The organism is Streptomyces alfalfae (genome assembly GCF_004127445.1).
In the GTDB taxonomy this organism is placed as follows: Bacteria; Actinomycetota; Actinomycetes; order Streptomycetales; family Streptomycetaceae; genus Streptomyces; species Streptomyces alfalfae.
Genome location: NZ_QEXM01000020.1, coordinates 57,350 through 172,692, shown reverse-complemented (window position 1 = coordinate 172,692; position 115,343 = coordinate 57,350). Strand labels below are relative to the sequence as shown.

The window sequence follows — 115,343 nt, the reverse complement described above, 5'->3', positions numbered from 1 at the left end:
CCTGCCTCCAGCAGAACCTGGTCGCCCTTCTGGAAGGAGACGCGCGATGAGCCGTTCGGTGGGCAAGGAGCCCGTCGCCGTCGTCGGGATCGGGCAGACCCGGCACGTGGCCGCCCGGCGCGACGTGTCGATCGCCGGGCTCGTCCGGGAGGCCGCCGCGCGCGCCCTGGCCGACGCCGAACTGACCTGGGCCGACATCGACGCCGTGGTCATCGGCAAGGCGCCCGACTTCTTCGAGGGCGTCATGATGCCGGAGCTGTACCTCGCCGACGCCCTCGGCGCGGTCGGCAAGCCCCTGCTGCGCGTGCACACGGCCGGGTCCGTCGGCGGGTCCACGGCGCTGGTGGCCGCGGACCTCGTCGCGGGCCGCGTCCACGGCACGGTGCTGACCCTCGCCTTCGAAAAGCAGTCGGAATCCAACGCGATGTGGGGCCTCTCGCTGCCCATCCCCTTCCAGCAGCCGCTGCTCGCCGGGGCGGGCGGCTTCTTCGCCCCGCACGTGCGCGCGTACATGCGGCGGAGCGGCGCCCCGGACACGGTCGGCTCGCTCGTCGCGTACAAGGACCGCCGCAACGCCCTGAAGAACCCCTTCGCGCACCTCCACGAGCACGACATCACCCTGGAGAAGGTCCAGGCCTCGCCCATGCTCTGGGACCCGATCCGCTACTCGGAGACCTGCCCCTCCTCCGACGGCGCCTGCGCGATGGTCCTCACCGACCGGGCGGGCGCGGCCCGTTCGCCCCGACCGCCGGCGTGGATGCACGGCGGCGCGATGCGCAGCGAGCCGACGCTCTTCGCGGGCAAGGACTTCGTCTCGCCCCGGGCGGGCAAGGACTGCGCGGCCGACGTCTACCGGCAGGCGGGCGTCACGGACCCGCGCCGGGAGATCGACGCGGTCGAGATGTACGTGCCGTTCTCCTGGTACGAGCCGATGTGGCTGGAGAACCTCGGCTTCGCGGGCGAGGGCGAGGGCTGGAAGCTCACCGAGGCCGGTGTGACGGAACTGGAGGGCGATCTCCCGGTGAACATGTCCGGCGGCGTCCTGTCCGCCAACCCCATCGGCGCCTCCGGCATGATCCGCTTCGCCGAGGCCGCGCTCCAGGTGCGCGGCCAGGCGGGCGAGCACCAGGTGGCAGGGGCCCGCAGGGCCCTCGGCCACGCCTACGGAGGCGGCTCGCAGTTCTTCTCGATGTGGCTCGTCGGGGCGGAGCCGCCCGCCTCCTGAGCGCCCCCGGGGACGGACATCGCGCGGCGGCGGGTCACGGCCCTCTCCCGCGGCCTGTCCGGCACCCGGGGTGAAAGCTAGGCTGACGCCGGACCGACGCATTCGGGAGGAGCACGGACGTGGCCGAAGGCACCATTCAGCAGCATCCACTCGCGGGCTGGGACAAGCCGGAGCTCGACCTCAGCGGGGCCGACTGGCGATCGAGCAGCGAGGGGCGCGGCGACGTGCAGATCGCCTTCGTCGAAGGCTTCATCGCGATGCGCAACGCGGGCCGTCCCGAGAGCCCGTCGCTGATCTTCACCCCGGCGGAGTGGGGGGCGTTCGTCCACGGGGCGCGCGAGGGCGAGTTCGACCTGACGTAGCGGGCGGGCCCTAGCGGAGCACGACGCAGCCCTTCTCCGTGAGCGCGCGCAGCAGCCCCTCGTGGATCCGGACGTCGTTCCAGCGCAGGTCCAGCTTCTCCAGGGCGGGCAACTCCGCCAGCCAGTCGGGGAGTCGGCGTACGCCGTTGCCGCGCAGGTCCAGGCGGCGCAGCAGCGGCAGGCCGCGCAGGGCCTCCGGGACGGCCGTGAAGGCGTTGTCCCGCAGCTCCACCTCGCGCAGCTCGCGCAGGCGGCGCACGGACGTGGGCAGGTCCCCGAGCCGGTTGCCGCGCAGCCACAGCTCGCGGAGCGCGGCGAGCGACCCGATGGTGTCCGGCAGGCGGGTCAACTCGTTCTTCTGGGCCCGCAGTTCGACCAGGCCGGTCATCGCGCCGAGCGTGTCGGGCAGTGCGGTCAGGCGGTTCTCGCCGACGTTCAGGTAGGCGAGCCGGGTGAGGCGGCCGAGGGACGCGGGCAGCTCGGTGAGTTTGTTGTCGTGGAGGTAGAGGAAGCGGCTGAGCCGGGTGAGGCCGCCGAGCTCGGCGGGGACGGCGCGCAGCTTGTTGTGACCGAGGTCCAGGGTGTGCAGGTCCGTGAGCGTGCCGATGCGGGGCGGCAGGTGCGTGAGCGCGTTGTCGGGCAGGAGCAGCACCTCCAGACGCGGGTGGCGCCAGACCTCGTCCGGCACCGCGTCGAGGCCGCCGTGCCAGTAGTCGAGTACGGTGCTCGCGTCGTCCATGCCCTTGGGTCCCTCCGTCTTCTCCGGGTGCGTCATTCTTCCCCCGCGGGTGACGGCCGCCGACGCCGGGCCCGCGCCGGCAGGCGTACGGCCTCATCGCCGGCGTACGCCCGTGTGGGCGTCGCGCGAGCTTCAGCGCTGGTCGGGCGGGGCCCTCGGGCCGTGCGGACGCGTTCCGGCGAAGCGCGCGCGGACGGCGCGACGGGGCGCCTGCCCCCGCGCCGGTAAACCTCGCGGGCCACGTACCATGGGCGCATGTCCTTCCTCCGCCGCCGCAGCTCCGCCACTCCCGCGGGCCCGGACTTCGACGTCCTGGCCATGGATCCCGGTGACTGGCCCGGCAATCTCGGCGCGGGCCTGCTGCCCGCGCCCGACGGCAGCTGCCAGGGCGTCTTCCTGCGCTACGACCTCTTCGGCGGGCGTGGCCCCGCGATGATCATCGGCAATCTGCCCGAAGGCTCGCCCGCGCGGGAGACCGAGGAGGGCGAGATCCCCTTCGAGGTGGCGCAGCTCCTCCTGGCCCTGGAGAACGACGAGGACATCACGGTCGTCTCCACGGAGGACATGCCGGTGATGCAGGGGGACAATCTCCTCATCGTGCGCCGTCTGAAGCTTTCGGAGAGCCGCATCTCGTGCGTGCAGTTCGACCGGAGCGACCATGTCCTGGTGACCATCGCCGCCTGGGACCGCCCGATCACCGACGATCTGTACGCGCTCCTGAAGCCGCTGCCCGCGGAGCTCTTCCAGCAGGGCTGACCTGCACCCCCTGACCACGGGGACCCACATCCGTCCAAGTGCCGCCCCGTTCTGTCCATGGAGCGGGGCTGTTTCCTGTCTTGCCACCCAGTCATCGGACCTTTAGCGTGGCCGGTCATGACTCAGGGGACCTCTCAGGGGATCACGCGAAGAGCCACGATGACGTCGGCGCTGGGCCCCGCCGCCATGCTGGTGGCCGGGAGCGGAGCGCTCACCGACGCCGGGGCCGCCGAGGGGGCGGCGGGTGACACCTCCGATGACTTGCGGCTCTGGTACGCCACTCCCGCCGCCGACTGGGAGCGCGAGGCCCTGCCCATCGGCAACGGCGCCCTCGGCGCCATGGTCTTCGGAACCCTCGCCTCCGAACGGCTCCAGTTCAACGAGAAGACACTGTGGACCGGCGGCCCGGGATCGAAGGGCGGCTACGACTTCGGCAACTGGCGCGCCCCGAGACCCGGCGCCCTCGACGGGGTCCGCGCGGAACTCGACGCCGAGGGGCGGCTCGCCCCCGACGCGGTCGCGGACCGGCTCGGCCAGGCCAGACGCGGCTACGGCGCCCACCAGACCTTCGGCGACCTGCACATCGACGTGCCCGGGGCCCCGGCCGAGCCCGGCGCCGGCTACCGCCGTGCGCTCGATCTCGCACAAGGGCTCGCGACCGTCACGTACGAGCACCAACAGGTGCGCCACCAGCGGGAGTTCTTCGCCTCGTACCCGCACGGGGTGATCGTCGGGCTGCTCTTCGCCGACCGTGCCGGCGAGGTCACCTGCACCCTGCGGTACTCCTCGCCCCGCGCCGACTCCACCGCGACGGCGGACGGCGACCGGATCACGGTGCGCGGCGCGCTCGCCGACAACGGCCTGGCCTTCGAGGCACAGCTGCGCGTCGGACACCGGGGCGGCACCCGCGTCGCCGACGCCGACGGCAGCGTCACGGTCACCGGCGCCGACAGCGTCTGGTTCGTCCTCGCCGCCGGCACCGACTACGCCGACACCTACCCCCGCTACCGGGGCGACGACCCGCACGCCGACGTCACGCGGACCGTGGACAAGGCCGTCGCGGCGGGCCACGCGGCACTTCGCGCCCGGCACCTGCGCGACCACCGCGCCCTGTTCGGCCGCGTCGCCCTCGACATCGGGCAGGCCATGCCCGCGGACGTGCCCACCGACCGGCTGCTCAAGGAGTACGGGGGCGGCGCGAGCCCCGCCGACCGCGCGCTCGAAGCGCTGTTCTTCCAGTACGGGCGCTACCTCCTCATCGCCTCCTCGCGCGCGGGCTCCCTGCCCGCCAACCTCCAGGGCGTCTGGAACAACAGCACCACCCCGCCCTGGTCGGCGGACCACCACACCAACATCAACCTCCAGATGAACTACTGGCCCGCCGAGGCCGCCAACCTCGCGGAGACCGCCGCCCCCTACGACCGCTTCGTCGAGGCGCTGCGCGCGCCGGGCCGCCGCACCGCCGAGGAGATGTTCGGAAGCCGCGGCTGGGTCGTGCACAACGAGACCAACCCCTACGGGTTCACCGGAGCGCACGACTGGTCGACCGCCTTCTGGTTCCCCGAAGCCGCGGCCTGGCTCACCGCCCAGCTCTACGAGCACTACCGCTTCAGCGGCTCCACGGATTACCTGCGCACCACGGCCTACCCGGTGCTGAAGGAGGCCGCGGAGTTCTGGCTGGACAACCTGCGCACCGACCCGCGCGACGGCAAGCTGGTCGTCACGCCCAGCTACTCGCCCGAGCACGGGGACTTCACCGCGGGCGGCGCCATGGCCCAGCAGATCGTCCACGACCTGTTCACCAACACCCTTCAGGCGGCCCGGGTCCTCGGTGACTCACGCGCGTTCCGCACCGAGCTCGAACGGACCCTGGCCGACCTCGACCCGGGGCTGCGGATCGGCTCGTGGGGCCAGCTCCAGGAGTGGAAGGCCGACCTCGACGACAGGACCGACGAGCACCGGCACGTCTCCCACCTCTACGCCCTGCACCCCGGACGGCAGATCGAGGCGGGCAGCGCGTACGCCGACGCGGCGAAGGTCTCGCTCATGGCGCGCGGCGACGGCGGCACCGGCTGGTCCAAGGCCTGGAAGATCAACTTCTGGGCGCGGCTGCGCGACGGCGACCACGCCCACAGGATGCTCGGCGAACAGCTCACGTCCTCCACGCTGCCCAACCTCTGGGACACCCACCCGCCGTTCCAGATCGACGGCAACTTCGGGGCGACCTCCGGCATCGTGGAGATGCTGCTGCAGAGCCAGCACGGCGTGCTCGACATCCTGCCCGCACTGCCCGCGAGCTGGCCGGACGGCTCGGTCAGCGGCCTGCGCGCACGCGGCGGCGCCACGCTCGACCTCACCTGGGCGGCGGGCCGCGCCACCCGCGTCGCCGTCAGGGCGTCGCGCACCCGTGAACTCACCCTGCGCTCCACCCTGTTCCCAGGCGGGACGAAGACCTTCCGGGCCCGCGCCGGACAGCGCCACGTCTTCGGCTGAGCCGCCCGCAGCCGACACAGCCGCACAGCCACGCAGACGCACGGAAGCCGGGCCCCGGCCCGCCCCCACGCGGACCCGGACCCGGCCGGTCGTGCCACCGTCACTTCGACGAGGGAGCCACCCGCACATCGGCCGCCCGCACGTACCCGATCCGGTGCCCGTACTGGATCACGTAGTACATGTCCTTGCCGCGCACCACCTTGTGCGGCGCGGTGTCGAACGTCGGCGCGTAGAAGTACTCACCGGGGACCTTGTCGCCGACCACGTACTTCTGGCCCGCGAGGATCTTGTACGGCAGCGGCGAGACGGCCTGGACGGGCACGCCCGCAGGGTAGGCCTCCTTCTCCGGGTAGGCCCGGCCGTAGACCGGCACCTCCGTGGCGCCCTCCTTCGGCGTCACCACCAGGCCCTTGGCGTCGACCGCCGTGGGCTGCTTCTTCGGGTTCTTGAACCAGGCCTTCTGGCCGAGGTACCAGACGGCCGTCCAGTCGCCCCTGCGCTCGGCGACCGCGTACTGCTGGCCGGTCGAGAGCCGGGCGCCGACGTCGTTCACGTCGATCGTGGAGTCCTGGCCGCCGGGCCGCTTGCCGATGTCCTTGATCAGCGGGGCGTCGTCGCGCGGCTCGGTGTGCACGCGCACCGCCGCCGAACCGTGCGGCACGCACTTCTGGCCCGGCTTCTCGCAGCCCGTGTACTCCGGCCTGTTCCGGGCGTACTCCGGAGCCACCGTCACCACGCCGCCCTTCGCGCCCGCCGTGCGCTTGAACGGCTTGCCGAGCAGCGTGAAGTAGTGCTGCCAGTCCCAGTAGGGGCCCGGGTCGGTGTGCATGCCCGGGATGCCGGCGCTCGTCGTGCCCTGGACGTTGTCGTGGCCCAGGATGTGCTGCCGGTCCAGCGGGATGTCGTACCGCTTGGCGAGGTACTTCACCAGACGGGCCGACGTCCGGTACATGGCCTCGGTGTACCAGGTGTCGGGGGCGACGAGGAAGCCCTCGTGCTCCAGCCCGATCGACGTGGAGTTCACGTACCAGTTGCCCGCGTGCCAGGCGACGTCCTTGGCCTTCACGTGCTGGGCGATGTGGCCGTCGGTGGAGCGCAGGGAGTACTGCCACGACACGTAGGTCGGGTCCTGCACCATCTTCAGGACACCCTCCCACCGGCCCTCGGTGTCATGGATGACGATCGAGTCGATGCTCTGACTCTTGGGCCGGTCCCCGAGGTCGTGGTTGCCGTAGTCGGGGTTTCCGTTGGGGTCCTTGAACTCCTCGTACGGCGCGGGGATCCACTCGCACGCGACGGTCTTGGGGCACTCCGTGCCGCCCGTCGGCGCCTTGCGCAGACCCATGCGCTCGACCTGCGCGGCGTCGGGCCTGAGCCCCGGGACCGGCGCGAGCGTCACGCGCTGTCCCGCGTCCGTGGTGCGCCGCTCGCCGTCGCGGATGACGGCGAACACGTCATTGGCGTACGTCGCCGCCGTCGCCTCGTCGTCCGCCATGGAGAAGCGGGCGACCGCGCCGTACCAGTCGGCGGGATCACCGCCCAGCGGCTTGCCGAGCTTCTTCTGGGCCGCTGCGAGCAGCGCCGCGCCGCCCTCCACGTTCGCGGCCACGTCGGTACGCAGCTTCTCGGCGGGCAGGCCGGTCAGCTCCGCCGCGCGCGGCAGCGTCATGAGCCGCGCGGGGACCTCGCTCTCCGCGGGCACGTGCGCCTTCGGCGGCTTCGCGGGACGCGAGGTGTCGCCGCGCGGGTCCTCCGTGCCCTCGCTGTGGTGCGAGGCGGCGGCCAGGGCGGTGCGCGCGTCGGTCAGGTGCATGGGGCCGTAGCCGCCGGTGACGCTGGCCGCGCCACCGTGCGCGTCCCAGCGTGACTGGAGGTAGGAGACGCCGAGCAGCACGCTCTGCGGCACGCGGTACTCCGCGGACGCGGCGGCGAAGGCGCCCTGGAGGTCGGTGTCGGACGACGGTCGGTCGGCGCCGGGTGACGGGGCCGCGCCGAGCAGCGGCACCAGCAGCCCGGCCGACGCGAGGGCGCCCGCCGTCCTGATGGTGCGTCTGCGCGCGGACGACGTACGGGCGCGGGCGGATGCTCGCAATGCAGCCTCCTGGGACGTCTGGGCCGGTGAAGCGTGACGGGACGTGCGGGCCGGGCGTGCGTCAGTGGTACCGGCTGACCGACGATCCGTCAATCATGCTCAGGACAAGCGGTTTCCCGAGTCAGCGCTGGTCCGGCCCGGTCAGGGAGAGTTTTTCGCCAGGGAGGCCATACCGCCTGCGGTGCGTCAGTGGCGTGGACCAATGAGCGGAGTGAAGACCACCTGTTCGGATGAGCACGACACCTGTGCGCGCCCGCCGTGCACGCCCGCGTCGGCGGCCCGGACGCGGCGGCGTGCCGCTCAGACGAAGCGGCGCACGAACGCGAGGGCGGTGTCGGCGACCTCCCCCCACCGGCTGTCCAGGGTCAGCGCGTGGTCCCGCCCGTGCAGCTCGACGATCTCCGTGACGGAGGCGTTGCCCTTCTGCCGCTTGTACGCGCCGTTCGCCATCGCCCAGGGCACCGCGTTGTCCTTCCCCCCGGAGATGATCAGCAGCGGGCCGCGCCGCACGGTCCGGCAGTCCGCCCTGGCCTCGGTGCGCGGATTGAGGTTGGCCATCGCCGCCTGCGCGGGCACGACGCAGGGCGCCGGCACGGCGTAGCGGTCGTAGATGGCCCTGGCCTCCTCCTCGCTGACGGCGTTGGCGTACGCGTAGCGGAACTGGGGGAAGGTCAGGAGCTTGGCGCGCTTGCGGTCGGCCGGGTTGGCGATCACGGGGCGCAGCGAGCGCATCGTCGACAGGGGCAGCGCCAGGACGCCGCGGAACGGCGCCGGGTCGATCGCCACGGAGACCGCGGACAGGCCGCGCCCCGCGAGGATCTGCGTGAGCAGCCCGCCCACGGAGTGCCCGATGACGGCGGGCCTGCGCTCCAGCGTGCCGATCAGGCCCGCCAGGTGGTCGGCGACGATCTTGACGGTCTTGCCCGCGATGGCCTCGGGGCGCTCGCGGGCCTCGGCCACCGTCGCCGGTTCACCGGGCCAGGTCAGCGCGACCGGCGCGTACCCGGCGGCCTCGAAGTGCGGGAGCCAGTGGTCCCAGCTGCTTGCCAGCATCCACAGGCCGTGCACGAACACGACCGGGGTGCGACCGGAGGCGTTGGCCCGGTCGATCTGCTCTGCGTCAGTGACGGACATACCCTGACGCTACGGTCACAAGTCCGCAGCCGTAGAGGGAACGTGACAGCATGGCCGATACTCCCGCCCTCACGCCCAAAGCGGCGCGCGCACGCGACCAAAGCGGGCGCGACCCGAGCGGCGCGCGCACGCGACCCGAGCGGCGGGCCATCGCGGCATAGGCCGCCGGGCGGTTCCCGCCGGCATGGCCGCAGGCGCAGACCAGGGGCATACGAAGGTCCGCGGTGCGCCCGGGCCCCCCTTGGCGCGCCGCGGGCCTCCGTCCCCGTCAGCGAGTGCCGACCGCCGCTCGCACGGCCCGGCGGGCCAGCTGGCAGTCGTCGTGCAGCCGCCTCAGCAGCAGCCGCTGTTCCTCGCCGGACGGCACAGCACCGGGATGGGCCGCGCCCGGCGCCGCCGGGGTCGTACCGTGCATCGAGCGCTGCACGGCCATCTCGTACGTACGGATCTCGCGGGTCAGCACCAGCATCAGGTTCACCAGGAAGGCGTCGCGCGCCGCCGGACCCGCCGACTGCGCCAGCTGGCTGATCTCGCGCCGCGCCACCGGGGCGTCACCGAGGACCGCCCACAGCGTCGCCAGGTCGTATCCCGGCAGGTACCAGCCCGCGTGCTCCCAGTCGACGAGGACGGGTCCCGGCGGCGAGAGCAGGATGTTCGAGAGCAGGGCGTCGCCGTGGCAGAACTGCCACATCGCGTACGGCCCGCCGCCCTGGTGGACGGCCGAGTGCGCGATCCCGTGCAGCAGTTTCTGCAGGTCGCCCATGTCCCGGTCGGTCAGCAGGCCCAGCTCGTGGAAGCGGGCGATCCGCCTGCCGTAGTCCATCGGCCTGCCGAACATCTCCATCGGCGGCTGCCAGCGGTTGAGGCGGACGACGGAACCGAGCGCCGCGCGGATGTCCGCCCGCGGCGGGGTTTCGATCGGATGCCGCTGCAACGCCGCCACACGTCCCGGCATCCGCTCGATGACCAGCGTGCAGTCGTCGGGGTCCGCGGCGATGAGCCGCGGCGCCCTGACCGGCGGGCGGTGGCGGACGAAGGAACGGTAAGCGGCTATTTCGTGCCGCAGCCGCTCCGACCAGGCGGGCGAGTGGTCGAGCAGGCACTTGGCGACGGCGGCGCCGCGCCCGACGGTGCCGATGAGCAGGGCGGTGCGGCCGTTGCGGCGGAGCACCTGTACGGGGTTGAACTCCGGGCAGATGCGGTGCACCGAAGCGATCGCGCCGCGCAGTTGCGCCCCGTGGGGGCCGGACAAGTCGAGTCTCCCGCTGAGCGGTTGTGTGCCGGCCCCGGGCGGACGGTGCGCACGGCCGACGCCGAGCTGCGCGGCGGAGGACCGCACCGGCTCCAGATAAGGGCCGCTTCCCGGTGAGGGGGGCATCTCGCGGCTCCGCTGGGCGGGAGGACGCGGGTGCGGCGGCCGGGGCGGGGCGGACACGGAGGACGATGCTGTGTGCATGGGCGATACAGATCCCTTCGTGTGCCTGTTGCATTGCGTGCACCTCCCGGCCCGGCCGCTTTCGGGTGCACCCTGGGGAGTGCCTTGCGGCGACCGGGTCGGGGTGGCGCACTCCTACCTGACACCCGGGGCCCCCTGGCACACCATCTGGCGCACCCTGGCGAACCCTGGCGAATAGTCGCTCAGCAACTGACAGGCGGTTACTGTCAACTCAGCCGAGAACCTGGGGGCTTGACGTGAACGGACAACCCAACACCCGCCTTTCGGACCTGTTCGCCCTGGCCGGCTGGTCCAAGGGTGAGCTCGCGAGGCTGGTGAACCGGCAGGCGGCGGCCATGGGCCATCCCCAGCTGGCCACCGACACCTCGCGGGTGCGGCGGTGGATCGACACGGGGGAGATCCCCCGCGATCCGGTGCCGCGGGTGCTGGCGGTCCTGTTCACCGAGCGTCTCGGCCGTGTCGTGACCACTGAGGATCTCGGTCTGGTCCGGCAGGGACGCCCAGGGAAGCGGCAGGGCGACGGGAGTGTGGAGCACCCCGACGGCGTGCCGTGGGCGCCCGAGCGGACGGCCGCGGTCCTCACCGAATTCACGGGAATGGACCTCATGCTCAACCGACGCGGCTTGGTGGGCGCGGGCGCTGCGCTTGCCGCAGGCTCCGCGCTCAGCAGCGCCATGCATGACTGGCTGCACGCCGACCCGGCCCTCGCGGCCGACGCCCCCCGTACCCACGACCCCCTGCACGTCGACCCCGCAGCCGCCGACCGCTACGAGGCCGCTCCCATCGGCTCCCAGGAGATCGAGGAGCTGGAGCGCTCGGTCGAGGTGTTCCGCGCCTGGGACGCGTCCCGCGGCGGCGGACTCCAGCGCAAGGCCGTGGTGGGCCAGCTCAACGAGGTGGGCGGCATGCTCGCCTACCGCCACCCCGACCACCTCCAGCGACGCCTGTGGGGCGTCGCCGCCAACCTCGCCGTCCTCGCCGGCTGGATGTCGCACGACGTCGGCCTCGAACCCACGGCGCAGAAGTACTTCGTCATCGCGGCGCACGCGGCGCGGGAGGGCGGGGACCGGCCGCGTGCCGGGGAGGCCCTGTCGCGGGCCGCGCGCCAGATGGTGCACCTCGGCAAGCCGGACGACGCCCTGGACCTGATGAAGCTGGCCAAGTCCGGCGGCGGTGAGGAGGCCCTGCCGCGCACCAAGGCCATGCTGTACACCATCGAGGCCTGGGCGCAGGCGTCGATGGGGCGCGGCCAGGCCATGCGGCGCACGCTCGGCCTCGCCGAGGACCTCTTCGTCTCCGACAAGGGGGACGTGGAGCCGCCGAGCTGGATGCAGATGTTCGACGAGGCGGACCTGCACGGCATGCAGGCCCTGGCCTACCGCACGCTCGCCGAACACGACCCGGCGGCGGCGAGCGTCGCGCAGCGGCACGCCAAACTCGCCATCGAGCTGCGGGCCAAGGGCCGCGACCGCTCGCAGATCTTCGACTACATCTCGCTGGCCTCCGCCTGCTTCATCGCCGACGACCCGGAGCAGGCCGACCGCTACGCACGCCTGGCCCTGGTGTCGATAAACTCCAACTCCTCCCACCGCACCTGGGACCGGCTGCGCGAGATGTTCCGGCTGACCGCGCAGTACTCCGACTACCCGAAGATCCAGGACCTGCGCGAGGAGATCAAGCTCGCGCTGCCGAAGGGGGTCAAGGCGGGGGGCAGGACGGCGAGGGCGTGACGCGCCCGTCCTGAACACCGGCCCGAGCCCGTCCTCACCACCGAACCGAGGGCGACCGGCCGGACCGTGTCGTCAGGCGCGGGTCACACCCGTGCCATCAGCAGACAGGCGTCGGCCTCACGCGGCACCTCGTCGAACGCCTCCATGACGGCGCGCACGCAGTCCTGCGCGCTGAGCGCCCCGGTGAAGCGGGGTGCCATCGAGAGAAGTTCGGTCGTGGCCGCGTCCCGGTCGCACCGGGGGACCAGACCGTCGGTGCGGAGCAACAGGAGGTCACCCGGGCGCAGTTGTACGTCGGCCTGCGCGTACGAGGCTCCGGAGGGGGACCCGAGGGGTGCGCCGACCGGTGGCGTCAGCGCGCGGCCCGCCCCTTCGCGGAACAGCAGCGGGGCGGGGTGCCCGGCCTGCGCCCAGGTGAGGCGGTGGGCCGCCGGGTCGTAGCGGCAGCAGACGGCGCTGCCGGTGGCGGGCCGCGCGGTGGCCTCCATGAGCTGGTTCAGCCAGCCGAGGAGGTGGGCGGGGCCCGCTCCGGTGACCGCCGTGCCGCGCAGGGCGCCGAGCAGCATCGCCATGCCGGAGGCGCCGGTGACGCCGGGCCCTGTGAGGTCGCCGACGCTCAACAGGGCGTCGCCGTTCGGCAGTTGGAGGGCGTCGTGCCAGTCGCCGCCGATCGGTGCGCCGGTGGAGGAGGGGAGGTGGTCGGCGGCCAGGTCCAGGCCGCCGGCGGTGAAGCGCAGGGTGTCGCGCCAGGGCGGCAGGACCGCTTCCTGGAGGGCGGCCGCGAGGCGGGGATCGGTCTCCGCGCCGTGGCGCGGACGCCGCAGCGAGTCCTGGCTCTCGTGGACGGCGACCCTGCTGCGGCGCAGCTCGCTCACGTCCCGCAGGACCGCCCACATGGAGGCGGTGGAGCCGTCGGGGGCGAGGACCGGCTCGCCCATCATGTGCACCTGGCGGACGCCGCCGCCCCGCCGCAGGACGCGGAACTCGCCGTCGATCGGCTTTCCGTCGACGAGGCAGTCCGTGACCATCGCGGTGAGCCGGGGCTGGTCCTCGGCGTGTACGAGGGAGGGGAGTTCGTCCAGGGAGAGGGGTGGGGCGGCCGTGTCGCGGCCCAGGATCTCGTAGAGCTCGCCGGACCAGGTGGCCTCGTCGGTGAGGAGATCCCACTCGGCGCTGCCGACCCGGCTCAGGAGCGAGCCCCGCCGCGGGTCCCGCTCCGCGGTCCCGGCCGGCGCCGCGGGTTCCCCCACGACGCACGGCGGGCCGTCCCGCAGCTGGGCGAGATGGGCGTCGAGGTCGTTGAGCTGGTGCACCGCCAGGTCGCACAGCGCCCGCTGCCAGCGTCCCGCCGGGTCGCCCCCGTCGGGCGCGGTCTCGCGCCGCATGGCGTCCACCTCGCCGCGCAGGCGGCGTGCCTGCGAGATCAGCGCGTCGACCGCGCCGCGCTCGGGCGGCTGGGCGGCGGTGTGATCCGCGAAGACGTGGGACGGCATGGGGTGCTCCGGTGGAGAGGCGGCGCGAACCGGCTCGGCGGTAGGGACCGCTCATGACTTTGGCACAGCGGGTGGGGGCCTGTAAGGGATTTGGCAACAGTCGATGCAGTGATGCTTACGGCATATGCCTTTGTCCTGCGGGTATGTGCTTACTGGGGCGTAAGTCCATGGATTTGTGGTGAAGAACGCGTAGGTGTTTCGGGTCGGAATGCGGGGTTCCCGCCTGGTGCCGGAGAGCGGGAAGGATCGGTTCGTCTGCGTCGCTCCGGTCCGTCCCGTTCCGTACCCGGACAGGTTCCAGGGCGTGTTCGACGGTCGAGCGCGTGTGCCGACCCGCGCTCGGGCCGGCCGGGCAGGACGCCGCCCCGTGCCCGGCCGAGCGTGCTCTACTGCCCGAGCGGGCCCTCCCCGGCGGGCTCCTTCCCGCGGCCCGTCGTGGCGATGACCACCGCTCCGACCAGACACGCGGCGCCGCCCACCAGATACGCGATGTGGTAGCCGCCGAGTGTGTCGTCGCTGGTCGCCGCGGCGAGGACCATGACCGCCACGCCGACGCTCGCGCCGATCTGCTGGGCCACCACGTTCACCGCGCCCGCGACCGCGTGGCCCTCCGGCGGGACGCCGGTGAGGGCGGCGGACGTCATCGAGGGGAAGTTCAGACCCTGGCCGATGCCGCTGATCAGCAGGCCGGGCAGCACGTGCAGCAGGTAGTCGCCGTCGTGCGGTGTGCTCATCCACAGCGCCGTGCCCGCGCCGATCAGGACGAGCCCGACGACCATCAGCGTGCGCGGCGTGTACCTGGCCAGCAGGCGGCCGGTGGCGAAGTTGGCGGTGAGGAAGACGCCCGCCGACATCGGCACCAGGGCGAGGCCGGACTCCAGCGGGGAGTAGTCCAGCATGTCCTGCAGATACAGCGGCGCGAAGAAGAGCTGCCCGACCGAGCCCATGTACTGGAGGAACGCCGCGAGGCTCGCGGAGCGCACCGAGGAGACGCGGAAGAGGCCGAGCGGGAGGACCGGGTCGGGGGTGCGGTGCTCGCGTACGACGAAGAGCAGGAGGAACGCCACCGCGGCGGCGAGCGAGATCCAGGCCAGAGCCCCGTGACTGCTCGCGCCGACGACCAGCAGGGTGAGGCCGAGGGTGCCCGATATCGCGCCCGGCAGGTCGAGCCCGCCGCCGCGCCCGGCCCCGTCGGGCAGCCCGGCGCGCGTCGCCGCCAGCACGGCGAGGCCGAGGAGCACCGAGAACCACAGCACGGAGCGCCAGCCGAAGAACTGGGTCAGCACACCGCCGAGGAGCACCCCGCCGCTGAAGCTCGCGGCGCCGACCGCCGCGTACACGCTCAGGGCCCGGTTCCGCGCGGGACCGGCCGGGAACACCTCGGTCAGCAGCGCCAGCGCGGCAGGCCCCGACAGGGCTGCGCCGATGCCCTGGACCGCCCGCGCGCCGAGCAGCACCCCGGTGTCCGGGGCCAGCGCCCCGGCCAGCGCGGCCACCGTGAACAGCGCGACACCGGCCTCGAACACCCTGCGGCGGCCGAACACATCGGCCAGGCGGCCGCCCACCAGCAGGAAGCCGGCGAACGTGACGGCGTAGGCGATCATGACCCACTGGAGCGTGGAGTCGGCCATGTCGAACCGGTCGCCCACGGAGGGCAGCGCGGCGTTGAGCACCGCGAGACCGCTCACGTCCAGGGCGAGCGCCCCGGCGAGCACCCCCAGCGCGAGGCCCGGCCGCTGCCGGGACATCACCTCGGTACCGGTCACGCGGGCCCCCCGGTGAACTCGCTTCGGCCGGGCCCTGATCGGGTGCTCATTCCTCCAGCGGTGCGGGCCTCGGCCGGCGCCTGACCGTGGTTCAAGATTTTCATGGCGAGAGCTTGCAACGCCGTTCGACCCGCTGTCCAGACGGGCCCTTCCGCCCCTTGCGCACCATGACGGCCATACCGCATCAAAGCCATTGCGCGGCAAGAGGGCGAACCGGTCACCGGGGGTTCATTTCACGCCAGTGCATCATCCGGCCCACGGGGCACTCTTGTTCCACCATTCACAGAGTGGCAGTGTGCAGTCCGTCGGTCGGGCGAGTACCCGGTGCTACGTTCCACGTCGGACCACGTAATTCCCGACCGGCACAGTGAATCGCCCAGGAAAACGCACGATGTACGCCGGCGGCCGGACCGCCGGGAGTGATCCTGAATCGGATTGCGTGTCCGATTCAGCCAGGACGACTTAACGGGGGTCGGACCGCGGTGCGGGTACCAGTTTCTCTTCAGACATGCCTTCCCGTCCGGGACGGCACGCTCCGCCCAGCACGTCACGGGTCCCTCCGCCTCTGACCCGGGGTGCCCCTCGGGCCATCGCCATCGCCGCACTCGACGCGTAGAAGCGAAGCTTCCGTGTCCTGAGCCATTCCGAACGTCGGCCGCCTGTGCGCCGGCCCGTACCCATTGCCGTCACCGGCCCCGGCCAGCACGCCTCCAGCACGGCCGCCGGTGCGCCGCATTCACCCGATCCGCCGCTCCCGAACAGGGCGGCGGATTCCCCGAGCCATAAAGCAGCCGGCCACGCACCGCACCGGCCCATTCGATCCGCCCTGCCGAGGAGCCGAAATGCCCCCAGCGCGCGCAGTACGAGATTCGCATGCCATAACGGAGTTCCTGCTTTCCCGTGTCGCCGACTTGATGGACCTGTCCGGATACGCCGTGGACCGCTCGACACCGATGCAGCGGTATGGCCTGGATTCGCTGAAGTTGTCGACTCTCGCCGCCTCGTTGACCGAATTCCTCGGCTGGAAAGTTCCGGTCACCTGGATGTGGCAGTACCCCACCGTCGACGCGCTCGCCCGCGCGCTCGCCGACGGCCCGCGGGCCGAGCAGGCCGCCGCCCCGAGCGGACCCCGCCGTACGGCGTCGCACGAACCCGTGGCGGTCGTGGGCATCGGCTGCCGCTTCCCCGGCGGCCCCGACCCCGCCGCGTTCTGGCGGCTGCTGTCCGAGGGACGCGACGCCGTCGGACCGGTGCCCGCCGTGCGCCGCGAGCTCCTGAACGACCGGGTGCGCTGGGGCGGGTTCATCGACGGCATCGACCAGTTCGATCCGCTCTTCTTCGGCATCTCACCGCGCGAGGCCGTCCAGATGGACCCGCAGCAGCGCCTGATCCTCGAACTGGCCTGGGAGGCACTCGAAGACGCGGGGGTCGCGCCGCACAGCCTCGTCGGCAGCGACACCGGCGTGTTCATGGCCTCCTGCTGGGGCGACTACGCCGCCCTCGCGCACTACCGCGGCCCGGACAGCCAGATCACCCCGCACACCGCCACCGGGATGCACGACGGCATCATCGCCAACCGCGTCTCCTACATCCTCGGACTGCAGGGCCCGAGCATGGCCATCGACGCCGCCTGCGCCGGATCACTGGTCTCCGTACACGTGGGGTGCCAGTCGATCTGGCTCGGCGAGAGCGACCTGGTCCTCGCCGGCGGCGTCAATCTGAGCTTCGTCTCCGACTACTACACCGCCATGGACGCCATGGGCGCGCTCGCCCCCGACGGCCGCTGCAAGTCCTTCGACGCCCGCGCCGACGGCTACGTGCGCGGTGAGGGCGCCGGCGTCGTCGTGCTCGCCCCGCTGAGTGTCGCCCTCGAACGCGACCTGCCGGTGTACTGCCTGATCAAGGGCAGCTCCTCCCACAACGACGGCCTGAGCAACGGCATGACCGCGCCGAATCCCCAGGCGCAGGAGAAGATGCTGCGCACCGCCTACCAGCGGGCCGGCATCGACCCGCACCTGGTGGACTACATCGAGTGCCACGGCTCCGCCACCCCCCTCGGCGACCCCATCGAGGCCAACGCCATCGGGGCGGTCCTCGGCGGCGACCGCGCGGAACCGCTGCGCCTCGGCTCCGTCAAGTCCAACGTCGGGCACCTGGAGGCGGCGGCCGGCATCGTCGGCCTGGTCAAGCTCGCCCTCTCGATGCGCAACGGCGTGCTGCCGCCGAGCCTGCACTACACCGCCCCGAACCCGCAGATCATGTTCGACGAGTACCGCCTCACCGTCCAGGACCGGCTGACGCCGTGGCCGCGCCGGTCCGACGCGCGCCGCGGCGGCGTCAGCTCCTTCGGCTTCGGCGGCGCGATCTGCCACGTCGCCGTCGAGGAGCTGCCGCGCCCCGAGAGCTCGCTGCTGCTCCTCGCCGCGGACTCCCGCGAGGCGCTCGCCGAGCGGGCCGCGGCGCTGCGTGACGAGAGCGACCTGCGGGCGCTCTGCCGCCGCTCGCCCGGTGACGGCGCGTTCCGGCTCGCCGCCGCCGCGTCCGGCATGACCGAACTCAGGGCGCAGCTCGACGCGTTCGGCAGCGGTGCGAGCGCCGCCGGGCTGAGCGTGGGGGAGCGGGGCGCGCGCAAGCCGCGGGTGGCGTTCCTGTTCTCGGGCAACGGCTCGCAGTGGGCGGGCATGGGCCGGCGCCTGCTCGCCGGAATGCCCGTGTTCCGCCGCTCCCTGATGCGCTCCGACCGGCGGATGCGGGAGCTGCTCGGCTTCTCGCTCGTCGAGCAGCTGCTGGCGCCCGATGGGCGCATCGACGACATGGACGTCTTCCAGCCGCTGCTGTTCTCCCTCCAGGTGGCGCTGGCCGACACCTGGCGCGCGCTGGGGGTCGAACCGGACGTCGTCGTGGGGCAGAGCGTCGGCGAGTTCGCCGCGTCCCACATCGCGGGAGCCCTCGACTTCGACGACGCCTCGCGTCTCGCCGCCCACCACGGCCGGCTCCTCCAGCAGCTCGCCGTGGGGCGCGGCGAGGGCATCGTCGTCATGACCGGCGCGGACGAGGCCGAGCGGCACCTGACAGGACAGCTCACCGTCTCCGGCCGCAACGGCCTGCACTCCACCCTGGTGACCGGCACACCGCAGGAGATCGACGACCTCGTCCAGCGGCTGACCGACGAGGGCGTCACCCACCACCGGGTGCGCATGGGCCACGCCCCGCACTCACCCCTGGTCGACCACGTCCTCGCCCCGCTCAAGGCCGAACTGGCGGACATCGCGCCCCGCACCACGCGCATCCCGATGATCTCGACGGTCACCGGCGAGCGCGTCGACGGCGCGGAGCTGGGCCCCGACTACTGGGCGGACAACCTGCGCCGGGAGATCCGGATGGTCGACGCCCTGACCACCCTGCGGGACCACGACATCGACGCGGTGATCGAGGTCAGCCCCCACCCCGTCCTGCTCAAGTCGGTCTCGGAGATCCTGCCCGCTGCGGCCACCCTGCCCTCGCTGCGGCGCGGCGCCGACGAGGCCGCGGTCCTGCTCGGCTCGCTCGGCGCCCTGTACACCGCGGGCCACCCCGTCGCACCCCACCCCTTCCTCGCGGGCGACCGGGGACGCCACGCCGCCCCGAGCGGGGCCGAGGCCGCCGCCGACGAGCGGACGCAGCTCGTGACCGTCTCGGCGCGTACACCGGGCGCGCTGGCCGACACCTGCCGTGAGCTGTCCAACCACGTCGAGCGCGACGCGGGACTGCGCGTCTCCGACCTCGCCTACACCCTCGCGACCAGGCGCACCCACCACAACCACCGGGTGGCGCTGTTCGCCCGTACCCGGCAGGACGTCCTCGACGGACTCGCCCGGGTCGCCGCGGGCCGGCCGCACCCCGACGTCATGACCGGCGCCGTCGCGGGCAACGGCGACCGGCGGGTGGCGCTGGTGTTCTCCGGCGGCGGCACGCAGTGGGTCGGCATGGGCCGGGAGCTGCTGCGCGTCCACGCCGGGTTCCGCACGTGGATGACCGCCTGCGACGACGCCGTGCGCGCGGCGGGCGGCGGCTCGGTGCTCGACCGGCTCGCCGCCCCCGCCGAAGAGGCGCGCTACGAGGAAATGGACCTCCAGCAGCCCGTCCTGTTCGCCCTCCAGGTCTCCCTGGCGAAGGTCTGGCTCGGGCTCGGCGTCGAGCCGGTCGCCGTCGTCGGGCACAGCCTCGGCGAGGTCGCGGCGGCCTGTGTCGCCGGATCGCTCTCGCTCGGGGACGCGGCCCGCGTGGTGGTCGCCCGGTCGCACCTGCTCGAAAGGAAGGCGGCGGCCGGCGCCATGATCTCCGTCGACCTGCCGGAGGCGGAACTGCTGCCGAGGCTCGCCCCGTACGCCGAGCACGCGGCCGTCGCCGTGGTCAACAGCCCCACCAGCGCGGCCGTCTCGGGCTCCCCCAAAGCCGTCGCCGCCCTGGAGGCCGACCTGCTGCGGGACGGGATCTCGACCAGGCGCATCCGTGTCGAGCGGCCGGTGCACAGCCCCGGCATGGACCCGCTGCTCCAGCCGCTGCGCGAGAGCATCGCGGGCATCACCCCGCTGACGAACACCATCCCGTTCCGTTCCACGGCGCTGGCCGACACGGTGGACCCGGTCGCCGACGTCGAGTACTGGGTGCACAACCTGCGCAACCAGGTCCGGTTCGCCGAGACGATCGGGGGCCTGGTCGACGAGGGGATCGGCACGTTCATCGAGATCGGCCCGCACGAGACGCTGCGCGGCGCGGTCGAGGAGATCGCGGTGACCCGCGGCGCCCAGGTGCACGCGGTCAACTCCCTGCGGCGCCAGGAGAGCGACGTCCGCTGCCTGCTGGGGGCCGTCGCGTCGCTGTACGTCAGGGGCCTGCCGCTGACCTTCGACCCGCTGTTCGGGGACGACGTCGAGGTGGTGGAGACCCCGCTCGTGCAGTGGCAGAAGGACCGCTACTGGCTCGACACCGAGCCCCGGCCCCAGACCGCGGCGGCCCCCGCCCCGGCCGCCGTCGAACCGGTGGCGGTGGCCGAGCGGGTGGAGCGGCAGCCCGCACGGACCGCCCCGGCGGCCACGTCGGTGCGGGACGTCGTCCTCGCCGAGCTCGCCGACGGCCTCGGCGTGCCGGTGAGCAGGTTCGACGAGAACGCGACGCTGCGCGAGTTCGGACTGGACTCGATGCTGGCGATCCGCCTGGTCAACCGGATGCAGGCGCTGTTCGGGGAGCGGGTGTCACCGGTGGTGTTCCTGGACGGCCGCACCATCTCCGCGGTCGTCGGGCACTTCGTCGAACTCACCGGCGGACCGCCCGCGACCGCGCAGACACAGCAGGCCCCGGCCCCGGCACGGGAACCGCGAGCGGCGGCCGAACCCGCGCCCGGGCGGAGGCCCACCCACCCCTTCCTCGACGACCTCTCCGACCTGGACGCCGAAGAACTCCTGGAGGAACTGGCCGCGCGCGGGCTGATCGACCCCACCGACGCACCGGCCGCCGACCAGCTGCGCGCCGACGGCCTGGGGCTCGAACTGGCCCCGACCTCGCACGGCCAGGCCTCGCTGTGGTTCATGCAGATGGTCTCGCCGGACGCCGTGCCCTACAACTTCATGGTCGCCGCCCGCATCCGCGCCGCCGTCGACGAGAAGGCGCTGGAGCGCGCCGTGGCGGCCGTGATGCGGCGGCACCCGGCGCTGCGCACGCTCTTCGTGGAGGCCGGCGGCCGCCCGTACCAGGTCATCCTGGAGGAACCGGTGTACGAGTTCGCGGTCGTCGACAGCACGGAGCTGGACGACGAGGAGGCCCGCGAGGAACTGGCCGAACTGGGCCACGCGCCGCTCGACATCGACAACGGCCCGCTCGTGCGGGTGGTCCTGATGAACCGCGGCCCCGAGGACCACTACCTGCTGGTGCTCGTCCACCACATCGCGTCGGACGCGGCGTCGGCGGACGTGATGATCCGCGAACTCCAGGAGTTCTACGAGGGCGCCGACCCCGCCGACGGCACGCCGCCCGCCCCCTACACCGAGTTCGTCGAGTGGGAGCGGCAGTGGCTCTCGGGCCCCGCGGCCGACGCGGCGCTCGACTGGTGGACGCGGCGGCTGGCCGATCCGCCCGCCCATCTGGACCTCTCTGCCAAGGAGCGTCCGCCGGGCGTGACATACGAGGGCCGCGACCTCACGTTCCGCTGGAGCGCCGAGGAGAGCCGGCTGCTCCGGGAGTTCGCCGTCCGCGAGGGCGTGTCGATCAGCACGGTCGTGCTCGCCGGGTTCTTCGCCACGCTCAACCGGGCGACCGGAGCCGAGGACTCCGTACTGGCCACGGCCATCGCCCAGCGCGCCGAACCGGGCTGGGAGTCCGCCGTCGGCTACTACCTGAACACCGTGCTCGTCCGGGCGAAACCGGCGGGCGACCGCTGCTTCCGCGATCTCCTCGGCGAGGTCCACGCCTTCTCGCTGGGCCTGCTCGAACACATGAACTACCCCCTCGACCTGCTGGCGGCCTCCCTGAAACCGCCGAGGGCAGAGGGCCGCTCCCCGTGGTTCGACGTGGTGGTCAACTGGCTGTCGTCGGACGCCTTCCCCCGCTCCGTGAAGCTCTTCCACGGCGTCGGCGACACCATCACGCCCCAGAGCGCCCTGCCGCTCGAACCGCTCCAGGTGCGCAGGCACCTCGCCAAGTTCGACCTGGAGATCTCCATGGCCGACATCGACGGCGAGGTGGCCGGCCACATCCAGTACAAACCGAGCTATCTGGAGAGGCAGACCGTGACGGACCTGCTCGCGCTCTACCGCACCGTGCTCTTCGACTCGATCGCCCACCCCGACCTGGCCCTGAAGGACATCGCGCCGGCCGGCCGCCCCGAAGGGACGGACCAGTGACCGACACCCTGCACTCCGAGTTCATCGAGCAGGCCGTCAAGAACCCCGCCGCCCCCGCGGTCTACTCCGACGCGGGCGTCATGACCTACGGCGAACTCGACGAGCGCTCCCGCGCCCTCGCCGAACGCCTCGTCACCGACGGCGCGGGACCCGGCGTCCCCGTCGGCATCTGCGTGGAGCGCACCCCCGACCTGCTCGTCGCCCTCCTCGCCACGCTGCGCGCCGGCTCCTGCTACGTGCCCCTCGACCCCGACTACCCCGCCGAACGCCTGGCGTTCATGGTCCGGGACAGCGGCACCCGGCTGCTGCTGACCACACCCGCCTCCCGGGCCAACTGTCCGGCCGGGCCGACCGTGGTCGTGCTCGACGAGAGCGTGCGGACCGAACCCGGCGAGCGGCCCGTGCCGGTCGTGCCCGAGGACACCGCGTACATCATCTACACCTCCGGCTCCACCGGCCGCCCGAAGGGCGTCGCCATCCACCACCCGGGCTGCGTCGCGATGCTGGCCGAGCTGGACCGGGTCTTCGAGGGCTGCGACCTGAGCGGCGTCTCGGCGGCGAGTTCGGTCTGCTTCGACATGTCCGTGATGGAGATCTTCGGCGCGCTGTGCCGCGGCGGGGCGGTCGTGCTCGTGCAGAGCGCCGTCCACCTGCCGGAGAGCCCGTACGCCGACAGGATCACGCACCTCAACGCCGTCCCCTCGGTGATGAACGGGCTGCTCGACGCCGGATACCTGCCGCCCCGCGTCCGCACGATCGTGTTCGGCGGCGAGCCCCTGCGGCGCAAACTGGTGGACCGGGCGTACGCGGAGACCGGCGCCGACCGGGTCTTCAACGCCTACGGGCCCACCGAGGGAACCGTCTTCTGCTCGTTCGGGCTCGTCCCGAGGGACGGCGCCGGTGAGCCGACGCTCGGCCTGCCGTCGGCCCACGCCCGCGCCTACGTGCTCGACGAGGACAGGCGGCGGCTGCCGGCCGGAGTCCCCGGAGAGCTGTACATCGGCGGCGCCGGCCTGGCCCACGGCTATGTCAACCGGCCGGAGACCACGGCCGAGCGGTTCCTGCCCGACCCGTTCGTGGACGGTGAGCGCATGTACCGCACGGGTGATGTGGTCACGCTCACCGAGGACGGCGAACTCCGCTTCGGCGGCCGCACCGACCACCAGGTCAAGCTGCGCGGCTACCGCATCGAGCTGGAGGAGGTCGAGGCCCGCCTGACCGGCTGCCCCGAGGTCAGGGAGGCCGCCGCCGTCGTCCGCGGCAACCGGCTGATCGGCTACGTCGTGCCGGAGGGCGACGCCGGCGACGACGTCCGGCTCGACGCCGCTCTCCAGTCCACCGTCAACGGCAGGCTCGCCACCGAACTGCCCGACTACATGGTGCCGGCGACGCTCGTGTTCCTGCCCGCCCTTCCGCTCGCGCCCGGCGGGAAGCTCGACCGCGCCGCGCTGCCCGAACCGCCGGCCGCCGGCGCCGACGCCCCCATGACGGCCGCGAGCACACCGACCGAGGTGGCGCTCGCGGAGATCTGGGGCCAGCTCCTCGACCTCGAACCCGCGGGCATCGACGTCAAGGCCGCCTTCTACGACCTCGGCGGCGACTCGCTGCTCCTCGTCCGCCTCGCCCGACTGATGACCAGGCGGTTCGGCCGCCGCGTCCGCGTGCCCGACCTGTTCAGCTTCCGTGACATCGCCTCCCTCGGCCGCTGGCTCGACGAGGAGAGCGGGGCCACCCCCGAGGTGGTCACCTCCGCCCGCCGCCGCGCCAACACCCGCCGCGCCGCGCTGCGGGGCCGCGCCGCCTCGAACGGCAGCTGAGTCACCCCCGACCCGAGACGAAGCAGGAGCCCTTCCATGACCGAAAGCCCCGAGCAGGACTACGACCCGGGTGACGTCGCCGTCATCGGCATGTCCCTGCGAGCGCCCGGCGCCCGCACCAAGGAGCAGTTCTGGGACAACCTCGTCCACGGCAGGGAGTCCGTGTCGTTCCTCGCCAAGGACGACATCCACGTCGACGAGACCCTGATCCACAGTCCCTTCTATGTGCGGGCCTGCGGTGTGCTCGACACGTACGACAAGTTCGACCCGTCGGTGTTCGGCATCAGCGACCGGATGGCGGCCGCGATGACCCCGGAGAACCGGCTCTTCCTGGAGAGCGCCTGGGAGGCATTCGAGGACGGCGGCTACGACCCCGAGCGGGTCGGCTGCGAAGTGGGCGTCTACGGCGCCAACAACCCGCAGACCGCCGCGCTCTACAGCTCCCCGCCCGACCGTGTGTCGGTCGGCCCCGAGGCGATCGAGGCCAGCCTGGCGTGGTCGCCGGACACCATGACGTCCAACGCGCTGTACTACATGGGCCTGACCGGCGAGGCCGTCACCGTCGCCGCGGTCTGCGCGGGCTTCCACTACGCGGTGCACCTGGCCTGCCAGTCACTGCTGCTCGGCCAGACCGACATGGCGGTGGCCGGCGGTTCCATGGTCCGACTCCCGCACCCCCGCGGCCACCTGTGGGAGGAGAACCGCGTCCTCTCCAAGGACGGCCACTGCCGCCCGTTCGACGCCAACGGCACGGGCACCGCCCTGTCCAGCGGCGTCGTCACGGTGCTGCTCAAGCCGGTCGCCCAGGCCGTCGCCGACCGCGACCACGTCTACGCCGTGGTCAAGGGCTCGGCCGTCAACAACAACGGCGTCAGCGCGATGGCCTACGGCCTCGCCCAGCCCGAGCGCCTGAGCGCGTGCATCGCCAACGCCATGGAGGTCGGCGGAGTCACCCCGGACACGGTCTCCCTGTACGAGGCCAACGGGCTCGGCATGCCGATGACCGACGAACTGGAGGTGCACGCGGCGAGCATGGCGTTCGGCAAGCAGACCGCCACCACCTCGATCGGCGGCGTCAAGGGCAACGTCGGCCACGGCGGTGTGGTCTCCGGCGGCTTCGGCGCGATCAAGGCCGCGCTCGCCCTGCACCACAAGACGCTGCCCGCGACGATCAACCTCACGGAGGTCAACGAAGACCTCGACTTCCCCAGCACCCCCTTCGTGCCGCAGATCGAGACGGCCGACTGGGGGACGGAAGCGGGCATCCGCCGCGCCGGCATCACCTCGATCGGCGGCGGTGGCTACAACGCCCACCTCGTCCTCGAAGAGGCCCCGGCGGTCGCGGAGCGCGCACCCGAGGCCGAGGGCAGGCCGCGCATCGCCACCCTCTCCGCCCTGGACGACGAGGCCCTGGCACGCCAGCGGGCGCGGCTGAAGGACCGGCTGGTCGCCGACCCCGGCCTGCGGCTCGACGACGTCTGCTTCAGCCTCAACCTCGGCCGCAAGGTGATGGCCCGCCGCTGGGCGGCCGTCGTCCGCAGCCGCGCGGAGCTGATCGCGGCCCTGTCGGGGGACGCCACGGGCGGGCAGGTCACCGAGACCGCCGCCGCGCCGCGCGCGGACGCCTCCTCCTTCCCGCGCAACGACCACGGGATCGTGTGCGCCGCCACGGACGCCGACGCGCTGGCCGGTGTCGCCGCCGCCTGGGTCACGGGGCAGCAGGTGGACTTCGCCTCCCTGCACCAGGGGGAGGACAGCCACCGCGTGCCGCTGCCGACCTATCCCTTCCAGCCGCGCCGGTTCTGGCGCACGGACTGGTGACCATGAGCGCACCGGCACTGGACACCAGGGACCTGGGCGACCCCGACACCTTCACCGGCCACGGCCTCGACGCGTTCTGGCGCACCCTGCGGGACACCGCCCCGGTGCACTGGAACCCGCCCGCCGGCGGCCGCAAGGGGTTCTGGGTGCTCACCCGCCACGACGACATCATGACCACCTACCGCGACGACACGCACTTCACGTCGGAGCGCGGCAACGTCCTGGTCACCCTCCTGGAGGGCGGCGACGCCGGGGCCGGCCGCATGCTGGCCGTCACCGACGGCCACCGCCACCACGAGCTGCGCAAGATCCTGCAGCGGGTGCTCTCGCCCCGGGTGCTCGACGAGGTCGCGGGGACGGTACGGGTCAACACCCGGCAGTGGATACGGGAGGCGGTCGAGACCGGCGGCTGCGACTTCGCCGAGGAGATCGCGAGCCGCATCCCGATGACGACGATCTCGAATCTGCTCGGAGTGCCCGGACAGGACAGGGAGTTCCTGCTCGGGCTGACCAAGACCGCCCTGTCGACCGATGACGAGGACGTCGACGAGGTCGACTCCGAGATGGCCCGCAACGAGATCCTGATGTACTTCATGGACCTCGTGGAGGAGCGGCGCGAGGCGCCCGGCGACGACGTGATCAGCATGCTCGTCGCCAGCTCCATCGACGGCGTGCCGCTCTCCGACGAGGACGTGGTGCTCAACTGCTACAGCCTGATCATCGGGGGCGACGAGACCAGCCGCCTCACGATGATCGACGCCGTCCACACGCTCGCCGCCGAGACCGAGCAGTGGAGGCGGCTCAAGGCGGGCGAGGTGTCGGTCGACACCGCCGTGGACGAGGTGCTGCGCTGGGCGTCGCCCACGATGCACTTCGGACGCAGCGTCGTCCGCGAGACCGAACTGCACGGCGTACGGCTGCGACCGGGCGAGATCGTCACGCTCTGGCACGCCTCGGGCAACCGCGACGAGCGGGTCTTCGAGCGGCCCGAAGTGTTCGACCTCGGCCGCACCCCCAACAAGCACCTGGCCTTCGGCTACGGCCCGCACTTCTGCGTCGGCTCCTATCTCGCGAAGGTCGAGATCGCCGAACTGCTCATGGCGCTGCGGGACTTCACCACCGGATTCGAGCGGACCGGCGAGGCCCCGCGCATCCGGTCCAACTTCCTGACCGGGTTCTCGGCGCTGCCGGTGCGGTTCCTGCCCGACCGCTCGGGACTGAAGGAGGGCGAGTGATGAACATCTACGTCTCGGGGCAGGGAGCGTTCGCGGTGCAGGTCGCGGACGCGCTGCTCGACGAGGGGCACAAGATCCTCGGTGTGGCCGCGCCCCGGCTGCGCAAAGGACGGACCGACGAGAGCGACGCCATGTCCTGGGACCGCCTGCGGGCCTGGGCCTACCCCAGGGACATCGCCTGGACGGACTCGGCCGAGCTGCGCGCGATGCACGTGCCGGACGGCGTGGACATCATCATCGCCGCCCACTCGCACGCCTTCCTCGGCCGTCACACGCGAGCCAGGGCCGCCGTCGCCACCATCGGCTACCACCCCAGCCTGCTGCCGCTGCACCGTGGCAGGGACGCGATCCGGTGGACGGTCCGCGACGGCGACAAGGTGACGGGCGGCAGCGTCTACCACCTCACCGAGCGCACCGACGCGGGGCCGCTCGCCGCCCAGGAGCACCTGTTCGTGCCCCCGGGCTCGACCGCGCAGAGCCTGTGGCGCGATCACCTGGCGCCGCTCGGTGTGCGGCTGCTGCTCAGGGTGGTCGCCGACCTCGCCGAGGGACGGCGGATCGAGGTCCCCCAGGACGAGGAACTGGCGACCTGGGAGCCCGCGATGGGAGCGCCGCCGCTGTTCAAGCCCGAACTCATCGCGCTGCCGGGGACGGCCCAGGTCAACGGGAGCAGGTGGGCGCTGCACACGCGGTGAGACCGGGCGCTCCCGAGGCCGGGCCTCGCGCCCGGTCTCAGGCCGTCCCGCGCCGCACCAGGCGGTGCGGGACGACCAGTTCCTGCGGCGGGACGGCGTTCCCGGGGCTGTATACGCGGTCGGCCAGACACTGGAGGGACCGCTCGGCGATCTGCGGCTTGTCCGGGGAGACGGTGGTCAGGGGCGGGTGACTGTAGCGGCCGTCCTCGATGTCGTCGAAGCCGACGATCGCGATGTCCTCGGGCACGCGCAGGCCCCGCTCGTGCGCCACGTGCAGGGCGCCCAGGGCGAGTTCGTCGCTGAAGGCGAACACGGCGTCCGGTTCGGTGGGCCCGTCGAGGAGCCCCGCCATGGCCCGCGCGCCGTCCGCCCGGTGCAGTGCGGCGACGGAGCGCTGGGCGGCGGACGGGTGGGGGAGCCCGGCGCGGTCGAGGGCGCGGCGGTAGCCCTCGGCACGCAGCCGGGCGGTGCCGTTGCGCAGCTGGGGCTGGAGGCCGATGGCGGCGATGCGGCGGCGCCCGATGCCGACGAGGTGAGTGGTGGCCTCGTCGGCGGCGGCGACGTTGTCCACGGCGACGCGGTCCGCCGCGCCCTGCGGTCCGCGCTCGCCGAGCAGCACGAGCGGGACGGCCGGCGCCGTCGCCGCCAGCTCGGCGGGGTCCAGGGCCCAGGGGCTGATGATGAGGCCGTCGACCACGCGCCCGCCGCCCTGGGCGAGCAGGCGTCGCTCGGCGTCGGCGTCGCCCCGGGTCTGGTCGATGACCACGGTCCAGGAGCGGCGCTGGGCCTCGTCCACCAGGAGCCCGGCGAGTTCGCCGAAGTACGGTGAGTGCAGTTCGGGGATGGCGAGGCCGATGATGCCGGTACGGCCGGCGCGCAGGCTGCGGGCGGCGAGGTTGGGGCGGTAGCCCAGCTCGTCGATGGCCTCCTGGACCCGCTGCCGGGTCTCGGGCGCCACGGAGGCGGAGCCGCTGACGACGTTCGACACGGTGCGCACGGAGACGCCCGCTCGGGCTGCCACATCCTTCAGACGACTGCTCACCGCGCCATCCTTTCATGCGACGTCCGTCACGGAATCGGTGACCCGCCGGGTATTGCAACGTTGCATTCAACGATGCAATCTGTGGGCGGAAGCTCTGCTTGCAAGGAGGCAAGGATGACTGTGTCCGAATGCCCCGGTGTGCACGTCTTTCCCGGAGTGAGCGCCGCCGACCTGGACGTCGACGTGGCGCAGGACGTGGCGAACCTGTACGAGGACGGCATCACCGCGCGGAAGGGAGCCTTCTCCGAGGAGTGGGCCGACCGGCTGCGCGAGGACATCGAGACCGCTTTCGCGGAGGCGCGCGCCCGGCCCGGCGGCGCCGTGGGACGCGGCCCCCACCGCTACTACGTGGAGATCCACCCCGAACAGCTGCGCGGCTTCGTCGACCTCGTCGACCACCCGTGGGTCCGCTCGGTGGCCACCGCCGTCCTCGGCCCCGACTACCGCATCGTCGAGCTCGGCTTCGACGTCCCGCTCGAAGGCGCGGTGAACCAGCCGTGGCACCGCGACTTCCCCATCCCCGAAGAGACGCGCACCGAACGCCGGCTGACCTCCCTGGCCTTCAACGTCACCGCCGTCGACACCGCGGAGGACATGGGCCCCTTCGAGATCGCGCCCGGCACCCAGTGGGACGACGGACCGGACTTCGGGCACGGCATGTTCCCGCCCCGCGCGTCCTACGGCCGCTACCAGGAGCGCGCCGTGCGCAAGTACCCGCAGCGCGGCGACATCTCCGCCCGTACCGCCCTCACCATCCACCGCGGCACGAAGAACGAGTCGGCCAGGGCGAGGCCCGTCCTCGTCCTCGGCCTCGACGGACCCGAGGCCGACAACGCCGCCCGCCACGACACCGCCGTCACCCGCGGCTACTGGGCGGCGCTGCCCGAACGGGTACGCCACCACCTGCGCTGCCCGGTCGTCGACGCGCTGACGCCCCTCACGCAGAAGCACACCATCGAGGGACTGGTCATGGGCGATGCCTGAGACGACCAGGGTGGCCGACCGCCCGCCGGTCCACCCCACGGGAACGGGGCGCCCCCCGGCGCTGGTCTACGCCGTCGCCGCGGTCTCGGCCCTCGGCGGCCTGCTCTTCGGCTACGACACCGGCATCATCTCCGGCGCCCTCCTCCACCTCCGCGACGACCTCGACCTCTCCTCGCGAGAACAGGAGGTCGTCGTCAGCGTCATCCTGCTCGGCGCCATGGCCGGCGCCCTGGTCTCGGGGCGCACCGCCGTACGGCACGGCCGCCGCAAGGTGGTGGTGGCGGTCGCGGTGATCTTCGCCGTGGGCGCGGTGGCGGCGGCGGTCGCCCCCGACGTGGCGACGCTGATCGCCGCGCGCTTCGTGCTCGGCCTCGCGGTGGGCGGAGCCTCCAACATGGTGCCCGTCTACATCGCGGAGCTCGCGCCCGCGGCCGTGCGCGGCAGGCTCATGGTGCTCTTCCAGCTCATGGTCGCCATCGGGCAGCTCATCGCCTACCTCTGCGGCTGGGCCCTGGCCGGCAGCGGCGGCTGGCGCGTCATGTTCGCCCTGGCCGTCATCCCCGCCGTGGCCCTGGCCGTCGGCATGCTGTTCCTGCCGGAGAGCCCGCGCTGGCTCATCGAGCAGCACCGCGCCGACGACGCGCTGCGCACCCTGCGGCGGCTCAGGCCCACCGGAGCGGACGTGGCGGCGGAGGCCGCCGAGGTCACCGCCGTGACACGGAACGCCCCGGCAGACGGCGGCAGTTGGGGACAGCTCCGGCAGCGGTGGCTGCGCCCCGCTCTGCTCATCGCCGTGGGCATCGCGGCCTTCTCCCAGCTCACCGGGATCAACGCCATCGTCTACTACGCGCCGACGATCCTGGACGACGCGGGCTTCGGCGACTCGGTGGCGCTGCTCACCGGCATCGGCATCGGCGCGATGCTCGTCGTGGCCGGGGTGGTGGGGGCCATCGCGGTCGACAAGGCGGGGCGGCGCCGCACGATGCTGTGGTTCCTGCCGGGCTCGGCGCTCGCCATGGCGGTGCTCGCGCTCGCCTTCGCCACGCCCGCGGAGTCCGCCGCGCAACGCTGGACGGTGATCATCTCGCTGTTCGCGTACATCCTGTTCAACGGCGTGGGGATGCAGGCGGTCGTCTGGCTGATCGGCCCGGAGGTCCTGCCGCTGTCCGTGCGCGGCCCGGCCACCAGCCTGGCCACGCTGTCGGTGTGGGGCTTCGACCTCCTCATCGCCATGACCGCCCTGACGGCCATCAACACCATCGGCCGCTCCGGCACCTTCCTCTTCTACGCCCTGATGAACGTCGCCTGCGTCGTCTTCGTGGCCGCGAAGGTGCCGGAGACCAAGGGCAGGAGCCTGGAGAGCATCGAGCGTGCCCTGCGCGACCCGCTGCCCTTCCGCAGGGCGCTGGAGAAGAGGTGACACGGTCACGCGGCCGGGTCCCGGTCCGAGGCCGGCCAGAAGTAGGGCAGGTCGTCGGGGACGTCCGGGAAGCGCTCCGCGTAGATCTCCGGGGCCTTGCGCACCAGCGCCGACTGGTGGCTGTGGTGCAGGGCGTGGTTCCCCAGCCAGGGCGGCAGCTCACCGGCGTCGGCGAGCCGCGCCTGGTCGCGCACGGCGGCGCCGGGGCGGTGCGCGGCGAAGTCGGCGAGCAGCGTGGCCGCGCACGTGTCGGCGTGCCCCTCCGCCACCCACACGGCACACACGTCGAGGCCGTAGCGGACCAGGGCCTCCTCGTAGCCGGTCCACATGCGGACCGCCGGATGGTTGCGCCAGCCGTAACCGGGCACGGTCAGGCCGCGCAGCACCTGAAGGGCCTCGACCCGCTGCTTGCCGAGGCGTGCCCGGTCGAGGACCGTGGCGGATCGCGTGAAGTCGGGGTACGGGAGAAAGGTCTGCACGCAGGATGCCTACCGCGGCGGGCCCGTTCTCAGACGGGGGATTCGGGTGTACGGGGCGCTCCCGGGGAAACCCCCTACGGCAGCGGGCCGCCGCGGGCGGTGATCCACAGGTCGTACCACTCCTCGTGGGTGAGGTCGGGTGCGTGTCGCACGGCGTCGCGGCAGGCGCGGATGCGCTCGGGCCTGCTCGTCCCGATGACCGGGGCGATACGGGCCGGGTGGCGCTGGAGCCACCACAGCAGGATCGTCTCCGGTGTCGTGCCCTTGCGGTCGGCGAGCGCGGCGACGAGCCGGGCCGTCGGCGTGTCCTGGCCGCCGGTGTAGCGGCCCTGCGCCAGGGCGCCCCACGCCTGGAGCTGGATCCCATGGGTCCGGCAGTACTCCACCGTCCCGTGCGGGAAGCCGTTGCCGGCGGCGGCCTCGGTGTTCACGAGGACGCCGGACTCCACCCAGTCCCGGCGGGCCAGGCTCATCTCCAGCTGGTCGGCGACCAGCGGCACGTCGAGTCGGGCCCGCAACGCCTCGATCTGCGCCGCGCTCATGTTCGACACCCCGAAGCTCCGCACGAGGCCCTGCCCGTGCAGGGAGGACAGCGCCTGCGCGATCTCCTCGGGTCCGGTCAGCGGATCGGGCCGGTGCAGGAGCAGGACGTCGACGACGTCGGTGCGCAGCCGGGTCAGGCTCTCCTCGACCCGCCGCACGATGGTCTTCGCCCGTAGGTCGTACATGCCGGGCAGGCCGCCGTCGGCCTGCCGGATGCCGCACTTGGTCTGCAGGACGACGCGCTCCCGCAGCCCGGGCGCCCTGGCCAGCACTTCGCCGAAGACCGACTCGGCCTTGCCGCGCCGGTAGATGTCGGCGTGGTCGAACGCCGTGATGCCGATGTCGAGCGCCGCCTCGACGGCGGCCTCCGCGTGAGCGATGTCCGCGGCGGTGTACGGCTCGTCGTCCCAGGTGCCGCCGAGCCCCATGCACCCGTACAGCGGTCGGGTGGTGCGCACGTCGTCGGTCCGCGCTGTCATGCGTTCTCCTCTTCCTTCACGGCGGTCGTTCACGCCGTCAGTGCGGCGGCCAGCATCTCGGCCGTGGCGAGCACCGGCAGCTGCGTGTTGGCCGCCGGGACCGTCGGCAGGATCGAGGCGTCCACGACCCGCAGGCCCGAGACGCCGCGCACCCGCCCCTCCCCGTCGACCACCGCGTACGGATCGTCCGGCGCCCCCATGGCACAGGTGCCGACGGGGTGCCAGTACGTGCCTACCCTGCCGCGGAGCTCCTGATCCGGCAGTTCCCGCGGGGACGGGCCCTCGGCCGGGGCGGCCAGGGACTTCAGCGGCACGGTGGCGGCCAGCTCCTCGGCCATGCGCAGGCCGGAGCGGAGGACGGCCAGGTCATGGCCGTCCTCGTCGGAGAGGAAGGCGGGGTCCAGGTCCAGGCCGGCGGTGGGGTCGGCGGAGCGCAGCCGGACCTGTCCGCGTGACCGGGGCTTCATCAGGAAGGTGGCGACGCCCGCCTCGTACTGCCCCGGCGGCAGGGCGCCGAACAGGGGCGGGCCCGCGACCGGGTTGATGTGCAGGTCCCAGGCGCCCTCGGGGCAGTACGGGCTCGCCGCCCTGATCAGCGTCCGGGTGACGTACAGATCACCGGCGGCCTCCTTCTCGGCGAGGCGCGCGTTCAGGCCGGGCGTCGGGCGCAGCGGCAGGAAGACGCCGGGCTGGTCGGTGAGGTTGGCGCCGACGCCGGGCAGGTCGAGCACGGGCCGCACACCGCTGCGCGCCAGGTCGTCGGCGGGCCCGATGCCGCTGCGGAGCAGCACGGCGGGTGACCCGAAGGTGCCCGACGCCAGCAGATAGGTGTCGGCCCGCAGGGTCGTGCGCCCCTGGTCCATGACGACGTCGACGCCGTGCACACGTCCGCCGCGGACGGTCAGCCGGTCCACGGTGGCGCGGTCGAGGATCGTCAGGTTCGGCCGGGTCCGCGCCTGCTCCAGGTAGGCGAAGGCGGCGTTGGCGCGGACCCCGTCGACGGCGTTGAGCAGCGGGGTCCCGTATCCGGGGCCGCCGGGGGCGGCCATGTCCACCTCCGGGTGGCCGAGGGACCGGGCCGCCGCGAGGGCCGCCTCGCTCCACGCCGAGTGCTCGTGCTCCGGCACCGGACGCAGCCCCATCCGCGCCGCCGCCCGCTCGCGGAAGGGCTCCATCGCGGCAGCCGTCCACCGGGGGCCACCCGCCCGAGCCCACTCGGCGTGGTCGGCCTCGGAACCCCAGGTGTGCCAGCAGCCGTTGACGCAGGACGAGCCGCCGAGGACGCGGGCGCGGATGCGGTGGGCGGCGGTGTGGCGCTCCCACACGTGGTCTCGGGGCAGGGCGCGGGCGTCGAGCAGCTTCGCGGGCCAGTCCTGCCGTCGTGGACCGTAGTCGCGGCCCGCCTCCACCAGGCAGACGGAGCGGCCGGGGTCCTCGCTCAGCCGGGCCGCGAGGACGCAGCCCGCCACACCGCCGCCGAGGACGACGACGTCGTGACCCGTCGCGTGAGCCGTGTCCGTCATGCCCGGTCCCCGTGCTCGGCGACCCGGGCGAGAAGCTGATCCCGGCGGATGACGTCGGTGCGGGTGGCGGGCACCGTGCAGGCGTGGGCGCCGGCGAAGGAGCCGTACAGGGCGCAGCGCAGCGGCGGTTCGCCGGACAGGAGGCCGAAGAGGTAACCCGCGGCGAAGGCGTCGCCCGCGCCGTTGGAGTCCACCACCGGCGCCGGGGGAGCGACGGCCGGCACATGGGTGACCTCGCCGTCGGCGAGGAGGTACGCGCCCTCGGCGCCCGCGGTGGCGACGACCACCTCGGCGCGACCGCGCGCGGCGATGCGCCGCATGGTCTCCTCCGGGTCGGTGAGGGCGGCCGCCGACAGGAACACCAGGTCGGCCTCGTACGCGAACGCCTCGTGGTAGGGCTCCCGGCCGTCCCAGTCGTGCAGGTCGGTCGAGACGGTCACCCCGGACTCCCGCAGGGTGGGCAGGGCGTGGGCGCAGGGCTGGGTGAGGGAGACATGGGCGTGGCGGCTCGCCGCGGCGAGTTCCGCCACCGTGGCGGGCGGCAGCCGGTCGGCCTCGCCGAAGCGGGTGTTGTCGTACAGCGAGAGGCGGCGGCCGTCGGGGGACACGAGGTTGACCGCGCGCTTGGTGCCCGCGGGCAGCGGGACCTCGGTGAGCGCGATGCCCCGGTCGCGGTGGAGGGCGCGGATCAGCTCGCCGGGGTGGTCGTCGCCGATCACGTCGATGTGGTGCGTCCGCAGGCCGAGCGCGTGCACGCCCATCGCCACGAAGTCGCCGGTCTGCCCGGCCCGCGTCTCGATGGCGGGGACCATGTGGCTGTCGGCGAACGGCAGTGGCAGCTCGGGGACGTGGACGATCGTGTCCACCCCTGCACCCCCCAGGACGAGCACGTCGATGTCAGTGGGCACAGATCCTCCTGGGCGGGGGCTGGTGGGGCGCGGTGGGGCTGGTCGGGCCCGGCCGGAGTGCAGTCAAGCACGGCGACTGATCGCGATGGAAGAGTTTGTGCAATCTTTCAGGCGGCTTGCAGTCAAAGTCGCCTGAACGGTGGGGGATGGGGGGATGGTGGGCCCCGAAGTGGGCTTCGTGACGGCCGAGTTCATCGGTGTGCGAGGGGTTGACCCCTCCAGGAGCGGCACCTAGGGTCCGTCGCAACATGTTTCTGCAAGGCGGCAGAAAAGTTGCATGTGCCGCCCTGTGTGGCGCCGTTACGGCCGCGGAGCACCCCCACCCCGCGTTCGGCGCCGGCCCTCTCCCCCCACTCAGAGGAGGACCCTCCATGTACGGCCGAACAGCACGATCCCGCAGGCGTGCCGCCCTGGCCACGGCCCTTGTCGCGGCCGCTGCCGGAAGTCTCGGCGCGGGCGCGCGGGCACAGGCCGCCCCGGGCTCCACCCCGGCTCCCGCCCACGCTGCCGCTTCCGCTCCGGCGAAGGCGAAGGCGAAGACGGAGGCCGGCGGCAAGGGCGTCACCGCGGTGATGTTCGAGTGGAAATTCGACTCGATCGCCCAGGCCTGTACGGACACGCTCGGCCCCGCGGGATACGGCTACGTCCAGACCTCGCCCCCACAGGAGCGTCTGACGGGACCGTCCTGGTGGACCGCCTACCAGCCGGTCAGCTACAAGATCGCCTCGCGCCTCGGCGACCGGGACGCGTTCAAGAGCATGGTGGACACCTGCCACAAGGCGGGCGTCAAGGTCGTCGCGGACGCGGTGATCAACCACATGACCAACGCCCAGGGCACCGGCTCGGGCGGCACGGAGTTCACCAAGTACGACTACCCGGGCGTCTACGGGGCCCGGGACATGGACAACTGCCAGCGGGACATCAAGGACTACACCCAGCGCGAGGAGAGCCAGAACTGCGAGCTCGGCGGCCTCGCCGACCTCGACACCGGCGAGGACCACGTCCGCGACTCCATCGCCGGATACCTCAACGACCTGCTCGGCCTCGGCGTCGACGGCTTCCGCGTCGACGCGGCCAAGCACATCCCGGCAGACGACCTGAAGGCCATCAAGGCGCGGCTCACGAACCCGGACGTCCCCTGGAAGCAGGAGACGCTGCCGGGCCCCGGCGAGCAGGTCCAGCCCGGCGAGTACCTCGGCACCGGGCTCGCCCAGGAGTTCACCTACGCCTACACGCTCAAGGGGGCCTTCGAGAGCGGCGGCCTGGCCGGACTGAAGAACATCGCGGACGGCAAGCTGCCCTCCGGGTCCGCCGGGGTCTTCGTCGCCAACCACGACACCGAACGCCAGGGCAACGTCCTCACCTACAAGCAGGGCGCCCCCTACACCCTGGCCCACGTCTTCATGCTCGCCTTCCCCTACGGCTCCCCGGACGTCCACTCCGGCTACGCCTTCGCGAACAAGGACGACGGCCCGCCCGCCGACGGCAAGGCCGACTGCTCCGGCGACGCCTGGGTGTGCCAGCACGCCCAGAAGGAGATCACCGCCATGGTCGGCTTCCGCAACGCCGTGGGCGACGCCGAACTCACCGACTGGTGGGACGACTCAGGCAGCGCCATCGCCTTCGGCCGCGGCACGAAGGGGTTCGTCGCCGTCAACGGAGGGGACGGCGAACTCGAGCGGACCTTTCAGACCTCGCTGCCCGCGGGCGAGTACTGCGACGTGCAGGCAGGCAAGCCCGTCACCGTGGACGACGGCGGGAAGCTCACGGCCACCGTCGCCGCGAAGAGCGCGCTCGCGCTCCACGCGGACGCGCGGAGCTGCGCCTGACCAGGCCCCGACCCCGACCGCAACCCCGCCCCGGACCTCGACCCCAACCCCAACCTCAACCTCAACCTCAACCCCAACCCCGACCCCGTCCCGACCCGTCCGACCGGACCTGATCCGACCGGCCCCGGGTCCGGCCCATCTCCACGACCCCGTCCCACAGAGCCGTGCGGACGAACCCGGTTGCCCGGCGCTCGCGGCCCACGCCGCCCGCGCCGGGCAATCGGCGTTGTCCCGACCGCCACGGAGGAGAACACACCCATGACCCGCGTCCGTTTGAGATCGGCCGCCCTGCTGGCCCTCGCGCCCCTGGCCGCCCTCCTGCCGCCCGCCCACCAGCCGGCGGCGGCCGCACCCGCCCCGCCGCCCTCCGACGCCGTGCTCGCCGCGCAGCCCGCCCGGCACGACCTGACCCGCGAGCAGTTCTACCTGGCGATGCCCGACCGCTTCGCCAACGGCGACCGCCGCAACGACAAGGGCGGGCTCACCGGAGGCCGCGAGACCACCGGCCACGACCCGAGCGACCCGGCCTTCTTCAACGGCGGCGACCTCAAGGGCATCACCAAGAAGCTCGACTACATCAAGGGCCTCGGCACCACCGCGATCTGGTTGACCCCCGTCTTCGAGAACCTGCCCGTACAAGAGCGCGACGGACGCCCCGTCGCCAACTACCACGGCTACGCCATCACCGACTTCACCCGCGTCGACCCGCACTTCGGCACCGACGAGGATCTGTCCGCCCTGGTCGACAGGGCGCACGCCAAGGGCATGAAGGTCTTCTTCGACGTCGTGACCAACCACACCGCGGACGTCATCCACCCCGCGGAGAAGGAGTCCGGCTACCGGTCGAAGGGGTCACACCCCTACCTGGACACCGAGGGCCGCCCCTTCGACGACAGCGCGGGCATGCGCCCCGTCGACGACGGTGGCTTCCCCTACACCCCGCGGATCGCGGACGCCGACCGGCACGCCAAGACCCCGGCCTGGCTCAACGACCCCACCATGTACCACAACCGCGGCGACTCCACCTTCGCCGGCGAGAGCGGCCTCAACGGCGACTTCATGGGCAACGACGACCTGTGGACCGAACGGCCCGAGGTGGTCGACGGCATGAAGCGCGTGTACGAGCGCTGGGTGCACGACTTCGGCATCGACGGCTTCCGCGTCGACACCGCCAAGAACGTCAACATGGAGTTCTGGACCCAGTGGGCCCGCGCACTCGACGACTACGCGGCCACCCGGGGCAAGAAGGACTTCCTCATCTTCGCCGAGGCGTTCTCCGCCGACCCCGCCATCACCGCCCCCTACGTCACGCGGGGCGGCCTCGACTCCACCCTCGACTTCCCCTTCCAGGCCATCGCCCGCAACTCCGCCTCACGCGAGGGCCCGCCCCGCGACCTGTCGCGCCTCTACGCCCAGGACTACCGCTACACCACCGGCAAGGCCAACGCCTACGAGCAGGTGACCTTCCTCGGCAGCCACGACATGGGCCGCATCGGCGGGCTGATCGCCCAGGACAACCCCGGCGCGAGCGACGCGGAGCTGCTGCGCCGCGACCGCCTCGCGCACGAGCTGATGTTCTTCGGCCGCGGCAACCCCGTCGTCTACGCGGGCGACGAGCAGGGGTTCACCGGCTCGGGCGGTGACAACGCCGCCCGCCAGCCGCTGTTCGCCACCGACGCCCCGGCCTACCGCGACGACGACCAGATCGGCACCGACCGCACCCACGCGCGGGACGCGTACGACACCCGGCACCCGCTCTACCGCGCCATCGCCCGCCTCTCCCGGCTCACCGAACGCCACCCGGCGCTGCGCGACGGCGTCTTCACCGAGCGGTACCCGGGGCCCGCCGACGGACCCGGCGTGTACGCCTACTCCCGTACGGACGCCGGACAGCGCGTGGAGTACGTCGTGGCGCACAACAACGCCTCCGAGGCGAAGACCGCGCGGATACCGACCGGCGCCGCGCACCGCCGCTACACCCCGCTCTACGGCACGACGGACACCCCGGCCCGCAGCGGAGCCGACCGGCACATCACCGTCACCGTCCCCGCCCTCTCGTCCCTGGTCCTGAAGGCCGACAAGAAGCTGCCGGGTCCGGGCGCCCGGCCCCACGTCACCCTGACCCCGCCGAAGGAGGGCGCCACCGGCACGGTCGAACTCACCGCCGACGTCGACGGCGGCGAACTGAACCGGGTCGTCTTCGCCGCACGGCAGGGCGAAGGCCCCTGGCGGGTACTCGGCTCCGCCGACCACGCCCCCTACAAGGTCACCCAGCAGATCGACGCCGCACTGCCCGAGGGCGCCGAGCTGCGCTACAAGGCGGTGGTCGTCGACAGCCGGGGCCGCACCGCGCACGACCTCGCCGCCAGCAGCACGGGCCGCACCCCGCCGGAGTCCGGGCCCACCGTCCGGCGCGGCTACGCCGTCGTGCACTACCAGCGGCCCGGCGGCGACTACGACGGCTGGCGGCTGCGGACCGGCGCCGACGGCGCGGAAGCCCCCTTCACCGGGCGGGACGCGTACGGCGCCTTCGCGTGGGTGAAGCTCGCCGAGGGCGCGCAGACCCTCTCGTACACCGTCGAGAAGGACGGCGCCACCGACGGGCCCGCGCGCTCCGTCGACCTCACCCGCACCGGCGAGGTGTGGATCACGCAGGGACAGGACGGCCAGCGCGAACAGCGCCCGCGGAGCGCCTATCCGCCGTCGGACGGCTCCACGGCCGTCCTGCACTACCACCGCCCCGACGGCGACTACGAGGGCTGGGGGCTGCACGTCTGGGACGGGGCCGCCAAGCCCTCCGACTGGGACGTCCCCGTACAGCCGGTGCGCACCGACGGCTACGGACTCGTCTTCGAGGTGAAGCTGAAGCCCGGTGCCCGCAGCCTCAGTCACACCTTCCACAAGGGCAACGACAAGGACGTGCCCGACGACGAGGCCCTGGACATCAACCTGTACGGGAACGAGGTGTGGCGGGTCGCGGGCGAGCCGGCGTATCTGACTCCGGCGCTCGGCGGGTCGCTCGGCATGGACCTCGGCCGGACCCGGGTCAGATGGCTCGACGAGGACACCGTCGCCTGGCCGGAAGGCGGAGCGGGAGTGGCCTCGCGCCAGCTCCTCTACGCGCCCGAAGGCGGCATCACCCTCCGGGACGGCGCCCTCTCCGACGAGGGGCACTGGCTGCGGCTGCGCCCCGAGGCAGCGCAGGCCGCGCGGCGGGACGGGCTCGCGGAGGGGGAGGTGGCCCTCACCGTCGACCCGCGCGACCGGGACCGGCTCCACGACGCGCGGCGCGCCCGGCAGCTCCTCGCCACCGAGCGCGCCGCGGACGGCGCCCTCCTGGGCGCCGCGGGCGTACGGGAGCCCTAGGCCGAGCTGAAGGCGCCCGCCAGGTCGCGGGCGCCTTCCGCCACTCCGCGGACCGCGATGCCGCGCGTGGCGGGCAGCGCGGCCAGGAGGTCGCTGGCCAGGCAGGCGTTCCGCGGCCTGGACGCGTAGCGGCTCAGGGCCTTCGGCACCGGGACCACCAGGTGGGCAGGGAGCCCGAGGCCGCGGGCGATCAGACCGGCCCACTCGGCGCGGCTGACCCGGTCGGGCCCGCCCAGATGGAGCACGGGCGGCAGCGGGGCCAGGCTGGTGAGCAGCGCGGCCACCACCTCGGCCACGTCGTCGACGTGCACGGGCGTCGTCCACTGGTCGTCGGGCGCCTCGACGGGCTCTCCCGCGCGCAGCCGGTGGGCGCAGGCGGCGAAGTAGTTGAGCCACTTGCCGGCGTCCGCGGGCTCATGGCCGTAGACGAGGCTCACGCGCAGCGAGACCGCGTCGGCCGCGTGGGCGAGCAGCAGTTCCTCGGCCCGGCGCTTGGCCCGTCCGTAGGCGTTCGCCGGGGAGACGGGCGTGGACTCGGTGCTGCCGGGCGAAGAGCCGTCGAAGACGTTGTCCGTGGAGATCATGACGATGCGCGAACGCCCGCCGAGGGACGCGAAGGCCGACGCCACCGCGGAGTGCGCGCGGGCCGCCTCCTCGGGGTGCGCCTCGCACCAGGTGACGTCCGAGGGGCCGTGCACCAGGACGATCCGGCGGGGCCGCAGCCGCGACACCAGACGGCCGCAGGCCTCCGCGTCGGTGGCGTCCAGGGCGCACCAGCGCGCCCCGTACTCCTCCGGCGCGGCGGCGGGGCGACCGCGCGACACCAGGGTGACGGCGTCACCCGAGGCCACCAGGCGGCGGGCGATGCCCGTGCCGACGAAGCCGCTGCCGACGACGAGCGAGTTGACGCGCCTCACCGTGCCACCCGCCCCTGTGCCGACGGGTGGCGGGCGGCCAGGAGGCGGCCCGCGCCGATCAGCCCGTGGTCGTCGTCGGGCGCGCCGAGCGCGACCATGGCGTCGATCCGCTCCCGGGAGAGCCCGAAGCAGCCCTGCCGGTCCAGCTCCTCGACGAGGAGCTGCCGGTAGCGCTCGCCGACGGCCAGCGCGAAGCCGCCCACGACGATGAAGCGGCAGACTCCCACCGAGGCGAAGACGGCGCCGATCGCCCGCGCGAGGTGCGCGAGGGCGGCGCGCAGCACGCCGGTGGCGAAGGGGTCGCCCTCGGTGAGCGCCTTGGCGAGGGCCGGGTTCTCCACGCGGTCCTCGCACAGCTCCGCGAGGCGGGAGCGGGCGAACCCGTCGGGGTCGGCGGCCGCCGCGCGCCGGGCCGCGGCGAGCACGCCCCGGCCCGAGGCGATGGCGCCGAGGTGGCCGCGGCCCCCGCAGTCGCACAGCGGCGCGTCGGGTGAGGGATCGCAGGCCCAGTGGCCGAGTTCACCGCCGTGGCCCTCGGGGTGCAGCAGGACGTCGCCGCCCCGGAAGACCTTGTTGCCGATGCCCGAGCTGACGGTCAGCAGGCAGAAGGGCTCCGGCTCCGTGGCCGCGTACCGCCAGGCGGCCGCGGTGAGGTCGTTGACGACGGTGACCGGTCTGCCGAGCCGTTCGGCGAGCAGGGCGCCGAGCGGCAGGGGCTCACCGCGCCGGCCCCACACCGTCGGTGCCGCGAGGACCAGGCCGTCAGCGCTGATCGGCCCGGCGAAGGCGACCCCGACGGGACCGGGCGCGCGCCCGGCCGTGTGCCGCGTCACCTCGCGCACGAGCTGCTCCACCAACCGCTCCTGGAGCACGGGTACGGGGGCGTGCGGATCGCGGGCCATGCCGTCGACCGGCATCCGCCGCACGCGGGAGAGCGTCCCGTCGGCGGGCGCGTAGGCGCCCACCCGCAGCGTGGTGCCTCCCACGTCGACGACGGTGTGCTCGGGGTCAGCCGCGATGGTGGCCGTGGGCACGGAGTTCCTCCTCGAAGACCAGCAGGTGCAGGTCGGTGTCGCGGTCGTTCAGGAGCCCGTGCTCGCCGTGGGGACGGTTGACGACGACGTCGCCGGGGCCCACGCGGAACTCCTCGCCGTCCAGGTACATCAGGCCCTCCCCCGAGAGGATCACGTACGTCTCGTGGTCGGCCCCGTGCCGGTGGCGCCCGATGGACGTGCCGGGCGGCAGCACGGCGAGGTCAATGAACTCGGCGCCGGGGCCGCCCGGTCCGCGCGTGAAGACGCGGTGCGCCAGGATCGTGCCGAGCCCGCCGTGGTCGTGCTCCTTGCCGGTGAGGAGGTCGCGCAGATTGGGCACACGGCCGGTCATCGTGCCCCTCCGTCCACGGCGGGGTCCACGGCGGAGTTCGCGGCGGGCGAGGTGCGCGGGGCGCGGGCGGCGCGGGTGGCGAGCGCGTCCAGGGCCTCGCGCAGGACGTCCTGCGGGACGTCTTCCAGTTCGTCGACGAAGCCCGCCTTGCCGATCCCGGTGGGCACCACCAGGTGGAGCTTGCGGCCCCGGCGCTGCCAGGAGGCCCACAGGGCCTGCGTCATCTGGTCGGCCGTGCAGGTCGCGGCGTCGTGGACGGGCAGGCCGATCCGCTCCAGGAGCGCGACGATCCGCTCGCAGGTCTCCGCGTCCGCGAGACCGAGGAGCCGGGCGATGTGGGCGGACAGCGCCATGTCGACCGCGACGGCCTCGCCGTGTTCGAGCCGGTGGCCGCCCGCCGTCTCGATGACGGGGCTGAAGGTGTGGCCGAAGTCGACCAGGCGCGCGAGTTCGTGCTCGCGCAGGTTGGGGCACAGCTCCTCCATCATCAGCCTCATCGAGGTGCGGATGACGTAGGTCTCCAGCTCGGCGTCGGCCGGGTGGCCGGGGCGGCGGAAGACGTCCGGGTGCCGCTCGAGGGCCTGGAACAGGTCGCCGTCGAGGATCACCGCCATCTTGACGATCTCCGCGAGACCGCAGCGGATCTCGCGGTCCGGCAGGGTGGCGAGGAGCGCGGGGTCGTTCAGCGAGGCGTGCGCCGGGTGGTAGGCGCCGAACATGTTCTTCGTGTGCAGGCCGTTGACCCCCGTCTTGACGCCGACACCGACGTCGACCTGACCGACCAGGGTGGTGTTGACCTTGATGTAGCGGATGCCGCGCGAGTACATGGAGGCGGCGAAGCCGACGATGTCCGCGACGATGCCGCCGCCCACCGCCAGCATCACGCCGTGCCGGTCGAGCCCGGCGGCCTTGGCGGTCGCGCACACCTGCTCGGCCGAGGTCAGTGACTTGTTGTGCTCCCCGGACGCGATCGGGTGGACGCTCCAGCTGTCCGGTTCGAGGCGCGCGCCCAGGTAGGCGCGCAACTGCTGTCCGTAGAGGCGGTCGACGGTGGGGCCGACGAAGGCCACCACCCGCCGCCCCTCCAGGTAGTGGGCGAGCAGCGGGTTGTGCGGGGAGAAGACCCCGTCGGTGACGTCGACCCGGTAGCCGGTGCCGTCCGGTGCGTGCAGGTCGAAGCCCCCGGCGTCCTCACGGACACCCGCGGCCTCGGCAAGAACCTGGCCTGCCATCTCTCTCCTCGGTCTTCGTTCGGTCTTCAGGTCGTCGACGGCGTCGTCGATCGGGGATCGGGGTGGTGCGGTGACGGCGGCGCGGGGCGCGGCCCCGGATCGGCGAACACGCCGGCGACCGTCCGCACGAGGGGCGACGCGGGCAGTTCCTCCAGGGGTACGGGGCGGCCCTCCGCGTCGGACACCGGCAGGCGCCAGTTGGGGTGCACCGTGGAGGTGCCCGGCAGGTTCTGCGGACGGCGGTCGCCCGTCGCGTCCGGCAACCAGACCCCGAGCAGCAGGGCCGGGGTGAGCGGCAGGAAGCGGTGCAGGGCGGCCACCTCGCCGTCCGGTGACGGCAGCAGGCCGAGCCGGGTCAGCTCGGCGAGCCAGCCGTCGCGCTCGCTCGCGGCCTCCGCCTTCTCCGCCTCGGCGGGGCGGGTCAGCAGGCCGAGCCGCTCGCGCAGTTCGACGTGCTCCCCGCTGAGCCAGGCCGCGGTGGTCGGCAGGTCATGGGTGGTGAGCGTGGCCAGGCAGTTCGCGCGCCACTGGTCGGGCGGCAGCGGCCCGTGCCGGCCCTCGCTGCCGCCCACGTACTCGAAGCGCTGCACGGAGGTGCCGAGGATGCCGCGCCCGGCGAGCTCCTCGCGCACGCCCTTCTCCACCGTGCCGAGGTCCTCGCCGATGACGCTCGCACCCGCCCGGTGGGCCTCCAGGGTGAGCGCTCCCAGCATGGCGTGGGCGTCATACCGTACGTACGTGCCCTCCGACGGCGGGCGTCCCTCGGGCACCCACCACAGCCGGAACAGCCCCATCACGTGGTCGACGCGGAGTGCTCCCGCGTGCCGCAGGTTGGAGCGCAGCAGCTCCGCGAAGGGCAGATAGCCCGCGGCGGCGAGCGCGTCCGGGCGCCAGGGCGGCTGGCCCCAGTCCTGGCCCAGCGGGTTGAAGTCGTCCGGTGGCGCGCCGACGCTCATCCCGGCGGCCAGGCAGTGCTGGAGCGCCCAGGCGTCGGCGCCGTCCGGCGCCACCCCGACGGCCAGGTCGTGCACGAGGCCGATCGCCATGCCCGCGTCCTTCGCCGCCCGTTGCGCGGCGGCGAGCTGCTCGTCGGTGATCCAGGCCAGCCAGCGGTGGAACGCGACGCTCTCCGCGAGGTCGTCGCGGGCCCGCGCCACGGCGGGGGAGCGCGGGTCGCGCAGCTCCACGGGCCAGCACCGCCAGTCAGCGCCGTGCTCATCGGCCAGCGCGCACCAGGTGGCGAAGTCGGTGAGCCCCTGGCCCTCGCGTGCCGTGAACGCGGCGAAGGCCGCCGCGCGGCCGGGGGAGAGCGGCACCGCGTGCACGGCGCGCAGCGCCCGGTGCTTGAGGGAGCGGACCGTCTCCCGGTCGATGAGCGAACTGCCGTCGAGCACCCGGGCGTTGACGGCGCGGGCCTGGTCGACCAGCGCGTGCGCGGCGTCGCGCCCCGCCCGGTCCAGGTACGCGTACTCCGGCACCGCCTCCACCCGTACGTGCATCGGATCGGGGAAGCGGCGCGAACTCGGACGGTACGGGGAGGGGTCCGGCAGCGGCCCCGGCGGCACGGCGTGCAGCGGGCCGAGCTGGACGAAACCGGCCCCGAGGTCCCGCCCCGACCAGGTGGCGAGCTCGGCGAGGTCCGCCAGGTCGCCCATGCCCCAGGAGCGGCGGGAGAGCACGGAGTAGAGCTGGACGATCAAGCCCCAGGCACGGCGGTCGGGCACCGCGAGCCGGTCGGGCACGGCGAGCAGTGGGGCCCGTGCCTCGCGCTCGCCCGCACGCACCCGCAGGGTGTGGTGGCCGGGCGGCAGCGGAGCGTCCGCCGGCAGGGTCCCGCCGCCCTCCACCGCCACCTCGCCCACGCTGCTCCGGGGCAGCGTCACGCCCTCTCCGGCGCGCGTGACGACACAGGGTGGCAGCAGCCGTGCGGCCTGCTCCGCGCGGTGGCGGTCCAGGGCCTCACGGGCCGCGGCGGGGGTGGTGGCGTCGACCCCGCAGGCGCCGAGGACGGCGACGAGGGTGTCGGCAGGGACGGCGACGCGCCGGCCCCGGTCGGTGGTGTACTCGGTCGCGACGCCGTGGGCGCGCGCGAGTCCGAGGATCGCCTCAGTCATGGGCGGCCTCCCCGCGCAGGACGGGCACGGGGGCGGCGGCCGGCGTGGCGGGGGCGAAGAGGCGTTCCAGGACCGCCGCGACCCCGTCCTCGTCGTTGCCGGGCGCCGTCTCGTCGGCCATGCGCCGCAGCTCCGGGTGCCCGTTGGCGACGGCCACGCCGTGTCCCGCCCAGGCGAGCAGCGGAATGTCGTTGGGCATGTCGCCGAAGGCGATGGTGTCGGCCCCCGTGAAGCCCAGGAGCGCCGCCGCGCGCGCCACGCCCGCGCCCTTGGTGACGCCGGGTGGCAGCACCTCCACCATGCCCTTGACCGAATGCACCACGGAGACCGCGTCGCCGCACAGCTCCGCGACGGTGGCGGCGACGTCGTCCTCGGGCACCTCGGGGTGGTGCAGCACGAGCTTGTCGATGGGCGAGGCCCACAGCAGCGAACGGTCGGTGGTGACGTCCCAGCCGTGCCTGACGCGTTCCCCGAAGCGGGGGGTGACCTTGAAACGGCTCTCGGGCGGCGCCGTGACGACCCCGAGTTCCAGGGTCCCGAGCACGGCCTCGGCGCGCTCCACCACGTCGCGGGCGAGGTCCAGGTCGAGCGAGGCGGACTCCAGGAGCCGGTCGGTGGCCGCGTCGTAGAGCTGGGCGCCCTGACCGCACACGGCCAGGCCGCGGTAGCCGAGCCCGGCGAGGAAGTCCTTGCAGGCCGTCGCGGGCCGCCCGGTGACGACCAGGTGGTGCGCCCCGGCATCGGCGACGAGGGCCAGCGCCCGCCGGGTGCGCTCGGAGACGGTGAGGTCGCTGCGGAGCAGGGTGCCGTCGAGGTCGGTGGCGACGACGCGGTAGGGCGGGTCGGTCACCGGCACGGTGTCCCAGGCGACACGGCCCGACCGCAGCGTCAGCATCAGCACCAGGTCACGGCCGGCCGGCGGCCCGTCGACGAGGCCCCTGAAGACTCCGTCGCCGACCGGTTCGAGCGCCGTGAGCGCGGCCCCGCTGCCGGTGGGCACCGGCTCGTCGGAGGCCAGCGCCTCGGTGGCGGACTCGCGTGCGCCGGCGGTCTCGGGGGCGGCCCGCGTGACGATCTGGACCCGTTCGAGGAGCGGGTGGCGGTAGGTCACCGTCAGCGCGCCGCCCGGCGCGCGGGACACCCGGCAGCGCTCGCGGAGCTGGTCCGCGAGGTCCGGGCGGTCCGCGGCGCGGGCCACCTCCGTGCTCCGGGCGAAGTCGGCCCGTGCGTACGCGGCTTCGAAGAGACGCTCGTACGCCGCCGCGTCCAGCGGCGCGACGCGCCCGTAGGCCGCGAGGTCACCGCGCTCGGCGGCGACGCGCGCGATGAGGGCGCGGTGCTCGCGCCAGGCCGCGTCGGAGAGCCGGTCGAACCAGCCGTACCGGATGGCCTCCTCGTCGGGGAAGCGCAGCGGCTCGCCGCGCAGCAGGGAGTCGAAGGCCGCGAGCCGCGCGTCGGCGGCCCGCTCCCAGGTGAAGCCCCGTGCCGTGCGGCGGGCGCCGGCCGACAGGCGGGCGTAGGCGCCCGGGTCGTGGCGGAACACGGCGGCGGCCTCCCTGATGCGCGCGACGAGCTCCCCGGCGAGCGCCGGGTCGTCGTCGTGGAACGAGCCGCGTACGGCGAATCCGGTCGCCGCGCGGTCGGTGAGCGGCAGCGCGTGCCGGAAGTGCGCGGTGACCTGCTGGGCCGTGGCGATCGGCACCGCACCGCACGCCATGGCCTCGGCCTGGGCGATGAGGAAGCCGTCCAGCTCGTACTTGGACGGGTAGACGCAGAAGTCGGCGCAGGCCGCGTGCGTGAAGAGGGTGTCCTCGTCGGCGAGCCGCCAGTCGAGGTGGACCTGGCCGGGATGGCGGTCGGCGACGCGCTGGAAGTAGGCGTTGGCGGCGCCCGCGGTCTTCTGGCCGCCCCGGCCGGTCGAACAGCGGATGACGAAGCTGATCTCCGGGTCGGTGGCGAGCACCTCCTCGATCGCCCGCACCAGCTCCAACTGGCCCTTGTGGTGCACCGCGTAGCGGGCCGCGTGGTAGAAGACCGGGCGCGCCGGGTCGAGCCCCAGCGACCGCAGCACCTCGGCGCGGTCGACGGCGGCCGGATCACGGGCCAGCCAGCTCTCCGCGATGCCGCAGCCGCCCACGAGCAGCTTGTGGGCCTGCTCGCGCACCTGCCGGGCGAGCGGCAGGGTCTCGAAGAGCGCTTCCATCGGCGTGTCGCGGAAGGTGCTGTAGTAGGCGCGCTGTCCGGGCGACACGAAGTCCACGAGGTCGGCGTGCGCGGTGACCAGCGGGAAGAGCCCGACGTGGTCGGGGCCGTACACGTCGTGCATGCGGGTGCCCGCCAGGGCGCGGGACATCACGGCCGTGGCGGCGTCCTCCGCGGGAGGCGGCGCGTCCAGGCCGTCCAGGGCCACGGCGTCGCGCACGCCGAACAGGTCGAGGAGCCGTTCCACCTGCGGCCGGTAGAGCTTCTGCGTGACGGGCGCGTTGGCGGCGACCGTCACGGCGGTGCGCAGCCGCGGGGCCGCGCCGAGCACGGGCGGCAGCAGCCAGGAGTAGGACGGCTCGAAGCCGTGCACCACGGCGGGCTCGTCGCCGGTCAGCTCCGCCAGGAAGCGCGCCGCGTCCACCTGGAAGACCAGCGGCTTGAAGTGGGCGAGGTCGCGCCCGGCCGTGCCCGGCGGCGGGTAGAGGCGGTCGGGCAGCAGGTCGAGCTGCGTGTTGGACAGGAAGTACACGTCGACGCCGTCCAGCCGGAGCCGGTGGGCGCGCGTGGTCACGTCGAGGGCGACCTCACCCGGGTGGTCCGGCCACGCCTTGGGGTCCAGGACCAGCGGCACGGAGTGCTCGCGGCGGTAGGGCGTCTCCTCGATCGGGTAGTCCTCCCGCAGCGCGTCGAGGAGACCGTGCGCCGGGGTGATCACGGAGACGCGGTGGCCGCGCGCCGCGTAGGCGCGCGACAGGTTCCACACCAGCGGTGAGAGACCGCCGCGCATCAGGCGGCCGTCGAAGCCGCCGCACTCGAAGGAGACATGGATGATGTGCACGGAAGTAGCGCTCCCTCACTGTGCGGGGACGGCGCGCGCCACAGCGGCGCGCGGTCCCTGCCGGTCGATGTGTGCGGCGCGGCGGCCGATGGATCCGGTCACGGCCGCGCCCCGTCCGCCACCTGCTGCACACGGCCGTCCTCCATGACCACCGCCGAGACCAGGTCGGCGCCCGACGGCACGGCGGCGCCGGGCAGGACGACGCTGCGCCGCACCCGGGCCCCGGCGCCGACACGGACGCCGGGGAACAGCACGCTGTCCTCCACCAGGCCGTGGTTGACCAGGTCGGCGGGGACCACGGAGTCCCGTACGCCGGGGCCGCGGGCCACCCGGTGGCGCGCCACCTCGGGCGCGACGGTCCAGGGCATCCGCTCGACGGGCAGCGCGGGCGCGTCGGGCTGCGGGGAGGCGAGGGCGAGGTGGGCGCGGTGGTAGCGCTCGACGGTGCCGATGTCCTGCCAGTGCCCGGCGACCTCGTGGCCGCGGATGTGCTCTCCGGCCGCGAGCATCGCGGGGATCACGTCGCGGCTGATGTCGTGCTGCCAGTCCGTGCCGTCCAGCAGCTCCAGATGGCGGCGCAGCACGCGCGCGTCGAAGACGCAGAACGCGGCGAAGACCAGGTCGCTCGTGGGGTTCTCGGGCTTCTCGACGAACGCCGTCAGATGCCCCGCCGCGTCGAACTCGACCATGCCGAACAGGTGCACCCAGCGCGGTTCGATGCGCTGGTACGCGACGGTCAGCGCGGCCCCCGACGCCCGGTGCTCCTCGATGAGCGGCCCGTAGTCGAAGCGGTAGACGTGGTCGGCGTGGAGGACGAGGACCTGCTCGGCGTCGCCCCCGAAGACGTACGCGCTCTTGCGGATCAGCGCGTCGGCCGTGCCGCGCTCCAAGGGCCAGGCCCGCTCGGGCAGTTCACGGGGCAGGCCGGCCCCGGCCGTGCGGTAGGCGTGGTCGTACGGGCCGAAGTGCACCCGGAAGCCGGGCGAGGTGTTCCACACCCGGTGCAGGTCGTCCATGAGCTGCCGCTCCTCGTACTGGGAGAGCAGCACGACCTCGCCGAGCCCGGACGCCCGCGCGTTGGCCAGGCTGAAGTCGATGAGGCGGCAGGCGCCGCCGTAGGGCACGAGGGGCTTGAGGCGGCCGGTGCCGAGCGGGCCCATGCGCCTGCCCTCGCCGCCCGCGAGCAGCACCGCCCGTACCGCGCCGGGCTCAGCCATGCCGCACCTCGTCCCACGTCACGCGCCCGGAGGAGAGGGTGAGCAGCAGCCATGCGCCGGGGCGCTCCGGCGCGGGGCCCGCGAACTCGCCGGGGGCGGTGCGGGTCAGCGGCCGGACCTCGGGCCGTGCGCGGCCCTGGGCGTCGGGCGGCGCGGGCAGGACCAGTTCGACGCGGTCGGCGTGCGCGAGCCGGTAGCGGAGCGCTCCGTCGGGCAGCAGCGCGAGGCGGGTGCGCAGCCGGGTCACGTCCTCGGCGGGCACCGCGTCGGGACGGCGCCGGATCGCCTGCTCGCAGGTGGCGAAGTCGGCGCGCAGCCAGGCGGCGTCGAAGAACCGCCGGGCGGCCCCGTCGTCCAGCGGGGCGAGGCGCTCGTACGCGGCGAGGTCACCGTGTTCGACCGCCGCGTCGACGGTCAGCAGCTCGTCGGGCAGCAGCTCCGTCCAGCCGTGCCGCAGGGCGCGTTCGGCGGGCAGCCGAGCGGGCTCGCCGCGCCAGAGCCGGGTGAAGGCGGCCAGGTGCAGGTCGGCGCAGTGCTCCCAGGTGAAGGCGCGGGCGACGGCCGCCGAGCGGCGGGCCAGCTCCCGGTAGTGGCCGGGGTCGTCGGTCCACAGGGCCACCGCCTCCTTCACGCGCGCGGTCAGCGCGGCGGTGAGCAGTTCGTCGTCCTCGGCGAACGACCGGTTCACCGCGAAGCCGGTGGCGGTCCCGGGGCCGTCCGCGTGCCGGAAGTGGGCCATGCCCCGCTGGTCGGTGGCGATGGGGACCGCGCCGGCCGTCATCGCCTCGCCCTGCGCGATCAGGAACGTGTCCATCTCGAACTTGGACGGGAAGAGGCAGAAGTCGGCGGACGCCGCGTACGCGAAGACGCTCCGCTCGTCCACGCGCTCCCACTCCAGGTGCAGCCGACCGGTGTGCCGCCGGGCGATCTCGTGGAAGAACGGGTCGTCGATGCCGTCGGCGGAGATGCAGCGCACGACGAAATTGGCGGCGAGCCCGTCGGACAGGACGCGGTCCACCGCGCGCAACAGCTCCACCTGGCCCTTGTGGTGCACCGCGTAGCGCGCGTTGTGGAAGAACGTGGGCAGGGCCGGGTCGAGGCCGAGGCCGCCGAGCACCTTCTCCCGGTCGACGTCGGCGGGGTCCCAGGCGAGCCATTCGTCGGAGATCGCGCAGCCGCCCACGAACATCTTGTGCGCGTTGCGCCGCACCACGTCGGCGATCGGCAGCCGGGCGAAGAGCTGCTCGAAGGGCGTGTCCCTGAAGGACGCGTAGAAGTCGAGCTGCCCCTCGGAGAGGAAGTCGATCAGGTCGGCGTGCTCGGCGGTCAGTTCGTAGACCGCCACGTGGTCGGCCGGGTAGTCGTAGTGCAGATGCGTGAGCTGCTGGTACTGGCGGATCGCCGCCGGAAGCGCGTCGGCGGTGTCCGGCGCGGGCAGGGGCACGTCCACCCCCAGCTCGTCGAGGAGCCGCCGCACCTTGGGCCCGTAGACCTTCTTGGTGATCGGCATGTTGCTCTGCACGTTGCTGACGACCAGCTTCGAGGGGTCGTCGCGCAGCGCGGCGGGCAGCAGATAGTGGTAATACGGCTCGTGGGCGTGTACGAGGGCCTTCTCGTCGCCGAACCACGTGCGCAGGAACCGCACGCTGTCGACCTGGAAGACGAGCGGCTTGAAGAAGACCAGGTCGTTGCCCTTGGCGGAGTAGGGCGGGTAGAACGTCTCCGGCAGCCGGTCCAGGTACGCGTCGGCCAGGAAGTACAGGTCGACCCCGTCCAGGCGGATGCGGTGCGCGGTGGTGCGCAGCTCCAGGGAGACCTCGGCGGGAAAGCCCCGCCACACCTGCGGGTCGAGGACGACCGGCACCGTGTGGACGTCCTCGTAGGGCAGGTCCTCGACCTCGTAGCGCTCACGGAGGTCGTCGAGCCTGCCGTGGGCCGGGGTGACGATGGAGACCCGGTGGCCGCGCGCGGCGAAGGCCCGGGAGAGGTTCCACAGGTACACCGAGGTGCCGCCCTGCAGGAAGGTGTGGTCGAAGCCGCAGCACTCGAAGTACGTCTCGATGATGTGCAGGCGCGGGTCGGTCGGCTCGGTCACGGTCACGTCCTCGCGGAGGTCGAAGCGGAGGCGGGATGGAGGGCGGGGGTGCGCGCGCCGCCCAGCGCCAGGGCGTGGCGCAGGTCGATCGCGGCGTGGTAGGGGCGGGCGTGGGCGCAGTTGTAGGCCAGCTCGTGCAGCAGCCGCCGCAGGTACAGCAGGCGCCGCAGCGGGCTGTCGGCGGCCGGGCCGAGCAGCAGCCGCAGCACGCGCTCCCGCCACCGGTCGGCCGTGCGGAACACCTGGTCGAGGACGGCGCGGTCCGCCTCCGCCCAGCCGGGGGCGCCGTCCAGGGCGCCGCGCATCGTCTCCAGGGAGTCGACGCCGAGGCGCCGGGCGCTCTCGAACGCCGCCTCGTCGGCCGCGAAGTACTCCAGGGCGCGCTCCACGGCGACGAGGTCCTGGAGCGGCGACTGCGCGGCCCAGCCCGGGTCGTCGGGGCCGAGCGCGGGCGTGGAGAGGTCGATCACGCTCATCCGCCAACCGGTGACGGCGCCGGGGCCGCACAGCAGGTGGGACAGGTGGAGGTCGCCGTGGCACGGGCCGGCTCCGGGCACCTCGTCCCGGCCCTCGAACGCCGCGCCCAGCGATACCACTTCGGCTTCGAGCGCGGCGAAGGCGGCGTGCCAGGACTGCTCGGGCAGCGCCACCCGCGCCTCCGCGAGTCCGGTCCGCCGCTCGGCGGCCCGCGCGAGCACCTCCCGCGCCGGATACCCGGTGGGCGCGGGCCCGCCGAGCCGCGCCGCCAGGTCGCGGTGGAAGGCGTGCAGGAACGTGCCGGCCGCGCGGAGCCGGTCCTCCAGCGGCAGCAGATGGGGCCGCACCACGTCGGCGGGCGACTGCCGGGCGTCGGTCAGGCGCGGCCACAGCGAGCGCAGGTTCTCCCGCAGCGGCAGGTCGATGCCGTCGCCGGGGGCGTAGCGGTAGATCACGCCCAGCGGATGCCGGGCGCCCGTGGCCGGGTCGGTGTAGGTGTAGTCGCCGGCCCACTCGGGGGTGTGCCCGGTGCCGCTCATCAGCCGCAGCAGCTCCGGTTCGCGCACGGCCTCGTCGAGCCTGCGGTAGGTCTTGTGGATGTGCGGCACGCCGGCGATGTCCACCAGCGACAGGGCGTTGGAGGACCAGCCCTGCTCGAAGGGCAGCCTGCGCACGTCGGGCGCGGGACCGCCCGCCCCGCGGAAGCGGATGGTACCGCCGCGCGCGGTCAGCAGCTCACCGCCGTAGCAGGCCCTGGCGACGGCGGCGGCGTCGAACTCCGTGCTGCCGTGCGCCTCCTCGATGCCTCTCGTGCCGCCGGGGCGTACGGGCAGGAAGAACCGCTGCCCGGCCGCGGGCCCGCCGACGGCGGCGACCACGAGGAGGAGCGCGGCGTCGCCGAGCACCGCGTGGTCGACGCGTTCGTAGCGGTCGGCCGTGCGGCCGTCCTCGGACATCCAGGGCGCGGTGCGCAACAGCGGTGCGAGGTCTGCGTCGCGGATCATGCGGCGTCTCAACTCCCGGTCATGTCGAATCGGTTGATGCCGCGCCGCCACACCGCCAGAGCCGTGAGCACCGCCCCCGCGGTCACCACGGGGAGCCAGACCAGGAGGCCCGTGTCGCCCGTCAGGAGGTAGACGCAGGGCACGTACGAGGTGAAGGCGAAGGGCAGCACCCAGGTCAGCAGGGCGCGCAGCGAGGAGTGGTAGATGTCCAGCGGGTAGGCGGCGAACTCCGACACCTGCGTGGCGGCGTACATCGAGGGCAGGCTCGTCACGGTCCAGAAGGACAGCGAGGCGAAGAACAGCTTCACGGCGGTGTGGATCAGCGCGCCGCAGAGCACGAGCAACGGCGCGAGCGCCCACTGCGCCGCGGTCGGGTCCAGGCCGAGTTCACTGCCCGCCCAGAACACGAGGACCGCGCCGACGATCAGCTCGCCCAGGCCGTCGGGGTGGAAGAAGCGCTCGGAGAGCAGGGAGAACAGCGGGTTCACCGGCCGGATGAGATAGCGGTAGAACTCCCCGCGCTGCACCAGTTTGCGGCCCAGTTCCCAGAGCTGGTCGGTGAAGAGGTGGTCGAGGCCGCGCGGCAGCAGGGAGAAGCCGAGCAGGAAGAGCACCTCGTGGTACGACCAGCCGCCCACGGCGGGCACCTGGCGGAAGACCAGGCCCACCACGGCCGTCTGGATGCCGACCCGCACCAGGAACGCCCCCGCGCCGAGCACGAAGTCGAGCCGGTAGGCGGCGAGCCGGTGCAGCCCGACGCCGCCGAGGAAGAGGGAGAGCCGGAGGTACCGCAGAGCCGTGCGCGTCATCCGCCGAGCACCTCCAGGCGTCCGGTGGCGGCGCGCCACAGCACCGCGGACAGGGCGGCGAGCGCCACGGCCCAGCCCGCCTGCTGGGCCAGCACACCAAGGGCTCCCGCGACGCCCTCGTACCGTCCGAGGAGCAGGGTCAGCGGGCCGTCGACCATGCCCCTGAACGGCAGCGCCATGGCGACGGCCGCGAGCGGGCCCGGCATCAGCGCGATTGGGACGAGCTGCCCCGCGAAGAACGCGACCACGCTCTGCTTGAGCATGCGCACGCCCCAGGTGTTGGTGGTGAGGAAGCCGGTCATGCCGGTCAGCAGGTTCACGCAGAAGGCGATGAGCACCGAGAGGAGCGTGGACAGCGCGAACAGCGCGGCGTTCCCGGCGGTCGGCGCCGTCATCGGGACGAGGAAGGAGAACAGCAGCAGCACGGGGACGCCGACGAGCAGCGCGTTGGCCGCCACCACGGGCAGGCAGGCGGCGAACCGCACGAGTGGATAGCTCACGGGGCGCACCAGCATCACCGCCACGTCACCCCGGTAGACCTCGGCGGCCACCTCGTCGTCGACGCGGTTGGCGTGCAGCACCTGGAGCACCTGCGCCACCAGGAGGTACGTGGTGATGCCCGCCGCGGTGAAACCGCCGGGCCCGGCGCCGGGCGAGCCCGCGTACACGGCGCGCCACAGGAAGACCGTCACGGCGGCGCCGGCCGCCGCGGTGACCCCGGTGACGAAGAACATCGAGCGGTACTGGAGCAGCGACTGCAGTCCGCCGGTGGCGAAGGGCAGATAGCGGCGGGCGCGGGTCACCGCACTCATGCGGCCCCGCTCTCGACGGGTGCGGCCGGCTGGTCGGGGGACGCGCTCTCGGTGGCGTCGCGTTCGTAGACGCGCCGCAGCACGTCCTCCAGGTCGGGTTCGGGGGCGTAGCAGTCGGCCAGGTCGAAGCGGTCGAGGAGGAAGGCGAGCACCTGCCGCGAGGTGAAGGCCGCGACGGGATAGTCCACCCGGATGCGCCCGCCGTCGTCCTCGCTCGCCCGCACACCGGGCAGCCCCCGCTCGATCTCCTCGCAGGCGGCGGGCAGCGGCAGCGGGTCGCGGTGGTCGAAGGTGACGCTGCGCCGGTCGGCGGTGCGCAGCAGGTCCTGGATGGTGCCCTGGTGGACGACCCGGCCGCGGTCGACGACCAGGGCGCTGTCGCAGATCGCCGCGATGTCGCCGATGTCATGGCTGGTGAGCACCACGGTGGTGCCGAGCTCCTGGTTGGCGCGGTTGACCAGGACCCGCACGGCCTCCTTCAGGACCATGTCGAGGCCGATGGTCGGCTCGTCCCAGAAGACGACGGCCGGGTCGTGCAGCAGGCTCGCCGCGATCTCGGCGCGCATCCGCTGCCCGAGGCTCAACTGCCGCACCGGCGTGGTGCCCAAGGCGTCGATGTCGAGGAGTTCGCGGTAGAGCCGCAGGTTGCGGCGGTAGACCGGCTCGGGGATGTCGTAGATCCGGCGCAGGATGCGGAAGGAGTCGGGCACCGAGAGGTCCCACCACAGCTGGCTGCGCTGGCCGAAGACGACGCCGATGGAGCGGGCGTTGCGCTGCCGTTCGCGGTAGGGCTCGATGCCTGCGACCAGGCAGCGCCCGGAGGTGGGCGTCATGATGCCGGTGAGCATCTTGATGGTGGTGGACTTCCCCGCGCCGTTGGCCCCGATGTACGCGGTCCGCGAGCCGGCGGGGATCTCGAAGGAGACCCCGTCGACCGCGCGCACGATCCGGTGTTCGCGGGTGAAGAGGGTGGCGAGCGCGCCGAGCAGGCCGGGGCCGCGTTCGGCGACGCGGAACTCCTTGGTGAGGTTCTCCGCGACGATCACGGGCGGGGAGCCGGTCACGTGGCGGTCACCCGCTCGATGGCCTCGGCCAGCATGCCCACGCCTTCGTCGAGTTGGGCCTCGGTGAGGGTGAACGGCGGGGCGAGCCGGATGATGTGCCCGCCGACCGAGGTGCGCAGGCCGAGGTCGAGCGCGGTCGTGTAGACGTTTCGGGCGATGTCGGGCGCGGGCGTACGGCTGTCCTCGTCCGTCACGAACTCCAGGCCGAACAGCAGCCCGGCCGCGCGGACGTCACCGAGCTGCTCATGCCGTGCCCGCAGGGCGCTCAGCCGCTCGTCGAGCAACGCCCCGAGTTCCCGCACGCGTTCGGTGAGCCGGTCGCGTTCGATGATGCCGAGCGTGGCGCGCGCGGCGGCGATGCCGAGGGGGTTGCTCGCGTAGGTGGAGGCGTAGGAACCGGCCCGCGCGGCCTCGGGTGAGCGCAGCAGTTCGGCGCGGCCGGCGAGCACCGCGAAGGGGAAGCCGTTGGCCATGCCCTTGGAGAGGACCACCAGGTCCGGTTCGATGCCCAGGGCCTCGCTGGCGAGGAAGGAGCCGGTGCGCCCGCCGCCGGTCAGCACCTCGTCGGCGACGAGCAGCACGCCGTTCGCGCGGCAGGCCTCGGCGATCTGTTCCCAGTAGCCGGGTGGCGGGACGATCACGCCGGCCGCGCCGAGCACGGGCTCGAAGACGAGCGCGGAGACGTTCGGTTTCTCGGCGATGTGCTTGCGCACCAGCGAGGCGCAACGCACTTCGCACGAGGGGTACTCCAGGTCGAGCGGGCAGCGGTAGCAGTACGGCGAGTAGCCGAGGACGCTGTTCCCCGCGAAGGCCTGGTTGCCGATGTCCCAGTGCACCAGCATCCGGGCGCCCATCGTCTTGCCGTGGAAGCCGTGGCGGAGCGCGCCGAGCCGGTTGCGGCCCGGGGGAGCGGTCGCCTGCACCACGCGCAGCGCGGCCTCGACGGCCTCGGCGCCGGTGGAGAAGAAGGCGTACGTGTCCAGGTGCTCGGGCAGCAACCGGGTGAGCAGGTCGAGGAGTACGTCCCGCCCCTCGGTCGCGCTGTCGTGCACGTTCCACAGCCGGGCGGCCTGCGCGGTGAGCGCGTCGACGACCTCGGGGTGGCAGTGGCCGAGCGACTGCGTGAGCGTGCCCGCGGCGAAGTCGAGGTAGTCGGCGCCGTCCAGATCCGTCAGGACGGCGCCCCGGCCGTGTGCGAAGACACGCTGCCCGAGGGCGGTCTCCTCCGAGGCGCCGGGCGCCAGGTGGGCGGCCTCCCCGGCCAGCTGTGCGCGCTGGCGGTGACCTGTCACTGCTGCCCCCAGTCGGTGGTTCCGATCGTGCGTCAAGTGCGCGCCGGGATCCGGAAGTTGAGCCAGGGCCCGGTGGGCGCGGATCGAGTGAAACAAGCCGCCGACACCTTTGGCAAGAGCTTTCAGAAAGTTTCAGACAGGCCTTGCGGCAGTCGGGTCGGCTCTGCTTGAGTCATGGAGCCGCTTCGAGTACGAGGAGGGAAACGTGGTGACGCACCCCCTTGCCGCCCCGCAGAGCGGGCGGCTTCCTTGAAGGCTCTGATCCTGGCGGGCGGAACGGGCAGCCGACTGCGGCCGTTCACCTTCACCAGTGCCAAGCAACTGCTGCCCATCGCCAACAAGCCCGTGCTCTTCTACGGCCTTGAGGCCATCGCCGCGGCCGGCATCACCGAGACCGCGATCGTGGTCGGCCGGCACGGCACCGAGATCCGCGAAGCCGTGGGCGACGGCGCCCGCTTCGGACTCCGGGTCACCTACCTGCAACAGGACAGCCCGCTGGGCCTCGCCCACGCGGTGCTGCTCGCCCGGGAGTTCCTCGCCGAGGACGACTTCCTGCTCTACCTCGGCGACAACTACCTGCAAGAGGGCCTCACCGGATTCGTCCGGCGGGCCGAGACCGACCGGAGCGCGGCCCGGCTGCTGCTCACCCCGGTGCCCGACCCCACGGCCTTCGGCGTGGCCGAGCTCGACGAGCACGGCGACGTCCTACGCCTGGAGGAGAAACCGGACCGGCCGCGCAGCGACCTCGCCCTCATCGGCGTCTACGCCTTCGGCCCGCAGATCCACCCGGCGGTCCGGGCGATCAGCCCGTCGGGCCGCGGCGAGCTGGAGATCACCGACGCCGTGCAGTGGCTGATCGACCAGGGTCAGCGCGTGGCCGCGGAGACCACCGAGCGGCCCTGGCGCGACACGGGCAGCGTCGACGACCTCCTGGAGGTCAACCGGCAGGTGCTCGACGGCATGACGGGCCTCGTCGAGGGCAAGGTCGATCCGCACAGCACCCTCGTCGGCCGCGTCCGGGTGGCCGAGGGCGCCGTCGTACGCGGCTCACGCCTGGTCGGCCCCGTGGTGATCGGCGCGGGTACCGTCGTCAGCAACAGCAGCATCGGCCCCTACACAGCCATCGCCGAGGACTGCCGGATCGAGGACAGCGCCATCGCGCACTCCGTACTGCTGCGCGGCGCGCAGGTCGAGGGGGCCTCCCGCATCGAGAGCTCCCTGATCGGACGGGGCGCCGCGGTGTCCCCCGCGCCCCGCCTCCCCGGCGCCCACCGGCTCGTCATCGGAGACCACAGCAGAGTGCAGCTCACCTCATGACCGACAACGCCCCGGCGCACGCCGCCGGCCCCCGGACCGCGGGCACGGACCGCGCCTCCCGCATCCTCGTCACCGGCGGCGCGGGGTTCATCGGCTCCGCCCACGTCCGCGCACTGCTCGGGCCCGACGGCCCGGGCGGTGCGGTGACCGTCCTCGACAGCCTCACCTACGCCGGCAGCCTCGCGCGGCTCGCGGAGGTGCGCGACGACCCCCGGTTCACGTTCGCGCACGGCAGCGTCTGCGACGCCGAGCTGGTCGACGCGCTGGTCGCGGACCACGGGCAGATCGTGCACTTCGCCGCGGAGTCCCACGTCGACCGCTCCATCGCGGGCGGCGCCGACTTCACCCGCACCAACGTGCTCGGCACCCAGACGCTGCTCGACGCCGCGCTCCGGCACGGCGTCAGCCCCTTCCTGCACGTCTCCACCGACGAGGTGTACGGCTCGCTGCCGCACGGCGCGGCCACCGAGGAGTCCCCACTCGCGCCCAACTCGCCCTACGCGGCGTCGAAGGCGGCCTCCGACCTCATCGCCCTGGCCCACCACCGCACCCACGGCCTCGACGTCAGGGTCACCCGCTGCTCCAACAACTTCGGCGCCCACCAGCACCCGGAGAAGCTGATCCCGCGCTTCCTCGCCGCCCTGCTCGACGGGGACAGCGTGCCGCTGTACGGCGACGGGCTCCAGATCCGGGACTGGCTGCACACCGACGACCATGTGCGCGGCCTGGAGCTGGTGCGCACCGGAGGGCGGCCGGGCGAGGTCTACAACATCGGCGGCGGCACCTCCCTGACCAACCTGGAGCTGACCCACCGGCTGCTCGCGCTGTGCGGCGCGGACAGCGGGCGCATCGCCCACGTCACCGACCGCAAGGGCCACGACCGCCGATACGCCGTGGACCACACCAAGATCAGCACCGAGCTCGGCTACCGCCCGCGGACCGACTTCGACGAGGCCCTGGCCCGCACGGTCCACTGGTACCGCGAGAACCGCGCCTGGTGGGAACCCCTGCTGCCGGCCCGCTGCTAGCCGCGCCCCCCGGAGTCCGTGCGAGGGCCCGTGAAGAGGCCTAGGCGGAGCGGCGGTCGTCCCGCCGGCCCGACGCGGTCGAGTCGCGGACGACCAGCTCCGGCAGGAAGACGAACTCGCTGTGCGGCGCGGGCGTGCCGCCGATCTCCTCCAGGAGCGTGCGGACCGCGGCCTGGCCCATCGCCTGCACCGGCTGGCGGATCGTGGTCAGCGGGGGATCGGTGAAGGCGATGAGCGGGGAGTCGTCGTAGCCCACCACGGAGATGTCGCGGGGCACGTCGAGGCCCCGCTCGCGGGCGGCACGGACCGCGCCGAGCGCCATCATGTCGCTGGCGCACACGATCGCGGTGCAGCCCCGGCCGATCAGTGTGTCCGCCGCGGCCTGGCCGCCCTCCAGCGAGTACAGCGAGTGCTCGATCAGCTCGGCGGAGGCCTCGGCGGTCATCCCGAGGCGCTCGCGCAGGCCGAGCTGGAAACCCTCGATCTTGCGCAGGACCGGCACGAACCGCCGGGGGCCCACCGCGAGGCCGACGCGGGTGTGGCCGAGCGCGGCCAGGTGCGTCACGGCGAGCCGCGCCGCGGCCCGGTCGTCGGTGGAGACGAAGGGGGCCCGCACCTTGGGGGAGAAGCCGTTCACGAGGACGTAGGGCACGCCCTTGCCGCGCAGCACCTCGTAGCGCTCCATGTCGGCGGTGGTGTCCGCGTGCAGGCCCGAGACGAAGATGATGCCGGAGACGCCGCGGTCGACCAGCATCTCGGTCAGCTCGTCCTCGGTGGAGCCGCCCGGGGTCTGGGTGGCGAGCACCGGTGTGTACCCCTGGCGGGTCAGGGCCTGTCCGATGACCTGGGCGAGCGCGGGGAAGATGGGGTTGTCCAGCTCGGGTGTGATCAGTCCGACCAGGCCCGCGCTGCTGCGCTGGCGCAGGCGGGAGGGGCGGTCGAAGCCGAGCACGTCGAGCGCCGCGAGGACGGATTCCCGGGTGGCCGCCGCGACACCGGGCTTGCCGTTGAGGACGCGGCTCACGGTCGCTTCGCTGACCCCCGCCTGCGCTGCGATGTCGACGAGCCGTGCGGTCATGGACTGGACTGTACCTGTCACCGGCCCGCTTGCCCACCAGATGGGCAAGGGCATGCAACTTTGCTGCAAGCTTCCGTTCATGCAAGAAACTTGCAGCTCTGAAAGCGGCCGCCACGGGGGATTAGGGCCACCTCAGAGCGGTGTCAAGCGCATCGTTGGCAACCGTAAGGACACGCAGCGGTAACAATGACCAACGCTTGCAGAAATTTCCCGCAAGGTCTTTCGGAGCTTTTTCAATCCTGTTACGTTCCCTGGCAACCCGGCGCCGCGTCCAGTGCGGCTCACCCGGAGGCGCCTCTCCCCCGAGGTCACGCCTCCCCTCGTTCCTCGGGTTCAGTCGAAGGAGTTCACATGCGGCGTGGCATAGGGGCCACCGCGCTGGTCGCGGCCCTCACCCTGACGGCGGCAGCCTGCGGTGGTGACGACGGTGACAGCGGCAAGAAGAGCTCGGGCAAGCTCTCCGGCACGGTCACCTTCTGGGACACCTCGAACGACGCGGAGAAGGGGACCTACGAGAAGCTCGCCAAGGGCTTCGAGAAGCTCCACCCCGACGTCAAGGTCAACTACGTGAGCGTCGCGTTCGGCGAGGCCAACGCCAAGTTCAAGAACGCCGCGGGCGGCAACTCCGGGGCCCCCGACGTGATGCGCACCGAGGTCGCCTGGGTCGCCGATTTCGCCAACCTCGGCTACCTCGCCCCGCTGGAGGGCACCGCCGCACTGGACGACGCGGGCGACTACCTGCCGCAGGCGGCGGCGAGCACCAAGTTCAAGGGCAAGACGTACGCGGTCCCGCAGACCATCGACACCCTGGCGCTCTTCTACAACAAGAAGATGCTCAAGAAGGCCGGCGTCCCGGTCCCCGCCACCTTCGACGAGGTGAAGTCCGCCGCGAAGAAGATCAAGTCGAAGACCGGCAAGACCGGCCTCTACCTGCGCGGCGACGACCCGTACTACTACCTCCCGTACCTCTACGGCGAGGGCGGCGACCTCCTCGACACCAAGAACAAGAAGATCACCGCCGACGACCCCGAGGGCGCCGCCGCGTTCAAGGTGATGAAGGACCTGGTCGACTCCAAGGCCGCCACCACCGACGCGAGCGACGGCTACAACAACCAGCTGAACGCCTTCAAGGACGGCGAGGTCGCCATGGCGATCGACGGCCCCTGGTCCATCGAGGGCGCGCTGCAGGGCAAGGAGTTCAAGGCGGACAAGGGCAACCTCGGCGTCGCCCCCGTCCCCGGTGGCAGCGACCGTCAGGCCTCCCCGCAGGGCGGCTGGAACCTCGCCGCCTACGCGGGCTCCGGCAACCTCGACGCGAGCTACGAGTTCATCAAGTACATGAGTTCCGCCAAGGTGCAGCAGCAGACCACCGAGAAGCTCAGCCTGCTGCCCACCCGCACGTCGGTCTACGACGAGAAGTCCGTCAAGGACAACCAGATGGTGCAGTTCTTCAAGCCGGCCGTGGACAAGTCCGTGGAGCGCCCGTGGATCCCGCAGGCCAACTCCCTCTTCGAGCCGATCCGCCTGCAGATGGGCAAGGTGCTCAGCGGCAAGGCCTCGCCGCAGGGCGCGGCGGACGGCGTCGGTGACGCCTACCGCAAGCTCCTCAAGGACTACAAGTAAGCAGCGGGAACGGGAAGAAGAGGAGGGCTGACCGCCTCATGGCTGTCGAGAGCGGCCAGTCGGTGGTGAAGGCCGCGGATGCCCCGGGCATCCGCGGCCGCGGCCACCTGACCGGCAAAACCGACCGCACCGGGAAGAACCACCGGTCCGGCAAGAACCCCGGGCGCCTGCGCCGGGCGCTGTCCACCCACTGGTACGCCTGGGCCATGGTCGCCCCCGTGGTGACCGTGATCGGCGTGATCATCGGCTACCCGCTGGTGCGCGGCCTCTACCTGTCGACGACCGACGCCAACGAGGCGAACGTCGAGCGCACCATCGGCGTCAACCACATCCCGGCGACGTACGAGTCGGTCGGCCTCGACAACTACACCGCGGTCCTCTCCGACGGCGTGTTCTGGGACCGGCTGACCTGGACCGTCATCTGGACCGTCTCCTGTGTCGCGCTGTCCTTCGCGCTCGGCCTGGCCCTGGCCAACATGCTCAACCGCAAGCTGGCGGGACGCTCCTTCTACCGGATGGCGCTGATCCTGCCCTGGGCGGTGCCCGCCTTCGTCTCCGTGTTCACCTGGCGGCTGATCTTCAACGAGAAGAACGGCATCCTCAACAAGCTCCTGGCCGGCGGCGGCATCGACGCCATCCCGTGGCTGAACGACCCCACCTGGGCCAAGCTCTCGGTGATCACCGTCAACGTCTGGCTCGGCGTGCCGTTCATGCTGGTCGCCATGCTCGGCGGCCTCCAGTCCATCCCGGGCGAGCTGTACGAGGCCGCCGAGATGGACGGCGCCAACGCCTGGCAGCGCTTCCGGCACATCACCCTGCCGGGCCTGCGGTCCGTCAGCAGCACGGTGATCCTCATCAGCAGCATCTGGACCTTCAACATGTTCCCGGTGATCTTCCTGCTCACCCGGGGCGGTCCGGGAGACGCCACCGAGATCCTGGTGACGTACGCCTACCGGCTCTCCTTCGTCGTGAGCCCCCGCGACTTCGCGGGCTCCGCGGCCTGGGGCGTGATCATTCTGCTGCTCCTTTCGCTCTTCGCGGTGTTCTACCGCCGCGCGCTCCGCAAGCAGGGAGAAGTCTGGTGACCACCGCGACGAACCGACCGACCGGGACCACGAGCCCGAGCGAGCCGAAGCGGAAGGTCAGGGCGCGCGGCGAACGCGGCCCCCTGGCCTCCGTCGGCCTCCACGTGACGCTGCTCATCGCCTCCGCCATCGCGGTCCTGCCGCCGCTGTGGCTGCTGATCACGTCGTTCAAGCCGCAGAGCGAGGCGTTCTCCACCGCCCTGGTGAAGGACTTCACCCTCGGCAACTACGACCACGTCATCAACGACACCGAGTTCGTGAGCTGGGTCGGCAACTCCCTGCTCGTCGTCGGCCTGACCACCGTCATCGGTGTCTTCATCTCCGCGACCACCGGCTACGCCGTCAGCCGCTTCAGGTTCCCCGGCATGCGGCCGCTGATGTGGCTGCTGCTCATCACCCAGATGTTCCCCGTCGCGGTGCTCATCGTGCCGCTGTACAACCTCCTCGCGAGCCTGGGCCTGCTCAACCAGCCCATCGGCCTCGTCGTCACCTACCTGACGATCGCCGTGCCGTTCTGCGCCTGGATGATGAAGGGGTACTTCGACACCATCCCGGTGGAGATCGACGAGGCGGGGCGCGTGGACGGCCTCAACCCGTTCGGCACCTTCTGGCGGCTCATCGTGCCCCTGGCCAAGCCGGGGCTCGCCGTCACCGGCTTCTACAGCTTCATCACCGGCTGGGCCGAGGTCGCCTACGCGTCCGCGTTCATGACCGGCGAGGAGAACCTCACCCTCGCCGGCGGCCTGCAGACCTTCGTCAACCAGTACACCAGCGACTGGGGCTCGCTGACGGCCGCCGCGGTGATCGTCGCGGTGCCCGCCGCGATCATCTTCGGCTTCGTCCAGCGCCACCTCGTCGGCGGACTGACGGCCGGCGCGACCAAGTCCTGACTCTCGATCTCTCGATCCCAGGGAAGACATGACCCAGCATCTCGCTGCCCCCACAGCCCCCGCCTCCGGCACCCGCACGGACTGGTGGCGCGACGCGGTGATCTACCAGGTCTATCCGCGCAGCTTCGCCGACGGCAACGGTGACGGCATGGGCGACCTGGCGGGCATCCGCGCCAGGCTGCCCTACCTCCGGGACCTCGGCGTCGACGCCGTCTGGCTCAGTCCGTTCTACTCGTCGCCGCAGGCCGACGCCGGATACGACGTCGCCGACTACCGCGCGATCGACCCGATGTTCGGCGACCTGCACGACGCCGACGCCCTCCTGCGCGACGCCCACGCGCTGGGCCTGCGCGTCATCGTCGACCTGGTGCCCAACCACTCGTCCGACCAGCACGACTGGTTCCAGCGCGCCCTGCGCGAGGGCCCGGGCTCCCCGCTGCGCGAGCGCTACCACTTCCGCCCCGGCAAGGGCGCCGACGGCGAACTCCCGCCCAACGACTGGGAGTCCATCTTCGGCGGCCCCGCCTGGACGCGCGTCGAGGACGGCGAGTGGTACCTCCACCTCTTCGCCCCCGAGCAGCCCGACTTCAACTGGGAGCACCCCGCCGTCCGGGACGAGTTCCGCTCCATCCTGCGGTTCTGGCTCGACATGGGCGTCGACGGCTTCCGCGTCGACGTCGCCCACGGCCTGGTCAAGGCCGAGGGCCTGCCCGACCTCGGCACCCACGACCAGCTCAAGCTGCTCGGCAACGACGCCATGCCGTTCTTCGACCAGGACGGTGTGCACGAGATCTACCGCAGCTGGCGCGCCGTCCTCGCCGAGTACGCGGGCAACGACCTCGGCCCCGCGGGCTCCGGGGGCCGGGGCCAGGGGTCGGGCGCGCGCATCCTCGTCGCCGAGGCCTGGACGCCCACCGTCGAGCGCGCCGCCGCCTACGTGCGCCCCGACGAGATGCACCAGGCCTTCAACTTCCACTACCTGGGCACCTACTGGGACGCCGCCGAGCTGCGCGCGGTCATCGACGAGTCGCTGGCCGCCATGCGGCCCGTCGGGGCCCCCGCCACCTGGGTGCTCTCCAACCACGACGTCACCCGCCACGCCACGCGGTTCGCCAACCCGCCGGGGCTCGGCACCCAGCTGTGCACGCCCGGCGACCGCGAGCTCGGCCTGCGCCGCGCCCGCGCCGCGACCCTCCTGATGCTCGCGCTGCCCGGCTCCGCCTACGTCTACCAGGGCGAGGAGCTCGGCCTGCCCGACGTCACCGACCTGCCCGACGAGGTGCGTCAGGACCCCTCGTTCGTCCGGGCCAGCGGCCAGGACGGCTTCCGCGACGGCTGCCGGGTGCCCATCCCGTGGACCGTCGACGGGCCGAGCCACGGCTTCGGCGCGGGCGGGAGCTGGCTGCCGCAGCCCGCCGGCTGGGGCGAGCTGAGCGTCCAGGCCCAGACCGGTGACCCCGACTCGACCCTGGAGCTCTACCGGCGGGCGCTGCACGTACGGCGGACGCAGCCGGGCCTCGGCGCCGGTGACTCGCTGGAGTGGCTCGACGCCCCCGAGGGCGTGCTCGCCTTCCGCCGCGAGGGCTTCGTGTGCACCGCGAACACCACGGGCGCCCCGGTGCGGATGCCGGCCCCCGGCCGGGTCCTGCTCGCCAACACCGCCGTGGAGATCGTGGACGGCACGACCGAACTGCCCGCGGACACCACCGCCTGGTGGGCGGTGTGACCACCTCCCCGCCGCGCGCCTCGGACTGGGCCGACCGCGGTGCTCCGCGCCTCGCGGACATCGCGGCCCAGGCCGGGGTGAGCGAAGCCACCGCGAGCCGGGTGCTCAACGGCAAACCGGGGGTGGCGACGGGCACGCGGCAACGGGTGCTCGCGGCCCTGGACATCCTGGGCTACGAGCGCCCGCTGCGCCTGAAGCGGCACAGCGCCGGTCTCGTCGGGCTCGTCGTCCCCGAGCTGAGCAACCCGATCTTCCCCGCCTTCGCGCAGGTCGTCGAGCAGGTGCTCGCCGGGCACGGCTACACGCCCATGCTGTGCACCCAGATGCCGGGCGGCGCGACCGAGGACGAACTGGTCGAGCAACTGGAGGAGCGCCGCGTCAGCGGCATCGTGTTCCTCTCCGGGCTCCACGCGGACACCACGGCGGACCCCACCCGCTACCTCGAACTGGCGGGGCGGGGCACGCCGTTCGTCCTGATCAACGGCTACAACGAGAACATCCCGGTGTCCTTCGTCTCGCCCGACGACCGAGCGGCGGCCCGGATGGCGGTGCGCCACCTGGTCGATCTGGGGCACGAGCGGATCGGTCTGGCCATCGGCCCGACCAGGTACGTGCCCTCCCGGCGCAAGGCGGAGGGGTTCACCGCGGCGCTGCACGGCCTGCTCGGCCTGGCACAGGGGGAGGCCGAGCGGCTGGTGCAGCGCACCCTGTTCACCGTCGAGGGCGGCCACGCGGCGGCCAGCGCGCTCCTGGACCAGGGGTGCACGGCGATGGTCTGCGGCAGCGACATGATGGCGCTCGGGGCCGTGCGCGCGGTGCGTCAGCGCGGGCTCTCGGTGCCGGGGGACGTCTCCGTCGTCGGCTTCGACGACTCGCCGCTGATCGCGTTCACCGACCCGCCGCTGACGACGGTGCGTCAGCCGGTGCAGGCCATGGCCACCGCGGCGGTGGGCGCGCTGCTCGAAGAGATCCAGGGCAACCCCGTGCAGCACACGGAGTTCGTCTTCCAGCCCGAGCTGGTCGTCCGGGGGTCCACGGCGCAGGCGCCGCGCTGAGAGCGGACGTACGGGCCAGGCTCTGGAAGGACGGCCCCGGAGCCGGCCCGGTCGGGGCAGCGGGGTGACGATGTGGCCCCGGGGCCTTCCCGTTCCTGGGACCCGGCCCGAACGGCCGGGCGCGTGGGGCCCGGTGTGCCGGGCCCCCGGCCGCTCGAACCGGAGTCGTGGTTGAACGTAACACCGTCGCAATCTCTTGCGAAAGGTCTTGCGGCGTATGAAATCCCGGAAACCGCAGTGTGGCGACCAGTTGTGCGTGAAGGGTTGACCCCGGTTCCCCGGGGTCGTACGGTCTCGTCCGAAATCGGCGTTGAAATGTTGCTGCAACATCCTTCAACGGCCTGACGGGCACGGCGCGTTGCCGCACAGGGCCATCCCCACTGACGCAGGAGACCATCATGGCTGCCCGGAAGACCGGGGTCCGCAGACCCCTCGCCGCCACCCTCGCCCTCGCCGCCGGAGTCGCCGGCGGCCTCGTCGCCGGAGCCCCGCAGGCACAGGCCGCCCCGCCCGGCGGCAAGGACGTCACCGCCGTGCTCTTCGAGTGGGAGTACGCCTCGGTGGCCAAGGCGTGCACGGACCAGCTCGGCCCCGACGGATACGGCGCCGTGCAGGTGTCACCACCACAGGAGCGCCTCCAGGGCGAGGCGTGGTGGGCCGCGTACCAGCCCGTGAGCTACAAGATCGGCACCCGGCTCGGTGACCGGTCCGCGTTCAAGAACATGGTGGACACCTGCCACTCCGCGGGCGTCAAGGTCGTCGCCGACGCGGTGATCAACCACATGACGAACGCCTCGGGCACCGGCTCCGCGGGCTCCCGCTTCACCAAATACGACTACCCGGGCACGTACTCCCGCTTCGACATGGACAACTGCCAGGCGTCCATCAGCAACTACCAGGACCGCTGGAACACCCAGAACTGCGAACTGGGCGGCCTCGCCGACCTCGACACCGGCGAGGAGTACGTCCGGGGCAGGATCGCGACCTACCTCAACGACCTCCTCTCCCTCGGCGTCGACGGCTTCCGCGTCGACGCGGCCAAGCACATCCCCGTCGACGACCTCAAGAACATCAAGTCGCGGCTGAACAAGCAGGACGTCTACTGGAAGCAGGAGACGCTGTACGGCGCGAACGAGGCGGTCTCGCCGAGCGAGTACACCGCCGTCGGCGACGCGCAGGAGTTCCGGTACGCCTGGGACCTCAAGCGGGTCTTCAACGACGAGAAGCTCGCCTACCTCAAGAACTACGGCGAGGGCTGGGGCTACATGCCCGGCTCCAAGTCGTCCGTCTTCGTCACCAACCACGACACCGAACGGCACGGCCAGAGCCTCAACTACAAGGACGGCGCGAAGTACACCCTCGCGCACGTGTTCATGCTCGCCCTGCCCTACGGCTCGCCCGACGTGCACTCCGGCTACGAGTTCAGCAACAACGACGCGGGGTCGCCCGACGGCGGTCATGTGAAGGCCTGCTACAACGACGGCTGGAAGTGCCAGCACGCCTGGCCCGAGATCAAGAGCATGGTCAAGTTCCGCAACGCCGCGCACGGCAAGGGCATGACCAACTGGTGGGACAACGGCAACGACGCGATCGCCTTCGGCCGCGGCGACAAGGCGTACGTGGTGATCAACCACGAGGGTCACGCCGTCAACCGGACCTTCCAGACCTCGCTGGCCGCCGGCACGTACTGCGACGTCCAGGGCCGCAGGACCGTCAACGTCAACGGCTCGGGGCAGTTCACGGCGTCCGTGGCGCCCGACACGGCGCTCGCGCTGCACGTGGGGGCCCGCAAGTGCTGAGCGCCGTGCGGCGCGGCTGAACCCGTCCTCTGGGCCGCCCGGCATCCGCCTTCCCGCTGCCGGGCGGCCCGCCCCGCCCCGGGCTCCGCCCCTCTCACGCCGGAGTGACTCAGGGCTCGGCCCCTGGTCCCGCCCCCTGACGCCGGGGTGCTGGATTCCAGGGCTCCGCCCCGGACCCCGCTCCTCAAACGCCGGAGGGGCTGAATCCCAGGGCGTCGCCCCTGGGTCGCTCCTCCTCCGCCGGAGTGATTTCAGGGCTCCGCCCCTGGTCCCGTTCCTCCTCCGCCACACGCCCGAGGGGCCCCGCTTCCGTCCCTCCCCCTTCAAGGAGACCCCCTTGACCGGCTCCCCCCGTCGTTCGCTCCTCGCCACCTCCCTCGCCCTGCTCGCCGTCGTCGTGCCCCTGGCCCCCTCCGTCGGCGCGGCGCCCAGGGCCTCGGCCGTCGCCGACGCGGGCGACGCGCTCGATCCGACCAAGGCCAGAGCCCAGTGGATCGACCGGAACACCCTCGCCTGGGACCTGCCCGGCGCCGCCGGCGCCCGGCACGAGCTGGTGTACGACCCCGACGGGCGGCTCACCGTGCGGGACGGGAAGCTGGTCGGGGAAGGGCGGCGCATACGCCTGACACCGGTCGAGGGCGGCCTGACCGAGGCCCAGCGCCAGAAGTTCCCGCACCTCAAGGGCTATGCCGCCTTCAGCGTCGAGCCGCGCGACCGCGCGCAGGCCCGCCGTGCCCTGACCGGCCAGGTCGTCGCGGTCCGCGAGGACGCCGACGGGACGCTGCTCGACGCCACCGGCGTCCAGACGCAGGGCATCCTCGATGACCTCTACGGCGCCGCCGCCACCAAGGCGGAACTCGGCCCGAGGTTCCGCCACGGCCGCACCTCGCTCGCCGTCTGGGCGCCCACCGCCCGGTCCGTCGCCCTCGAACTGGACGGCAGGACCGTGCCCATGCGGCGCGACGACACCAGCGGCGTGTGGTCCGTCAGCGGCCCCAAGGCCTGGCAGGGCAAGCCGTACAGGTACGTCGTGAAGGTGTGGGCGCCCAGCGTCCAGAAGGTGGTCACCAACAAGGTCACCGACCCCTACTCCACCGCCCTCACCGCCGACTCCGCCCGCAGCCTCGCCGCCGACCTCGACGACCCGCGGCTCGCCCCCGCCGGCTGGGACCGGCTGCGGAAGCCGAGGGCGACACCGCTGCGGGACGCGCAGATCCAGGAACTGCACGTCCGCGACTTCTCCGTGGAGGACCGCACGTCCCGCCACCCCGGTGAGTACCGCGCCTTCACGGACAAGGCGTCCGACGGCATGAAGCACCTGCGCGAGCTCGCCAGGGCCGGCACGTCGTACGTCCACCTGCTGCCCGTCTCCGACTTCGGCATCGTCCCCGAACGCCGCGGTGACCAGGCCGAGCCCGACTGCGACCTGACGGCGTCCGCGCCCGACTCCGACGAGCAGCAGGCGTGCGTCTCCGAGGCCGCCGCCGAGGACGGCTACAACTGGGGCTACGACCCCGTGCACTACACCGTGCCGGAGGGCAGTTACGCGAGCGACCCGGACGGGACCCGGCGCACGGTCGAGTTCCGGCAGATGGTCCAAGGCCTGAACCGCTCCGGGCTGCGGGCCGTCATGGACGTCGTCTACAACCACACGGTCGCCGGCGGCCAGGCCGACGAGTCCGTCCTCGACAAGATCGTGCCCGGCTACTACCACCGGCTCCTCGCCGACGGAAGCGTCGCCAACTCGACGTGCTGCGCGAACACCGCGCCCGAGAACGCCATGATGGGCAAGCTCGTCGTCGACTCCGTGGTCACCTGGGCCAAGGAGTACAAGGTCGACGGCTTCCGCTTCGACCTGATGGGCCACCACCCCAAGGCCAACATCGTCGCCGTGCGGAAGGCCCTGGACGCGCTGACGCCGAAGAAGGACGGCGTCGACGGGAAGAAGGTCATCCTCTACGGAGAGGGCTGGAACTTCGGCGAGGTCGCCGACGACGCCCGCTTCGTCCAGGCCACCCAGAAGAACATGGCGGGCACCGGCGTCGCCACCTTCTCCGACCGCGCCCGTGACGCCGTGCGCGGCGGCAGCCCCTTCGACGAGGACCCCGGCGTCCAGGGCTTCGCGAGCGGCCTCTACACCGACCCCAACGCCTCGAAGGCGAACGGCACGAAGGCCGAGCAGAAGGCCCGGCTCCTGCACTACCAGGACCTGCTGAAGGTGGGACTGACCGGCAACCTGGCCTCGTACACGTTCACCGACTCCGCGGGCCGCAGGGTCAAGGGCTCGCAGGTCGACTACAACGGTTCCCCCGCCGGATACGCGGCGGCCCCCGGCGACGCCCTCTCCTACGCCGACGCGCACGACAACGAGTCGCTGTACGACGCGCTCGCCTTCAAGCTCCCCGCGGACACCTCACCCGCCGACCGCGCCCGCATGCAGGTGCTCGCCATGGCGACCGCGACCCTCGCCCAGGGCCCCTCGCTCTCCCAGGCCGGCAGCGACCTGCTGCGCTCGAAGTCCCTCGACCGGAACTCCTTCGACAGCGGCGACTGGTTCAACGCCATCCACTGGAGCTGCCGCGACGGCAACGGCTTCGGGCGCGGGCTGCCGGTGGCCGCGGACAACAAGGCCAAGTGGAGCTTCGCCAAGCCCCTCCTGGCCTCCGCCGCCCTGAACCCCGGCTGCCGGGAGATCGACGGCGCGTCGGCCGCCTACCGGGACCTGGTGAAGCTGCGCGCGAGCGAGCCCGCCTTCTCCCTGACCACGGCCGCCGAGGTCCAGTCCCGGCTCTCCTTCCCGCTCTCCGGCACCGACGCGGAGACGCCGGGCGTCGTCACCATGCGGGTCGGTGACCTCGTCGTCGTCTTCAACGCGACCCCGGACGCGCGGGAGCAGCGGGTGGCGGGCCTGAAGGACACGGCGTACCGGCTGCACCCCGTACAGGCCAAGGGCGCCGACACCACCGTCAAGGCGTCCTCGTACGAGCGGAAGTCCGGTACCTTCACCGTCCCCGCCCGTACGGTCGCCGTCTTCGAGCGGCGCTGAGGACGCCCCCGTCAGTGCGCGATGCCGTCGATCAGCTCCCGCGCCCCCTGGCGCAGGAGCGCGACGGCCACCGACGTGCCGAGCGTCGCCGGGTCGAGCGGGCCCGCCCACTCGTGGGCGTTCAGCACGGTCTTGCCGTCGGGGGTGAAGACGCAGGCGCGCAGCGACAGGTCGCCGCCCCGCTCGGAGCGCGCGTACCCGGCGATGGGGGAGTTGCAGTGGCCCTGCAGCACGTGCAGGAACATGCGCTCGGCCGTCGCCTCGCGCCAGGCGTCCCGGTCACCGAGGGCCGACACCGCGTCGATCGTCGCGGTGTCGTCCTCACGGCACTGCAGGGCGAGGATGCCGGCGCCGATCGGCGGACACATCGTCTCGACGGACAGCACGTCGGTCGCCAGGTCGGGGCGGCCGATGCGCTCCAGGCCGGACTGCGCGAGCAGCAGCGCGTCGGCGTCGCCCGCGGCGAGCTTCTCCAGGCGGCGCCCCGCGTTGCCCCGCATGGGCACGCACTCCAGCTCGGGGTGCGAGGCGGCGAGCTGCGCCCGGCGGCGCACCGAGGAGGTGCCGATGCGGGAGCCGGCCGGCAGCTCGTCGAGGGTGAGGCCGCCGGGGTGGATCAGCGCGTCCCTGATGTCGTCGCGCTTGAGGAACGCGGCGAACGTCGTGCCCGCGGGCAGCGGCCGGTCCGCCGGTACGTCCTTCACGCAGTGCACGGCGAGATCCGCCTCGCCCGCGAGCAGCGCGGCGTCGACCTCCTTGGTGAAGGCGCCCTTGCCGCCGAGCTGCGCCAGGTCGCCCATCCAGCGGTCGCCCGAGGTCGTGACCGGCACGACCTCGGTGCGGATACCGGGGTGCAGCGCGGCGAGCTCGGTGCGGACGCGCTCCACCTGGGCCAGGGCCATGGGGGAGGAGCGGGAGACGATGCGGATCAGTTCAGGAGCGGACATGCGCTCCACGATAGGCCTTCGCGGGGGCGGGTCACGCACGTGTCCCCGATCCGGGAGGTGTGGCAAAGGGCGTCCGGCGTAGCCCAGTTGGCCCAGTGACAGGTGGGGCGCGGGGTTCCCGGCGGCATGTGCGGCCCGGCCGCCGCCCGGGTCCGCTCCGCGTGCGCGACCGCGGTCCGCCTCATAGCGTGAGGTGACGAAGGCGCGGCCCGGCGCCGCGCCCGCCCCTGGGAGGCCCGTATGTCCACCCCCGCCGCGCCGCCGGAACGCGGGGCCGTCGCGCTCGCCCCGATGACGCCCGCCCATCTGGCCGATGTCCTCGCCCTGGGGCGGAGGGTCTACGACACCTCCGTCAAGCCGTACACGTCGTGGTCCCTCTCGGCCATCGCGGGCCACCTCGACAGCGAGGCGTCCGCCTGCTGGGTGGCGCTCGACGGGGAACAACTCGCCGGTTTCGTGCTCGGCTCGATGGGCTTCGACCAGCGCTCCGACTGGGGCAACCTGGAGTGGATCGCGTGCGCCCCCGAGTACCAGGGCCAGGGCGTCGCGAGCCGCCTGGTCAAGGCGTGCTGCGCGACGCTCACGGAGGCCGGGGCCGACGCCGTGGTCACGGACGTCGAGTCCCGCAACACGGCGTCGGCCGCCCTGATGCGCGCCAACGGCTTCGAGGCGAGCGTGTCGGTGACGCTGTTCGTGCGCGAGAACACCGGCTAGGGCCGGTCCTGGAGCCGGCCGCCGGTCCCCGCGAGGTGTGCGGGGGCCGACGGCCGGGGCCCGTCGTGGTCAGCCGGTGCGGGTCACGCGACGCGGTCCGCCGCGAGCAGCAGCGCGCTCACCCGCTCCCTGGCGCGCGCCACCCGGGAGCGCACCGTCCCCACGGGGCAGCCGACGGCGGCGGCGGCGTCCGCGTACGGGAGTCCGACGAGCTGGGTCAGCACGAACGCCTCGCGGCGCGGCGCGTCCAGGGCCGCCAGCAGGTCGAGCAGGGCCACGCCCTCCTCGAAGCCGGGCAGACCGCGCGGCTGGGCACGCTCCGCGCTGGCCTGCCAGTCGCCGGTGTCGGAGATCCGGGGCCGGGCCGCCGCCATGCGGAAGCGGTCGGCGACCGTGCGCCGCGCGATGGCGAGCAGCCAGACGCGGGCGCAGGAGCGGGCGGCGTAGCCGTGGAGCGAGGTCAGGGCGCGCAGATACGTCTCCTGGGTCAGGTCGTCGGCCGCGTGCGGGTCGCCGCTGAGGTGGGCCACGAAGCGCAGGACGTCACGCCGGGTGGCGCGCACGAACCGCTCGAACGCGTCGCCGTCGCCGTCGCGCGCGGCGAGGGCCCATTCCGTTATCAGCTCGTCCCGGGCCGCGTCCGTGCCGTGTCCGGGGTGCACGAGGGCATGAGGCATCGCAAGAGGTCCTTCGGTGAGGAGAGTTCGGTGCTTCGGCGGGGAACGCCGAAGATCCGCCCGGCACGTGGGGTGCGGGCGGTGTCAGGAACTGGCCGGAAGGACCGGCGGACCTCTGCGGGAGACGGCGTGCTGCAGGAGGACCCCGCGCAGCCGCGGTACGGGCGCGAGCGCGCCGACGTGCGGCGGGGCCGGGGGAAGGGAGACGGCCAGGGCCGTGAGGACCAGCCGCAGCGGCACGAAGACGGCGGCGGCGAGGGCCCGCCCGGTGCGGAACACGGCCGCCTCGCCGCGCCACAGCCACAGGGCGCAGAGCAGTGCGGCGGTGAGGTGGGCGAGGAACATGCCGAGGGCGCTGTGCCCGAAGACGGACATGATCCAGTGGGAGACGCCCTCGTCCGGCATGGCGGCGTGCGGTGACGCCGGCACGGGCACCGGCATGGGGTGGCCCGTGTGGTCCATGCCGCCACCCGTGGCCGTGGACACGGGCGCGGAGGCCGGCACGGCGGCCGGGGCGGGCGCGCTCACCCGCTGGGCCAGGCCGAACAGTTCGTGCAGGCCCAGCTGCGACGCGACGGTGGCGCCGGTGACCGCGAGGGCCCCGCGCTCACACCCGGTCAGCCACCACGCGGCGGCCGACGTGGCGGCGAACGCGTACCCCACCGCCCACCAGGGCAGCGGGGCACCGGACATGAGCGCGTGACCCAGGGCCGTCGCCACCACGCACACGGCCGCGAACACGGCGGCTCGTGCGAGGCGGAACGCGGGCCCTGACGTCATGGGAAGCATCGTGCCAGGCGGGAAGGGGGCCTCGGGCGGCGGTCCTGGAGTTCCCCGCGGCGCGCCCCCTGCCCGGCGGGGCGCGCGCCGCCGGCTAGGACCGCTCGCCCGCGTCCTGCCCGTCCAGCGACTCCACGGTCTCCCGCGGTCCGGGCACCACCGCGGCAGCGGGGTCCCCGGCCATGCGGCGGCGGGCGATGACCCCGCTCACGTGATCCGCGACGGGCTGCGTGTAACGGGCGGTCAGCGGGCCGACGATGACAAGGATCAGGACGTACGCCGTGGCCAGCGGCCCCAGCATGGGTTCGATGCCCGCGGCGACCGCGAGGCCGGCGATGACGATGGAGAACTCGCCGCGCGCCACCAGAGCGCCGCCCGCGCGCCAGCGGCCCCGTACGGAGACGCCCGCGCGGCGCGCCGCCCAGTAGCCGGTGGCGATCTTCGTGCACGCGGTGACGACGGCGAGCGCCAGGGCGGGCAGCAGCACCGGCGGGATGCTGGCCGGGTCGGTGTGCAGGCCGAAGAAGACGAAGAAGACGGCGGCGAAGAGGTCCCGCAGCGGCGCGAGCAGCGAGTGGGCGCCCTCGGCGACCTCACCGGAGAGCGCGATGCCGACCAGGAACGCGCCGACGGCGGCGGACACCTGGAGCTGCTGCGCGAGCCCGGCGACCAGGATGGTCAGGCCGAGCACCACGAGGAGCAGCTTCTCCGGGTCGTCGCTGGAGACGAAGCGGGAGATGAGCCGTCCGTAGCGCACCGCGAGGAAGAGCACGACGCCGGCCGCGCCGAGGGCGATGGCCAGCGTGAGGCTGCCCGCGGCCAGGCCGACGCCCGCGAGCAGCGCGGTGATGATCGGCAGGTAGACGGCCATCGCCAGGTCCTCGAGGACCAGGATGCTGAGGATCACCGGGGTCTCGCGGTTGCCGAGCCGCCCGAGGTCCCCGAGGACCTTGGCGATGACGCCCGACGACGAGATCCAGGTGACACCGGCGAGGACCACGGCGGCGACCGGGCCCCAGCCCATGAGGAGCGCGGCGACGGCGCCCGGCACGGCGTTGAGCGTCATGTCGACGAGCCCGGCCGGATACTGCGTCTTGAGGTTGCTGACGAGGTCGCTCGCGGTGTATTCGAGCCCGAGCATCAGCAGCAGCAGGATGACGCCGATCTCGGCGCCGATGGCGACGAACTCCTCGCTCGCGCCGAGCGGCAGCAGCCCGCCCTGACCGAAGGCGAGCCCCGCGAGCAGGTACAGCGGGATCGGCGAGAACTGGAAGCGCCCGGCGAATCTGCCGAGCAGGCCGAGGGCCAGGATGATCGCGCCGAACTCGATCAGGAAGACAGCGGAGTGCACGCGGTCACTCCCTTCCGAGTATCGTCGCGGCGGTCTCCACGCCTTCGCGCGTGCCGATCACGATGAGGGTGTCGCCGCCCGCCAGCCGGAAGTCGGGGGCGGGGGAGGGGATGGCATCGGCCCGCCGCAGGACCGCGACGATCGAGACGCCGGTCTCGGTGCGCATCCGGGTCTCGCCGAGGAGGCGCCCGTTCCAGTGCGAGGTGGCCGACAGCAGCACCCGCTCGGCGACGAGGCCGAGGTCCGTGGTGTGCAGCAGGTTCGGGCTGTGGTGCGAGGGCATCAGGGCGTCGATCAGCGCGTCCGCCTCACCCGAGCTGAGCCGCAGCGACAGCGCGCACTCGTCCGGGTCGTCGGAGCGGTAGGCGCTCAGCGTCCGCGCACCGTCCCGGTGCGCGACCACCGAGAGCCTGCGCTGTTCTCGGGTGGTCAGGTCGTACCGGATGCCGATGCCTGGAAGCGGCGTACGGCTGAGACGTGATGCGGGCACAGCTCTCCCCTTGCGTGATAAGCGATCAACCCCAAGCTGTCACCCTATCGGGCGTTAAGGATTGGCAAAATCACGCCGGAAGCGCCGCGCACCGTCACACGTCGCGCCGGGACAGCACCGTCTCGACGGTGTCCGCCTGGTCGGCGGGCTTGTCCTCGCGGTAGCGCACGACGCGGGCGAAGCGCAGGGTGACGCCCGCCGGGTAGCGGGAGGAGCGCTGCAGGCCGTCGTAGGCGATCTCGACGACCAGCTCGGGGCGGACCCGCACGACGAAGCCGTCCCCGCCGACCGCCAGCTCTTGGAGGCGCTCGGTCTGCCAGGCCAGCATCTCGTCCGTCATGCCCTTGAAGGTCTTGCCGAGCATGGCGAAGCTCCCGTCGGGCCGCCGCGCGCCCAGGTGCAGGTTGGAGAGCTTGCCGGTGCGGCGGCCCGAGCCCCACTCGGCGGCGAGGACCACCAGGTCCAGGGTGTGGACCGGCTTCACCTTCAGCCAGGAGGCGCCCCTGCGGCCCGCGTTGTAGGCGGCGTCGAGCGACTTCAGCACCACGCCTTCGTGGCCGCGCCCCAGCGTCGCCTCGAAGAACTCCTGGGCCCCGGCGCGCTGCCGCTCGTCGGCCGGGTCCTCGACCAGGGTGCGGCGGACCCGCATCGGCTCGGGGACCAGGGCGGTCAGCTCCGTGTGCCGCTCGGTCAGCGGCAGGTCCACCAGGTCCCGGCCCGCCACGGACAGCGCGTCGAAGAAGACGGGGGACAGGGGCAGCTCGGCCGCCGCGGCCGCCACGTCGACGCGGGAGCCGACACGCCCCGCGATGTCCTGGAACGGCCGCGGACGCCCGCCGGCGTCCAGCGCGATGACCTCACCGTCCAGGATGAAGCTGTCCCCCCTGAGCTCCCGCGCGGCGGCGGTCAGCTCCGGCAGCCGGTCGGTGATGTCGTCCAGGGTGCGCGTGTAGACCCGTACGGTGTCGCCGCTGCGGTGCACCTGGACGCGGATGCCGTCCAGCTTCTCCTCGACCGCGCACGCGCCGAGCTTGTCGACGGCCTCGGCGACCGACGGGGCGCCGTGCGCGAGCATCGGCTGGAGCGGGCGGCCCACCGTCAGGCGGAACTCCTCCAGCGCCTCGGCGCCGCGTGCGAGCAGGGCCTCGGCGACCGGGGCCACACCCCCGGCGAACATCACCGAGCGCCGCACGGCGTCCGCCGGGGTCCCGGTGGCCACCGCGAGCCCCTCGACGGCGACCGCGTCCAGGGCCCCCTGCCGCAGCTCGCCGGTGAGCAGGCCGGTCAGGAGCTTCTGTTCGTCGGCGGTCGCGGCCCCCAGCAGCTCGCCCACCAGGCGCCTGCGCTCGGCCTGGGACCCGGCGCCGGACACCGCGCCGATCGCGGTGAGTGCCGCGTCCACCCCCGCCACGGTCAGCGTCGCCTCCCCGGCGGGCGGCCCCGCCTCCTTCAGCGTGCTCCAGCCGATGCCGAGGCGTCCCTGGGGCAGCCGCCCCGCGAGATACGGGATGACGACCGGCACGTCCTCCGGCTCCGCCGCGCGGAACAGCTCGGCGAGCAGAGCGATCTTCCGGGACCTGGCGGAAGTGGCGGCCACTTCCTTGGACACGTGGGCGAGCCGGGCGAGCAGCATGGGGCCATCCTGCACCGGAGGCGTGCCGGACGCAGCCGGGGCCGCTGTTCACCGGAGGGACGTGTGCGACCCGTCGTGCAGGGCACTCGGAACGCGCGGCGGTGCGGCCGACCACGGGCGGCCACGGAGCCTCAGCGGCGAGGGGGTGACGCAGGTCATATGAATCTTTTGGCGTGCCGCCGTAATGGAGGCCCGTGTCCCGGGTCCCAAGGGCATGGGGCCTCGCCGCCGGAGGTCCCGAGAACCGGAACGACCGAAGTGGAGCTCGATCATGGCCGACACCCTCCAGCAGCCCGCACGTGCTCGCCTCGTCACCCCGGACGGCCGCGAGCGCGCCCTGGCGGTGGCCCTGCGCTACTCGGCGGCGGACCCCCTGGCCGTCCAGATCACCTTCCCCTCCGAGGCCTCGCTGGACGGCATGGAGGTCACCTGGGTCTTCGCCCGCCAGCTCCTCGACGACGGCCTCACCGCCCCCGCGGGCGGCGGTGACGTGCACGTATGGCCGTCCGGCCGGGCGCGGACCGTGCTGGAGTTCCACTCGCACCAGGGGCTGGCCGTGGTGCAGTTCGACACCTCCGTGCTGCGCCGCTTCCTGTCGCGCACCTATGCCGCCGTCCCCGCCGGTGACGAGGAGACCAGCCTCGATCTCGACCAGGGCCTTTCGCGGCTGCTCGGCGGCGTCTGACCCGTCCGGAGCCCCGGCCCGCATGCGAGCGGCCCGGACCACGGGTACTGCTGGACACATGACACGGCTACATGAACCGGGGCGAAGCGGGGATGAGGGACGGGACCCGGAGCACGGGCCCGGGCCCGAGGTGGAGCGGCGGGCGCCGGACACACCCACGGCCCTGGGCAAGAAGTCGTGGCGGGACGTGCTGCGCAGGACCCTCGGCGAGTTCAAGCGCGACGAGCTGACCGACCGCGCGGCGGCCCTGACGTACTACGGCATCCTGGCGCTGTTCCCGGCCCTGCTCGTCCTGGTCTCCCTGCTCGGCATCGCGGGCAGGTCGACGACCGACAAGGTGCTCGACAACATCACCGAGCTCACGCCCGGCGCCGCGCGCGAAGTGATCACCAACGCGGTGCGGCAGCTCCAGGGCAACGCCGGGGTCGGCTCGGTCATGGCCCTCGTCGGCCTGGTCCTCGCGGTGTGGTCCGCCTCCGGCTACGTGGCGGCGTTCATCCGTTCGGCCAACGCCGTCTACGACATCCCCGAGGGCCGCCCGGTCTGGAAGGTGCTGCCGGTCCGCGTCGGTGTCACCGTCGTCCTGATGCTTCTCGCCGTGATCAGCGCGCTGATCGTGGTCTTCACCGGGCCGCTGGCCCGCCAGGCCGGCACCGCCTTCGGCATCGGCGACACCGCGCTGACCGTCTGGTCGATCGCGAAGTGGCCGGTGCTCGTGCTCCTGGTCATCGTGATGATCGCCATCCTGTACTGGGCGACGCCCAACGCCAAGGTGCGCGGCTTCCGCTGGGTCACCCCCGGCAGCTTCCTCGCCCTGCTGATCTGGCTGATCGCCTCCGCCGCCTTCGCGCTGTACGTGGCGAACTTCGCCTCGTACAACAAGACGTACGGCACCTTCGCCGGGATCATCGTCTTCCTGGTGTGGCTGTGGATCACCAACCTCGCGATCCTCCTCGGCCTGGAGTTCGACGCCGAGACCTCGCGGCAGCGGGCCATCGCCGGAGGCCATCCGCCGGACGAGGAGCCCTACGTCGAACCACGCTCCACCGCCACATGGGACGAGCAGGACAGACGCCGCCTGGACACCGACTCCCGGGAGCCGTGAGGGGCAGGACCTCAGCCGTACAGCGCGGGCCGCCGCTCCAGGGCGACCTCCGTGCGCCTGCCGTCGCGCAGCGCCGCGCCCCCGGCCTCGGCGACGACGGCCGCCGCGTAGCCGTCCCAGGCGCTCGGGCCCTCGGCCCGGCCCCGGCGCGCGGCGGCGACCCAGGCGCGCACCTCGCGGTCGTAGGCGTCGGCGAAGCGGACCAGGTAGTCCTGCGGCACCTCCTCGCGCGCGCCGCCCGCCGAGCGGACGACCATCGCCCGGGCGTCACCGACCTGGGCGCTGCCGTGTTCGCAGACCGCCTCACACCGCACCTCGTAACCGAAACCGCAGTTGACGAAGATCTCCACGTCGACGACCGCGCCCCCCGACGTCTCGAACAGCACGAGCTGCGGATCGAGCAGCCCCTCGGGGGCCCCGGACGAGGGAGCGGGCCGCAGCACCGTCACCGCGGTGATCTCCTGGCCGAGCAGCCAGCGGGCCGCGTCGATCTCGTGCGAGACGGAGCTGCTGATCAGCATCGACGAGGTGAAGTGCGGGGGAGAGGAGACGTTGCGGTGGCGGCAGTGCAGCATGAGGGGGCGGCCGAGCCGCCCGGAGTCGAGCAGGGACTTCAGCGCCGCGTACTCCGCGTCGTACCGCCGCATGAACCCCACCTGGATCAGCCTGCGGCCCAGCCGTGCCTCGGCCTCCACCACCCGGAGCGCCGAGGCGGAGCCGGGCGTCAGCGGCTTCTCGCAGAGCGCCGGCAGGCCCCGCGCGCACGCCGCGAGCAGCGCCTCCTCGTGCGCCGCCTCGGGCGAGGCCACCAGGACCGCCTCCACGCCGGGGGCGTCGAGCGCGGCGAGGGCGTCTCCGTGCACCCGGACACCGGGGCGTCCGGCCACCGCGGCCTCGGCCCGCGCGGTGTCGGGGTCGGCGACGGCCACGACGCGGGCCCCGCCCACCGTCCCGCCGATGCGCCGTATGTGGTCGGCCCCCATGTGGCCCGCGCCGAGCACGGCCACCCCCAGCGCTCCGCTCATCCGGCGTCTCCCCACGCTCGCGCGGCGCCCGCGCGGCGGCGGGCCCTCACTCGACGATCTTCTTCTTCGCTTCCGTGCGCCGGGACACCGTAGCCGCCCGCCGCCTGACCGCCACGATCAGGCCCGCGAGGACGGCGACGCCGCCCGCCATGACCATCATGAGCGCCGGCCAGTCGGAGTCGTCGGGCTCCAGCAGGGCGCTCTCCGAGGTCGTGCGCGCGCGGGAGATCTTCGCGGGCGGCGGGAGCAGCGAACCCACGGGCCGCACCTTCTCCGCCGCCGCGAAGCCCCAGTCGAGCAGGGACCTGGCCTCCTCGTAGACGGCGTATCCGCCGCCCTCCTGCGGGTTCAGCACCGTCACGACGAGCGTGCGCCCGTCGCGCTGGGCCGCGGTGATCAGCGTGGCGCCCGCGTTGCTGGTGTAGCCGTTCTTGATGCCGAGCAGCCCCGGGTAGGGGGCGACGCCGTCCGCGCCGGTCAGCAGGCGGTTGGTGTTCTGGATGGGGTACGACCAGCCGCCCGCGGGGAACTGGGCGACGCGCGTGGAGCAGTAGCGGGAGAACTGCGGGTCGGCGAGCCCGGCCCTGCCGAACACCGCCAGGTCGTAGGCGGACGAGACCTGCCCGTCGGCGTCGTACCCGTCGGGCGAGACCACGTGTGTGTCGCGCGCGCCCAGCTCCCGGGCCTTCTCCCGCATCTGCCGCACCGACTTGTCCAGGCCGCCGTTGAGCCGCGCGAGGACGTGCACGGCGTCGTTGCCGGAGCTGAGGAAGACGCCGCGCCACAGGTCGTCGACGCGGTAGTCACGGCCGGGCGCCACACCGACCAGGCTGCTGCCGGCGCCGACCAGGTCGAGTTCGCGCGGGGCGACCAGGTGCCGGCTGCCGACGTCCAGGTGGGGCAGGACCGCGAGGGCGAAGAGGGACTTGAGCGTCGAGGCGGGCGGCAGCGGGCGGTGCGCGTCCCGCGCGGCGAGCACCTCGCCCGAGTGGGCGTCGGCCACCAGCCAGGCGAGCGCGGAGACGTGAGAGGGCAGCGGCGGCGCGTCGGCGTCGGGCCTGACCTGCACGCCGGGACGGTCCAGGTAGGCGGAGGTGTACGCGGGGACGGGGCGCGGCGGCGCGGGCTCCGCCAAAAGCTCGGCGGCGGAGACGGGCGTGGACAGGAGGACCAGGGCCCCGAGCGCGAGGGCCGCGGTACGGACGGAGGAGGAGCGCGAAAGGTACCTGATGACCATTCGGTCACCGTATGAGCGCCGCCGTCACTCCGCAGATCGGCTTGGCCCGGCCGGACGTATCACCCGCTCGGCGGCCCGCGCCCCCGGCCGGGCCGCCCTCACCCGGCCGGAGGCGCCCCGCTTGCGGGCGGTGGTGTCAGGTCGGCAGGTGCTTCTCGACGGCGGCGACGACCTCGGGGGCGTCCGGCTCGGTGCGCGGCCCGAACCGGGCGACGACCTCGCCGGCGCCGTCGACCAGGAACTTCTCGAAGTTCCACCGGATGTCACCGGTGTGGCCCTCGGCGTCGGGGGTGTCGACGAGGCGCGCGTACAGCGGGTGCCGGTCCGCGCCGTTGACGTCGACCTTCTCCGTCATCGGGAAGGTCACGCCGTACGTCGCCGAGCAGAACTCGGCGATCTCCTCCGAGGTGCCGGGCTCCTGGCCCATGAACTGGTTGCAGGGCACCCCGAGCACGCTGAAGCCGCGCGGGGCGTACTGCTCGTGCAGCCGCTCGAGGCCCGCGTACTGCGGGGTGAGACCGCACTTTGAGGCCACGTTGACGACGAGGACGGTCTTGCCCTCGAACTGGCGCAGGTCGGCGGAACCGCCCCGCAGGGCGCCGATTTCTTCTTCGTAGACGGACATGGTCGTCGAGCTTACGCCCGGCCCGTCCGGGTCTTCGCGAGGCCGGTCCCTTCGCGGTGGAGACGCCCCCTGGCGATCAGTTCGACCGTCACGGCCACGGCCACGGCCTGGACGGCGAGCAGGGCGATCAGGACGAAGAGCTGCACGGCTCCGGCGAGGACCGGCGACGCGCCGCCCAGGAGCATGCCGACGAAGGCGCCGGGGAGGGTGACCAGGCCCACCGTGCGGGTCTGGTCGAGGCCCGGCAGCAGGGCGTCCGACGCGGCGGGGCGGACGACCTCCATGCGGGCGTCGTGGTCGGCGAGGCCCAGGGCCAGGCCCGCCTCGAACTCTCCGTAGCGGGTGTGGAGTTCGTCCAGGGCGCGGCGTCCCGAGAGCACCGTGGCGGTCAGGGCGCCGCCGATGAGGATGCCCGTCACGGGGATCATGGCGATGCCCCGCACGGGCAGCAGCCCCGCCGCCGTCAGTCCCGCCACCACGGGGATGACGGGGCCCGCGACGGGCAGGGCGGCCCACCACCAGGTGCCGTTCCGGGTGATGCGGCGCCCCGCGGTACGGGCGGCCACGCCGAACATCAGCAGCAGGAAGGCGTAGAGCGCCGCCGTGTGGTGCGCCACCCGGCCGATCACCAGCGAGACGGCGCCCAACTGCACGGTGGCGCGGACCCCGGCCAGCAGGATCTCGCGCGCCCGGCCCCGTGAGCCGTCGGGCGCGAGCCGGAACACGGCCGCCGTCGCCGTGGCGACGAGCAGCAGCGCGAACAGGGCCACGGCGAGGGCCGTGTCGACGGGGAGCAGGGCCTGAGCAGCGAGATCACGCACGCGGACACCCTAGAGGGCGTCAGACGCCGCGTTCTCCGTGGCTGCCCCGCCCCGCGCCGGCGGCGTACCCGTGCCGCTGCGGACAGCGGGTGCCGGACCTGTAACGATGGGGCGGGAAAGACGTGCAGAGAGAGAAGGGCTGTAGTCATGGCGCAGCAGGTGCAAGGCGTGGTCGCACGCGCGAAGGGCGAGCCGGTGCGGATCGAGACGATCACGGTGCCGGACCCGGGTCCGGGCGAGGCCGTGGTGAAGGTCCAGGCGTGCGGGGTCTGTCACACGGACCTCCACTACCGCGAGGGCGGCATCAACGACGAGTTCCCCTTCCTGCTCGGGCACGAGGCCGCCGGCGTCGTCGAGTCGGTCGGCGAGGGCGTCACCGAGGTCGACCCCGGTGACTTCGTGGTCCTCAACTGGCGTGCCGTGTGCGGGCAGTGCCGTGCCTGTCTGCGCGGTCGCCCCCAGTACTGCTTCGCCACGCACAACGCCCGGCAGAAGATGACGCTCGCCGACGGCACGGAACTCTCCCCGGCCCTCGGCATCGGCGCCTTCGCCGAGAAGACCCTCGTCGCCGCCGGGCAGTGCACCAAGGTCGACCCCGACGCCTCGCCCGCCGCCGCGGGCCTGCTCGGCTGCGGCGTGATGGCCGGCATCGGCGCGGCCATCAACACCGGCGAGGTCGGCCGCGGCGACTCGGTCGCCATCATCGGCTGCGGAGGCGTCGGCAACGCGGCCGTCGTGGGCGCCCGGCTCGCCGGGGCCGCGCGGATCATCGCCGTGGACATCGACGACAAGAAGCTGGAGACCGCCAGGAGCCTCGGCGCCACCCACACCGTCAACTCCCGCGAGACCGACCCCGTCGAGGCCGTGCGCGAGCTGACCGGCGGCAACGGCGCGGACGTCGTCATCGAGGCGGTCGGCCGCCCCGAGACCTATGAGCAGGCCTTCTACGCCCGCGACCTGGCGGGCACGGTCGTCCTGGTCGGCGTGCCGACCCCGGAGATGAAGATCGAGCTGCCGCTGCTCGACGTCTTCGGCCGCGGCGGCTCGCTCAAGTCGAGCTGGTACGGCGACTGCCTGCCCTCGCGCGACTTCCCGATGCTCATCGACCTCTACCGGCAGGGCCGCCTGGACCTGGACGCGTTCGTCACGGAGACCATCGCCCTGGAGGACGTGGAGAAGGCCTTCGAGCGCATGCACCACGGCGACGTCCTGCGTTCGGTGGTGGTGTTCTGATGACCGCCGAGAGCCCGCACGGCGCCCCGGGCGCGCGGATCGACCACCTCGTCACGTCGGGGACGTTCTCCCTCGACGGCGGCACCTGGGAGGTCGACAACAACGTATGGATCGTGGGCGACGACAGCGAGTGCGTCGTCATCGACGCCGCGCACGACGCGGACGCCATCGCCGAGGCCGTGGGCGGGCGGCGCCTCGTCGCCGTCGTCTGCACCCACGCCCACGACGACCACATCGACGCGGCCCCGGCGCTCGCCGCGCGTACGGGCGCTCCGGTCCTGCTGCACCCGGCCGACACCGAGCTGTGGGAGCAGACCCACCCCGACCGGGCCCCCGACGGCGAACTCGCCGACGGGCAGGAACTCGCCGTCGCGGGCACCGTCCTGAAGGTGCTGCACACGCCGGGCCACTGCCACGGCGCCGTCAGCCTGCACGCCCCCGGCCTCGGCGCCGTCTTCACCGGCGACACGCTGTTCGCGGGCGGGCCGGGGGCGACGGGCCGCTCCTTCAGCGACTTCCCGACGATCGTCGAGTCCATCGAGCGGCGGCTGCTGACGCTGCCGCCCGACACGGTGGTGCACACCGGGCACGGCGACAGCACGACGATCGGCGCGGAGGCGCCGCATCTCCAGGAGTGGATCGCCCGGGGGCACTGACGGGTCCGGTTCCACGGGGATGGCCCGCACGGTTCGCCGTGCGGGCCTTTCGCGTACTGGCGACACTCCCCGATCTCCGATAAGTTAGGCAAGGCTTACCTAATGGAGGTTCAGGATGGGTGTCCGTCACAGCAGCACGATCGTGCCCACAGCGGCGGCACGCGCGCGTTCCCTGCTCGCCACCGCGTGGTCCTGCGCGGTGACCACGCAGACCGGCAGGGACGAACTCGTGGGCGCGCACAGCGTGACCGAGGACGGCAGGCTGCTGCTCTCCCCGCCCGACGACAGCGCGCTGGCCGCCGCCCTCATCTGCACACCGCGCGGCGAACCGTCCACGCTGATCGAGTTCGCCGACGTCGCGCCCGTCCCCATGAGGGAGCGCATCCGCGCCCGCCTCTGGCTCTCGGGAACCCTCGCCTACGAGGGCGAGCACCTGCTCTTCGAGCCGACGTGCGCGGTGCTGCACGACGCGAACGGCGAACGCGAGGGCATCGAGCTCGACGAACTCGCCCTGACCGCCCCCGATCCGCTGGCCGAGGCCGAGCCGCGCCTCCTCACGCACCTCGCCGACGCCCACCCGGACGCCGTCGAACAGCTCACCCGCCTCATCAGCCCCGACAGCCTGCACGGCGTGGTCCGCGTCCGCCCGCTCGCCGTGGACATGCACGGCATCTCCCTGCGGCTCGAACGCGCCCGCGGCCAGGCCGACGTGCGCCTGCCCTTCCACCAGCCCGTCGAGGACGTCACCCAGGTGACGGACTGCATGCACGCCCTGCTGATGAAGGCCCGCCTCTCAGCGTCCTGGCGCGGCAGGCCCGTCGGCGGCTGACCGCATCGAGCGCAGCGCCACCAGGAGCACCCCGATGTCATCGAGGTAGATGGGATCGGGCAGCAGGTCGGCGGGCAGCAGCAGATAGGCCACGGCACCCCAGAAGACCCAGCGGCGGTCGGTGGGGAGCCCGGCTCTGCGCAGGTGGCGGCGGGTGCGCACGAGGCGTACGAGCAGCATGACGGCGACGGCGAGCGTCGCGGCGACGAGAACGGCCGCGACGGTGAGGAAAATGGCCATATCCGTGCTCATACGTACGTACGTTAGCGACTGCCGCGCCCCGTGTCGCCGACGGGCGGTCCCTGCGGCAGCGCGCACACCGCGACCGGCGCTCCGAACGGCTTGCCCGCGAGACGCAACGCGCCGGTCCCGGCGTCGACCCGGAAGACGCTCACCGAGCCCGACTTCTGGTTGGCGGTGAACAGCAGCCGCTCCGAGGGCGAGAGCGCCAGATGCCGGGGGAAGTCCCCCTCCACGGCCACCGTGCCGAGCAGCCGCAGCCGGGCCCCCGCCCGCTCGACGGCGTACCGCGCGACGCTGCCGTGCCCCCGGTTGGCGAGGAAGGCGAAGCGCCCCTTTCGGGTCACCACGAACTGCGCCGGATAGTTGGCGCCCCCGCCGGATCCCGTCGGCTGCGGTTCGCCGGGGGTGAGCCGCCCGCTGCCCGGGTCGTACGCGCAGACGACCACCGTGTCGTCCAGCTCGTTGGCGAGGTACGCGAACCGCCCCGAGGGGTGGAACGCCAGATGCCGCGGCCCCGCGCCGGGCCGCAGGCGCGCGTACGACACCTGGCGCAAGGTGCCCGCCTTGGTGTCGAGACGGTAGGTGTAGACCGTGTCGGCGCCCAGGTCCACGGCGAGGACGTGGCGGCCGTCGGGGGAGGTGACGATCTGGTGGGCGTGCGGCCCGTCCTGCCCGGGGCCCGGCGGCGGGGCCGTATGCCTGACGAGATCCGTCCGTTCGCCCAGCGCGCCCGAGGCGTCGATGGGGTGGACGGCCACGCTGCCCGACCCGTAGTTCGCGCTGAGCAGCCACTTGCCGCCCGGGTGCACCGAGAGGTGGCAGGGCGCCGCGCCGCCGGTCCCCCGTGTGCCGAGGATCTCGTGCCCGCCGCCGGGGGAGAGCGCGACGGCCGTCACGCCGCCCTCCTCACGCTCGTCGACGGCGTAGAGCGTGCGGCCCGAGGGGTGCAGGGCCAGATAGGAGGGGTCGGACACCCCGCCGATCGTGCCGGCGCCGGTGATCCGCCCCGTCGCCTCGTCGTACGTCGCCAGACCGATGCCCGAGCCGCCGCCCTCCTGCGAGGTGTACGTCCCGAGGAACAGCCGCCCCGCGCGGCGAGGCCGGTGCGCGGCCGACGAGGCCGCCTCGGTACGCCTGGCTTCCGGCCGCACACGCCGCGCGGGCGGCTCCGCCGAACCGCAGGCCGCGCCGGCCGCCGCGAGGGCGATCCCCGAGAGGGCCCCGATGACGGCCCGCCGCCCCGGGCGGCTCGCGGGGCTCGCGGGGTTCACGGGATCGCGGTCCGGCCCTGTTCCGCTGTTCATGGCTGCACCTTGGGGGTCGGGGATCGGGGGGCGGGGTTGATGTCGGGGTCGGGAGTGGGGAGTCGGGAGTGACGGGTGTGGCAGCCACACTGCCCGGTCCCCGTCGGCGCCGACAAGAGGCGCACCGCCTCGCCCTCCTCCGGACGCGCACCGCCTCGACCGCCTCCCGGCGCCCACCGCGCCGATTCGGCCGACGCGGGTGTGCCGCTCGCGCGTGACCGGACACACAGGGCTACCGCTCGGATACGGTGTGCGAGCCACTTGGTCGCACGCACGCCAGACACCTGATGAGGAGACGCCGAGTTGACCCACAGCCATCGGACGGGCAGCCCCCTGACCCGCAGCCACCCGGCCCGCGTCCGAACCGTCCTTGCCGCGCTCGGCGTCGCCGGGGTCATGGCCGCGGCGCCGACCGCGAGCGCCGCCGCTCCGGAGCCCCCGGTCGGCGCGGCGGCACGCGAGCCGTGCACGGGGGAGTTCCAGGGTGACTCCCGCCTCGGCCCCCGCTGGCTGCCCAAGAAGTGGCAGCGTCCGGTCGGCCCGCTCCTGAAGGGCTGGAAGCGGACGGGCGGGCTGTCGCCGCAGGCCTTCCTGAAGAAGTACTGGGACGGCCCCGCGTCCACCGGTGGCTGGAAGTATCCGCCCAACGACGGCTTCGAAACCGTCAACGGACAGGTCGACAAGCACCGCGAGCGGCTGGACAAGGGGGAGCGGCTCGACCGCTTCGGATCGGAGTTCGGCTCCTATCTGGCCCCGGCCGGTGACTCCTACGCGGAGCGCGCGCTGCCGCCGCAGAACCTCAACACCCGCGAGGCCGCGCACGCCTGCGACTACCGTGTGTACGAGGTGCGCAAGCCGTTCTCCGTGTGGCAGGGCGGCATCGCCCCCTGGTTCGAGCAGCCGGGCGGCGGACAGCAGATCAAGCTCGACCCGGCCTTCCTGGACCCCGGCGAGGGTCAGCGCCTCCATGTGAAGTGGCTGCTCGATCACGGCTACCTGGAGCCCGCGAAGGCCTAGACGCCTGCGTGGGCCGGCCGGAGAGGGGGGACCCGGTGGACGTCTCGGCGCTGCTGTCCGCCCTCCGGTCGGCCCGCGTGGCCGACGGCTACTACTGGATCGAGGGCGTCCACGAACCCGCCCCCACGCCCCCGGACTTCGTCTACCTCCGCAGGGCCGCCGATGACGGGACGTGGGAGGTCGGGACGTACGAGCGGGGAGCGCGCCATCCGCTGACCCGGCACGGGGACGAGGCCTCGGCCTGCGCGCACATGCTGCGCCTGCTGACCTGAGCCGGGGCGGCGCACGGCATGCCGGGGTGGGCCCGGGGTGCCGTTCTACTGGCCTTCGGGGCGCAGCAGCCCGCGCTCGTACGCCTTGACCAGGCGCTGCGGGACCATGTGCCGCATGCCGTCGACCGTGACGGGGGCGAGCTGGGGCGTGACGGCCTTCCACTGGGCGCGGCGGTGACGGGTGTTGCTGCGGGACATCTTGCGCTTGGGCACGGCCATGGGGGGCTCCTCGGTGAGCTGTGTGCGGGGACGGAACCGCACGCTATATGAAAATGAATGCCATTAACAAACCGTGCAAGGGCCCTGTCGGGTTGGTGTCGCAGCCGGACCTGTGGCGGGAGGGGCTCGCCGGGCGTCTCCGTACGGCGATCCGGGTCAACGCCGGGGAGCGGGGAGCGGGCGAATCCGACACGAAGTCTCACCCTAAACATGACGTTGAGAGTCGCGCGGGCTTCGGTTCGAATCCGTGTCGCTCCCCGTACCCGGAGCCGACCGATGACACGCGCCCTCGTCACGGCCGCCGGTTCGTGCGGGGCTGTCGCGCCGCCGGCCTAGGCGCTGCCCGTTCCGGCGGGCGTCCTGTGTCGTGCGCGGTCGTGCCAGGGCAGAAGCAGCGGCGTGGCCAGCAGCATGATCAGCCCCGCGCCCGCGATCGCGGCGCGGGGGCCGGTGACAGCGGCCAGCAGTCCCCACAGGGCGGTCATGCCCGCGACGGTGGTCTTACCGGTGACCGACCAGGCGGAGAGGATGCGCGTGACGCGGTCCGCCGGGGCGCGTTCGAGCCGGAGGGTGGACAGCACCGGGTTGTACACCCCGATACAGGTGATCAGGGCGAACTCGACGACCATCACCAGGACGAGTCCCGCGGCGCCGTGCCCGATGAAGGCGAGACCGACGGGCCAGCACGCCCGGAGCGTTCCCGCCGCGAGCAGCACTCCCCGCTGCCCGTGCTTCGGGATGAGGAACCGGCCGAGCCGCGCCCCGACCAGGCCGCCGAGGCACGGCAGCGCGAACGCGAGGCCGTACTGCCAGGGCGCGAAGCCGAGGTCGCCGAGCATCAGGACGGCGAGCGGTGGCGTGGCCGCCATGATCAGGCCGTTGACCAGCACGGTGTTGAGGAACAGCGGGCGCAGCACCGGGTCCGCCAGGATGAACCGCCAGCCGTCGAGGAGATCGCCCGCCCGCATCCCCCGTGACGTGTCACCGCGCTCCGGCAGCGGCTCCTCGCCGCCGATCGCCTTGATGCCGATGGCGGACAGCAGATAGCTGACCGCGTCGGCGAGCACGGTCAGCACGGGGCCGAAGAGTCCCACCGCGGCGCCGCCGAGCGGCGGCCCCAGCATGGTGGCCGTCCAGGTGGTCGACTCGAAGCGGCCGTTCGCGACCAGCAGGTCCCGGGGCGGCACCAGGGCCTTGAGGAAGGCGCCGCTCGCCGCGGTGAACGTGATGTCGGCCGCGGCGACGACGGCCGAGACGAGCAGCAGGTGCGCGAAACCGAGCAGACCGAGCGCATACGCGGCGGGAACGCTGACCAGCGCCCCGAACCGCACCACATCCATCGCGATCATCACGGGCCGCTTGCGGCGGAACTCCACCCACGGGCCGAGCGGCACCGCCGCCACCGCACCCACCGCGAGGCCCACGGCGGAAATGAGGGCGACCCGCGTCGCCCCCGCGCCCAGCGCCAGGATCGCGATCATCGAGAACGCGTCGAACGCCAGCCGCGTCCCGAAGGAGCTGACCGCGTACGCCGCCCAGAGCCACCCGAAGCGCCGCCCGAGCGACCGCCTGCCCTTCACCCCGCCACTCCGTTGGTCCTCTTCCCGTCCCGGCAACCGCACGTTGCCGACGAACATCCAAGCGGGTGACCGGCCTGGACATCAAACAACTGCCAGGAGGGGTCGGCCACAACCGCCGGTTGTCGGATTAGGCTGCCCGGCATGGATCTCCACGCCGTGCGCGCCTTCGTCGCCGTCGTCGACGCGGGCCGATTCCAGGGGGCCGCCGCCGACCTGGGAATCACCCAGCAGGCCGTGTCCAAGCGGGTCGCCGTGCTGGAGAGCGACCTCGGGGTGCGGCTGCTGCACCGCACACCGCGCGGCGCCCGGCCCACCATCGACGGGCAGGTCTTCCTGCCGTACGCCCGGGACCTGCTGAGGGTCGAGGAGCGCGCGGCGGCCTCCGTGCGGCCCGGCAGCCGTGCGCTGCGCGTCGACGTGATCGGCAGGCGGCTCGCACCGGCGGACCTGCTGCGCGGCTTCCACCGGGCGCACCCCGACGTGGCCCTGGACATGGTGACGCTGTTCGACGCCGACGCGGCCATCGCCGCCGTGCGCTCCGGAACGATCGACGCCACCTTCCGCGCGGTGACGGTGCCCGCGAGCCGGCTCCCCGACGGCATCGAGGCCGTCCGGGTGCACGACGAGCCCATCCATCTGCTCACCGGCCCCGAGCACGCCCTCGCCGGGGCCCGCGCGGTCACGCCGGAGCAACTGGCGGGGCACCGCATCTGGATGCCGGGCCTCGTCGCGGGCACCGAGTGGGCCGCCTACTACGACGACTTCGCCGCCGCTTTCGGGCTCAGCATCGAGGCGACCGGGCCCGAGTTCGGCACCGAGCCGCTCCTCGACACCATCGCCGAGTCGCCCGGCATCGCCACGCTGGTCGGCGAGTGGACCCACGTCGTCCGGCCCGCCGGGGACGACCTGCGGCGCATCCCGGTGCGCGACCCGATGCCGGTCTATCCGCACTCCCTGATCCTGCACGCCGACAACCCGCACCCCGCGCTGGGCCGCCTCCGCGACCACCTCGCCGCCGCTCACCCCGGTGACCGGGTCGGCGCCACATGGACACCGGCGTGGGCCCGATGAGCGCCGCTGCGAACTCCCGGCCTCGCGCCAGGGCTTGAGTCCGCGCCCGGCGCTCGCCCCGCAAGGGGGTGACCGCAGGCCCCCGTAGCCCGAGCGGCCGAGCGCCGAGGCGGGTTCCCGGGCTGCCGTGGAAGAGTTCCGGGCATGACCGAAAGCGCGTACCTGTACATGGCGAAACCCCGGATCACCGTGCTCGGCGTCCAGGCCGGCACCCCGCCTTTCCGCATCGTGGAGATCGACGGTGAGGTGGTGGGCAAGGCCAAGACCGTCACCGATGTCCTGGACGCGGCCGCCATGGCGGGCATCACCGTGCACGACCTGGACGACCCGGACACCGTGCGGTGGGTGGGCGGCGACAAGTTCACCTGGCGGGTCCATTAGGCCGACGGTCCATGGGGCCGACGGGTCCAGCGGGCCGCCGGGACAGCCGGAGCGACGGCTCGGCCGGACCGGTCGCGGCGCGGATCTCAGGGCCTTCCGGTCACGGGCACCTCCTCACCCGCGGGGACCGGTCCGGGCGGCGTGCCGTCCCCGAACGGACGCCCGCCCAACTCCTCGCGGCGATGCGGTGTGAGCCAGCCGCCGAGGTCGGGGCCGAGCGGCACGACACGGGTCGGGTTGATGCCCGAGTGCACCTGGTAGTAGTGCCTCTTGATGTGGTCGAAGTCGACCGTGTCGCCGAAGCCCGGCGTCTGGAACAGATCCCGTGCGTACGCCCACAGGACCGGGTCCTCGGTCAGCTTTCTGCGGTTGCACTTGAAGTGGCCGTGATACACCGCGTCGAACCGCACCAGCGTGGTGAAGAACCGGATGTCCGCCTCCGTGATGGTGTCGCCGACCAGATAGCGCCGGGTCGCCAGCCGCTCGGACGTCACCTCCAGACGGTGGAAGACGTCGTGGTACGCCGCCTCGTACGCCTTCTGGTCCGGGGCGAAACCCGCGCGGTACACGCCGTTGTTGACGTCGCGGTAGATGCCGTCCATCACTACGTCGATCTCGTCGCGCAGCGGCTCGGGATACAGGTCGGGCGCCCCCTCGCGGTGCAGCGCCGTCCACTGCGTGGCGAAGTCGAGGGTGAGCTGCTGATAGTCGTTCGTGACCAGTTCGCCGCTGGGCACGTCCACGAGCGCGGGGACACTGACGCCGCCCGGATAGCGGCTCTCCCGCGCGTCGTACGCCTCGCTCAGATAGCGGATGCCGAGGACGGGGTCGCGGTCGTCGGGGTCCAGCGTGAAACGCCAGCTCCGGTCGTCCTGGATGGGGTCGGTGACGCCCAGGGACAGGGCGTCCTCCAGGCCGAGCAGTCGCCGCGAGACCAGGGCCCGGCTCGCCCAGGGGCAGGCCCGGCTCACCACCAGGCGATACCGCCCGGCCTCCACCGGCCAGCCGTCCCTGCCGTCGGCGGTGACCCGGTCCGCGAAGTGGCTCTTCGAGCGCTTGAATGCCTTGTGGCCGTACGAGGCGTTGCCTTCCGCGCCGGCCCCGGGCGTCTCGTCCTGTGCGCTCATGACTGGCTGCCCTCCCGCTCCCGGGAACGGGCCGGCGTGGCCTGCGGTGAGCGCTGGGCGGGCGGGGCCGGCGGGGCGGCCGGTGGGTGGGGCGACAGGTCGTAGATACGGTCGATGAGCGCCGCCTCGTTGCCCGTGAGGCCCGCGCGGCGCAGCGCGGCGTCGGCTTCCGCGATCGGCCCGGCCAGCAGCGTGGCCGCGGCGGCCGGCGGCACCTCGGCGGCGTCGGACAGCGCGGCGCGCGCCGTGTGCAGCAGACGCAAGCAGGCCTGGGCGGCGAGCAGTTCCTCGGACGTCGTGCCGGTCATGTCGAGCGACTCCTCTGCGCTGGGTGGCGTGGCGGCATCGCGACGATGCCCACCTCCACTGTGGCGCACGGGTCTGACAATGGCGCTCCTACGCGGCCGGGGAGCGGCGCGTGAGCCGCAAGGTGAGTCCATCCGGCATAAGGGTCAGCCGCTCGGCGACCCGCAGCCGGTACCCGGGGTCGGCGTGCAGGTCGTAGCGGCGCAGCAGCAGCCCGAGCACCAAGGTGGCCTCGTGCAGCGCGAACTGACGTCCGATGCAGGCCCGCGCCCCGGTGCCGAACGGCTTGAAGACATGCGCGGGCCTGGCCCGTACCGCCGAAGGCGCGAACCGGTCGGGGTCGAACCTCTCCGGGTGCTCGCCCCACGCGGCCGGGTCCCGGTGCAGCATCGTGGCGAGGACCAGCGCCCACGCGCCCCGGCGCATCGGGTGCACGCCTCCGAGCACGGTGTCCGCACGCGCCTCGCGGGCGAACCCGGGAGCGGTCGGCCAGAGCCGCAGCGACTCGTCGAGCACCCGGCGCAGATAGCGCACCTTGGCCACCTGCTCGTACGCGGGTTCGCCGTCCCGGCCCCAGACCTCGTCGACCTCGGCACGCGCGCGTGCCAGCACGTCCGGGGACCGCGAGAGGTAGTGCAGGGCGAACGACAGGGCGCCGGACGTCGTCTCGTGCCCCGCGACCAGGAAGGTGATGACCTGGCGGCGGATGTTCTCCGCGGACAGCCGCTCGCCCGTCTCGGGGTGGGCGACGTCGAGCATGCGGTCGAGCAGATCACCGTGGGCGCCCGAGCCGTCCGATGCGCGGCGGGCCGCCACCACGGCGTCGACGGTGCGGTTGAGGTAGGCCATGTCGGCGTCATTGCGCCGGTGCGCGCCGCGCAGCAGCGGGGAGAGCAGAGGTGGTACGACGTTGCGGCGCTGGGCGAAGGAGAGCGTGCCGACCATCGCCGTCACGAAGGGGTGCGGGGCCGCCCGCTCGAAGGACCCGAAGTCGTGCCCGAAGCCGGTGCGGGCGATCGTCTCCAGCGTCAGCTTCGTCATGTCGCCGGGCACGTCCACCGCCCGCCCCGCCGACTCCCGCTCGTCCCAGCGGGCCGTGAGCTGCCGTGCGACGTCGAGCATCAGCGGGTGGTAGCCCGCCATCGCGTCGCGGCTGAACCCGGGCGCGAGTATGTCGTGGGCCAGCTGCCAGTTCGGCTCGTGGTTGTACGCGGTGAAGAGCCCGTCGCCCGCCACCGGGCGGAGGTTGGCCACGCCCAGCCCCACGTGCTTGGCGAACCGCGACTCGTCCGCCAGGTCGGCGGCCAGCTCCGCGCCCCACACGAACACGAACTCCTTGCCGAACGCCCTGCGCCGGAAGATCGGCCCCAGCCGCTCGGCCAGCCGCATCGAGTCCTGCAACGGCGTGCGCACACTCGCGCCCACGACGTCACCGAGCAGCGGGAGGCGGTACGGCGGATGCGGTATGCGCTCCAGCCCGGGCCAGCCCAGCTCCGCGCTGCGGAACCCCTTGGGCGGGGGAGCGGCCGGACCGTCCTGCCCCGCCGCGGCCCGCGTCGTCTGCGCCATGCGCGCCATCTCCCCTTGTCACAGCGGCCCGTCGGGCCAGTTGTACGTGGATTCAACAGGGCTCCCCAGTCTGGGGTCGCTATTGAATTCGCGTCAAGTAAGGTTTTTCGTATGTCCGCCACCCCGCAGGAGCGCACGCGTCGCAGACTGACCAGCGAGGAGCGGCGTGAGCAGCTGCTCTCCGTCGGATCACGGCTGTTCGCGCAGAAGCCGTACGACGACGTGTGGATCGAGCGGGTCGCGGAGATCGCGGGCGTCTCACGCGGACTCCTCTACCACTATTTCCCGACCAAACGGGACTTCTTCGCCGCCGTCGTCCAGCGGGAGAGCGAGCGCATGCTGCGCCTGACCGCGGCCGAGCCCGGCCTGCCGGTGCGCGAGCAGATCACCACGGGGCTCGACGCCTTCCTCGGTTACGTGGAGAGCCACGCGCAGGGCTTCCGGGCCTTCCACCGGGCGGAGGCGACGGGCGACCCGCTGGTCCGCGAGGTCTACGCGGAGGGCCTCGCGGCCCAGGAGCGGCAGATCCTCGCGGCCCTCGCGGCGGACCCCGCCACCACGGACACCATCCAGGACCCGCCGGCGCTGCGACTGGCGGTCCGGGGCTGGCTGGCCTTCATGGTGGCGGTCTGCCTGGAGTGGCTGGAGGAACCCGAACTCACCCGGGAACAGGTGCGGGACCTGTGCGCCAGGACGCTGTTGGGGGCCATCACGCGGTGACGCGGCGGCCCACGAAGCGCCCACCGCCGGGCGCGGCGCGTCATCGGTCAGTCAGGTGGAAGCGGCCCCCGCCGCGTCCTGCCGGACGTGACCGAAGGCGCCTTCACCCATGCCCAGCAGAGACCCGCCCCCGACCGGGAGGAGACCACGGAGAGTCTGCCCACCAAGGAGGCCGCCACAGAGCGATCGCCGGCCGAGGAGAGCTCGGAGCGGCTGCCCGCCCGGGAGACCTGGCAGGCCCTGTACCGGCACTTCCGTCCGCACCGCGGCGCCGTCGCCCTCGGAGCCCTGTTCACGCTGATCGGAGCGGCGACCGGCGTGGCCCAGCCGCTGGCCGCCATGACCCTCGTGGACCGGCTCGGCGACGACGAGTCCATAGCCGGGATCCTGCTGCTCCTGACCGCGCTCGTGGTGCTCGGCACGGCGATCGAGTCCGTGGGCGCGTACATCCTGGAGCGCACCGCGGAGTCGGTGGTGCTCGCGGCACGGCGCACCCTCATCGGACGGCTGCTGCGGCTGCGCCTCACCGAGGTGGAGCGGACGCAGCCGGGCGATCTGATGTCACGGGTCACCTCGGACACGACGCTGCTGCGCGTCGTGACCACCCAGTCCGTGGTCTCCGCGGTCTCCGGCGCGCTCACCTTCGCCGCGACCATCGTCCTGATGGGGCTGATGGACCCGGTGCTCCTCGGCGTCACCATCGGCGTGATCGTGCTCATCGGCGGCGCGGTGTCCCTGGTCATGCCGAAGATCGCGCAGGCCACGCGGCGCTCCCAGGAGGCGGTGGGCCTGATCTCCACGGCGCTCGAACGCGCCCTGGGCGCGTTCCGCACCCTCAAGGCGTCCGGCGCCGAGGGGCGCGAGGCGGCGGCGGTGCAGGAGGCCGCGCGGGAGGCGTGGCGGCACGGCGTGCGGTCGGCGAAGTGGCAGTCGGTGGCGTGGAGTTCGGTCGGGCTCGCCGTGCAGGTGTCGTTCCTCGCCGTCCTCGGCATCGGGGGCGCGCGCGTCGCGTCCGGCGCGATCTCCGTCTCGACGCTCGTCGGCTTCCTGCTCTTCCTCTTCTATCTGATCGACCCGGTGTCCCGCATGGTCGAGGCGGCGTCGCACTACCAGGTGGGTTCGGCGGCGGTCGCGAGGATCGTGCAGGCCGAGCGCCTGGAGACCGAGCCGACGGCCGAGCCGATGACCGACGTGGCCCGGGAGTCCGCCCGGGGCGCCGCGGGCCCGGCCTCGGTGGTCTTCGACGAGGTCACCTTCCGCTACCGCGACGATCTGCCCCACGTCCACCACGGCGTGAGCTTCGAGGTGCCGGGACCCGGCATGACGGCCTTCGTGGGCCCCTCGGGCGCGGGCAAGACGACCGTGTTCGGCCTCGTCGAGCGGTTCTACGAGGCGACGGGCGGGCGGGTCCTCGTCGACGGCGAGGACGTACGGCGGTGGCCGCTGGCCGAACTGCGGGCCGCCATCGGGTACGTGGAGCAGGACGCCCCCGTCCTCGCGGGCACCCTGCGGGAGAACCTGCTGTTCGCCGCGCCCGACGCCACCGAGGCCGAGGTCCGCGACGTCCTCGTACGCGCACGCCTCGACGGCCTGGTCGAGCGGCTGCCCGAGGGCCTGGAGACGGTGGTCGGCCACCGGGGTTCCAAGCTGTCCGGCGGTGAACGCCAGCGCGTCGCGATCGCGAGGGCGCTGCTGAGGAAACCCCGCCTGCTCCTCCTCGACGAGGCCACCTCGCAACTGGACGCGGTCAACGAACTGGCCCTCCGGGACGTCATCACGGAGATATCCCGCGAGGTCACGGTCCTCGTGGTGGCCCACCGCCTGTCGACGGTGACGACGGCCGACCGGATCGTGGTGATGGACGCGGGGAAGGTACGGGCGGTCGGCACCCACACCGAACTGGTCGCGTCCGACCGGCTGTACGGAGAACTGGCGGCGACGCAGTTCCTGGCGGCCTCACGGTGAGCGTCCGCCCGGCGGCCCGGATGGAGGGGGGCGGCTCGGGCGGGCCAACACCACCGCCGCTCCCCGTTGTCACGATCGGCCGCATGCCCTCCGTACTCGTCATCGGCTATGACCCGCACGCCATGCCCAACGCCGACGCCGTCGAGGCGGCGCTCGACGCGGAGCTGCGCAAGTTCGCGGATCGGGGCATCGACGCCGCGGTGACCACGGTCGTCGCCGACGGAACGGCAGGGCCCGCGCTCGAGGCCTCGCTGAGGCGAGCGGCCCTGGGACGTGGTGGTCGTCGGCGTCGGCATCCGCGAGACGGAACAACTGCTGCCGCTCTTCGAGCAGATCGTCGACCTGACCCGCCGTCACGCCCCGCAGGCGGACCTCGCGTGCAACAGCGGCCTCACCGACACGGTGGAGGCCGCGGAGCGCCGGCTCTGAGCTCCGAGGTGCCCGGAGACCCGGTGTACCGCGCCGCGCGCCCGGGCAGGTAGCTCCGGTACGGCCACGGTGGAGGCCTCGCGGCCGGGCAGGGGCGCGAAGGGCTGGGCCGTGGTACGGGAGCAGCAGGAGGAGTCGCACCATGGCACACGAGACCGCCCGTGAATGGGAGTTCACCGACGACCGGGACCATCTGGTGAGGGCGCCCGGACGTCCCGCTCGCCTCGTCGCCTACTTGCCGACCGGCGCGGCACTGCACGACCACGGCATACGCCCGCTCGGCGTCTTCGGTTCCGCGCACGACGACCCGGCGGCGCCGGACCCCGCCAAATCGGGGGACCTGCCCCTGGCGGACGTCCCCTACTTCGGAGCCGGGCCCGCACTGGACACCGAGGCGCTGCTCGGCGCGGAGCCCGACCTGGTCGTCGCCCTCACCTACGGCGGCGGTCAGGTCTACGGCATCGATCCGGAGGCCGCCAAACACCTGGAGGAGCGGGTGCCGCTCGTCGTGCTCGACGTCGGCCGCGGCCGCAGCCTCGCCGGTGTCAGAGGGCGCGTCACGGCCCTCGCCCGCAGCCTGGGCGCTCCCGCACAGCCCGACGCGGACCAGGAACTCGCGGTCGCGGAGGGCAGGCTGAGCGAGGCCGCGGCCGGTCGGGTACGGCCGCGTGTGCTCGCCCTCTCCCCGGCGGGTCCCGACTCCGTCCATCTGGCGAGGCCCGACGCCTGGCCCGACCTGGCCGCGCTCGCCGGTCTCGGCGTCGGGCTCGTGGACCCGGCGTCGGGGCAGGGCGGCAACTGGACCACGACGACATGGGCCGAGGCCGCCGCCCTCGAACCCGATCTCGTGCTCACCGACGTGCGCGGCAACGCGGCCGAACTCGGCGACGCCCTGGGGCCGGGCGTCCGGTCCCTGCCCTGGAACCCCGAACTGCCGCCCAGCGCCCGCCAACAGGCCCGCTTCTGCGCCGCGCTCACCGAAGCGCTGGAGACCGTGAAGCCCTGACGGGCACCGGGCCGGGACCGCAGGGCCGCCGCGCTACTCGTCCCAGGGAGAGTCCTGGATCACCCGTACGAAGTCGCCCCGAGTGAAGCCGGGCACGAAGTGCTCCAGGACATCGGCCTTCACATTGCCGAACGTCGTCTCCGGCTTCGGCGCGATCCCGTCCGTGAACGCCTTCAGGATGCGTCGCTTGAAGTCGGGACGCGGATGCAGCGCGGTGATCTCGGCGCGGTCGTCCGCGCTGACGTCGTGGAATCCGATGCCGAGCACGTCGTACTCGACCCCGGCGGTCACCAGGGCCACCTCCGCTTCCATGTGCTCGGGGACGCCGGGGGTGGTGTGCAGCGCGATGGCCGTCCAGACGCGCCGCACACCGTCCTCCGGCACGCCCCTGCTCTCCAGGAAGCGGCGGGCCTCGTCGGCGCCGTCGACCTCGAAGCGGCGCCCACTGGAGCGGAAGCGTTCGCCGAGGCCGAGGTCGTGGAACATGGCGCCGATGTACAGCAGCTCGGGGTCGAAGTCGAGGCCGCGGTTGCGGCCCTGGAGGCTGCCGAACCAGTAGACGCGGCGGGAGTGGTGGTAGATCAAGTCGTCCGTGACGTCGCGGACGAGTTCGGTCGCCTCGGCCGCCAGCTCGGTGTCAGGAACGGAGACTCCCGCCGCGGAGGAGGCGGGGGAGGAGAAGGGCGCGGGGGAGGAGGAAGCGGAGGGTGGCTGGGCGTTCATCGGGCGGCTCCTGTCGATCGGCCGAGCGGCACTCGGGCCTGCGGCTGCGTGAGACCTGCTGCTGGATGAGGTCTGCTGCTGGGTGGGACCTGCGACTGCGTGAGGCCTGACGCGTCCAGGCCCGCTGCACTCAAGCCTGGGGCAGGGGGCTCGCGCCCGCCATGTCCCCAGGGACAGGAACCCCACAGATCCGGACCCCACAGATCCGGACACCGTGGATCCGGAGGTGCCCGCCGCCTACGCTGAGGCCATGCGCCGACCCCAGCCCGCCCACGACGTCCTCGTCCTGGCCTTCGACGGCGTCCGTCTCCTCGACGTGGCCGCCCCGCTGGAGGTCTTCCACACGGCGGCCCGCACCACCGGCGCCTACCGGGTGCGGGTCTGTACGCCGGACGGACGTGACGTCACGACCTCCACCGGGCTGCGCATCGCCGCGGACGTGTCGGCCGCCGACGTCGGCCGGACGGACACGCTCGTCGTCCCCGGCCCCGCCGACCTGCGCCTCCTCGACGAACGCCCCGCACTCGTGGAACTGGTGGCCCGGCTCGCCCCCGGCGCGGGCCGGGTGGCGTCGGTGTGCACCGGGGCGTTCGCCCTCGCGGCGGCCGGACTGCTGCGGGGCCGCAGGGCGACCACGCACTGGGAGTACGCCGACGACCTGGCCCGCGCCCATCCCGACGTGACCGTCACGCCGGACGCCATCTACGTCCAGGACGGCCCGGTCCTGACCTCGGCGGGCGTCACCGCGGGCATCGACGTGTGCCTCGCGCTCGTCGAAGAGGACCACGGCCCCGACGAGGCCCGCCGGGTCGCCCGCGACCTGGTCGTCTTCCTCCAGCGCCCCGGCGGCCAGTCCCAGTTCTCGGCGGCGTCCCGCACCGCGACGACACGCCACCCGGTGCTGCGTCCGCTCCTCGACGCCATCGCCGCCGACCCGGCGGCCGACCACAGCCTGCGTGCGCTGGCCGCGCGGGCCGGTCTCAGCGGCCGGCACGTCTCCCGGCTCTTCGTCCAGCAGGTCGGCAGCACACCCGCCGCCCATGTGGAGCTCCTGCGCGTGGAGGCCGCCCGCATCCTGCTCGAACGCGGTGTCTCCGTCACCGACGCCGCGCACCGCAGCGGTCTGGGCAGCGACGAAACGCTCCGCAGGGCCTTCGCGCGGCACCTGGGGACGACCCCGTCCGCATACGCCGCACGCTTCCGTACGGCTCGTGGCGAACCTGATGTGGCGCGTGGCGTCGGCGCATGACGCGACCGCCGCACCTGACGACCCTGCGCGGGCGTTCAGTCCTCCTCGGAGCGGCGTGCGCGCAGCGTCCGGACCTTGTGGAGGTTGCCGCAGTGCTCCATCGAGCACCAGCGGCGCCGGCCGGGGCGGGAGGTGTCGACGTAGACGAGGTAGCAGTTGTCGGAGGCGCACATCCGGATGCGGTGGGAGAACGGTCCGGTCAGCAGGTCCACGGCGTCGCGCGCGACGGTGGAGAGCAGCTCGGACCCGTCGGCGGTCCCCGTCCAGACCCGCTCCCCGTCCAAAGCGATCGCCGGGGTGAGCGGCGGGCGGGCGGCGGCTTCGTTGACGGCGGCGATGTCGGCCGGGTCCGGCGTCTCGTCGAGGGCGCGGGCGGTCATCGCGCGCCACAGGGCGTCGCGCAGCCGCCGGGCGTCCGCCACCTCCGCCTCGGACACCCGCAGGTCGGGCGTGGGCGTGAGCCGCGACCGCTCGGCCCAGGCGGCGAGATCGCCGGGGGCGTGCAGCACCTCATACCGCCGGAACTCGCCGATGCCGCCGGTCGTCAGCAGTTCGAGGCAGAGCGCGCCCGGGTCGAAGCGGTACCTGGCACCGGTGTGTGAGCGCATCAGGATGCCGGGGGACGCGGATGAGGGCATGTAACCAACGTTAACGGTTACGGACGGTGCCGTGGCCGGGCGGGCGGCCTAGACTCCCGCCATGGACGACGCCCCCGGCACTCCCGACGCTCCCGACAACCGGGACGCACAGCTCACACGGCTCGGCAGCGGAAAGTACCTGCTGGTCAGCAGCTACCGAAAGGACGGCACTCTGGTGCCGAGCCCGGTCTGGGTCGTCCGCGACGGGGACGCGCTCGGAATCTGGACGGTCAGTGACTCCTGGAAGGTGAAGCGCATCCGCAGACGCCCGGACGTCCTGGTCGGACCGTGCGACGTGCGGGGCAACCCCACCGGGGCGCAGGCGCCCGCGACCGCGGAGATATGCCCGCCCGAGGTGACCGCGCGCTACCGCACCCTCATCACCCGCAAGTACAAGGTCATCGGTTTCCTCACGCTGCTCGGGAGCAGGATGCGGCGCGGTCTCGACGGAACGGTCGGCATCCGCATCACCCTCACCCCCTGACGGCCGCCGTCCACCCGGAAGACCGGACGGCGGCCCTGCGGATCGTTGACCACGTGATGTGATCACGACGCACGAGGGGGGCGGGGGCGAACCACTCCCCGCAGGGCCGTCCCGCCGTCCCGGAGATCAGGCAGGGCTGTGCTCCTGCGAGGCGTCGGCGGGACTCTGCTGCGCGGGCACGGTCGGGGTCCGCTCCTCGCCGCCCCGGGCCTCGCTCTCGCTCCAGGCCCGGGGCCGGGCCTGGGTCTGCCCCTGCGTGGTCGCCGACTGGAGGGCGTCGATGCATGCGCCGATCGCCTGGCGCAGGTCCTCCAGGCGCTCGACCATGTCGTCCTCGTAGATGTCGTCGATGTCATCGACGTCGTCGAAGGTCAGCTCCTCGAAGACCTTCGTCGCCTTCTGCAGGCTGCTGTAGAACTTGGCGCGGCGCTCCTGCACCCGCAGCTCCGGGTTGCTCTGCACGGTCTCCGCGATGAGGTCGCGCACCGTGTCGTACGCCTCGCGCGCCCACTCGCCGGAGTCCTCGCCCTCGTCGAGTTCGTCGATGAGGGACAGGTGCCGTTCGGCCTCCTCGCGCAGCTCGGCCGGGGCCTCGATCATCTGGCCCGCAGGCGTCTTGACCTGGCCCTTCTCCACGATCTGGCGGACGTAGTCGACGCGGTCGCCCGCCTTGGACTCGGCGGCGACGGCCTTCTTGAGATCGTCGGTGCGGACGATGTCGCGGACCAGCTCCGTGCGGAGCGCCGGGTCCTCGTCGATGCGGTCCATCAGCGCCTTGCGGGCCGCCTCCGCGGTGCCCGGGTCGGCGAGGATCGCGGCGCGCAGGGCGGTCGGGTTCTCGGCGACCTCCAGGGCCTTGGTGGGGCGGATGCCCTCGGCCTCGGCGGCCTCGGAGATCGCGTTGCCGCGCGGGGTCAGGGCGCTGGAGCGCGCGGCGTAGTACGTCGACCAGACGTCGGCGTCGGGCAGTTCCACCTCCATGCCCGGCGCGAGCGCCTCGAAGTGCGGCACCATGCCGTCGTCGGCGGCCTTGTCCCAGGCCTTGTAGTAGCGCATGACGCGCTCGGCCGAGCATTCCGCGAGCTCCGCGAACTCCTTGGCGGAGATCTTCGGCGTCTCGCCCGCGCCCTGCCCGCCCGGCCGGACGCTGCGGGCGACCTTCAGGGCGAAGGCCCAGCCGCCGGTGCGCGCGTAGGCCCCGAAGGCGCGGGCGTCCTCGGAGATCAGACGCGCGGCGTCGGCGGACTGCCTGTCCTCCCCGGACGAGTCGGACGAGCCGGACGAGCCGGATGACGGGGAAGGCGCCCCCGCTGCCTCGGGAGAGGCCGGCTCCGCTTCATCGGGTTCCTCGGGCGACCAGAATTCGTCGGACGGGGCCATGGCTACGGTCACGGAAGTGCTCCCGGTGAGACAGTGGGGGGACGAGGCTGACGCGATACTTTATCGCTCCGATTGGGGCATTTCGCGGGCGCGTCACTGTCGCGAGCACCGGGCCGCTCCGGCCGCGAGCACCCAGCCACTCCGGCCGCGAGCACCGGGCCGCTCTGCCCGCGAGGGCCAGAGCACCCCGATCGTGAGCCATGCCGCCAGCGGCCGGGCGAACCCCGTGAGGACCTCACGCGGACCTCGTGCGGGGCCCGTGGGAACCCCGCGAGCGGCCATCCGCCGTGTTCTGCCGGGCACAAGCCCTTCGTGCCGGGCTGATCGCTCGCATAGGCTGCCAGGATGAGCATTCTGGATGACGCCCGCCCGGGCATGAACCCCGACATCCGACCGCAGGACGACCTCTTCGGACACGTCAACGGCCGCTGGCTCGACACGGAGAAGATCCCGGAGGACCGCTCCAGCTGGGGCCCCTTCGTGCAGCTCGCCGACACGGCCGAGCAGCAGGTGAAGGAGATCATCCAGGACCTGGCCGACACCCCGGCCGGCGAGGGCGCCTCCGCCGAGGAGGCCCAGAAGATCGCCGCGCTGTACGCCTCCTTCATGGACGAGGAGACCATCGCCGCCCGCGGCCTCGCCCCCGCGCAGCCGCTGCTCGACGAGGTCGCCGGGCTGCGGGACGTCCGCGAGCTCGCGGCGTTCCTCGGCCGCTTCGAGCGCGTCGGCGGCTCAGGTCTCTTCGGTTCGTACATCGACTCCGACGACCGCGACTCCGACCGCTATCTCTTCAACGTCCTCCAGGGCGGCCTCGGCCTGCCCGACGAGTCGTACTACCGCGAGGAGAAGTTCGCCGAGATCCGCGAGAAGTACGTCGCCCACCTCACCGAGCTGCTCACTCTCGGCAAGCACGCCGAGCCGGAGGCCGCCGCGAAGACGGTCCTCGCACTGGAGACCCGGCTCGCCTCCGGACACTGGGAGCGGGCGGCCACGCGTGACGTCCTGAAGACCTACAACCTCACGACGTACGACGAACTGGTCGCCCTCGCGCCCGAGTTCGACTGGCGCGGCTATGTGACCGGCCTGGGCGGCTCGGACGCCACCATCGCCGAGACGTGCGTGCGCCAGCCGTCCTACCTCTCCCACCTCTCCACGGTCCTCACCGAGGTGCCGATCGAGCGGTGGCGGGACTGGGCGACGACACGGGTCCTGCGCGCCTGCGCCCCGTACCTGCCGGACGAGTTCGTGCGCGTCAACTTCGAGTTCTACGGACGCACCCTCAACGGCACGCCCGAGCTGCGCGCCCGCTGGAAGCGCGCCGTCTCCTTCGTCGAGGGCGCCATGGGCGAGGCCGTCGGCAAGGAGTACGTGGCACGGCACTTCCCGCCGTCCTCCAAGGCGATGATGGACGACCTGGTGGCCAACCTCCTGGAGGCCTACCGGCAGTCCATCGCCCGCCTCGACTGGATGACGGACGAGACGAAGGAGCGGGCGTACGAGAAGCTCGCGACCTTCCGGCCGAAGATCGGCTACCCCGACACCTTCCGCGACTACTCCGCGCTCCGGGTCAGCTCCGACGACCTGCTCGGCAACGCGCAGGCGGCGGCCGCCTTCGAGTCGGACCGCGAGCTCGCGAAGATCGGCTCGCCGGTCGACCGCGACGAGTGGTTCATGCTGCCGCAGACGGTGAACGCGTACTACAACCCGGGCACCAACGAGATCTGCTTCCCCGCGGGCATCCTGCAGAAGCCGTTCTTCTCGCCCGACGCCGACCCTGCGGAGAACTACGGCGGCATCGGCTCGGTCATCGGCCACGAGATCGGCCACGGCTTCGACGACCAGGGCGCGCAGTACGACGGCGCGGGCAACCTCAACGACTGGTGGACCGCCGCCGACAAGACCGCGTTCGAGGCGAAGTCGAAGGCGTTGATCGAGCAGTACGACGCCTTCTCGCCCCGCAACCTGCCCGGCGAGCACGTCAACGGCTCACTGACGGTCGGCGAGAACATCGGTGACCTCGGCGGCCTGACCATCGGGCACACGGCGTACCTCATCGCGCTCGACGGAGCGCCGATGCCGCGCGACGAGGACGGCACCACCGGCTCCCAGCGACTCTTCATGAACTGGTCGTACTGCTGGCGCACCAAGCGCCGCAAGGAGCAGGAGCAGCAGTACCTCACGATCGACCCGCACTCCCCGCCGGAGTTCCGCGCCAACATCGTCCGCAACCTCGACGAGTTCCACGAGGCGTTCGGCACGGTGAAGGGCGACGGGCTGTGGCTGGACCCGGAGGATCGGGTCCGGATCTGGTGAGCCGAACCGAACCGATCGGCCGCTTGGCCGGAGGGTCATGTGGTCGGTGGGTCGGCAGGTCAGTAGAGGGGCGGCCGGGCCGGGGAGGGGTGCGGTTGCCCTCCCCGGCCCGGCCGTTCCGTTCGGTCGCCGTCGCCGGCCACGGCCTCGTAGAGCGCGGCATCAGCGAGCCGCCCGGTGGCCGAGCAAGCGGTCCTGCCGGGAGAGAGCCGTTCGCGCGGCACCGCGTCTCGCTCCACTCGATCCCTGCGGCGCCAGCCACCAGCGTGCGAGCCGCCCGTGCGGGCTAGGCGGCGGGATCAGGGCCGCCGCAGGGTGGCGCGGGTGAGGGCGGTGACCCCCGCGCGGATGTGGTCCGGGGAAGTGCCATGCGTGGTGAGGTGTTCGATCAGGTCGCTGCGCACGGCGGCCAGCAGCGCGTGTGCCAGGAAGGCGGCGTCGCGCTCGCCGCGGGCCTCGGTGAGCAGCGCGGTGAGTTCGGCGTGCCACAGCTCGTAGGTGTCGTTGTCGTACGGGCTGCCCCGGCCGGCGCTCTCCAGGGCGAGCATCAGAGGACGCGTGTCGAGCTTCAGGGTGAGCAGGGCGTCCAGGAGGGCGAGGGCGCGTGCGTCGGCGGGCGCGCCGGGGCCCAGCGGCGGAGGACCGGCGACGACGTCGGCCCGAAGCTGTTCGGTGCGCCGCTCCACGAGCGCCTTGACGAGCCCGAGGCGGTCGCCGAACCGGCGGAACAACGTGCCTTTGCCGACCCCGGCGGCCACCGCGATGTCGTCCATGGACACGCGCTCCGGGTCACCGTGCGCGCCGAACAACTCCTCCGCGGCGGCCAGTACGGCCTCGCGGTTGCGCTGGGCGTCGGCCCGCTCCTTGCGAGGGGGTGGGGGCACGGGTTCCTCCGGGGCAGTGGGCAGCGGGGATTGCGAAAGCGGACTAGCGGTCCGTATAGTCGGGCTAGATGCGGACCGCTGGTCCGTATATTAGCCCGCCGCGCGGTGTGGCGCTGGGCCGAGCCCTCGCGGCCCCGCCCGCCACTCCTCACCCCTACGCCGAAAGGCACCGCACTGCCATGACGTACGACAGCAGCAGCACCCGCACGGACGCCCCGCCGGCGTCGACACCGGAGGGCGTCTTCCGCCAGGGCATCGACCTCCTCCTCGCCAAGCGGTTCGACGCGTGGATCGACCTCTGGGCCGAGGGCGGAGTCATGGAGTTCCCCTTCGCCCCGCCGGGCGCCCCGTGCCGCCTGGAAGGCAAGGCCGCCGTCAGCGCGTACATGACCGCGTATCCCGACCACATCGACCTCACCGCCATCCCGTACGTCGAGGTCCACCGGACCGGCGACCCGGACGTGGTGGTCGTCGAGATGCGCTCCGAAGGGCGCGCGGTGGCCACCGGGCACCCTTTCGAGATGTCGTACGTGGCCGTGGTGACCGTCGAGGAGGGACTGATCACCCACTACCGCGACTACTGGAACCCGCTGACCGCCCTGGAGATCGCGGGCGGCGCCGACGCGCCGTTCGTGGGAGCGGCCCGATGAGCACGGCGACGCGCGTTCTGGTGACGGGCGGCACCGGCACGACGGGCCGTCGCGTGACGGCCCGCCTCGTGGCGGCGGGGCACGCGGTCAGAGTGGCGAGCCGCCATCCTGGCCCCGCGGTCGATGACGGCACGGCTGCCGGTCCCGACCCGGCCGCTGCCCACGGGACGACCGCTGGCCTCGCTCCGGCCGCCGGCCTGGAGACGGCCCGCTTCGACTGGAACGACCCGGCGACCCACGCCCCCGCGCTCGACGGAGTGCGCCGCGTCTACCTCGTCGCGCCCGTGGGCGCACCGGACCCGGCCGCGCCCATGCTCCCGTTCCTGGACCGGGCACGCGGCGCGGGCGTCGAGCGGGTGGTGCTGCTCGGGTCATCGGCGATCGCGGAGACGGACGAGGGCCTGGGCGAGGTGTACCGGGGCATCCGTGAGAGGTTCCCGCAGTGGGCGGTGCTCCGACCTTCCTGGTTCATGCAGAACTTCACCGGTGACCATGTGCACGCGCAAAGCATCCGCGAGCGCGGCGAGATCGTGACGGCCACCGGGGACGGCCGCGTCGCGTTCATCGACGCCGACGACATCGCGGAGGTCGCCGCACGGGCCCTCACGGACGAACGGCCGCACAACGCGGCCCCTCTCATCACCGGCCCCGAGGCCCTCAGTTACGCCGACGCCGCCGCCACGCTCACCCGTGTCACGGGCCGTACGGTCCGCCATCGCGCGGTCTCCCGCGAGGCGATGCGGGACCGGCTGACCGCGACGGGCCTGCCGGAACCGTTCGCCGATCTCCTCGCCGGCATGGACGAGGCGATCGCCGGAGGAGCGGAGGACCGTACCAGCGACGTCGTGGAACGCGTCACGGGCCGCGCGCCGCGCACCTTTGCCGCTCACGTGGCGGCGCACCTGGCTCGCGCAGGGCACGCAGCTCACCCGACGCAGGCGGCAGACCCCACGTATACGGCGCACCCGACACATGCGGCGCCCACGACGCCCGAGCGGCTGTGACCGCCGGGGAGGCACTCGCCGTACGCCGACTCGTGGCGCACGCCGCGTCATGGGGCCGTCGTCCGCCACGCCAGGGACGGCCGGGCGGCGGGAGTCGACGCCCGGCGCACCGGCTGTGACCGCTCACCGCCCCTGGGCGCCCCGCACCGGATGCTTGCTCAGGATGGAGACGCGGTTGAACGCGTTGATCGTGATCGCCACCCAGATCACCGCCGATATCTCGGCGTCGGAGAACAGCTCACGCGCGGCGGCGTACGCCGCCTCCTGTGCGGCGGCGTCCGCCGGGTGCGTGGTGGCCTCCGCCAGGGCCAGCGCCGCCCGCTCCCGGGGCGTGAACAGTTCGGTGTCCCGCCAGGCGGCCAGCACGCCGAGGCGTCGGGTCGTCTCGCCCTCGCGCAGGGCGGTACGGGTGTGCACGTCGAGGCAGTACGCGCAGCCGTTGAGCTGGGAGACGCGGAGGTTGACCAGCTCCACGAGGATGCGGTCGAGCCCGGCGTCGGCCGCCGTGGCCCTGACGGCGGCCGACGCCTCGACCATCGCGTGATAGGCCTTGGGGCTCTGCTTGTCGACGTAGACGCGCTGCACGGTCGGGTGGGCGTGCTGCTCCGGCTGGTGGGCGCGCTGCTCCGGGTGGTCGTGCCGCTCCATGTGGGCTCCCTCTGGGACTCGTGAAGGTTTATGATCGAAGACAGTGGTTGAAAGCCAAAGTATCTTGATGGGGGAAGGCAGCGATGAGCAATGCCGAGCGTGATCCCGCCGCCCTGCGCTGCGGAGCCGAGGGCAGTGGCACCGCGCGTCGGGCCGAGGTCCTCTCCGCGCGCGAGGTGCCGCTGGGCGGCCCGCGGGCCATGGCGGTGCGGCGCACCCTTCCCCAGCGCGCCCGTACGCTGATCGGAGCCTGGTGTTTCGTCGACCACTACGGACCCGACGACGTGTCCGCATCCGGCGGCATGGACGTCGCACCGCACCCGCACATCGGCCTGCAGACCGTGAGTTGGCTGTTCAGCGGGGAGATCGAGCACAGGGACAGCCTCGGCAGCCACGCCTTCGTCCGGCCCGGGGAGCTGAACCTGATGACGGGCGGCCACGGCATCGCCCACTCGGAGGTCTCCACGCCCGCCACCACCGTGCTCCACGGCGTCCAGCTCTGGGTGGCGCTGCCCGACGGGCATCGGAACGCCGACCGGGACTTCCAGCACTACGTCCCCACTCCGGTACGGGTGGACGGAGCCGAGGCCAGGGTCTTCCTGGGCACGCTGGCGGGCTCGACATCGCCGGTGCGGACGTTCTCGCCGCTGCTCGGCGCCGAACTGCTCATCGAGCCGCGCGCGACGACCACGCTCGCCGTGGACGCGTCCTTCGAACACGGCCTCCTCGTCGACCAGGGCCAGATCGTCATGGCCGGCGCCACCCTGCGCCCGGCGGAGCTCGGCTACCTCGGCACGGGCCACACCACCCTGACACTCACCAACGAGTCGGACACGCCCGCGCGCGTGCTCCTGATCGGCGGGACGCCGTTCGGCGAGGAGATCATCATGTGGTGGAACTTCATCGGACGGTCGAACGAGGACATCGTGCAGGCGCGTGCGGACTGGACGGCCGGCGCCCGCTTCGGCGAGGTCCACGGCTACGACGGGGACCCGCTGCCCGCTCCGGAACTGCCGTCTGTGCCCCTGAAGCCCCGGGGACGGGTGCGCTGATCTGCGCGGATGCGGGTTGCCGGCAGTGCGTGGGCGGCGGCTGCGGGGGTCAGGAGCCCAGGGTGTGCTCTGGCGGACGCGCCCGAGAACGACGGGTCGTCATCAGCGCCTTCATCAACTACCGGGAGCCGGTCCGTGCTGAGACCTGTCGCGAAGCCGTCGACCTGGCAGAGACGCCACTGCCCGCCACTCCGGGGGTCACCCGCGGGGTCGTCCTCGTCGCCGACCCCGCTCAGCTCGCCCTATGGCGCTCCCTGCTGACGGAAACCGAGCCCACCTCGGCCGCCCCGGTAGTGCTGCGTAGGCGTGACCACCGCAGCCTGCGCTGCTGGGCCCAGCGCGTCAACGTGTCCCCTGCGGAGGGCCGCCTGGACCGTCTCCACGAACTGACCGGCGGCTGGCCGCTCCTGGTGGACCGAGCCCACCGCCTGCGCGAGGAATGGAGTGACCCCGACGAGGTGCTGCGTCGTCTGGCCGACCTCCGCGCGGACCGGGTCGAGGCCCGCGCATCCGCCGAGGCCACCGGCGTGTGCGAGGATCCCCTGCCGGCCGCCGGATACCGGGCCCTCCCCGACGAGTTCAAGGACGGCCTCTTCGACCTGGAAGGCGCGGCGACCGCCGTCGCGCTCAAGATCGATGACGAGGACGAGGCACGGCTGATCGTCGACTTTCTCGGCACCCTCCAAGTCTTCGACCGCGAGGACACCCAGCTGCGCCTGGAACCGGTGCTCCGGGAGTGCGTGGCGTCAACGGGTGACAGAGCCGCCCGTGAATCGTGACCGGACATGGCCGTGGCGGTCTCGGGCGTGCCGGTCGGTCCGTCGCCCGTCGTCGGCCCGTTCGTCGAGGATGTCGCGCAGGACAACATCGCATCCTGATATTCGTGGTGCTATTCCCGGATCAGTACGAAGGGCAGCCGCTGACGGCCTCGGTGGTGCGAGGGCCGGCGTAGGGCGGTGGCCGGGCCGCGACCTGGGCGGCCGGGTGAGGGGTCAGCAGTTCGAAGGCTGTCTGACCTGCAGACAGGCCGATGTCTGGTGGGGAGGGCGGCCGGCGGCGTACGCAAACGCGTCGAGGCGGGCTGAAGGGGTGCTGCTCGGCACTCGCATTCCCATGTATGACCAACTAGCACAGGTAATCGGCCATTTGGCAGATTTTGCATTGGTGAGCGGGCGCCGTTCGGTGTCTGTCGCCGGTGCCGCACTGCCGGGTCGCCCATCCCGCAGCTCAGACAGGGTGCGACGGCCTGGGCCCGGTCGGGCGCGTGGTGCGGGCGGGCCGTTCGGGCGCCTCTTGCCCGTTCGGTCAGCCGAATGGATCCGTGGCTGGGGAGCGGCGTCCCACCTGTGCATACGGGGAGGGGACGTCGGCCGCTGGAAGGTTGTCGCGAAGCGTAGGCGTGTGACGGTCGTGACGTGGAGGCCCGGCAGCGCGCTTCCTATGGTGGGAAGCGGCGCCGCCGGATGCGCCGAGCGCGGCGACGCCGGAGGCCGCGTACCGGATCCGGGGAAGTATGGTCCACGAGATGTCGGAGTGACCTCATGGAAAACCTTCAGTTCGCCGAAATGCTGATGCGCACCAGACTGCGTTCAGGCATCACCCAGCAGCAGTTGGCCGACCTCTCCACCATCAGTTCCCGCGCGATAAGAAACCTGGAGAAAGGTCATGTGCGCCATCCGCGCAAAGAGACCGTCCAGCTGCTGGCCGACGCTCTGCGTATCGACGGGTCCACTCGGTACCGGTTGCTGAAACTCGCCGTGGAAGGGGAACGTGAAGGCCCGCACGGAAGTCCGGGCGGCGTCGGTCCGCCGGACTTCGGACGGCCCACCGCCCCGGGGGAGCCCTTTCACGACGCTCATGGACTCCCCGAACAGGGACCACGGTTGTCCGGTTCCTCGCTCGGTCAGGGATCGATCCCGCTCACCTCTCCCGCCTCCACCAAGGGAACGCGCCCCGATACCGACCCGGGAGCCCTCGCTGGGACGGCCCGGCCGGCCGCTGCCGGAACCGGCGCGGACGGGGACGACAGGGACGCGGAACCAGCCGGTGCACCGGATGTGCGGCGCCCCGCGCTCACCTGCGCCTACGAGTACAGGGCCGTGCCGCTCCCCGAGGGGTCCGGCCCCGGTGCCACCGGTGTTCTCACGGAGGTGGCCCGCGACGGCTGGCGGTTGGCCGCCGTCGACGGCGGCACCGCATACATGGAACGTCGCACCCGCTGAGTGCACGGACGCGCCCCGGCGATACACCGGCGCCCGGCCGTGACGCTCCCGCGCGCCCTGCGCAGACCCCACTCCCGAGTGGTACGTCCGCAGGGCGCGCCCACCTGCCCGCGAGCCGGTCGTCCTGTCGGCAGAGTTCCGGTTATATTCCGCCGGAAAATTCCGGACCGGTCACTTCCCTCCCCTAGCGTGGATCAGGCGAAGTTCTTCCCTGACCCTTTAGCGAAAGAGGGAGCACGAAGAATGTCAGCACCCGCAGTCTTGGTTGGCGCGCACCTCCCGCCCGGGCCACGAGCACACCTCAGCTCCGACAGCACCCGCCGGATTCTCCGCCTGCAGAACTTATTTCTGCGGCATGCCCGGGAATTCCTGTACGAAGCCGGATTCGTGGAACTCCTCCCTCCCGTCATCGGCCCGGTCACCGACCCCGGAATTCGCGGCGCCAAACAGGTCGACGTCGACTTCTACGGCCACCGCTACAAACTCATGACGAGCGCCTTCGTCTACAAGCAGGCGGCCTTGCTCGCCTACGACAAGATCTTCTACGTCGCTCCGAACGTACGGATGGAGCCACTGGAGACCTGCTCCACCCAGCGCCATCTCGCGGAGTTCCATCAGCTGGACATCGAGATGGCGCACACCAGCCGCGAACAAGTGATGGACCTGGCCGAGGAGCTGATCGCCACCGCTACCCGAGCGGTCGTCGCCGAGTGCGAACCGGCGCTGCGCGACCTGGGGCGCGACGTGGACGCGCTGCGGGCGATGCTCGCGGCCCCGTTCGAACGGCTCGCTCACACGGACGCCGTCACCCGTCTCGTCGACGGCGGCCATGCCCAGAGCGCGGCGGCCGAGATCGACTGGGAAGGCGAGCGCCTCCTCTCCGAGGGCAGCGGCCGCCCCGTGTTCCTGACCGACTACCCCAAGGGCTCACGCGTCTTCCTGGAGCGAGAGGACAGTCAACGGCCGGGCGTGCTGCGGACGTTCGACCTCCTGATGCCGGAGGGCTACGGCGAGGTCATCAGCGGCGGCGAACGCGAGTCGGACTACCGGCGTCTGATCACCCGGATGCGCGAGACGGGGGAGAACCCCGCCAAGTACGGCTGGTACCTGGACGAGGTGAAGAAGGGCATACCGCCGAGCGCGGGCTTCGGGCTCGGTGTCCAGCGCTTCACCCGCTACCTGGTGGGCGCCGACTACGTGTGGCAGACCACCGCCTTCCCGAAGCTTCCCGGTGTCGTCTCGCCCTGACCGCGGAGGTGCCGCGATGACCCGTATCACGAGCCACCCCCCGCGCGAGACCGGCGCGAGCGCGTGGGGCGGAATGCTCCCCGCCGCCGCGCTCCTCGACAACCTTCCCCGCCTCCCCTCGCGCCCGGCCGGACCCGTCGTAAAAGGGGCCGGCCCCGTGGGGCCGGCCGAAGCGGCCACCACGGGAGGACCCGCCACCGCCGAGCTCGCCACGGCGCCCGCACCTGCGCAGGTGTTCGCGCCGGCCGCCCCGCCCTCCGCCGAACCACCCCGTGTCCTCCTGGTCGACGGGGACCCGGTCTCCCGCCAGGTCTTCGGCGGCACCCTGCACGCGGACGACCAGGTCAGCCTGGTCGCCACCGGCGACAGCCGCCGCCCGGCCGCGGAGTGGCCGCTGCACCGGGCGGACCTGACGATCCTGGTCTCCGGACCGTTGGAGAACCACGTCCTCAAGGCC

The 115,343-nt window shown here is 72.9% G+C and carries 92 protein-coding genes and 3 pseudogenes (2 of these 95 running past the window's edge); 48 read left to right on the top strand and 47 right to left on the bottom strand.

All coding sequences use genetic code 11. The features are described 5' to 3' along the window. The 3 genes from DCW30_RS08225 to DCW30_RS08215 all read left to right on the top strand — a co-directional run. On the top strand, positions 1–50 hold the final stretch of the coding sequence (locus DCW30_RS08225; RefSeq protein ID WP_076682755.1) for a thiolase domain-containing protein. It extends 1,030 nt beyond the left edge of the window; 50 of the gene's 1,080 nt are visible here — the last part of the coding sequence; its start codon lies off the left edge, out of view; the stop codon is at positions 48–50. Positions 51–58: 8 nt separating this feature from the next. After that, entirely contained in the window at positions 59–1,225 is a 1,167-nt protein-coding gene (locus DCW30_RS08220; RefSeq protein ID WP_076688501.1) for a thiolase domain-containing protein, read from the top strand. Between the two features lie 119 nt (positions 1,226–1,344). Then, positions 1,345–1,587: a DUF397 domain-containing protein gene (locus tag DCW30_RS08215; protein WP_076682753.1), complete on the top strand. Its 243-nt coding sequence runs from the start codon at positions 1,345–1,347 to the stop codon at positions 1,585–1,587. A 10-nt stretch (positions 1,588–1,597) separates the two neighbouring features. Here DCW30_RS08215 and DCW30_RS08210 read toward each other — a convergent pair whose 3' ends face one another. Continuing rightward, entirely contained in the window at positions 1,598–2,362 is a 765-nt protein-coding gene (locus DCW30_RS08210; RefSeq protein ID WP_079249877.1) for a leucine-rich repeat domain-containing protein, read from the bottom strand. A gap of 219 nt (positions 2,363–2,581) precedes the next feature. On the opposite strand from DCW30_RS08210, the gene DCW30_RS08205 reads away from it, so the two are divergent. Together DCW30_RS08205 and DCW30_RS08200 are read left to right on the top strand one after the other, a co-directional pair. Then, positions 2,582–3,082 carry a hypothetical protein gene (locus tag DCW30_RS08205; protein ID WP_062772731.1) on the top strand — a complete coding sequence of 167 codons (501 nt, stop codon included), beginning with the start codon at positions 2,582–2,584 and terminating at the stop codon, positions 3,080–3,082. 159 nt (positions 3,083–3,241) lie between these two features. After that, positions 3,242–5,575 (top strand): glycoside hydrolase family 95 protein, encoded by a 2,334-nt coding sequence (locus tag DCW30_RS08200; protein ID WP_076682751.1) that lies wholly within the window; start codon positions 3,242–3,244, stop codon positions 5,573–5,575. 100 nt (positions 5,576–5,675) lie between these two features. Here the strand turns inward: DCW30_RS08200 and DCW30_RS08195 are convergent, their stop codons facing one another. The 3 genes from DCW30_RS08195 to DCW30_RS08185 form a co-directional block, all read right to left on the bottom strand. Next, a complete protein-coding gene (locus DCW30_RS08195) occupies positions 5,676–7,667 on the bottom strand; it encodes an N-acetylmuramoyl-L-alanine amidase (RefSeq protein ID WP_076682750.1) in 1,992 nt (663 codons plus the stop codon). Positions 7,668–7,967: 300 nt separating this feature from the next. Further along, positions 7,968–8,801: an alpha/beta hydrolase gene (locus DCW30_RS08190; protein WP_076682748.1), complete on the bottom strand. Its 834-nt coding sequence runs from the start codon at positions 8,799–8,801 to the stop codon at positions 7,968–7,970. A 268-nt stretch (positions 8,802–9,069) separates the two neighbouring features. Further along, positions 9,070–10,257 carry an aminoglycoside phosphotransferase family protein gene (locus DCW30_RS08185; RefSeq protein WP_076682746.1) on the bottom strand — a complete coding sequence of 396 codons (1,188 nt, stop codon included), beginning with the start codon at positions 10,255–10,257 and terminating at the stop codon, positions 9,070–9,072. Between the two features lie 236 nt (positions 10,258–10,493). On the opposite strand from DCW30_RS08185, the gene DCW30_RS08180 reads away from it, so the two are divergent. Continuing rightward, on the top strand, positions 10,494–11,987 hold the full coding sequence (locus tag DCW30_RS08180) for a DNA-binding protein NsdB (protein WP_076682744.1): 1,494 nt from the start codon (positions 10,494–10,496) through the stop codon (positions 11,985–11,987). 83 nt (positions 11,988–12,070) lie between these two features. Here the strand turns inward: DCW30_RS08180 and DCW30_RS08175 are convergent, their stop codons facing one another. Continuing rightward, positions 12,071–13,480 (bottom strand): PP2C family protein-serine/threonine phosphatase, encoded by a 1,410-nt coding sequence (locus DCW30_RS08175; RefSeq protein ID WP_076682742.1) that lies wholly within the window; start codon positions 13,478–13,480, stop codon positions 12,071–12,073. A gap of 386 nt (positions 13,481–13,866) precedes the next feature. Next, the gene (locus DCW30_RS08170; RefSeq protein ID WP_232627017.1) at positions 13,867–15,246 is read right to left on the bottom strand and encodes an MFS transporter; all 1,380 of its coding nucleotides are present in this window, start codon (positions 15,244–15,246) and stop codon (positions 13,867–13,869) included. A gap of 842 nt (positions 15,247–16,088) precedes the next feature. Here DCW30_RS08170 and DCW30_RS08165 point away from each other — a divergent pair. From DCW30_RS08165 to DCW30_RS08145, 5 genes are read left to right on the top strand one after another with little or no spacing between them, the layout of a single operon-like run. Continuing rightward, entirely contained in the window at positions 16,089–22,124 is a 6,036-nt protein-coding gene (locus tag DCW30_RS08165) for a type I polyketide synthase (RefSeq protein ID WP_076682740.1), read from the top strand. Beyond that, positions 22,121–23,941 (top strand): non-ribosomal peptide synthetase, encoded by a 1,821-nt coding sequence (locus DCW30_RS08160; protein ID WP_076682738.1) that lies wholly within the window; start codon positions 22,121–22,123, stop codon positions 23,939–23,941. The genes DCW30_RS08165 and DCW30_RS08160 overlap by 4 nt, the downstream gene beginning before the upstream one ends. A gap of 36 nt (positions 23,942–23,977) precedes the next feature. Continuing rightward, positions 23,978–25,762 (top strand): beta-ketoacyl synthase N-terminal-like domain-containing protein, encoded by a 1,785-nt coding sequence (locus tag DCW30_RS08155; RefSeq protein WP_076682736.1) that lies wholly within the window; start codon positions 23,978–23,980, stop codon positions 25,760–25,762. Then, a complete protein-coding gene (locus DCW30_RS08150; RefSeq protein ID WP_076682734.1) occupies positions 25,759–26,997 on the top strand; it encodes a cytochrome P450 in 1,239 nt (412 codons plus the stop codon). The genes DCW30_RS08155 and DCW30_RS08150 overlap by 4 nt, the downstream gene beginning before the upstream one ends. Further along, positions 26,997–27,692 carry a formyltransferase family protein gene (locus DCW30_RS08145; RefSeq protein ID WP_076682732.1) on the top strand — a complete coding sequence of 232 codons (696 nt, stop codon included), beginning with the start codon at positions 26,997–26,999 and terminating at the stop codon, positions 27,690–27,692. The genes DCW30_RS08150 and DCW30_RS08145 overlap by 1 nt, the downstream gene beginning before the upstream one ends. Before the next feature lie 37 nt (positions 27,693–27,729). Here the strand turns inward: DCW30_RS08145 and DCW30_RS08140 are convergent, their stop codons facing one another. Beyond that, positions 27,730–28,734 carry a LacI family DNA-binding transcriptional regulator gene (locus DCW30_RS08140; protein ID WP_076682731.1) on the bottom strand — a complete coding sequence of 335 codons (1,005 nt, stop codon included), beginning with the start codon at positions 28,732–28,734 and terminating at the stop codon, positions 27,730–27,732. Positions 28,735–28,848: 114 nt separating this feature from the next. Here DCW30_RS08140 and DCW30_RS08135 point away from each other — a divergent pair, with 114 nt between their 5' ends. Next, positions 28,849–29,718, top strand: a complete 870-nt coding sequence (locus DCW30_RS08135; protein WP_076682729.1) for a phytanoyl-CoA dioxygenase family protein — start codon at positions 28,849–28,851, stop codon at positions 29,716–29,718. Next, on the top strand, positions 29,711–31,138 hold the full coding sequence (locus tag DCW30_RS08130; RefSeq protein WP_079249876.1) for a sugar porter family MFS transporter: 1,428 nt from the start codon (positions 29,711–29,713) through the stop codon (positions 31,136–31,138). The genes DCW30_RS08135 and DCW30_RS08130 overlap by 8 nt, the downstream gene beginning before the upstream one ends. A 5-nt stretch (positions 31,139–31,143) precedes the next feature. Here DCW30_RS08130 and DCW30_RS08125 read toward each other — a convergent pair whose 3' ends face one another. The 4 genes from DCW30_RS08125 to DCW30_RS08110 all read right to left on the bottom strand — a co-directional run bounded on the left by DCW30_RS08125 (position 31,144) and on the right by DCW30_RS08110 (position 35,070). After that, positions 31,144–31,617, bottom strand: a complete 474-nt coding sequence (locus tag DCW30_RS08125; protein WP_076682725.1) for an MSMEG_6728 family protein — start codon at positions 31,615–31,617, stop codon at positions 31,144–31,146. A gap of 74 nt (positions 31,618–31,691) precedes the next feature. Then, positions 31,692–32,639: an aldo/keto reductase gene (locus DCW30_RS08120; RefSeq protein ID WP_237283310.1), complete on the bottom strand. Its 948-nt coding sequence runs from the start codon at positions 32,637–32,639 to the stop codon at positions 31,692–31,694. Between the two features lie 29 nt (positions 32,640–32,668). Next, positions 32,669–34,162, bottom strand: a complete 1,494-nt coding sequence (locus DCW30_RS08115; protein ID WP_076682723.1) for a GMC family oxidoreductase — start codon at positions 34,160–34,162, stop codon at positions 32,669–32,671. Next, complete coding sequence (locus tag DCW30_RS08110; RefSeq protein WP_076682721.1) at positions 34,159–35,070, bottom strand: adenosine kinase; 912 nt, start codon at positions 35,068–35,070, stop codon at positions 34,159–34,161. Before DCW30_RS08110 ends, DCW30_RS08115 begins: the two co-directional genes overlap by 4 nt. A gap of 371 nt (positions 35,071–35,441) precedes the next feature. On the opposite strand from DCW30_RS08110, the pseudogene DCW30_RS08105 reads away from it, so the two are divergent. Together DCW30_RS08105 and DCW30_RS08095 are read left to right on the top strand one after the other, a co-directional pair. Beyond that, a pseudogene (locus DCW30_RS08105) lies at positions 35,442–36,893 on the top strand (alpha-amylase); the annotation flags it as partial. Between the two features lie 264 nt (positions 36,894–37,157). Beyond that, entirely contained in the window at positions 37,158–40,265 is a 3,108-nt protein-coding gene (locus DCW30_RS08095) for an alpha-amylase family glycosyl hydrolase (RefSeq protein ID WP_076682717.1), read from the top strand. On the opposite strand, the gene DCW30_RS08090 is transcribed toward DCW30_RS08095, so the two are convergent. The 13 genes from DCW30_RS08090 to DCW30_RS08030 all read right to left on the bottom strand — a co-directional run bounded on the left by DCW30_RS08090 (position 40,262) and on the right by DCW30_RS08030 (position 57,727). Next, positions 40,262–41,182, bottom strand: a complete 921-nt coding sequence (locus DCW30_RS08090) for an SDR family oxidoreductase (protein WP_076682715.1) — start codon at positions 41,180–41,182, stop codon at positions 40,262–40,264. The two genes, DCW30_RS08095 and DCW30_RS08090, sit on opposite strands and share 4 nt — an antisense overlap. Then, positions 41,179–42,216, bottom strand: a complete 1,038-nt coding sequence (locus DCW30_RS08085; RefSeq protein ID WP_237283309.1) for an ROK family protein — start codon at positions 42,214–42,216, stop codon at positions 41,179–41,181. The genes DCW30_RS08090 and DCW30_RS08085 overlap by 4 nt, the downstream gene beginning before the upstream one ends. After that, on the bottom strand, positions 42,191–42,568 hold the full coding sequence (locus DCW30_RS08080) for a cupin domain-containing protein (RefSeq protein ID WP_076682713.1): 378 nt from the start codon (positions 42,566–42,568) through the stop codon (positions 42,191–42,193). The genes DCW30_RS08085 and DCW30_RS08080 overlap by 26 nt, the downstream gene beginning before the upstream one ends. Beyond that, positions 42,565–43,800: a sedoheptulose 7-phosphate cyclase gene (locus DCW30_RS08075; RefSeq protein WP_076682711.1), complete on the bottom strand. Its 1,236-nt coding sequence runs from the start codon at positions 43,798–43,800 to the stop codon at positions 42,565–42,567. The genes DCW30_RS08080 and DCW30_RS08075 overlap by 4 nt, the downstream gene beginning before the upstream one ends. Before the next feature lie 26 nt (positions 43,801–43,826). Further along, the gene (gene malQ / locus DCW30_RS08070; protein ID WP_076682709.1) at positions 43,827–45,914 is read right to left on the bottom strand and encodes a 4-alpha-glucanotransferase; all 2,088 of its coding nucleotides are present in this window, start codon (positions 45,912–45,914) and stop codon (positions 43,827–43,829) included. Continuing rightward, positions 45,907–48,957 (bottom strand): HAD-IIB family hydrolase, encoded by a 3,051-nt coding sequence (locus DCW30_RS38100; RefSeq protein ID WP_079249875.1) that lies wholly within the window; start codon positions 48,955–48,957, stop codon positions 45,907–45,909. Before DCW30_RS38100 ends, malQ begins: the two co-directional genes overlap by 8 nt. A 98-nt stretch (positions 48,958–49,055) precedes the next feature. Beyond that, positions 49,056–50,174, bottom strand: coding sequence for a sugar phosphate nucleotidyltransferase (locus DCW30_RS08060; protein WP_076682707.1), 1,119 nt, complete (start codon positions 50,172–50,174; stop codon positions 49,056–49,058). Continuing rightward, the gene (locus tag DCW30_RS08055) at positions 50,167–52,269 is read right to left on the bottom strand and encodes a glycosyltransferase (protein WP_237283308.1); all 2,103 of its coding nucleotides are present in this window, start codon (positions 52,267–52,269) and stop codon (positions 50,167–50,169) included. Before DCW30_RS08055 ends, DCW30_RS08060 begins: the two co-directional genes overlap by 8 nt. A gap of 2 nt (positions 52,270–52,271) precedes the next feature. Beyond that, entirely contained in the window at positions 52,272–53,750 is a 1,479-nt protein-coding gene (locus DCW30_RS08050; RefSeq protein ID WP_076682705.1) for a hypothetical protein, read from the bottom strand. Between the two features lie 8 nt (positions 53,751–53,758). Further along, positions 53,759–54,559, bottom strand: coding sequence for an ABC transporter permease (locus DCW30_RS08045; protein WP_076682703.1), 801 nt, complete (start codon positions 54,557–54,559; stop codon positions 53,759–53,761). Then, positions 54,556–55,371 (bottom strand): ABC transporter permease, encoded by an 816-nt coding sequence (locus DCW30_RS08040; RefSeq protein WP_062772653.1) that lies wholly within the window; start codon positions 55,369–55,371, stop codon positions 54,556–54,558. The genes DCW30_RS08045 and DCW30_RS08040 overlap by 4 nt, the downstream gene beginning before the upstream one ends. After that, on the bottom strand, positions 55,368–56,435 hold the full coding sequence (locus DCW30_RS08035) for an ABC transporter ATP-binding protein (protein ID WP_237283307.1): 1,068 nt from the start codon (positions 56,433–56,435) through the stop codon (positions 55,368–55,370). Before DCW30_RS08035 ends, DCW30_RS08040 begins: the two co-directional genes overlap by 4 nt. Continuing rightward, a complete protein-coding gene (locus DCW30_RS08030) occupies positions 56,432–57,727 on the bottom strand; it encodes an aspartate aminotransferase family protein (protein ID WP_079249874.1) in 1,296 nt (431 codons plus the stop codon). Before DCW30_RS08030 ends, DCW30_RS08035 begins: the two co-directional genes overlap by 4 nt. A 249-nt stretch (positions 57,728–57,976) precedes the next feature. On the opposite strand from DCW30_RS08030, the gene DCW30_RS08025 reads away from it, so the two are divergent. Together DCW30_RS08025 and rfbB are read left to right on the top strand one after the other, a co-directional pair. Further along, the gene (locus DCW30_RS08025) at positions 57,977–59,044 is read left to right on the top strand and encodes a glucose-1-phosphate thymidylyltransferase (protein ID WP_076682701.1); all 1,068 of its coding nucleotides are present in this window, start codon (positions 57,977–57,979) and stop codon (positions 59,042–59,044) included. Then, entirely contained in the window at positions 59,041–60,072 is a 1,032-nt protein-coding gene (rfbB, locus tag DCW30_RS08020) for a dTDP-glucose 4,6-dehydratase (RefSeq protein WP_076682699.1), read from the top strand. The genes DCW30_RS08025 and rfbB overlap by 4 nt, the downstream gene beginning before the upstream one ends. Before the next feature lie 40 nt (positions 60,073–60,112). Here rfbB and DCW30_RS08015 read toward each other — a convergent pair whose 3' ends face one another. Next, positions 60,113–61,150 (bottom strand): LacI family DNA-binding transcriptional regulator, encoded by a 1,038-nt coding sequence (locus DCW30_RS08015; protein WP_076682698.1) that lies wholly within the window; start codon positions 61,148–61,150, stop codon positions 60,113–60,115. Between the two features lie 351 nt (positions 61,151–61,501). Between DCW30_RS08015 and DCW30_RS08010 the strand changes: the two genes are divergently transcribed. The 7 genes and pseudogenes from DCW30_RS08010 to pulA all read left to right on the top strand — a co-directional run. Beyond that, on the top strand, positions 61,502–62,773 hold the full coding sequence (locus tag DCW30_RS08010; RefSeq protein WP_076682696.1) for an extracellular solute-binding protein: 1,272 nt from the start codon (positions 61,502–61,504) through the stop codon (positions 62,771–62,773). 38 nt (positions 62,774–62,811) lie between these two features. After that, the gene (locus DCW30_RS08005; protein WP_076682694.1) at positions 62,812–63,858 is read left to right on the top strand and encodes a carbohydrate ABC transporter permease; all 1,047 of its coding nucleotides are present in this window, start codon (positions 62,812–62,814) and stop codon (positions 63,856–63,858) included. Beyond that, positions 63,852–64,748: a sugar ABC transporter permease gene (locus tag DCW30_RS08000; protein WP_373569006.1), complete on the top strand. Its 897-nt coding sequence runs from the start codon at positions 63,852–63,854 to the stop codon at positions 64,746–64,748. The genes DCW30_RS08005 and DCW30_RS08000 overlap by 7 nt, the downstream gene beginning before the upstream one ends. A gap of 28 nt (positions 64,749–64,776) precedes the next feature. Further along, the gene (locus DCW30_RS07995) at positions 64,777–66,474 is read left to right on the top strand and encodes a glycoside hydrolase family 13 protein (protein ID WP_076682692.1); all 1,698 of its coding nucleotides are present in this window, start codon (positions 64,777–64,779) and stop codon (positions 66,472–66,474) included. Continuing rightward, positions 66,462–67,529, top strand: coding sequence for a LacI family DNA-binding transcriptional regulator (locus DCW30_RS07990; protein WP_062772629.1), 1,068 nt, complete (start codon positions 66,462–66,464; stop codon positions 67,527–67,529). The genes DCW30_RS07995 and DCW30_RS07990 overlap by 13 nt, the downstream gene beginning before the upstream one ends. Before the next feature lie 398 nt (positions 67,530–67,927). Further along, positions 67,928–69,325: pseudogene (locus tag DCW30_RS07985) on the top strand (alpha-amylase); the annotation flags it as partial. A gap of 457 nt (positions 69,326–69,782) precedes the next feature. After that, positions 69,783–72,374, top strand: a pseudogene (gene pulA, locus DCW30_RS07980) (pullulanase-type alpha-1,6-glucosidase); the annotation flags it as partial. A gap of 11 nt (positions 72,375–72,385) precedes the next feature. Here the strand turns inward: pulA and hemC are convergent. Then, entirely contained in the window at positions 72,386–73,321 is a 936-nt protein-coding gene (hemC, locus tag DCW30_RS07975) for a hydroxymethylbilane synthase (protein WP_076682686.1), read from the bottom strand. Positions 73,322–73,561: 240 nt separating this feature from the next. Between hemC and DCW30_RS07970 the strand changes: the two genes are divergently transcribed. Continuing rightward, positions 73,562–74,035, top strand: a complete 474-nt coding sequence (locus DCW30_RS07970) for a GNAT family N-acetyltransferase (RefSeq protein WP_076682684.1) — start codon at positions 73,562–73,564, stop codon at positions 74,033–74,035. A gap of 83 nt (positions 74,036–74,118) precedes the next feature. Here the strand turns inward: DCW30_RS07970 and DCW30_RS07965 are convergent, their stop codons facing one another. From DCW30_RS07965 to DCW30_RS07945, 5 genes are all read right to left on the bottom strand, one after another. Beyond that, positions 74,119–74,712 (bottom strand): sigma-70 family RNA polymerase sigma factor, encoded by a 594-nt coding sequence (locus DCW30_RS07965; RefSeq protein WP_076682682.1) that lies wholly within the window; start codon positions 74,710–74,712, stop codon positions 74,119–74,121. An 84-nt stretch (positions 74,713–74,796) separates the two neighbouring features. Then, positions 74,797–75,492 carry a hypothetical protein gene (locus DCW30_RS07960; protein WP_076682679.1) on the bottom strand — a complete coding sequence of 232 codons (696 nt, stop codon included), beginning with the start codon at positions 75,490–75,492 and terminating at the stop codon, positions 74,797–74,799. Between the two features lie 94 nt (positions 75,493–75,586). Then, complete coding sequence (locus DCW30_RS07955) at positions 75,587–76,843, bottom strand: cation:proton antiporter (protein ID WP_076682677.1); 1,257 nt, start codon at positions 76,841–76,843, stop codon at positions 75,587–75,589. Positions 76,844–76,847: 4 nt separating this feature from the next. After that, positions 76,848–77,333, bottom strand: a complete 486-nt coding sequence (locus DCW30_RS07950; protein ID WP_062772610.1) for a cation:proton antiporter regulatory subunit — start codon at positions 77,331–77,333, stop codon at positions 76,848–76,850. Positions 77,334–77,427: 94 nt separating this feature from the next. Beyond that, on the bottom strand, positions 77,428–78,966 hold the full coding sequence (locus DCW30_RS07945) for an ATP-dependent DNA ligase (protein WP_076682675.1): 1,539 nt from the start codon (positions 78,964–78,966) through the stop codon (positions 77,428–77,430). Positions 78,967–79,237: 271 nt separating this feature from the next. Between DCW30_RS07945 and DCW30_RS07940 the strand changes: the two genes are divergently transcribed. Together DCW30_RS07940 and DCW30_RS07935 are read left to right on the top strand one after the other, a co-directional pair. Continuing rightward, positions 79,238–79,651, top strand: a complete 414-nt coding sequence (locus tag DCW30_RS07940; RefSeq protein ID WP_076682673.1) for an SsgA family sporulation/cell division regulator — start codon at positions 79,238–79,240, stop codon at positions 79,649–79,651. Between the two features lie 58 nt (positions 79,652–79,709). Beyond that, complete coding sequence (locus DCW30_RS07935) at positions 79,710–80,756, top strand: YihY/virulence factor BrkB family protein (RefSeq protein ID WP_076682671.1); 1,047 nt, start codon at positions 79,710–79,712, stop codon at positions 80,754–80,756. An 11-nt stretch (positions 80,757–80,767) separates the two neighbouring features. Here DCW30_RS07935 and DCW30_RS07930 read toward each other — a convergent pair whose 3' ends face one another. From DCW30_RS07930 to DCW30_RS07915, 4 genes are all read right to left on the bottom strand, one after another. Next, a complete protein-coding gene (locus DCW30_RS07930; RefSeq protein WP_076682669.1) occupies positions 80,768–81,781 on the bottom strand; it encodes a Gfo/Idh/MocA family protein in 1,014 nt (337 codons plus the stop codon). A gap of 46 nt (positions 81,782–81,827) precedes the next feature. Continuing rightward, positions 81,828–83,018 carry a D-alanyl-D-alanine carboxypeptidase family protein gene (locus DCW30_RS07925; RefSeq protein WP_076682668.1) on the bottom strand — a complete coding sequence of 397 codons (1,191 nt, stop codon included), beginning with the start codon at positions 83,016–83,018 and terminating at the stop codon, positions 81,828–81,830. A gap of 136 nt (positions 83,019–83,154) precedes the next feature. Continuing rightward, the gene (locus DCW30_RS07920; protein WP_076682666.1) at positions 83,155–83,643 is read right to left on the bottom strand and encodes a glutathione peroxidase; all 489 of its coding nucleotides are present in this window, start codon (positions 83,641–83,643) and stop codon (positions 83,155–83,157) included. 11 nt (positions 83,644–83,654) lie between these two features. Continuing rightward, positions 83,655–84,464: an ABC transporter permease gene (locus DCW30_RS07915; RefSeq protein WP_076682664.1), complete on the bottom strand. Its 810-nt coding sequence runs from the start codon at positions 84,462–84,464 to the stop codon at positions 83,655–83,657. Positions 84,465–84,611: 147 nt separating this feature from the next. Between DCW30_RS07915 and DCW30_RS07910 the strand changes: the two genes are divergently transcribed. The 3 genes from DCW30_RS07910 to DCW30_RS07900 all read left to right on the top strand — a co-directional run bounded on the left by DCW30_RS07910 (position 84,612) and on the right by DCW30_RS07900 (position 87,182). Beyond that, positions 84,612–85,697, top strand: coding sequence for an S-(hydroxymethyl)mycothiol dehydrogenase (locus DCW30_RS07910; protein ID WP_076682662.1), 1,086 nt, complete (start codon positions 84,612–84,614; stop codon positions 85,695–85,697). Continuing rightward, entirely contained in the window at positions 85,697–86,353 is a 657-nt protein-coding gene (locus DCW30_RS07905) for an MBL fold metallo-hydrolase (RefSeq protein ID WP_076682660.1), read from the top strand. The genes DCW30_RS07910 and DCW30_RS07905 overlap by 1 nt, the downstream gene beginning before the upstream one ends. A 115-nt stretch (positions 86,354–86,468) precedes the next feature. Next, on the top strand, positions 86,469–87,182 hold the full coding sequence (locus DCW30_RS07900; RefSeq protein WP_076682658.1) for a DUF2470 domain-containing protein: 714 nt from the start codon (positions 86,469–86,471) through the stop codon (positions 87,180–87,182). On the opposite strand, the gene DCW30_RS07895 is transcribed toward DCW30_RS07900, so the two are convergent. After that, positions 87,147–87,434 carry a DUF1232 domain-containing protein gene (locus tag DCW30_RS07895; RefSeq protein ID WP_062772576.1) on the bottom strand — a complete coding sequence of 96 codons (288 nt, stop codon included), beginning with the start codon at positions 87,432–87,434 and terminating at the stop codon, positions 87,147–87,149. The genes DCW30_RS07900 and DCW30_RS07895 overlap by 36 nt on opposite strands. Positions 87,435–87,445: 11 nt before the next feature. Then, positions 87,446–88,729, bottom strand: a complete 1,284-nt coding sequence (locus DCW30_RS07890) for a lactonase family protein (RefSeq protein ID WP_079249872.1) — start codon at positions 88,727–88,729, stop codon at positions 87,446–87,448. 396 nt (positions 88,730–89,125) lie between these two features. Between DCW30_RS07890 and DCW30_RS07885 the strand changes: the two genes are divergently transcribed. Then, a complete protein-coding gene (locus tag DCW30_RS07885; RefSeq protein ID WP_076688482.1) occupies positions 89,126–89,746 on the top strand; it encodes a TNT domain-containing protein in 621 nt (206 codons plus the stop codon). A 35-nt stretch (positions 89,747–89,781) separates the two neighbouring features. Further along, positions 89,782–90,018 carry a hypothetical protein gene (locus DCW30_RS07880; protein ID WP_076682656.1) on the top strand — a complete coding sequence of 79 codons (237 nt, stop codon included), beginning with the start codon at positions 89,782–89,784 and terminating at the stop codon, positions 90,016–90,018. A 45-nt stretch (positions 90,019–90,063) separates the two neighbouring features. Here the strand turns inward: DCW30_RS07880 and rpmF are convergent, their stop codons facing one another. Both rpmF and DCW30_RS07870 read right to left on the bottom strand, forming a co-directional pair. Then, positions 90,064–90,237 carry a 50S ribosomal protein L32 gene (rpmF, locus tag DCW30_RS07875; RefSeq protein WP_076682654.1) on the bottom strand — a complete coding sequence of 58 codons (174 nt, stop codon included), beginning with the start codon at positions 90,235–90,237 and terminating at the stop codon, positions 90,064–90,066. A gap of 332 nt (positions 90,238–90,569) precedes the next feature. Then, a complete protein-coding gene (locus tag DCW30_RS07870; protein WP_076682652.1) occupies positions 90,570–91,817 on the bottom strand; it encodes an MFS transporter in 1,248 nt (415 codons plus the stop codon). Between the two features lie 141 nt (positions 91,818–91,958). Between DCW30_RS07870 and DCW30_RS07865 the strand changes: the two genes are divergently transcribed. Together DCW30_RS07865 and DCW30_RS07860 are read left to right on the top strand one after the other, a co-directional pair. Continuing rightward, positions 91,959–92,888 carry a LysR family transcriptional regulator gene (locus DCW30_RS07865; protein ID WP_076682650.1) on the top strand — a complete coding sequence of 310 codons (930 nt, stop codon included), beginning with the start codon at positions 91,959–91,961 and terminating at the stop codon, positions 92,886–92,888. 144 nt (positions 92,889–93,032) lie between these two features. Further along, entirely contained in the window at positions 93,033–93,269 is a 237-nt protein-coding gene (locus tag DCW30_RS07860; RefSeq protein ID WP_062772561.1) for a hypothetical protein, read from the top strand. An 86-nt stretch (positions 93,270–93,355) separates the two neighbouring features. On the opposite strand, the gene DCW30_RS07855 is transcribed toward DCW30_RS07860, so the two are convergent. The 3 genes from DCW30_RS07855 to DCW30_RS07845 all read right to left on the bottom strand — a co-directional run bounded on the left by DCW30_RS07855 (position 93,356) and on the right by DCW30_RS07845 (position 96,271). Continuing rightward, positions 93,356–94,396: a glutathione S-transferase family protein gene (locus DCW30_RS07855; RefSeq protein WP_076682648.1), complete on the bottom strand. Its 1,041-nt coding sequence runs from the start codon at positions 94,394–94,396 to the stop codon at positions 93,356–93,358. Next, on the bottom strand, positions 94,393–94,704 hold the full coding sequence (locus DCW30_RS07850; protein WP_076682646.1) for a hypothetical protein: 312 nt from the start codon (positions 94,702–94,704) through the stop codon (positions 94,393–94,395). The genes DCW30_RS07855 and DCW30_RS07850 overlap by 4 nt, the downstream gene beginning before the upstream one ends. A gap of 88 nt (positions 94,705–94,792) precedes the next feature. After that, on the bottom strand, positions 94,793–96,271 hold the full coding sequence (locus DCW30_RS07845) for a cytochrome P450 (protein ID WP_076682644.1): 1,479 nt from the start codon (positions 96,269–96,271) through the stop codon (positions 94,793–94,795). A 111-nt stretch (positions 96,272–96,382) separates the two neighbouring features. On the opposite strand from DCW30_RS07845, the gene DCW30_RS07840 reads away from it, so the two are divergent. The 4 genes from DCW30_RS07840 to DCW30_RS07825 all read left to right on the top strand — a co-directional run bounded on the left by DCW30_RS07840 (position 96,383) and on the right by DCW30_RS07825 (position 100,391). After that, on the top strand, positions 96,383–96,991 hold the full coding sequence (locus tag DCW30_RS07840; protein ID WP_062772551.1) for a TetR/AcrR family transcriptional regulator: 609 nt from the start codon (positions 96,383–96,385) through the stop codon (positions 96,989–96,991). 213 nt (positions 96,992–97,204) lie between these two features. Next, positions 97,205–98,956 carry an ABC transporter ATP-binding protein gene (locus tag DCW30_RS07835; protein ID WP_206269297.1) on the top strand — a complete coding sequence of 584 codons (1,752 nt, stop codon included), beginning with the start codon at positions 97,205–97,207 and terminating at the stop codon, positions 98,954–98,956. 273 nt (positions 98,957–99,229) lie between these two features. Next, positions 99,230–99,385 carry a hypothetical protein gene (locus DCW30_RS38095; protein ID WP_309029599.1) on the top strand — a complete coding sequence of 52 codons (156 nt, stop codon included), beginning with the start codon at positions 99,230–99,232 and terminating at the stop codon, positions 99,383–99,385. A gap of 142 nt (positions 99,386–99,527) precedes the next feature. Then, a complete protein-coding gene (locus DCW30_RS07825; RefSeq protein ID WP_076682642.1) occupies positions 99,528–100,391 on the top strand; it encodes a substrate-binding domain-containing protein in 864 nt (287 codons plus the stop codon). A 33-nt stretch (positions 100,392–100,424) separates the two neighbouring features. Here the strand turns inward: DCW30_RS07825 and DCW30_RS07820 are convergent, their stop codons facing one another. Continuing rightward, positions 100,425–101,114: an HD domain-containing protein gene (locus tag DCW30_RS07820; RefSeq protein ID WP_076682639.1), complete on the bottom strand. Its 690-nt coding sequence runs from the start codon at positions 101,112–101,114 to the stop codon at positions 100,425–100,427. 250 nt (positions 101,115–101,364) lie between these two features. Between DCW30_RS07820 and DCW30_RS07815 the strand changes: the two genes are divergently transcribed. After that, entirely contained in the window at positions 101,365–102,363 is a 999-nt protein-coding gene (locus DCW30_RS07815; RefSeq protein ID WP_076688478.1) for a GlxA family transcriptional regulator, read from the top strand. 35 nt (positions 102,364–102,398) lie between these two features. Here the strand turns inward: DCW30_RS07815 and DCW30_RS07810 are convergent, their stop codons facing one another. Continuing rightward, entirely contained in the window at positions 102,399–103,001 is a 603-nt protein-coding gene (locus DCW30_RS07810) for a CGNR zinc finger domain-containing protein (RefSeq protein ID WP_076682637.1), read from the bottom strand. Between the two features lie 61 nt (positions 103,002–103,062). Between DCW30_RS07810 and DCW30_RS07805 the strand changes: the two genes are divergently transcribed. Beyond that, entirely contained in the window at positions 103,063–103,485 is a 423-nt protein-coding gene (locus DCW30_RS07805) for a PPOX class F420-dependent oxidoreductase (protein ID WP_076682635.1), read from the top strand. Between the two features lie 126 nt (positions 103,486–103,611). Here DCW30_RS07805 and DCW30_RS07800 read toward each other — a convergent pair whose 3' ends face one another. After that, positions 103,612–104,877, bottom strand: a complete 1,266-nt coding sequence (locus DCW30_RS07800; RefSeq protein WP_237283306.1) for a hypothetical protein — start codon at positions 104,875–104,877, stop codon at positions 103,612–103,614. Positions 104,878–105,210: 333 nt separating this feature from the next. On the opposite strand from DCW30_RS07800, the gene DCW30_RS07795 reads away from it, so the two are divergent. Beyond that, entirely contained in the window at positions 105,211–107,178 is a 1,968-nt protein-coding gene (locus DCW30_RS07795) for a M13 family metallopeptidase (RefSeq protein ID WP_076682634.1), read from the top strand. 299 nt (positions 107,179–107,477) lie between these two features. Here DCW30_RS07795 and DCW30_RS07790 read toward each other — a convergent pair whose 3' ends face one another. Further along, entirely contained in the window at positions 107,478–108,062 is a 585-nt protein-coding gene (locus DCW30_RS07790) for a TetR/AcrR family transcriptional regulator (protein ID WP_076682632.1), read from the bottom strand. A 179-nt stretch (positions 108,063–108,241) separates the two neighbouring features. Here DCW30_RS07790 and DCW30_RS07785 point away from each other — a divergent pair, with 179 nt between their 5' ends. Both DCW30_RS07785 and DCW30_RS07780 read left to right on the top strand, forming a co-directional pair. Continuing rightward, positions 108,242–108,712, top strand: coding sequence for a nuclear transport factor 2 family protein (locus DCW30_RS07785; RefSeq protein ID WP_076682630.1), 471 nt, complete (start codon positions 108,242–108,244; stop codon positions 108,710–108,712). Beyond that, positions 108,709–109,716, top strand: a complete 1,008-nt coding sequence (locus DCW30_RS07780; RefSeq protein ID WP_076682628.1) for an NAD(P)H-binding protein — start codon at positions 108,709–108,711, stop codon at positions 109,714–109,716. Before DCW30_RS07785 ends, DCW30_RS07780 begins: the two co-directional genes overlap by 4 nt. A 123-nt stretch (positions 109,717–109,839) precedes the next feature. Here DCW30_RS07780 and DCW30_RS07775 read toward each other — a convergent pair whose 3' ends face one another. Further along, entirely contained in the window at positions 109,840–110,364 is a 525-nt protein-coding gene (locus DCW30_RS07775) for a carboxymuconolactone decarboxylase family protein (protein ID WP_079249870.1), read from the bottom strand. A gap of 83 nt (positions 110,365–110,447) precedes the next feature. On the opposite strand from DCW30_RS07775, the gene DCW30_RS07770 reads away from it, so the two are divergent. The 5 genes from DCW30_RS07770 to DCW30_RS07750 form a co-directional block, all read left to right on the top strand. Continuing rightward, positions 110,448–111,416: a pirin family protein gene (locus DCW30_RS07770; protein WP_076682626.1), complete on the top strand. Its 969-nt coding sequence runs from the start codon at positions 110,448–110,450 to the stop codon at positions 111,414–111,416. A gap of 62 nt (positions 111,417–111,478) precedes the next feature. After that, positions 111,479–112,195 (top strand): hypothetical protein, encoded by a 717-nt coding sequence (locus DCW30_RS07765; protein ID WP_237283305.1) that lies wholly within the window; start codon positions 111,479–111,481, stop codon positions 112,193–112,195. 762 nt (positions 112,196–112,957) lie between these two features. Continuing rightward, positions 112,958–113,638, top strand: a complete 681-nt coding sequence (locus DCW30_RS07760; RefSeq protein ID WP_076682624.1) for a helix-turn-helix domain-containing protein — start codon at positions 112,958–112,960, stop codon at positions 113,636–113,638. A 243-nt stretch (positions 113,639–113,881) separates the two neighbouring features. After that, the gene (locus tag DCW30_RS07755) at positions 113,882–114,886 is read left to right on the top strand and encodes an asparagine synthetase A (RefSeq protein ID WP_076682622.1); all 1,005 of its coding nucleotides are present in this window, start codon (positions 113,882–113,884) and stop codon (positions 114,884–114,886) included. Positions 114,887–114,902: 16 nt separating this feature from the next. Further along, positions 114,903–115,343, top strand: partial view of a response regulator transcription factor gene (locus DCW30_RS07750; RefSeq protein ID WP_076682621.1) — the beginning only. It continues 471 nt past the right edge of the window; 441 of the gene's 912 nt are visible here — the first part of the coding sequence; the start codon lies at positions 114,903–114,905; its stop codon lies beyond the right edge, outside the window.

Bases quoted from the DNA above. Each gene is read 5' to 3' on its own strand.
- DCW30_RS08210 (WP_079249877.1), bottom strand. From the start codon at position 2,362: ATGACGCACCCGGAGAAGACGGAGGGACCCAAGGGCATGGACGACGCG.
- DCW30_RS08205 (WP_062772731.1), top strand. From the start codon at position 2,582: ATGTCCTTCCTCCGCCGCCGCAGCTCCGCCACTCCCGCGGGCCCGGAC.
- DCW30_RS08200 (WP_076682751.1), top strand. From the start codon at position 3,242: ATGACGTCGGCGCTGGGCCCCGCCGCCATGCTGGTGGCCGGGAGCGGA.
- DCW30_RS08190 (WP_076682748.1), bottom strand. From the start codon at position 8,801: ATGTCCGTCACTGACGCAGAGCAGATCGACCGGGCCAACGCCTCCGGT.
- DCW30_RS08185 (WP_076682746.1), bottom strand. From the start codon at position 10,257: ATGCACACAGCATCGTCCTCCGTGTCCGCCCCGCCCCGGCCGCCGCAC.
- DCW30_RS08175 (WP_076682742.1), bottom strand. From the start codon at position 13,480: ATGCCGTCCCACGTCTTCGCGGATCACACCGCCGCCCAGCCGCCCGAG.
- DCW30_RS08165 (WP_076682740.1), top strand. From the start codon at position 16,089: ATGCCCCCAGCGCGCGCAGTACGAGATTCGCATGCCATAACGGAGTTC.
- DCW30_RS08155 (WP_076682736.1), top strand. From the start codon at position 23,978: ATGACCGAAAGCCCCGAGCAGGACTACGACCCGGGTGACGTCGCCGTC.
- DCW30_RS08145 (WP_076682732.1), top strand. From the start codon at position 26,997: ATGAACATCTACGTCTCGGGGCAGGGAGCGTTCGCGGTGCAGGTCGCG.
- DCW30_RS08135 (WP_076682729.1), top strand. From the start codon at position 28,849: ATGACTGTGTCCGAATGCCCCGGTGTGCACGTCTTTCCCGGAGTGAGC.
- DCW30_RS08130 (WP_079249876.1), top strand. From the start codon at position 29,711: ATGCCTGAGACGACCAGGGTGGCCGACCGCCCGCCGGTCCACCCCACG.
- DCW30_RS08120 (WP_237283310.1), bottom strand. From the start codon at position 32,639: ATGACAGCGCGGACCGACGACGTGCGCACCACCCGACCGCTGTACGGG.
- DCW30_RS08115 (WP_076682723.1), bottom strand. From the start codon at position 34,162: ATGACGGACACGGCTCACGCGACGGGTCACGACGTCGTCGTCCTCGGC.
- DCW30_RS08095 (WP_076682717.1), top strand. From the start codon at position 37,158: ATGACCCGCGTCCGTTTGAGATCGGCCGCCCTGCTGGCCCTCGCGCCC.
- DCW30_RS08080 (WP_076682713.1), bottom strand. From the start codon at position 42,568: ATGACCGGCCGTGTGCCCAATCTGCGCGACCTCCTCACCGGCAAGGAG.
- DCW30_RS08075 (WP_076682711.1), bottom strand. From the start codon at position 43,800: ATGGCAGGCCAGGTTCTTGCCGAGGCCGCGGGTGTCCGTGAGGACGCC.
- malQ (WP_076682709.1), bottom strand. From the start codon at position 45,914: ATGACTGAGGCGATCCTCGGACTCGCGCGCGCCCACGGCGTCGCGACC.
- DCW30_RS08060 (WP_076682707.1), bottom strand. From the start codon at position 50,174: ATGGCTGAGCCCGGCGCGGTACGGGCGGTGCTGCTCGCGGGCGGCGAG.
- DCW30_RS08050 (WP_076682705.1), bottom strand. From the start codon at position 53,750: ATGATCCGCGACGCAGACCTCGCACCGCTGTTGCGCACCGCGCCCTGG.
- DCW30_RS08045 (WP_076682703.1), bottom strand. From the start codon at position 54,559: ATGACGCGCACGGCTCTGCGGTACCTCCGGCTCTCCCTCTTCCTCGGC.
- DCW30_RS08040 (WP_062772653.1), bottom strand. From the start codon at position 55,371: ATGAGTGCGGTGACCCGCGCCCGCCGCTATCTGCCCTTCGCCACCGGC.
- rfbB (WP_076682699.1), top strand. From the start codon at position 59,041: ATGACCGACAACGCCCCGGCGCACGCCGCCGGCCCCCGGACCGCGGGC.
- DCW30_RS08015 (WP_076682698.1), bottom strand. From the start codon at position 61,150: ATGACCGCACGGCTCGTCGACATCGCAGCGCAGGCGGGGGTCAGCGAA.
- DCW30_RS08010 (WP_076682696.1), top strand. From the start codon at position 61,502: ATGCGGCGTGGCATAGGGGCCACCGCGCTGGTCGCGGCCCTCACCCTG.
- DCW30_RS08005 (WP_076682694.1), top strand. From the start codon at position 62,812: ATGGCTGTCGAGAGCGGCCAGTCGGTGGTGAAGGCCGCGGATGCCCCG.
- DCW30_RS07995 (WP_076682692.1), top strand. From the start codon at position 64,777: ATGACCCAGCATCTCGCTGCCCCCACAGCCCCCGCCTCCGGCACCCGC.
- hemC (WP_076682686.1), bottom strand. From the start codon at position 73,321: ATGTCCGCTCCTGAACTGATCCGCATCGTCTCCCGCTCCTCCCCCATG.
- DCW30_RS07970 (WP_076682684.1), top strand. From the start codon at position 73,562: ATGTCCACCCCCGCCGCGCCGCCGGAACGCGGGGCCGTCGCGCTCGCC.
- DCW30_RS07965 (WP_076682682.1), bottom strand. From the start codon at position 74,712: ATGCCTCATGCCCTCGTGCACCCCGGACACGGCACGGACGCGGCCCGG.
- DCW30_RS07960 (WP_076682679.1), bottom strand. From the start codon at position 75,492: ATGACGTCAGGGCCCGCGTTCCGCCTCGCACGAGCCGCCGTGTTCGCG.
- DCW30_RS07945 (WP_076682675.1), bottom strand. From the start codon at position 78,966: ATGCTGCTCGCCCGGCTCGCCCACGTGTCCAAGGAAGTGGCCGCCACT.
- DCW30_RS07940 (WP_076682673.1), top strand. From the start codon at position 79,238: ATGGCCGACACCCTCCAGCAGCCCGCACGTGCTCGCCTCGTCACCCCG.
- DCW30_RS07935 (WP_076682671.1), top strand. From the start codon at position 79,710: ATGACACGGCTACATGAACCGGGGCGAAGCGGGGATGAGGGACGGGAC.
- DCW30_RS07930 (WP_076682669.1), bottom strand. From the start codon at position 81,781: ATGAGCGGAGCGCTGGGGGTGGCCGTGCTCGGCGCGGGCCACATGGGG.
- DCW30_RS07925 (WP_076682668.1), bottom strand. From the start codon at position 83,018: ATGGTCATCAGGTACCTTTCGCGCTCCTCCTCCGTCCGTACCGCGGCC.
- DCW30_RS07920 (WP_076682666.1), bottom strand. From the start codon at position 83,643: ATGTCCGTCTACGAAGAAGAAATCGGCGCCCTGCGGGGCGGTTCCGCC.
- DCW30_RS07910 (WP_076682662.1), top strand. From the start codon at position 84,612: ATGGCGCAGCAGGTGCAAGGCGTGGTCGCACGCGCGAAGGGCGAGCCG.
- DCW30_RS07905 (WP_076682660.1), top strand. From the start codon at position 85,697: ATGACCGCCGAGAGCCCGCACGGCGCCCCGGGCGCGCGGATCGACCAC.
- DCW30_RS07900 (WP_076682658.1), top strand. From the start codon at position 86,469: ATGGGTGTCCGTCACAGCAGCACGATCGTGCCCACAGCGGCGGCACGC.
- DCW30_RS07895 (WP_062772576.1), bottom strand. From the start codon at position 87,434: ATGAGCACGGATATGGCCATTTTCCTCACCGTCGCGGCCGTTCTCGTC.
- DCW30_RS07890 (WP_079249872.1), bottom strand. From the start codon at position 88,729: ATGAACAGCGGAACAGGGCCGGACCGCGATCCCGTGAACCCCGCGAGC.
- DCW30_RS07885 (WP_076688482.1), top strand. From the start codon at position 89,126: ATGGCCGCGGCGCCGACCGCGAGCGCCGCCGCTCCGGAGCCCCCGGTC.
- rpmF (WP_076682654.1), bottom strand. From the start codon at position 90,237: ATGGCCGTGCCCAAGCGCAAGATGTCCCGCAGCAACACCCGTCACCGC.
- DCW30_RS07865 (WP_076682650.1), top strand. From the start codon at position 91,959: ATGGATCTCCACGCCGTGCGCGCCTTCGTCGCCGTCGTCGACGCGGGC.
- DCW30_RS07860 (WP_062772561.1), top strand. From the start codon at position 93,033: ATGACCGAAAGCGCGTACCTGTACATGGCGAAACCCCGGATCACCGTG.
- DCW30_RS07855 (WP_076682648.1), bottom strand. From the start codon at position 94,396: ATGAGCGCACAGGACGAGACGCCCGGGGCCGGCGCGGAAGGCAACGCC.
- DCW30_RS07850 (WP_076682646.1), bottom strand. From the start codon at position 94,704: ATGACCGGCACGACGTCCGAGGAACTGCTCGCCGCCCAGGCCTGCTTG.
- DCW30_RS07845 (WP_076682644.1), bottom strand. From the start codon at position 96,271: ATGGCGCAGACGACGCGGGCCGCGGCGGGGCAGGACGGTCCGGCCGCT.
- DCW30_RS07840 (WP_062772551.1), top strand. From the start codon at position 96,383: ATGTCCGCCACCCCGCAGGAGCGCACGCGTCGCAGACTGACCAGCGAG.
- DCW30_RS07825 (WP_076682642.1), top strand. From the start codon at position 99,528: ATGGCACACGAGACCGCCCGTGAATGGGAGTTCACCGACGACCGGGAC.
- DCW30_RS07820 (WP_076682639.1), bottom strand. From the start codon at position 101,114: ATGAACGCCCAGCCACCCTCCGCTTCCTCCTCCCCCGCGCCCTTCTCC.
- DCW30_RS07815 (WP_076688478.1), top strand. From the start codon at position 101,365: ATGCGCCGACCCCAGCCCGCCCACGACGTCCTCGTCCTGGCCTTCGAC.
- DCW30_RS07810 (WP_076682637.1), bottom strand. From the start codon at position 103,001: ATGCCCTCATCCGCGTCCCCCGGCATCCTGATGCGCTCACACACCGGT.
- DCW30_RS07805 (WP_076682635.1), top strand. From the start codon at position 103,063: ATGGACGACGCCCCCGGCACTCCCGACGCTCCCGACAACCGGGACGCA.
- DCW30_RS07795 (WP_076682634.1), top strand. From the start codon at position 105,211: ATGAGCATTCTGGATGACGCCCGCCCGGGCATGAACCCCGACATCCGA.
- DCW30_RS07785 (WP_076682630.1), top strand. From the start codon at position 108,242: ATGACGTACGACAGCAGCAGCACCCGCACGGACGCCCCGCCGGCGTCG.
- DCW30_RS07780 (WP_076682628.1), top strand. From the start codon at position 108,709: ATGAGCACGGCGACGCGCGTTCTGGTGACGGGCGGCACCGGCACGACG.
- DCW30_RS07775 (WP_079249870.1), bottom strand. From the start codon at position 110,364: ATGGAGCGGCACGACCACCCGGAGCAGCGCGCCCACCAGCCGGAGCAG.
- DCW30_RS07770 (WP_076682626.1), top strand. From the start codon at position 110,448: ATGAGCAATGCCGAGCGTGATCCCGCCGCCCTGCGCTGCGGAGCCGAG.
- DCW30_RS07760 (WP_076682624.1), top strand. From the start codon at position 112,958: ATGGAAAACCTTCAGTTCGCCGAAATGCTGATGCGCACCAGACTGCGT.
- DCW30_RS07755 (WP_076682622.1), top strand. From the start codon at position 113,882: ATGTCAGCACCCGCAGTCTTGGTTGGCGCGCACCTCCCGCCCGGGCCA.